The organism is Cyclobacterium sp. (genome assembly GCF_014762705.1).
Lineage (GTDB): Bacteria > Bacteroidota > Bacteroidia > Cytophagales > Cyclobacteriaceae > Cyclobacterium.
Window position 1 is genome coordinate 1 of sequence record NZ_JABURL010000015.1, and the last position, 115,343, is coordinate 115,343.

94 protein-coding genes (1 of these 94 running past the window's edge) are annotated in these 115,343 nt (G+C 43.5%); 48 read left to right on the forward strand and 46 right to left on the reverse strand.

Translation table 11 applies throughout. The features are described from left to right. Positions 1-1,289: 1,289 nt before the first annotated feature. The 3 genes from HUJ21_RS01560 to HUJ21_RS01570 all read right to left on the reverse strand — a co-directional run bounded on the left by HUJ21_RS01560 (position 1,290) and on the right by HUJ21_RS01570 (position 5,191). On the reverse strand, positions 1,290-2,132 hold the full coding sequence (locus HUJ21_RS01560) for an N-acetylmuramoyl-L-alanine amidase-like domain-containing protein (protein ID WP_291366754.1): 843 nt from the start codon (positions 2,130-2,132) through the stop codon (positions 1,290-1,292). A gap of 1,326 nt (positions 2,133-3,458) precedes the next feature. Beyond that, complete coding sequence (rluF, locus tag HUJ21_RS01565; protein WP_291366756.1) at positions 3,459-4,181, reverse strand: 23S rRNA pseudouridine(2604) synthase RluF; 723 nt, start codon at positions 4,179-4,181, stop codon at positions 3,459-3,461. Between the two features lie 20 nt (positions 4,182-4,201). Further along, positions 4,202-5,191 (reverse strand): D-alanine--D-alanine ligase, encoded by a 990-nt coding sequence (locus HUJ21_RS01570; protein ID WP_291366758.1) that lies wholly within the window; start codon positions 5,189-5,191, stop codon positions 4,202-4,204. A 388-nt stretch (positions 5,192-5,579) separates the two neighbouring features. Between HUJ21_RS01570 and HUJ21_RS01575 the strand changes: the two genes are divergently transcribed. The 4 genes from HUJ21_RS01575 (at position 5,580) to HUJ21_RS01590 (ending at position 12,115) form a co-directional block, all read left to right on the forward strand. After that, the gene (locus HUJ21_RS01575) at positions 5,580-6,140 is read left to right on the forward strand and encodes a Crp/Fnr family transcriptional regulator (protein ID WP_291366760.1); all 561 of its coding nucleotides are present in this window, start codon (positions 5,580-5,582) and stop codon (positions 6,138-6,140) included. A gap of 66 nt (positions 6,141-6,206) precedes the next feature. Further along, a complete protein-coding gene (locus HUJ21_RS01580) occupies positions 6,207-7,475 on the forward strand; it encodes an MFS transporter (protein WP_291366762.1) in 1,269 nt (422 codons plus the stop codon). Then, the gene (locus HUJ21_RS01585) at positions 7,432-7,650 is read left to right on the forward strand and encodes a hypothetical protein (RefSeq protein WP_291366764.1); all 219 of its coding nucleotides are present in this window, start codon (positions 7,432-7,434) and stop codon (positions 7,648-7,650) included. Before HUJ21_RS01580 ends, HUJ21_RS01585 begins: the two co-directional genes overlap by 44 nt. Before the next feature lie 175 nt (positions 7,651-7,825). After that, positions 7,826-12,115 (forward strand): hypothetical protein, encoded by a 4,290-nt coding sequence (locus HUJ21_RS01590; protein ID WP_291366766.1) that lies wholly within the window; start codon positions 7,826-7,828, stop codon positions 12,113-12,115. Positions 12,116-12,419: 304 nt separating this feature from the next. Here the strand turns inward: HUJ21_RS01590 and HUJ21_RS01595 are convergent, their stop codons facing one another. The 7 genes from HUJ21_RS01595 to HUJ21_RS01625 all read right to left on the reverse strand — a co-directional run bounded on the left by HUJ21_RS01595 (position 12,420) and on the right by HUJ21_RS01625 (position 20,575). Then, positions 12,420-14,078, reverse strand: coding sequence for a hypothetical protein (locus tag HUJ21_RS01595; protein WP_291366768.1), 1,659 nt, complete (start codon positions 14,076-14,078; stop codon positions 12,420-12,422). 222 nt (positions 14,079-14,300) lie between these two features. Then, complete coding sequence (locus HUJ21_RS01600; protein WP_291366770.1) at positions 14,301-14,825, reverse strand: hypothetical protein; 525 nt, start codon at positions 14,823-14,825, stop codon at positions 14,301-14,303. A gap of 61 nt (positions 14,826-14,886) precedes the next feature. Beyond that, positions 14,887-15,231 carry a hypothetical protein gene (locus tag HUJ21_RS01605; protein WP_291366772.1) on the reverse strand — a complete coding sequence of 115 codons (345 nt, stop codon included), beginning with the start codon at positions 15,229-15,231 and terminating at the stop codon, positions 14,887-14,889. A 12-nt stretch (positions 15,232-15,243) separates the two neighbouring features. Next, positions 15,244-15,396: a hypothetical protein gene (locus HUJ21_RS01610; protein WP_291366774.1), complete on the reverse strand. Its 153-nt coding sequence runs from the start codon at positions 15,394-15,396 to the stop codon at positions 15,244-15,246. Between the two features lie 174 nt (positions 15,397-15,570). Beyond that, positions 15,571-16,638: a 6-bladed beta-propeller gene (locus tag HUJ21_RS01615; RefSeq protein WP_291366775.1), complete on the reverse strand. Its 1,068-nt coding sequence runs from the start codon at positions 16,636-16,638 to the stop codon at positions 15,571-15,573. A gap of 9 nt (positions 16,639-16,647) precedes the next feature. Continuing rightward, the gene (locus HUJ21_RS01620) at positions 16,648-18,075 is read right to left on the reverse strand and encodes a DUF1501 domain-containing protein (RefSeq protein WP_291366777.1); all 1,428 of its coding nucleotides are present in this window, start codon (positions 18,073-18,075) and stop codon (positions 16,648-16,650) included. Between the two features lie 16 nt (positions 18,076-18,091). Continuing rightward, the gene (locus tag HUJ21_RS01625; protein WP_291366779.1) at positions 18,092-20,575 is read right to left on the reverse strand and encodes a PSD1 and planctomycete cytochrome C domain-containing protein; all 2,484 of its coding nucleotides are present in this window, start codon (positions 20,573-20,575) and stop codon (positions 18,092-18,094) included. Between the two features lie 293 nt (positions 20,576-20,868). On the opposite strand from HUJ21_RS01625, the gene HUJ21_RS01630 reads away from it, so the two are divergent. Both HUJ21_RS01630 and HUJ21_RS01635 read left to right on the forward strand, forming a co-directional pair. Next, entirely contained in the window at positions 20,869-23,613 is a 2,745-nt protein-coding gene (locus HUJ21_RS01630) for a DUF1553 domain-containing protein (RefSeq protein ID WP_291366781.1), read from the forward strand. Position 23,614: 1 nt separating this feature from the next. Continuing rightward, positions 23,615-25,075, forward strand: coding sequence for a DUF1501 domain-containing protein (locus HUJ21_RS01635; RefSeq protein WP_291366783.1), 1,461 nt, complete (start codon positions 23,615-23,617; stop codon positions 25,073-25,075). Between the two features lie 45 nt (positions 25,076-25,120). On the opposite strand, the gene HUJ21_RS01640 is transcribed toward HUJ21_RS01635, so the two are convergent. Beyond that, on the reverse strand, positions 25,121-26,521 hold the full coding sequence (locus HUJ21_RS01640; RefSeq protein WP_291366785.1) for a hypothetical protein: 1,401 nt from the start codon (positions 26,519-26,521) through the stop codon (positions 25,121-25,123). A 249-nt stretch (positions 26,522-26,770) separates the two neighbouring features. On the opposite strand from HUJ21_RS01640, the gene HUJ21_RS01645 reads away from it, so the two are divergent. The 3 genes from HUJ21_RS01645 (at position 26,771) to HUJ21_RS01655 (ending at position 30,806) form a co-directional block, all read left to right on the forward strand. Then, on the forward strand, positions 26,771-28,924 hold the full coding sequence (locus tag HUJ21_RS01645) for an amino acid permease (protein ID WP_291366787.1): 2,154 nt from the start codon (positions 26,771-26,773) through the stop codon (positions 28,922-28,924). Between the two features lie 31 nt (positions 28,925-28,955). Then, positions 28,956-30,122 (forward strand): MFS transporter, encoded by a 1,167-nt coding sequence (locus HUJ21_RS01650; RefSeq protein WP_291366916.1) that lies wholly within the window; start codon positions 28,956-28,958, stop codon positions 30,120-30,122. 81 nt (positions 30,123-30,203) lie between these two features. Next, positions 30,204-30,806, forward strand: coding sequence for a DUF2179 domain-containing protein (locus tag HUJ21_RS01655; RefSeq protein WP_291366789.1), 603 nt, complete (start codon positions 30,204-30,206; stop codon positions 30,804-30,806). A 3-nt stretch (positions 30,807-30,809) separates the two neighbouring features. Here the strand turns inward: HUJ21_RS01655 and mtgA are convergent, their stop codons facing one another. From mtgA to hflX, 3 genes are all read right to left on the reverse strand, one after another. Beyond that, on the reverse strand, positions 30,810-31,514 hold the full coding sequence (gene mtgA / locus HUJ21_RS01660) for a monofunctional biosynthetic peptidoglycan transglycosylase (RefSeq protein ID WP_291366790.1): 705 nt from the start codon (positions 31,512-31,514) through the stop codon (positions 30,810-30,812). Between the two features lie 237 nt (positions 31,515-31,751). Further along, a complete protein-coding gene (locus tag HUJ21_RS01665; protein ID WP_291366792.1) occupies positions 31,752-31,898 on the reverse strand; it encodes a hypothetical protein in 147 nt (48 codons plus the stop codon). A gap of 87 nt (positions 31,899-31,985) precedes the next feature. Beyond that, positions 31,986-33,251 carry a GTPase HflX gene (hflX, locus tag HUJ21_RS01670; protein WP_291366794.1) on the reverse strand — a complete coding sequence of 422 codons (1,266 nt, stop codon included), beginning with the start codon at positions 33,249-33,251 and terminating at the stop codon, positions 31,986-31,988. A gap of 233 nt (positions 33,252-33,484) precedes the next feature. Here hflX and rfbC point away from each other — a divergent pair, with 233 nt between their 5' ends. The 8 genes from rfbC (at position 33,485) to HUJ21_RS01710 (ending at position 41,366) form a co-directional block, all read left to right on the forward strand. Beyond that, a complete protein-coding gene (rfbC, locus tag HUJ21_RS01675) occupies positions 33,485-34,036 on the forward strand; it encodes a dTDP-4-dehydrorhamnose 3,5-epimerase (protein WP_291366795.1) in 552 nt (183 codons plus the stop codon). Beyond that, positions 34,036-34,791 (forward strand): CpsB/CapC family capsule biosynthesis tyrosine phosphatase, encoded by a 756-nt coding sequence (locus tag HUJ21_RS01680; protein WP_291366797.1) that lies wholly within the window; start codon positions 34,036-34,038, stop codon positions 34,789-34,791. Before rfbC ends, HUJ21_RS01680 begins: the two co-directional genes overlap by 1 nt. Positions 34,792-34,817: 26 nt before the next feature. Beyond that, positions 34,818-35,783 (forward strand): NAD-dependent epimerase/dehydratase family protein, encoded by a 966-nt coding sequence (locus tag HUJ21_RS01685; RefSeq protein WP_291366799.1) that lies wholly within the window; start codon positions 34,818-34,820, stop codon positions 35,781-35,783. Between the two features lie 96 nt (positions 35,784-35,879). Further along, the gene (locus HUJ21_RS01690) at positions 35,880-37,292 is read left to right on the forward strand and encodes a tetratricopeptide repeat protein (protein WP_291366801.1); all 1,413 of its coding nucleotides are present in this window, start codon (positions 35,880-35,882) and stop codon (positions 37,290-37,292) included. Positions 37,293-37,328: 36 nt separating this feature from the next. Beyond that, positions 37,329-38,090 carry a phosphosulfolactate synthase gene (locus tag HUJ21_RS01695; protein WP_291366803.1) on the forward strand — a complete coding sequence of 254 codons (762 nt, stop codon included), beginning with the start codon at positions 37,329-37,331 and terminating at the stop codon, positions 38,088-38,090. A gap of 38 nt (positions 38,091-38,128) precedes the next feature. Continuing rightward, positions 38,129-39,064, forward strand: a complete 936-nt coding sequence (locus tag HUJ21_RS01700) for a DUF368 domain-containing protein (protein ID WP_291366805.1) — start codon at positions 38,129-38,131, stop codon at positions 39,062-39,064. Further along, a complete protein-coding gene (locus HUJ21_RS01705) occupies positions 39,061-39,807 on the forward strand; it encodes a shikimate dehydrogenase (RefSeq protein WP_291366807.1) in 747 nt (248 codons plus the stop codon). Before HUJ21_RS01700 ends, HUJ21_RS01705 begins: the two co-directional genes overlap by 4 nt. Positions 39,808-40,004: 197 nt before the next feature. Further along, on the forward strand, positions 40,005-41,366 hold the full coding sequence (locus HUJ21_RS01710) for a PhoH family protein (protein ID WP_291366809.1): 1,362 nt from the start codon (positions 40,005-40,007) through the stop codon (positions 41,364-41,366). A gap of 12 nt (positions 41,367-41,378) precedes the next feature. Here HUJ21_RS01710 and HUJ21_RS01715 read toward each other — a convergent pair whose 3' ends face one another. The 8 genes from HUJ21_RS01715 to HUJ21_RS01750 all read right to left on the reverse strand — a co-directional run bounded on the left by HUJ21_RS01715 (position 41,379) and on the right by HUJ21_RS01750 (position 49,942). Beyond that, positions 41,379-42,134, reverse strand: a complete 756-nt coding sequence (locus HUJ21_RS01715) for a response regulator (RefSeq protein ID WP_073090069.1) — start codon at positions 42,132-42,134, stop codon at positions 41,379-41,381. 126 nt (positions 42,135-42,260) lie between these two features. After that, positions 42,261-42,995 (reverse strand): LytTR family DNA-binding domain-containing protein, encoded by a 735-nt coding sequence (locus HUJ21_RS01720; protein WP_166145539.1) that lies wholly within the window; start codon positions 42,993-42,995, stop codon positions 42,261-42,263. 13 nt (positions 42,996-43,008) lie between these two features. Then, the gene (locus HUJ21_RS01725; RefSeq protein ID WP_166145536.1) at positions 43,009-44,058 is read right to left on the reverse strand and encodes a histidine kinase; all 1,050 of its coding nucleotides are present in this window, start codon (positions 44,056-44,058) and stop codon (positions 43,009-43,011) included. 30 nt (positions 44,059-44,088) lie between these two features. Beyond that, positions 44,089-45,060 (reverse strand): MoxR family ATPase, encoded by a 972-nt coding sequence (locus tag HUJ21_RS01730; protein WP_291366814.1) that lies wholly within the window; start codon positions 45,058-45,060, stop codon positions 44,089-44,091. Positions 45,061-45,160: 100 nt separating this feature from the next. Then, entirely contained in the window at positions 45,161-45,817 is a 657-nt protein-coding gene (locus HUJ21_RS01735; protein WP_291366816.1) for a pseudouridine synthase, read from the reverse strand. 9 nt (positions 45,818-45,826) lie between these two features. Continuing rightward, the gene (locus tag HUJ21_RS01740; protein WP_291366818.1) at positions 45,827-46,666 is read right to left on the reverse strand and encodes an OmpA family protein; all 840 of its coding nucleotides are present in this window, start codon (positions 46,664-46,666) and stop codon (positions 45,827-45,829) included. An 85-nt stretch (positions 46,667-46,751) separates the two neighbouring features. After that, positions 46,752-48,845, reverse strand: a complete 2,094-nt coding sequence (recG, locus tag HUJ21_RS01745) for an ATP-dependent DNA helicase RecG (RefSeq protein ID WP_291366820.1) — start codon at positions 48,843-48,845, stop codon at positions 46,752-46,754. Positions 48,846-48,868: 23 nt separating this feature from the next. Continuing rightward, a complete protein-coding gene (locus HUJ21_RS01750) occupies positions 48,869-49,942 on the reverse strand; it encodes an aminoglycoside phosphotransferase family protein (protein ID WP_291366822.1) in 1,074 nt (357 codons plus the stop codon). Positions 49,943-50,231: 289 nt separating this feature from the next. Between HUJ21_RS01750 and HUJ21_RS01755 the strand changes: the two genes are divergently transcribed. Together HUJ21_RS01755 and HUJ21_RS01760 are read left to right on the forward strand one after the other, a co-directional pair. After that, complete coding sequence (locus HUJ21_RS01755; RefSeq protein WP_291366824.1) at positions 50,232-52,007, forward strand: sodium:solute symporter family protein; 1,776 nt, start codon at positions 50,232-50,234, stop codon at positions 52,005-52,007. 115 nt (positions 52,008-52,122) lie between these two features. Beyond that, positions 52,123-52,539 (forward strand): transcriptional repressor, encoded by a 417-nt coding sequence (locus tag HUJ21_RS01760; RefSeq protein WP_291366826.1) that lies wholly within the window; start codon positions 52,123-52,125, stop codon positions 52,537-52,539. 4 nt (positions 52,540-52,543) lie between these two features. On the opposite strand, the gene HUJ21_RS01765 is transcribed toward HUJ21_RS01760, so the two are convergent. After that, complete coding sequence (locus HUJ21_RS01765) at positions 52,544-52,771, reverse strand: hypothetical protein (protein WP_166146469.1); 228 nt, start codon at positions 52,769-52,771, stop codon at positions 52,544-52,546. Between the two features lie 170 nt (positions 52,772-52,941). Here HUJ21_RS01765 and HUJ21_RS01770 point away from each other — a divergent pair, with 170 nt between their 5' ends. Further along, entirely contained in the window at positions 52,942-53,415 is a 474-nt protein-coding gene (locus HUJ21_RS01770) for a YcxB family protein (protein ID WP_291366828.1), read from the forward strand. Between the two features lie 77 nt (positions 53,416-53,492). On the opposite strand, the gene HUJ21_RS01775 is transcribed toward HUJ21_RS01770, so the two are convergent. The 6 genes from HUJ21_RS01775 to HUJ21_RS01800 all read right to left on the reverse strand — a co-directional run bounded on the left by HUJ21_RS01775 (position 53,493) and on the right by HUJ21_RS01800 (position 64,016). Beyond that, positions 53,493-54,413: a TIM barrel protein gene (locus HUJ21_RS01775; RefSeq protein WP_291366830.1), complete on the reverse strand. Its 921-nt coding sequence runs from the start codon at positions 54,411-54,413 to the stop codon at positions 53,493-53,495. Between the two features lie 5 nt (positions 54,414-54,418). Beyond that, the gene (locus HUJ21_RS01780) at positions 54,419-55,738 is read right to left on the reverse strand and encodes a Gfo/Idh/MocA family oxidoreductase (protein ID WP_291366832.1); all 1,320 of its coding nucleotides are present in this window, start codon (positions 55,736-55,738) and stop codon (positions 54,419-54,421) included. Positions 55,739-55,757: 19 nt separating this feature from the next. Further along, positions 55,758-56,738, reverse strand: coding sequence for an SUMF1/EgtB/PvdO family nonheme iron enzyme (locus tag HUJ21_RS01785; protein WP_291366834.1), 981 nt, complete (start codon positions 56,736-56,738; stop codon positions 55,758-55,760). A gap of 384 nt (positions 56,739-57,122) precedes the next feature. Next, the gene (uvrA, locus tag HUJ21_RS01790; protein WP_291366836.1) at positions 57,123-59,951 is read right to left on the reverse strand and encodes an excinuclease ABC subunit UvrA; all 2,829 of its coding nucleotides are present in this window, start codon (positions 59,949-59,951) and stop codon (positions 57,123-57,125) included. A gap of 88 nt (positions 59,952-60,039) precedes the next feature. Next, a complete protein-coding gene (locus HUJ21_RS01795; protein ID WP_291366838.1) occupies positions 60,040-62,151 on the reverse strand; it encodes a hypothetical protein in 2,112 nt (703 codons plus the stop codon). 281 nt (positions 62,152-62,432) lie between these two features. Next, the gene (locus HUJ21_RS01800; RefSeq protein ID WP_291366840.1) at positions 62,433-64,016 is read right to left on the reverse strand and encodes an AAA family ATPase; all 1,584 of its coding nucleotides are present in this window, start codon (positions 64,014-64,016) and stop codon (positions 62,433-62,435) included. Between the two features lie 119 nt (positions 64,017-64,135). Here HUJ21_RS01800 and HUJ21_RS01805 point away from each other — a divergent pair, with 119 nt between their 5' ends. Further along, positions 64,136-65,215 (forward strand): endonuclease/exonuclease/phosphatase family protein, encoded by a 1,080-nt coding sequence (locus HUJ21_RS01805; RefSeq protein ID WP_291366841.1) that lies wholly within the window; start codon positions 64,136-64,138, stop codon positions 65,213-65,215. Here HUJ21_RS01805 and HUJ21_RS01810 read toward each other — a convergent pair whose 3' ends face one another. From HUJ21_RS01810 to HUJ21_RS01820, 3 genes are read right to left on the reverse strand one after another with little or no spacing between them, the layout of a single operon-like run. Next, complete coding sequence (locus HUJ21_RS01810) at positions 65,216-66,139, reverse strand: sugar phosphate isomerase/epimerase (protein ID WP_291366842.1); 924 nt, start codon at positions 66,137-66,139, stop codon at positions 65,216-65,218. 12 nt (positions 66,140-66,151) lie between these two features. Further along, positions 66,152-67,306, reverse strand: a complete 1,155-nt coding sequence (locus tag HUJ21_RS01815) for a methionine aminotransferase (protein ID WP_291366843.1) — start codon at positions 67,304-67,306, stop codon at positions 66,152-66,154. 50 nt (positions 67,307-67,356) lie between these two features. Next, positions 67,357-67,827, reverse strand: a complete 471-nt coding sequence (locus tag HUJ21_RS01820) for a heme-binding protein (RefSeq protein WP_291366844.1) — start codon at positions 67,825-67,827, stop codon at positions 67,357-67,359. A gap of 98 nt (positions 67,828-67,925) precedes the next feature. Between HUJ21_RS01820 and HUJ21_RS01825 the strand changes: the two genes are divergently transcribed. After that, on the forward strand, positions 67,926-68,348 hold the full coding sequence (locus HUJ21_RS01825) for a secondary thiamine-phosphate synthase enzyme YjbQ (RefSeq protein WP_291366846.1): 423 nt from the start codon (positions 67,926-67,928) through the stop codon (positions 68,346-68,348). 90 nt (positions 68,349-68,438) lie between these two features. Here the strand turns inward: HUJ21_RS01825 and dgt are convergent, their stop codons facing one another. Genes dgt through HUJ21_RS01845 form a run of 4 tightly spaced genes read right to left on the reverse strand, consistent with a single transcriptional unit; the run spans position 68,439 to position 75,585 of the window. Continuing rightward, the gene (gene dgt / locus HUJ21_RS01830; RefSeq protein WP_291366847.1) at positions 68,439-69,767 is read right to left on the reverse strand and encodes a dGTP triphosphohydrolase; all 1,329 of its coding nucleotides are present in this window, start codon (positions 69,765-69,767) and stop codon (positions 68,439-68,441) included. Positions 69,768-69,816: 49 nt separating this feature from the next. After that, positions 69,817-71,238, reverse strand: a complete 1,422-nt coding sequence (locus tag HUJ21_RS01835) for an efflux transporter outer membrane subunit (protein WP_291366849.1) — start codon at positions 71,236-71,238, stop codon at positions 69,817-69,819. A 12-nt stretch (positions 71,239-71,250) separates the two neighbouring features. After that, positions 71,251-74,427, reverse strand: coding sequence for an efflux RND transporter permease subunit (locus HUJ21_RS01840; RefSeq protein WP_291366850.1), 3,177 nt, complete (start codon positions 74,425-74,427; stop codon positions 71,251-71,253). Between the two features lie 12 nt (positions 74,428-74,439). Then, positions 74,440-75,585, reverse strand: coding sequence for an efflux RND transporter periplasmic adaptor subunit (locus HUJ21_RS01845; protein ID WP_291366851.1), 1,146 nt, complete (start codon positions 75,583-75,585; stop codon positions 74,440-74,442). A 366-nt stretch (positions 75,586-75,951) separates the two neighbouring features. Here HUJ21_RS01845 and HUJ21_RS01850 point away from each other — a divergent pair, with 366 nt between their 5' ends. The 13 genes from HUJ21_RS01850 (at position 75,952) to HUJ21_RS01910 (ending at position 88,063) form a co-directional block, all read left to right on the forward strand. Then, on the forward strand, positions 75,952-77,016 hold the full coding sequence (locus tag HUJ21_RS01850) for a carbohydrate-binding family 9-like protein (protein ID WP_291366852.1): 1,065 nt from the start codon (positions 75,952-75,954) through the stop codon (positions 77,014-77,016). A gap of 67 nt (positions 77,017-77,083) precedes the next feature. Further along, entirely contained in the window at positions 77,084-77,884 is an 801-nt protein-coding gene (locus HUJ21_RS01855; RefSeq protein ID WP_291366853.1) for a DUF4382 domain-containing protein, read from the forward strand. Continuing rightward, positions 77,884-78,945 carry a bifunctional diaminohydroxyphosphoribosylaminopyrimidine deaminase/5-amino-6-(5-phosphoribosylamino)uracil reductase RibD gene (ribD, locus tag HUJ21_RS01860; RefSeq protein WP_291366854.1) on the forward strand — a complete coding sequence of 354 codons (1,062 nt, stop codon included), beginning with the start codon at positions 77,884-77,886 and terminating at the stop codon, positions 78,943-78,945. Before HUJ21_RS01855 ends, ribD begins: the two co-directional genes overlap by 1 nt. Beyond that, positions 78,938-79,420, forward strand: coding sequence for a GAF domain-containing protein (locus tag HUJ21_RS01865; RefSeq protein ID WP_291366855.1), 483 nt, complete (start codon positions 78,938-78,940; stop codon positions 79,418-79,420). Before ribD ends, HUJ21_RS01865 begins: the two co-directional genes overlap by 8 nt. Positions 79,421-79,566: 146 nt before the next feature. Next, the gene (locus tag HUJ21_RS01870) at positions 79,567-80,148 is read left to right on the forward strand and encodes a non-canonical purine NTP diphosphatase (protein ID WP_291366856.1); all 582 of its coding nucleotides are present in this window, start codon (positions 79,567-79,569) and stop codon (positions 80,146-80,148) included. Positions 80,149-80,237: 89 nt separating this feature from the next. Next, complete coding sequence (udk, locus tag HUJ21_RS01875; RefSeq protein ID WP_291366857.1) at positions 80,238-80,855, forward strand: uridine kinase; 618 nt, start codon at positions 80,238-80,240, stop codon at positions 80,853-80,855. 160 nt (positions 80,856-81,015) lie between these two features. Then, a complete protein-coding gene (locus tag HUJ21_RS01880; protein ID WP_291366859.1) occupies positions 81,016-81,396 on the forward strand; it encodes a hypothetical protein in 381 nt (126 codons plus the stop codon). A 97-nt stretch (positions 81,397-81,493) separates the two neighbouring features. Further along, positions 81,494-84,472, forward strand: a complete 2,979-nt coding sequence (gene secDF, locus HUJ21_RS01885; RefSeq protein WP_291366860.1) for a protein translocase subunit SecDF — start codon at positions 81,494-81,496, stop codon at positions 84,470-84,472. A gap of 143 nt (positions 84,473-84,615) precedes the next feature. Further along, positions 84,616-85,290, forward strand: coding sequence for a hypothetical protein (locus tag HUJ21_RS01890; RefSeq protein WP_291366861.1), 675 nt, complete (start codon positions 84,616-84,618; stop codon positions 85,288-85,290). A gap of 79 nt (positions 85,291-85,369) precedes the next feature. Next, positions 85,370-86,623 carry a methionine adenosyltransferase gene (gene metK, locus HUJ21_RS01895; RefSeq protein WP_291366862.1) on the forward strand — a complete coding sequence of 418 codons (1,254 nt, stop codon included), beginning with the start codon at positions 85,370-85,372 and terminating at the stop codon, positions 86,621-86,623. A gap of 118 nt (positions 86,624-86,741) precedes the next feature. Next, complete coding sequence (locus HUJ21_RS01900) at positions 86,742-86,969, forward strand: DUF1572 family protein (protein ID WP_291366863.1); 228 nt, start codon at positions 86,742-86,744, stop codon at positions 86,967-86,969. Further along, a complete protein-coding gene (locus HUJ21_RS01905) occupies positions 86,932-87,258 on the forward strand; it encodes a DUF1572 family protein (RefSeq protein WP_291366864.1) in 327 nt (108 codons plus the stop codon). The genes HUJ21_RS01900 and HUJ21_RS01905 overlap by 38 nt, the downstream gene beginning before the upstream one ends. Before the next feature lie 43 nt (positions 87,259-87,301). Next, positions 87,302-88,063 (forward strand): EcsC family protein, encoded by a 762-nt coding sequence (locus HUJ21_RS01910; protein ID WP_291366865.1) that lies wholly within the window; start codon positions 87,302-87,304, stop codon positions 88,061-88,063. 2 nt (positions 88,064-88,065) lie between these two features. On the opposite strand, the gene HUJ21_RS01915 is transcribed toward HUJ21_RS01910, so the two are convergent. Beyond that, entirely contained in the window at positions 88,066-89,157 is a 1,092-nt protein-coding gene (locus HUJ21_RS01915) for a Gfo/Idh/MocA family oxidoreductase (protein ID WP_291366866.1), read from the reverse strand. Positions 89,158-89,159: 2 nt separating this feature from the next. Further along, complete coding sequence (locus tag HUJ21_RS01920; RefSeq protein WP_291366867.1) at positions 89,160-89,762, reverse strand: hypothetical protein; 603 nt, start codon at positions 89,760-89,762, stop codon at positions 89,160-89,162. Positions 89,763-90,079: 317 nt separating this feature from the next. On the opposite strand from HUJ21_RS01920, the gene HUJ21_RS01925 reads away from it, so the two are divergent. From HUJ21_RS01925 to gap, 3 genes are all read left to right on the forward strand, one after another. Beyond that, positions 90,080-90,823, forward strand: a complete 744-nt coding sequence (locus HUJ21_RS01925; RefSeq protein WP_291366868.1) for a hypothetical protein — start codon at positions 90,080-90,082, stop codon at positions 90,821-90,823. A gap of 34 nt (positions 90,824-90,857) precedes the next feature. Further along, entirely contained in the window at positions 90,858-91,442 is a 585-nt protein-coding gene (locus HUJ21_RS01930; RefSeq protein WP_291366869.1) for a VTT domain-containing protein, read from the forward strand. 515 nt (positions 91,443-91,957) lie between these two features. Next, positions 91,958-92,950, forward strand: coding sequence for a type I glyceraldehyde-3-phosphate dehydrogenase (gap, locus tag HUJ21_RS01935; protein WP_291366870.1), 993 nt, complete (start codon positions 91,958-91,960; stop codon positions 92,948-92,950). A 3-nt stretch (positions 92,951-92,953) separates the two neighbouring features. Here the strand turns inward: gap and HUJ21_RS01940 are convergent, their stop codons facing one another. Together HUJ21_RS01940 and HUJ21_RS01945 are read right to left on the reverse strand one after the other, a co-directional pair. Continuing rightward, positions 92,954-94,567, reverse strand: a complete 1,614-nt coding sequence (locus HUJ21_RS01940) for a VCBS repeat-containing protein (protein WP_291366871.1) — start codon at positions 94,565-94,567, stop codon at positions 92,954-92,956. 505 nt (positions 94,568-95,072) lie between these two features. Then, positions 95,073-95,510, reverse strand: coding sequence for a response regulator (locus tag HUJ21_RS01945; protein ID WP_291366872.1), 438 nt, complete (start codon positions 95,508-95,510; stop codon positions 95,073-95,075). Between the two features lie 284 nt (positions 95,511-95,794). Here HUJ21_RS01945 and HUJ21_RS01950 point away from each other — a divergent pair, with 284 nt between their 5' ends. After that, positions 95,795-96,541, forward strand: coding sequence for a 4'-phosphopantetheinyl transferase superfamily protein (locus tag HUJ21_RS01950; protein WP_291366873.1), 747 nt, complete (start codon positions 95,795-95,797; stop codon positions 96,539-96,541). Positions 96,542-96,582: 41 nt separating this feature from the next. Here HUJ21_RS01950 and HUJ21_RS01955 read toward each other — a convergent pair whose 3' ends face one another. Beyond that, on the reverse strand, positions 96,583-100,323 hold the full coding sequence (locus HUJ21_RS01955; RefSeq protein WP_291366874.1) for a DEAD/DEAH box helicase: 3,741 nt from the start codon (positions 100,321-100,323) through the stop codon (positions 96,583-96,585). A 158-nt stretch (positions 100,324-100,481) separates the two neighbouring features. Between HUJ21_RS01955 and HUJ21_RS01960 the strand changes: the two genes are divergently transcribed. Both HUJ21_RS01960 and HUJ21_RS01965 read left to right on the forward strand, forming a co-directional pair. Further along, complete coding sequence (locus tag HUJ21_RS01960) at positions 100,482-101,576, forward strand: 6-bladed beta-propeller (RefSeq protein ID WP_291366875.1); 1,095 nt, start codon at positions 100,482-100,484, stop codon at positions 101,574-101,576. A gap of 154 nt (positions 101,577-101,730) precedes the next feature. Continuing rightward, positions 101,731-102,135, forward strand: a complete 405-nt coding sequence (locus tag HUJ21_RS01965) for a hypothetical protein (protein WP_291366876.1) — start codon at positions 101,731-101,733, stop codon at positions 102,133-102,135. 42 nt (positions 102,136-102,177) lie between these two features. Here the strand turns inward: HUJ21_RS01965 and HUJ21_RS01970 are convergent, their stop codons facing one another. Then, entirely contained in the window at positions 102,178-102,756 is a 579-nt protein-coding gene (locus HUJ21_RS01970; RefSeq protein ID WP_291366877.1) for a TetR/AcrR family transcriptional regulator, read from the reverse strand. A 250-nt stretch (positions 102,757-103,006) separates the two neighbouring features. On the opposite strand from HUJ21_RS01970, the gene HUJ21_RS01975 reads away from it, so the two are divergent. Beyond that, positions 103,007-103,618, forward strand: a complete 612-nt coding sequence (locus HUJ21_RS01975; protein ID WP_291366878.1) for an alpha-ketoglutarate-dependent dioxygenase AlkB — start codon at positions 103,007-103,009, stop codon at positions 103,616-103,618. 189 nt (positions 103,619-103,807) lie between these two features. Here HUJ21_RS01975 and HUJ21_RS01980 read toward each other — a convergent pair whose 3' ends face one another. Next, positions 103,808-106,099, reverse strand: a complete 2,292-nt coding sequence (locus HUJ21_RS01980) for a molybdopterin cofactor-binding domain-containing protein (protein ID WP_291366879.1) — start codon at positions 106,097-106,099, stop codon at positions 103,808-103,810. 23 nt (positions 106,100-106,122) lie between these two features. After that, positions 106,123-106,578, reverse strand: a complete 456-nt coding sequence (locus HUJ21_RS01985) for a (2Fe-2S)-binding protein (protein WP_291366880.1) — start codon at positions 106,576-106,578, stop codon at positions 106,123-106,125. Between the two features lie 183 nt (positions 106,579-106,761). On the opposite strand from HUJ21_RS01985, the gene HUJ21_RS01990 reads away from it, so the two are divergent. The 3 genes from HUJ21_RS01990 (at position 106,762) to HUJ21_RS02000 (ending at position 111,247) form a co-directional block, all read left to right on the forward strand. Further along, positions 106,762-107,136, forward strand: coding sequence for a BlaI/MecI/CopY family transcriptional regulator (locus tag HUJ21_RS01990; RefSeq protein WP_291366881.1), 375 nt, complete (start codon positions 106,762-106,764; stop codon positions 107,134-107,136). Next, entirely contained in the window at positions 107,133-108,374 is a 1,242-nt protein-coding gene (locus HUJ21_RS01995) for a M56 family metallopeptidase (protein WP_291366882.1), read from the forward strand. The genes HUJ21_RS01990 and HUJ21_RS01995 overlap by 4 nt, the downstream gene beginning before the upstream one ends. A gap of 470 nt (positions 108,375-108,844) precedes the next feature. Further along, positions 108,845-111,247, forward strand: a complete 2,403-nt coding sequence (locus tag HUJ21_RS02000) for a PAS domain S-box protein (protein WP_291366883.1) — start codon at positions 108,845-108,847, stop codon at positions 111,245-111,247. A gap of 55 nt (positions 111,248-111,302) precedes the next feature. Here the strand turns inward: HUJ21_RS02000 and HUJ21_RS02005 are convergent, their stop codons facing one another. Continuing rightward, positions 111,303-111,587: a GNAT family N-acetyltransferase gene (locus HUJ21_RS02005; RefSeq protein ID WP_291366884.1), complete on the reverse strand. Its 285-nt coding sequence runs from the start codon at positions 111,585-111,587 to the stop codon at positions 111,303-111,305. A 223-nt stretch (positions 111,588-111,810) separates the two neighbouring features. Here HUJ21_RS02005 and HUJ21_RS02010 point away from each other — a divergent pair, with 223 nt between their 5' ends. Further along, on the forward strand, positions 111,811-112,965 hold the full coding sequence (locus HUJ21_RS02010; protein WP_291366885.1) for a hypothetical protein: 1,155 nt from the start codon (positions 111,811-111,813) through the stop codon (positions 112,963-112,965). Between the two features lie 203 nt (positions 112,966-113,168). Here HUJ21_RS02010 and HUJ21_RS02015 read toward each other — a convergent pair whose 3' ends face one another. Continuing rightward, the gene (locus tag HUJ21_RS02015; RefSeq protein WP_291366886.1) at positions 113,169-114,134 is read right to left on the reverse strand and encodes a helix-turn-helix domain-containing protein; all 966 of its coding nucleotides are present in this window, start codon (positions 114,132-114,134) and stop codon (positions 113,169-113,171) included. Between the two features lie 228 nt (positions 114,135-114,362). Between HUJ21_RS02015 and HUJ21_RS02020 the strand changes: the two genes are divergently transcribed. Both HUJ21_RS02020 and HUJ21_RS02025 read left to right on the forward strand, forming a co-directional pair. Next, positions 114,363-114,797: a VOC family protein gene (locus HUJ21_RS02020; protein WP_291366887.1), complete on the forward strand. Its 435-nt coding sequence runs from the start codon at positions 114,363-114,365 to the stop codon at positions 114,795-114,797. 11 nt (positions 114,798-114,808) lie between these two features. Continuing rightward, a protein-coding gene (locus tag HUJ21_RS02025) for a VOC family protein (RefSeq protein ID WP_291366888.1) crosses the window boundary here: on the forward strand, positions 114,809-115,343 show its 5' portion. It continues 374 nt past the right edge of the window; only the first 535 of its 909 coding nucleotides appear in the window; it begins with the start codon at positions 114,809-114,811; its stop codon lies off the right edge, out of view.

Sequence of the window (115,343 nt, forward strand, 5' to 3'; positions counted from 1 at the left end):
TAGAGAAGCACCAAATTCTTTGAGCTATTTGCGCATTCTTGGTGTTCTAGATGACTAATCTTTTGGTTTTATTGGGCAAGAAAAAAGCCACGAAACACTGTTTCATAGCTTTAGTCAATTAACAATAAACCCAAAATAACCTGCTGTAGGAGAAGGAGTCGAACCTCCACGGAGCAGTTAGGCAAAATACGAGCTCGCTATTTGCTTTTTCCTGTGACCTCCACCCCCGAGACAGGAGGGCATGTCTGCCAGTTTCATCATCCTACAGTATTGTGTCAAATATCCCGGTACCCGAAGCAAGCTTCTTTACCAGGTCAAGACCGTTTGTCTTTATTTGATATGTCAAAGGTAATAAAAGAATTGATTTTTTAAAATTAAAATAATAAAAATTATTTATTTTTATGTTTTCTTAAATTTTAATGGCCTTTTGTTAAATCATATGTAATATAGGTTTGTGGAAGAATTGTTCTGTTGCAAATATTAAAACTGAAAGTAGCAACCAGGTCATGTATACCCTTACGGGATCGGTGGTATTCTTTTTTTTCAAACCTGGGTCCGATGTAATTTTATGACTTAATCGTCATTGGTAGAACTAATATATTAAAAAACGCAGAAATCGGGATGACGATGTGATTTTTATTAATTTGATTTTCAGAGTATTAACAAAAATGTCATCGGTAAATAGGCAAATCTAAGGTTCTAAGGGGGGAGGGGGATTTTTGACGAAAACTGAAAATCACTTGTAACTCCAAACTTTTCCAAAGTTTAGAACTTTGGAAAAGTTAAGCCCAGATTTCCAAATTGATCGCGACCAAAATCTCCCTTTTTAAGGAGGCAGAGTCTGTCCCGACCAAAGTCGGGAGGGGATTTTTTCGATAACATCTTAAATATAAATTCGTTATTTGTTACTTATTTTGAAATCTTTACCGAAGCCGGGCATTGCTGTCACAGCGAAAATTTACTTTTTAAAAAACGCAGAAATCGGGATCACGGTTTAAATTTTTCAAAAAATTGATTTACTGTTATTTAGAAAATTCGTCATTGGTAATGCCAGGAAAGCCATCCGTACCGGAGCGTGGGCGTACGTTCTTCGAAAAATGACAGTGAAATCAAAATGGCGTTTACCTATTCCTACAGGCTGCCGTGAGTGCCGCTGGATTTTGATCCCTTCGGCCAAATACCAGATTTGCACCCTGGCGATGACCTAATTGGAATTGTTTTTTTTTAAGCATAACTCCTTAAGAAATTAAAAAAAAAAGACCAATATTAATACGCAAATAGGGGTGGGCTCAGGGAGCCACTAACCTACCCACCATAATCCCTGACTGAGATTTATTGCCATTCAAATAGTCACTCAAAGTATTTTCAGAAATCTCTACCTGCCCGGACCGGGTACCTGCATGCAATAAATGAATCTGTCCATTTTGTTCAATGGCAAAACCGACATGCACGATATCCAGGTTTTTCATACTTGTAGTGATGGCAATCAGATCTCCGGGCTTGATTTTATCCACATGCCTGTTCAATTCCTCCTTGGGAACAAAAAAATATTTTCTCAATTTGATCTCTTCTTCGGTAGCTTTTATCTGGACCACAAATTCAGGATTGCTCAACTGTACATAGAACCGGGGGTTGGCTGACATAAAGGAGGGTGTATTTTCATAATACCGGCCTCCCAGGTCCTTAGTAATATCCTTTAAAATCCCTTTCAGCTGGTTTTGATATAGCCAGTCTGAGAAATAATGCAATCGGGAAGTATAGCCCTTCCTGATACCGTCCCGGTACCTTACAAATTCAAGTTCCTGCTCATAATTCTCAAATGACAGGCGTTCTTGTTTGACAAGCCTGGCCAGGGTAACAACAGTCTCCAAAAACGTGGTGCAGTCCAGGCCCAACACATCTATCACTAATTTTTCTTCACCTGGCAATTCCAGGGTTTTCTCCACGTAGGGTGTATGCATAAAGCGCCTGCCTATGTTGAGAATCAAATCATTCATGGACATTTTTGAATATTCTGTTTGTGAAAGCTCACTGAAGGAAGCTTCAAGAATGTCTCTGCTCTCTAAAGTGCAGACCGTCTGCCCCTGAGTCATTGCTGGAATAAATAAGAGCACTATGACAATTAATCGCATGGAATTCAAAAATCTAGTTACCCAAAGCCCTGGACCATTTACTGGTGGTTTTAAGTTACGAATCTTTTTAAAATTTTTGCTCTGGAATGGAAAAAAGAAAGCCTTAACGCTTTTGCGAAAAATGTAATCACAAAGAAAAGGGTATATGCAGGCTGTTAGAAAAAAGACTCTTTTTTTGATAAGAGGCTGGGCTTAAAGGAGAATGAAGAACATATAGGCCTTTGAGAAGCTCAGCCACCTAAGGGCTGGTTTGAAAGAGATTGGCCTTCGACAGGCTGATTTTTTTTCAGTCCGACAAGCTGCCTTTTTAGGCTGAGTTTATTTCAGTCCGACAGGCTCAGGCACCGCAGGCACAATAGGGTCCCGGTTGAAAAAAATTTAGAGAAGCACCAAATTCTTTGAGCTATTTGCGCATTCTTGGTGTTCTAGATGACTAATCTTTTGGTTTTATTGGGCAAGAAAAAAGCCACGAAACACTGTTTCATAGCTTTAGTCAATTAACAATAAACCCAAAATAACCTGCTGTAGGAGAAGGAGTCGAACCTCCACGGAGCAGTTAGGCAAAATACGAGCTCGCTATTTGCTTTTTTCCGGACTCTCCACCCCCGAGACAGGAGGGCATGTCTGCCAGTTTCATCATCCTACAGTATCGTGTCAAATTTCCCGGTAACAGAAGCAAGCTTCTTTACCAGATCAAGACCGTTTGTCTTTGTTTGATATGTCAAAGGTAAACAAAAGGGTTATAAATTAAAATTAATTTAACAAAAAGGTTTAAAAAATACATATTAACTATTTTTACTTAGCTAATAATGTAAATTCCTTAAAATAGATTCTAAAAATAACTTTGTTTTTGTCACATTTTCAGTGCTTAAAACAGGTGAAAGACTGTTTAAATGGATAAGGATAACAGAAGAACAAAAACGTCTGCTATTTTTAGATAAATCAAAAAGAAAATTCCCTTTTTCGAATGTCTTATTAGAATAAAAATTAGTTTTTATTGGAAAGTTTTATAACTAAAACGAGACATCTTCTTTAGGTACGAAAGGCGGGTGGGCCGACAAAAAACCGGGGAGGCGAGAGGTATGTGGGGGGAAGGATTTTTTTGTCTTGAATTTTTTGTTTCTTAAGAGAGACAAAAAGAAAGGGAGTTTAGGGTTAAAAATCTGCTTTAAGTCCAATTTATGCAAAGTTGGTTCTGCATAAAGATAAAAACCAACTACTAGGTGGGAATAACTTAATATGCCTTCAGATTTTCCGATAGGCAACCTACGGTTTTCCATAGCATAAACCTTTCAGGTCAATACCAGGCTGAAGCTTTATTACTTTTCAATCGAAGGTTTTGGAAGAGTCCGCTACCAGCGTAATTAACTCCTCCAATTCTTTAGGCCTTAGATCTCTCCATTTGCCTACCGGAACGTCAAGTTGGATATGCATGATCCGGGTCCTTTTCAGGGCAAGCACCTCATAGCCCAGAAAATCACACATCCTTCGGATCTGCCGGTTCAGGCCCTGGGTAAGGATAATTCTGAAAGTAAATTTCCCGGTTTGCGCCACTTTGCATTTCTTGGTTACCGTATCCAAAATAGGAACCCCCTCACGCATTTGCCGGATAAAATCCACCGTAATGGGCTGCCGAACTTTTACCTGATACTCTTTCTCATGGTTGTTTTTGGACCTTAAAATCTTATTCACGATATCTCCATCACTGGTGAGCAGGATCAGCCCCTCACTGGGTTTGTCCAGTCGTCCAATGTGAAAAATCCTTTTTGGATGTTTGATATAATCAATGATATTGTCCTTTTCTCCTTCCGTATCTGTGGTGCACACGATGCCCACCGGTTTGTTAAAAGCAATGTACACATGCGCTTCTTTTGGTGTTGAAATCAACGCGCCATCTACCCTGACCTCATCCCCCGGACTGATTTTGGTGCCCATTTCCGGCACCTGCCCATTGATGGTCACCCTACCGGCCTCAATAAGTTTGTCCGCGGCCCGGCGGGAACAATAGCCTACTTCACTCAAATACTTGTTGATTCTGACCTTGTCCATCTGTTCCTACATGCAATTTTTCATCTCCACATTTCTTCGATCAAGTCGGTATAAAAATCTTTCAGGCTCATCCCCATGGCCCTGACTTGCTGGGATATCAAACTGGTTTCAGTTTGTCCTGGTACGGTATTGATCTCGATAAAATAAAACTTTCCGGTATCTTTTTCCAAAAAATAATCCATCCTTACCGAACCCTTACAATTGAGTTTGAGGTACGCTTTTTCTGCAATCTGCTTTACCCTTTCCACTTCCCTTTCATCCATCCTTCCCGGGGTAATCTCTTCTGATACTCCGGGAATATACTTCGCTTCAAAGTCAAAAAATTCCCGGGAACTGATTATTTCTGTAGCAGGCAATACGGTAACCTGCCCCGATGTTTTGTATATGCCGATAGAAAACTCCCTGCCGGTGACAAATTCTTCCACAAGCACCTGTTTGTCCTCTTTGAATGCCTTGATCAGCGCTTCCTCCAGCTCATCTGCGCTTTTGACCTTAGACATCCCGATACTGCTGCCGCCATTGTTGGGCTTGACGAAATAGGGGAGTTGCAACTGGCTCAGCACATGTTGTACGTTTTCGGGGCGATGGGAAAACAACTGCATGGATCTGGCCAGGTGCAGGTCTTCTATACCGGCCAGAATGGCCTTTGTATACCCCTTGTTCATGGTAATCGAAGAGGTCAGCGCATCGCAGGTGGTATAGGGCAGACCAATCATGTCAAAATACCCGGCCAGTTTGCCATCTTCTCCCGGAGTGCCGTGTATGATGTTAAAAATACCATCAAAGGCAAGCTCTTTCCCATTTTTCATAACCGTAAACCCGTTCAGGTCTACCGGATATTTTTCCCCTTTCTCATCTTCCAGGTACCAGTTGCCCGGATAGATATGCACTTTATGCACCTCATAGCGCTCCCGGTCCAGGTGCTGGGCCACCACGGCAGCACTTTTTTCGGAGACCACCGATTCTCCTGTATAGCCGCCCATGATCAGGGCAATTTTTTTCTTCTTCATGAATAAAAATTTATAGGTACGAATTACCGGAATTTTAATTTAAAATAGAAAAGTTAATTAACCTGAAAAGAAATTAATACGTGCTGAGGGTGTTGGAATTGTTTTATAAAGGATTCCCGAGTCTTTAGGCCTGCGCTGTCCGAAATTTGAAATCTCGGACGACAGATGAACAGGAATTGTAATCCTGCTTTCGTTCACTCCCGGGGATTACAAATCCCCCTCATCAGGGCCACGAAATTACAAATTTCGCGGAGCGGCTCGCTTGATTTCCAGGTTATGAGTTGCTACCTTAACGGCCATACGTTAAATCGAACCGCCAATTAAACCTTGATATATTGCAGAACCCTTTCCAAAGGAAACCTTACTCAGACACTACACGAAGCCTAACATGAACCCATTCGATTTTTTTGACACTGTTTACATGGTCAATGCCGAAGCAAAACAGGCATTGCAGGAAATAATCCGGGAAAAGGTCTATTCGAAAAACGAAATCGTCCAGGAAATTGGAAGCAGGTGCCGGACAATTTACTTTGTAAAATCCGGAGGAGCACGTATCTTTTACTACAAAGACGGAAACGACATTACCGAGCATTTTGCTTTTGAAAATGACATCATTGTCAGGGCGGAAAGCCTGTTTACCGGCAATCCCACCTCGAAAGGAATTCAGGCCATTGATGAAACGGTCATGATGGTCATCGATTCCGAAAAACTCTTTCAACTTTACGACAAACACCACGACCTGGAAAGGCTATTCCGGCTCATTTTTGAGAAAGAATACGTGAATACACTCAAACGCATGGAGAGCTTCCAGTTTAAATCTGCCAAGGAACGGTACCTTGAGCTATTGGATACCACGGATTTTATCCAGAAAATTCCCCTGAAATACATCGCTTCCTACCTGGGCATCACCCAAGTCTCCCTCAGCCGGATCCGGGCAGTAATTGATTGATTTTTTATCATTTGTTAATTTTTTTGTCCTGCATACAAAGGAACTTTGCAGGATAAAATAATTGCCATGAATACAGCTGCTGTCCAACTTGGATTAAAAGAAAACTGGAAACAATTTACCATCCTGCTCATTGTAAATGCCTTTGTCGGGGGCATGATCGGCATGGAGCGAACCATTATTCCCCAATTTGCCGAGATGGAATTTGGTATCGCTTCCAAAACCGCCATCCTATCCTTTATCACAGCTTTTGGTATTACCAAGGCTATCGCCAATTACTATACGGGCCGGCTAGCCAACCGTTTTGGGAGAAAAAACCTGCTCCTATTTGGTTGGCTACTGGCCATCCCCATACCCTTTATTTTGATCTATGCAGGCAGCTGGAATTGGGTGATCTTTGCCAATGTGCTCCTGGGGATAAGCCAGGGGTTGACCTGGAGCAGCACCGTGGTCATGAAAATTGACCTGGTAGGAGAAAAGAACCGGGGCCTGGCCATGGGCTTGAATGAATTTGCCGGCTACTTTGCCGTAGGGATTGTGGCCTTCCTAACAGGCTATGTGGCCAACCAATATGGCATTAGCCCCTATCCCTTTTACCTGGGTATCTTCATTTCTATTGCCGGTTTTATATTGACTGCCCTGTGGGTGAAAGACACCCGGGCATTTGTGCACAAAGAAAGCGCTACAGATACTACTGCCCAGTTGAAAAATGTATTTGTTGAAACCAGCTTCAAAAACAAAACCCTGAGCTCGGTAAGCCAGGCAGGGTTGATCAACAACCTGAACGATGGCATGATCTGGGGCTTGTTGCCCATTATCCTGGTATCCCTGAATTACGACAATGAAAATATAGGCATCATCACGGCGATATACCCTACCGTATGGGGAATAGGCCAGCTTTTTACCGGTAAGTTATCCGATCATTATTCCAAAAAGGACATGCTTTTTTGGGGCATGCTGTTGCAGGGGCTGGCCATTTTGCTCATTCCTTTCAGCCATGAATTCTACATGCTGGCATCCCTTTCCGCTGTTCTGGGTCTGGGAACAGCCCTGGTATATCCTACATTCCTTTCCACCATTGCTCAGGCTACCAGCCCGAAACAACGTGCGGAAAGCATCGGCACTTTCAGGCTTTGGCGGGACCTGGGCTATGCCTTTGGTGCCGTAATTTCAGGAATAACCGCAGATGTATTTGGCATCGGATACGCCATTTTCCTTATTGGTGGATTGACCATTCTTTCTTCCCTGGTCATCCAGTTCCGTATGCCCCGGAAAATCTCTCTACAATTTGGGAATGACAAAAGAAGTGTTCGTAAGCAAAATTACCCAAACAGATAAACCCGGAGTGGATATCCTGATTTCATTTGAGGAAGGTGATAGCAAATTCTGGGCGGCCGGATTTTTTGGCGTTTATTTTACGGGACACAAATTACCAGAAGATTTGATGGAGCTGGAAAGGCTGGGGTTGCGTAGCGGAAGGGGCCAGACCGGGGGGCAGGCAGCGCATTTCTAATGTTTCAACACCTCCGTTGAGGTCCTCATGGAAACCTTCCTAACAAATAAAAAAGTGGGCGTCCCTGATGGATCCCAATAAATTAATTTATATATTGACGGCGTTTTTAGTCTGAGGAGCAATTGGTGCTTTTCTAACACTTTTTATTTGGCATAAATTTTTATTTCTGATTTCAATGAAAAGCCTTAAATGGATATTTTTTGAGAAAGTCCGCTTTTTCTGCTGCGGTGTACTGTGCCTGTTGACAGTAGCTCCTTTTTTATCATTTGCCCAAAACGATAACCGTGTGCCCTTCAGGCATCGGGTAGGGGTCAATCCACCGGAGGGAAAGGTCTTCCGCCTAAAAGGGGATTTTACCATGATCGGAAATACAAACCTTACCTTAGAGAATTATAGCACCTCTTCCTCAGACAATTCATTCAACAAGATGGTATTTGTTGACGTTGATGACGATCCGGAAACCTTCAACTCCTCTACTGCCACGCTACAGTTTTCCCGGGAAAACGGAGCGGACCCTGCCTGCTCAGAAATCGTATATGCCGGTCTGTACTGGACGGGTAAATCGATAGTCGGACAGGGGTTTACCTTTGACCGGACGAAACGGATAACGGCAAAGGTCCCCACGGAAGTCAACCATGAAGAGCAAATCGCCTATTATGGGGACGATATCCGTTACAGTTCCTACCACCTGAGCTACGAGCTGAGGGAGGATGTGGCAGGGGAAATCTTTCCCAGGTATTACTTGTTAAACGAAAGTGGCCCACAACTTACACTGCAGTTTACAAATGACCCAGCAGCCACCGTGCAGTACCGGATTGGCGATACCGACTGGAAGGAGGTAGAAAACCTGAGTATTTCCCGATCGGAGCATACCGCTACGGCCAGCTTCGATTCCATTACTGTAGCGGATCAGGGCTTTACATTTTCGATCCATTCACTAAGCCGAACAATAGGAAAGCCGGCAGAGGAGTACGCGCACGAGGATATGGGAGTGAAACTAACTGCTTCAGGAAGCTACTATGAGGAATACGATCATACGGTAAGCTTTGATAAGCGAAAGGTAAAGCTTAAGGGTCCGGGAGCGGCGGAGTACCTGGATATCTTTGCTCAGGGTAATGGGATTTTGTATCCTCATTATGCTATGGAGGACATTTACGTCGGCTATGCAGATGTAACAGATCTGGTTAAGGGTTTTGGTCCGGGGGAGTACACCCTGGCGGATCTGGCGACCATAGATGAAAAGGGAAATGATACCGGCTTTTTCGGCAACTGGGGCCTGGCGGTGGTTTATCAAAATTCCAAAATGAATTGGAGGGATATCAGCATTTTTGATGGCTATTCCTATGTTAGATCCATGGATGGTGAGGAACAATTCGGCGAAATTGAAATCAAGGGGTTTGAAACCATCGACCAGGGACCTGTCAAGCTAAAGCTGGGAGTAATGACCGCCGAGGGCGACCGACAGATCAAGGGAGATTTCCTTCAAATCATGAATCAGGAGAATCAATGGCACAACCTGCGTCATCCATTGACCACGACGACCAACTTTTTCAATTCCTCTATTTATACACCGGTACTAAACCAGGAAGGTGAGCTGGAAGAAACGCCGAGGAATCCGATGCTATTGCACAATACCGGCGCCGATATCGCACAATGGGAGGTCCCCAATCTCAATAATTCCATCATTGCCAATAATCAATCGACTTTTAGGTTTCGCTATGGCACCAATCAGGACCAATACACGATTTATGCATTTGCTTTCTCCGTGGAAGCATTTGTACCTGAAATCCAGGTGTTCAATCAGATTAAACAGGTCAATGGTGTCCCTCCAGGGGAAACTCCCTCCCTGCAACCCGGAGAGGAAATTACCTATACCTTAAGCCTAAAAAACTTCGGAACGGAAGCTACCGGTAACAACCGCATTACTGTTCCACTGCCCCTTACGGCCACCTTCAAGGAGGCAAAGACCTTCCCGGGGGACCATGGTATTGTCAGGTTCGATCCGGATTTGGGTGTAGCAGGATCTATTGTCTGGGAAATCGGAGAGATTCCCCTGCCGGAGGATCCGGAGGAAGTGTTGGCCCTGCTGGAATTCACCCTGATGGTCACTACGGATTGTTTTATATGGGCGAATTTCAATTGTGAATCCACCTTTTCGGTCGATGGCCAGCTTTCAGGTACGGGAAGCATTTCACAAAGTGCCTATTCCAATGTACCCTTTGCCTCCGGCTTTATGGGGGAAGCATGCGAAGCGGCAGCCAGGTATGGACCCATAGAGGTTCCGGTAGTGGGCCAGGCTGAATTTGTGGCCAGGCAGTGCAGCGGTCAGGAAAGTGGGTCAACGTTAGGGCCCATCCAACTTCCCGATTTTTGTGAGGGTGATCCGCCTGTTGATCTGAGTACCTTAATTTCACCGAGCCGGGAGGGATTGTCGGTTTATTTTTTTACTCAGGAAGAAGGAGGTTCCCCACTTTCTGCATATCAAGTGGACACCTATACCCGTGGAATGACGCAGCTATGGGTAGCGGAGGGGCTTACCGGATCCTGTACCGGAGCCCGGGTTCCCCTGTGGGTCAACGTCATCTCGAAGGCGCATCAGCCTTCGGTTTTTGATCTGGAAGTGTGTCAGTTCTCAAAACCAGTATTTTTTCCTGTTCGTGAAAACGAGGCCTATACGCGTAATTATTACCTGGATGATGACCCGGAAAGCATGCCATTAGACGGCATCCCCCAGGTAGATCCTGTTCGGGAAGGGTTATATAGGGTCTACGTCAGCCAATTCAGTGAAGTGGAATGTGAAAGCGAACGCGTGCCGGTTTATATCACGGTGATTGATTGTAGCTTTATACCGACTATTGAGATCGAAAAATCTGCGAGCCTGGATGAGTACACCAAGGTGAATGATACCATACAGTATACCCTTGTCGTAACCAACCCCCGGAAACTAGACCTGGTAGACGTCCGGGTCCGGGATGAGCTGACCCAGGATTCCTGGTCAATCCCTTTCCTGAATGCCGGCGACTCCCTGACATTCACGACGACCTATAGCATCAAACCGGAGGACATCGAACGAAGATTTGTACTAAATCAGGCCTATGCATGGGGATATACGGTAGACGGAGAATATGTCACAGACGGCGCACAGGTCGAGGTACCGGCGGTAATATTTCCCGATGGTTTCCTTGATTACGAAATCGCCTCCTATCCGGAAAGCTGTTCATCGGAAGAGGAAAACTCGGGAATGATAGAAATACAATTTCCCGAGTTCTACCCTCAGACAGGTACTTACCTACTAATACGGCAAGTGGATGGTCAGGAATTCTCAGGGTCATTTGAAAACCTAACCCGTGTGAAAATTGCTGTGCCTCAGGGCGAATATAGCCTGGAATTAACTGACCTGGAAGGCAATACCCTGAACAATGCCCGGCGCTATACTGTTGCCCAAAAAGCTTTTGTAGACTTTTCTGTACCTGAAACTATTGAGGCATGCTACCCCTATTCATTTTTTCCAGAGGCCCCTGCGGCTCTGAGGTATGAACTCATCGACCCAAGTGGGGACCGGGTAACTCAAAACAACGAGGGGGGATTTGGTCTCACCGAATCGGGCGCTTACCGTATGATCGCCAACGATCCCTCCGGGATCCTATGCCCCCTGGAAAAATCATTTACTGCCAGCATCGCTCTGCCGGAATCCATTGATTTGGTACTGGCTCCCTTTTGCAGGGATGACGTGTTTACGACACTCAGCTTGCAGGAGGACGCCCCCGATTTGAGCATCCAATGGTTTTTGATTTCATCCCAGGGACCAGTTCACCTCTCAGATTACGACGAAAACCCCACACTTACCATCCAGGAGGAGGGTTTGTACGAAGCGAGGTTAACCAGCCGGCAAGGCTGCATGGTAGGAAAGGAACAGGTGGAAGTAACGCAATCTGTCTCCGTAGCACCAGTGCTGCAGGCACTTTACTCCCTTTGTGATACCAAAAACATGGCGGTAACCATAGATGCCGGGGAGTCCTTTACGGAAGCAGAATGGCTTATGGATGGACAAATACTCAGCACAAGTACCCTATTTTCTCCCCAACAACCTGGAACATACAGCCTGTGGGTCCGGGATGCTCAGGGATGTGAGTTTGTAGTCGATTTCGAAGTGGAAGATGCCTGCGATTCGCTAATAAGGTATCCGACCGCCATTCGCCCCGGAGATCCGCAACGACCCTTTGTAGTTTATCCCAACAACCTGACCGCTGAAATAACGGTATTTATTCAAAACCGCTGGGGAGAATTGATCTACTATTGTGAGGACAAAAACCTCCAGGCAAATCAGCCTTCTATCTGCCTATGGGATGGCTTTGTCAATAACCAAAAGGTTCCGAACGGAAATTACTCAGTAGTAATTCACTTTAAATCCAGGGGGGAAGACCTGCTGGTTACGGAAAAGGGATTGATAACCGTAATCGATTAGCGACTCGAAAAATAAGATCCGTTTCCTTTTTCTGGCTACAGGTAGGTTTGTACCTTCAGCTTAAGGCCTCCCAAATAAGGTCTATGAACCGGTTCAGATTACTTCGTCGCAGGGAGGACAATAAGGATTCTATTAATGAGGCACTTTAATTCTATTCTTCCGGATCGGCAATTGCTAACCGCTATATAAATTGGGTTTTCAATAGGTATTTTCGGATATAAAGAAGGATCAGATGGCAAAGGCTAGTCTGGCTATTCCTGATGAATCATAAAGGTCTCTCTGTCCCTTGACAAAGTCGAACAGGCTAGTCGATGCGCCGGATCTCCACATCTTCAAATAAATACGGATTATCGCTAACGCGAAGATCCTTGCCACTTTCAGTAGTTACATTTTTCAGAATCACTTCTTTGGTACGCACGTGGGGGTACTTCTCCACATAGGAATCGTCCGTCATTGCCGGATTAAAATTGCCAAAAATGGCTGGCCCCTGGTAGTCCTCCGGATGATTGGAATCGTCTATGTGCAGGTTTTCAATTACGATGCGCTCTGGCATATAGGTCGTATAGCCGAAATCGTGTTGACCGGAATTGGAGCCGCCTATCAGGCTGGCGCTGGTAGTGCTGCCCCCTGCAGGTATAAATACACAATCCCGGATAATAAATTCTCCCTCCCAGGTGCTGCCATAATCAGACCGCAAATTGATCAGGGTGCGGCCGTTTAGCGTAGAATTTTCTACCAGAAAAGTACCGGTGCCAATGGCGTTGATACCCATATGTCCAAGGGTGGAATTTTTCACGGTAGCGTTGGCTACGCCCATATGGGCATCAAAGCGGGAAAAGGTACAATGATCCAGGATCAGGTTCTTGCAAAAATTAGATCCCATAATGCCCCAATAGGTGCGGTCATTGATGTCATTGGTCTGGCTGCAGTGCTCAAAGGACACATTCAGGGAGCGGCTCAACGATATGTCATAACTGCCCATGGAGACGGGCACTCCAGCAGAGCCAATCGTGCGATAGGTTTTGTGACCGGTCAATACGGTGTTTTTTACGGTAACATAAGCACAATCCCGAAAATTAAGAAAGCCACCATAGGGAGCGCCCTGCTCTCCCTCCCCGGTAACCCTGTGCTCCAGGCCATCCAGCAGTACATTGGATCTTCTGATGGCAATGCCGCGACTGTAATATGTGTATTTGGATTCATCCTGGTTGGCTATTGTGGTAAACCTGCCTCCCCTAATGGTGAGTTGGTCCTCGTCCATGGGGAGGGCGGTAATTTCGGTAATCTGATCAAAGTCCCAGATGATTGGTGCATCTGCATCCACATTCCCATCCTTGTCTACTATAAATATATCTGTCTGCGGGGAACCGTCATTTTGGTTCGGCCCGTACCGGATATAGCGCCGGACATTGGCATCGGTCACTGTCACCAGGCAGGGACCGGGAAAATCTGCCTTTATTTTGTCCTGGTCCCTTTTCAGTGAAGTAACTCCCTTCAGGTCGAAGGGCTTCAGCGTTGAACTCACCAGAAAAACGTGCTTGGTCCGGTCCACCACTTCGGTATCGTCTATAATAAATTCGGCCGTTCCGAAATCTGTGTCAGTCTGTATCACCGCTGTCCTTAGCTTCCCACTAATGTAATAACTGTATCCCTCATCTGCCTTTACTGGCAGGTCTTGTTGATTGGCAAGAGCATGAGCGGCAGCAATGGCATCCATATCGTCCGATTTGCCATCTCCTTTGGCACCCAAATCGCTATAGCGGACAAATCCCTGACTTTTAAACTTACGAAGGTCCTCAGGGGAAACGTTGACCGCTAAAGCTCCGTCTTCATTGACCTTCACCTGGGTTTCACCCTGTTCATGGCTAATCAACACATTTTCGTGAGGAGCTGTCTCCTGAGCTGATGCAGGCAGCAGGCTCACAAACGCATACAAAAAGAAAAACGACAACAAATATTTCATAGCCTTTGGGTTTATGGGATTGGGTTCGATCGGATGTAAATCCTTTAAATTACTATAAGATGATCAAAAACTAGGAATTTTCCCGCATAAACCCAAAGCAATTTCAATCAACGGGATAAATTATAAAAATCAGGGGCCTGTTTCAGCATTGAAACAGGCCCCTGATTTTTATAATCCTATAAACTTTGTTTGCAACTACTTTTTTTTGACAAATATCCGTGTTTAAAGAGCTTCAATTCGTGCTATTTTGATGCCGATAAAACAATCATCGACGCAATTATTTTCCACATAACCACAGGTGGAGATCATCCCGTTGTTCTCCCTCTCAAAATAGGTTACAGCGTTTTCTCTTTCCACAAGCCATTCTTGTTGGGCTTTTGTATACACTTCGTCCAGGGTCAATGGTTCGGCTCCGTTTTGATGGCTGCCCAGTTCGCCTTCCTCTTCCGTCCATTCCAATTCTTCTTCCGGGATCTCCTCTGACAAGTCTTCTGGTAGGGTTGTATATTTAAAATGTCTCTTAGCAACCGACCCATCGATTACAGTAAGGGTGGTTTCCCAGGAAAAACCTACCCAACTTCCGAAAACGACTGTGTAGGTATAGGAATTGTCCGACGATTCTTTAAAGTTCATCCAGGTTGCTTGACTTGCTTCGAAGTCATTTTGATGTTCCAGAACACCGGATTCACAAGAGTAAACCATATTACAAAATAAAAGTAGTGCCAATAAATAGAATGTTTTTTTCATTTTTTAGGTTGATTAAATTTATGTTTTTTACTTGCTCCTATATTGAAAAAAATCTGGTAACTCAAGCTAAAGGAGATACCCTTGAATACACCGGATTGGGTGCGCACATGGAAAGTAACACATCATTGCATTCCGTGATAATAACCAATTTTGACCCCTCTTCCCTATATTCCAAAGTAGAAATTACAGGTTGGGCATCGGCATTGATTTCCATTTCAATAAGGTCATCCATGGTTCCCCATGTCGCTTCGTTTCCGATAAAAAGATCTTGTTCGGCCTCAAAAACGATCGTTTCGGCCTCAAGGGTAAAACTTCCCTCCTGAAAATGGTAATAGCCAACGATTGCTTCCGTCTCGAGATCACGATAAGTTATAGATTTTTGGTAGCTCCCATCCCGATTTAGCACCAGGGAATTGACCTAGTTCAATTGGTGGTGCTCGTGAAAATCAACCATTTTCCAGGAACCGTAAAGTCCAGCATGGTCAAAGTCTTCTCCGGAGTCGGTGCAGGCCTGGACAACTATAAATAGCAGTGTTATAAAAAGGGAAACATGTAAATGATGTTTGGTCATACCTTTTAAAATTTAGTTTTAGCCTATACGAAAGCAATAACCAATATGTCCTGCCGATATATAAAAAAAATTGAATGCTGCTATAGCATTCCAATCCTATTTAGGATAAAAAAGGGTCTGACGGATTAGACCTGTCAGACCCTTTTTAAACCCTCAGACACTTCTTACAAAAATTTACACCCGCTCCAACTTCACCGGATAGGTTTTTTGGGAAGCCCACTGAGGCACGTAGATGTTTTCATCCCGGTCTACACAGACATCATGTGGATGCATAAAGCCCTGAAAACTCAGATCTTTTCGCTGTTCCTGAAGTTTTCCGTTCACATATTCAGGAGCCGTCCCTCCGGGTGTCGACACTACCTGGTCATTGGCATCCAATACGGTGATGTAACCGGAGTTGGGATAAGATTGGGAAGTGCTGCGGTATACAGCAGCATAGACATTTTGCCCTCTCAAAACAGGCCTGCAGACAAATGAACCTGGCATGGGTATGGTTTTGATGTATTTTCCATCAAGGGTAAATCTTTTGTACTGCATATGACCCCGGTCTGTTATCAGCAAGGTGGGGTTGGCCTGGTCCCGGGTATCTACCAGTATACCATGACAACAATTGAAGGTTTCATCGCTTTCGCCTGAACCACCAAATTGCCGGATTAGATTGCCTTTGGCATCATATTGGGTAACGTAATTCCTGCCATAACCGTCGACGATATAAATGTCTCCATTGGCCGGATTGATGGCAGTTTCGGTTGGCACAAACTGACGGGGATAATCGTAATTCCCGGTTTCTTTGGGATAATCCAGCACCATGATTTCATTCCCTTTCAGATCGGTTTTGATGACCTGACTACGGGTATTGTCGGCAATGTACAAAAACTCCTCTCCACCCTCATCACTGATGGTCAGGCCGTGGGCACCGGGGTAACTGGTACCCCAGGTTTCGAGTAATTTACCAGACTTGTCATAAATGATGACATTATTTTTGGTTTCATTGGTCAGCAAAATCAACCTGCCCTTTGCGTCTTCAACCATTTCGTGGCAATCATTGACGGGGTTTTTGGAAGGGTCCAGGTTTCCCCAACCTTCAATGACCCGGTACCGGTGAGATCCGTGTCCCAAAATAGTTTCTTTCTTCATGGCGTAGGTTTTGTTGATGATGATATTGGGAACCACCGCGCCTGCCAATACTGAAAGGCCGGTTTTCCTGATAAATTCCCTTCTTGGGTTTAAGTTGTTTTTCATTTTTTTTAATTAAGCCAGTAAATCCATTTCTGCCTCTCCCTCTCCATCCGGAGTGGTATAAAAAGGTCTCTTTTCAATCTCGTAATTGGTTTCGGGGTCTATGCCCAGTGCATGATAAATGGTCTGGTGCAAAGCAGCAATTTTTATGGGTTTCTCAATGCTCTTGCAAGGCCGCTCATCTGCTGTCTTACCATACACATGTCCCCTTTTGACGCCTCCACCAAACATCAATACAGAACAACCATCTGTAAAATGCCGGTGCATGCCGTAGTTTTTCATGTCTTCAATGATATCCGGTACCTCCACCTGGTCCTTGACCTTGGCACCGGGCCTGCCCTCTGTAAGCATGTCGCGGCTGAATTCGCTAGCCACAATGACCATGGTACGGTCCAGACGGCCACTTTCATCCAGGTCCTTGATCAGCTGGGCTATGGGGGCATCTATCAGTTTTTTCATGTCCACCAGGCGGGTATGTCCATTCTCATGGGTATCCCAGCCTACAAAGGGTTCATATTCTGAAGTTACACTAATAAAACGTGCTCCCTGATCTACCAGCCTTTTGGCCATCAGACAACCTAGTCCAAATTTACCTGTATTGTAAATATCGTATTTTTCTTTGGGCTCTTGACTCAGGTCAAAAGCTTTTGCCTCAGGGGAATTAAGCAGCATATAGGCCTGTTCCATGGACCGCTTCAGCGATTCCTTTTGGTAATCAGAGCCAAACTCACCCATTGCACTTTCCTGAACCAGACGTTCATACAATTGGTTTCTGGCTTCAAACCGTTTATTGGACATGCCCACCGGCGGCCGCACACTATCCAGCCCGGAAGTAGGGTCGGGTATCAGAAAAGGGCCGTATTCACTGCCTAAAAATCCCGCACTGTGAAAAGCCTTTAACTCTTCTCCTTCACCCACAGTAAACCTTTGTCCGATATTGATAAAGGGTGGAATAACGGGATTAACAGGGCCAAGTTCTTTGGCCATCCAGGATCCCATATGCGGAACGGCCACTGATTGAGGCGGTTCATAACAAGTGTGCCAATGATATTGGTGACGGGTATGCAGGATATGCCCCAAATCTGCAGCCACATAGGATCGGATAAGTGTCCCCCGATCCATTATCTGCCCAATATTTTCCAAACCTTCTGAAAATTCAATACCATCAAGCGCAGTAGGAAAGGATGGAAAGGTACTCAATACCTCCTTCGATTCCATTCCTTTGCGGAATGGCGTATATTTTTTTGGGTCGAAAGTCTCTGTATGGGCCATGCCCCCCGCCATATAAAGAAGGATTACTGTATCGGCGGAACTTTTTATTTTCTCCTTTGTGGAACATGAAGAAAGCAAGCCCGACATGGGCATGCCTGCAGCCATAGCTGCAATGCTCGCTGCACTTGTCTTTTTTAGAAAATCCCTTCTTTTCCAGTTATAATTCATCGCTAATTGCTTTTGATCAGTAAATTAATTGAAATTCAGGCAACAACAAAACTGCCCAAAATAAATCCTGAATGGCTGCGGGTTCGGGATCCTCTCCCAAAACCTCCATGGCCACATTGAATTCATTTTGATGGGGGTCTCTTCCCAGAAGTTGGCGATAGGTTTCATGCACAATAATGTCACCATCATTGTATTTCTCTTTCCACTTCATGGCACCATCTTTTAAGGCCTCGTTCAGGGTTTCGCCGTTGGTAAGCTCCAGGGCTTGTAGCAAGCTGGCCTGGCTGTCCCTGCTGGTCGATACTACCTCACGGTTTGGCCGGCCCAGGGCTTTCAGGAAGTCATTATTGGCTACCAGTGATGCCCTGGCAAAAGGCATAGATGGCTCTTCCGATACTGCCAGCTCATTCGGATTGTATTTCAATGCCTCCATCTCAAAAAGCGGATTGATATTTTGACTCACACCATCGGCAAATTGCTCAGCCGTCAATCTCCTTCTCACCACTCCTTCGAATACAAAATCATCATCTGTCAGGTACTGCGGATCTTCCACCCCTATCGAAGGTTGCTGGTAAGCCTTTGATATTGCAATTTTATATATCAGGTTTTTCAAGTCATAACCATTGTCTTCAAAATCAGTAGCCATCCAATCCAGTAAATCCTGGCTCCAGGGTAAATTGTCCATCTCATCAGCAGGCTCCACCAAACCTCTTCCCATCATTTGCTTCCATATCCGATTTACAATGGTCCTGTACATCCTGCCATTGGCAGGTTGCACGAGGTATTCTGCCAGTTGCTCCAGTTTTTTGTCCCTGCTTGCTGTGCTGTCAATTTCTCCCAATTCCTCCCATAAAATTTTTGTGCTGGCCTTTTTTCCTATCGGGGTTTCGCAGCGGCTTACTTCAAGGGTGGTATCCGCAAATATATTGGCAAAGGCATAGGCCTCTTCCAATTTCCAATCACTGATAAAACTGTCATGGCAGGATGCGCATTTAAGGTTCAGGCCCAGGATCACCTGCCCCACATTTTGTGCTGCCTGCATTTCCGTAACCTGGCTGGCGTTCACATCTCCCCGCCAGCGAATGCCTTCAATAAATCCTTTGGACTTTTCATCAGGATCAAGCAGTTGTTTGACAAACTGGTCATAGGGCTTGTTTTCCCTCAAAGAAGTATACAACCAATCGGTAATGGCGTACCTGCCCTTGGTAATGTAACCCGTACCGGTATAATCGTTTCTTAAAGCATCATTCCAGAAGGTCATCCAATGGGTGGCGTAATCGTCATTTCGGTTGAGCAATTCTTCCACCCAGGCAGCCCTTTTATTTGGTCGGGAATCTTCCAGAAAAGCCTTGTAGGTCTCCGGATCTGGTAGCAAGCCGATGATATCCAGATATATTCTTCTCAGGTATGTCTTATCATCTACCGGATCTTTCCATGTAATGTCCTGTTCCTGAAAATATTCATCCACCCAAATATCTATGGGCTGGTTCATACCTTTTCTTGGAGCGGGTACATTGGGTCTTCTTGGTTCCAGGGCAGCCACCCTGTATTCACTTACCTCACTGGCCGCATCTGGCCATGGTGCACCTCTTTCGACCCAAAAAGAAATCAAGGCAATTTCATCGGTTGAAAGCACCTTACCTTTGGAAGGCATGGCGTCTTCATGGTCCTTTGGCAGCTTGATCCTTCTTACCAGGTCGCTTTTACCAGGATTTCCGGGAACGATCACAGGACCGGATTCCCCTCCTTCAAAAACATATTCCCGCTCATCCAGCCTTAATTCTCCCTTGATCTTGGCATCACTGTGGCATTTGTAACAATTATGGGCAAAAACAGCCCTTACTTTTCCCACCAGCTCCACCTGCTTCTGTTCACTGAGCTCGCCTTCTTCTCCAAAAGCTACCAAATCAATATTAAGATCTTCGGGGGAATAGTCATCCTCATTCCAGGGAAATGTACTGGTAAGGTAGTCTTCCCCATGGGTAAGAGAAGCACCGAAGTGACCGGCCACGGATACCCCAACGGCTGAAATAAATAACACGGAACGAAATGCCTTAACTGCCTGCAGATTATTCCCGTTTTCGGATTTTCTCAAAAAATAAATGAGCAGTAAACCAAGGAATGCCGTGGTAATACCTGTCCACTGATGTACATCCAGGGTATTGCCCCCATAATCCTCCACTGTAGCCAGGACCCAGCCAAGTACAGCGGCAAGCACCGCTCCGGCTACCCCTGCCCATACCAGCAAATCAATACCCGGCCTCAGCTTGTGATTAAAATTTTTCAGCGTAAATAGTTCCAGAACAGCCGCAAACAACAATAAACTTACCGGAAAGTGAACTGCCAGCGGATGCAATCGTCCCAAAAATTTCCATAACCAGAAAGGTTCGCTTTCTACAGCCTGTTCCTGAAGTGCTGCAGCCAGCAATCCATCTCCCGGAATTGTGATTAGCAAAACAGCTGCTATCAGCCATATAATGGCCATAATTCTATGTTTCATGAAATTCATTTCTTTCTTACAAAACTTTTTATTTTCGCTTCAAATCAACTTTTCAGATCAGGAAAAGCGTAAAATGATGTTCTGCCCTCACCAACTGGAAATAAAGCATTACAATTATAATTAAATTGGTGGACAAAACTAGCCTGTACTATCCTGTCTATAACTCAAAATATAAATAAAACAACATTAAATAGCAAACTGTTTTATACCTGCTCTACAGCACAGTACAGGATTGGGTTTTGACAATGATGGCATAATTTGCTACTTTGTGGATCTATGGAAAGCCCGATTAAATGAAGTACCGGAACCTGATATTTGTATTGCCCCTTTTTGCCTTGGCCATTTATTGGGCATGGCCAAAGGACGACAAGATAAGTTACAACCGGGACATCCGTCCTATTGTCAATAATAAATGCATCTCCTGTCACGGTGGAGTCAAGCAATCCGGGGGGTTTTCAATGCTATTTGAATCTGAGGCAAAAATGCCCACAGAATCCGGTAAACCGGCCATTGTACCGGGAGATGCATCCGCATCCGAGATGGTAAAACGCTTGAGTCATCATGATCCGGAAATGCGCATGCCACTGGGTAAAGCACCTTTGTCCGATCAGGAAATTGAACTGATTAAAAAATGGATCAACCAGGGCGCAGTCTGGGAAAAACACTGGGCCTACATCCCTCCTGATGATGATATTACCCCTCCCACTATACCAAAAGGTATGGAAGCAAAAAATGGAATCGATCATTTTATATTCGGCAAGCTGGAAGAAATGGAACTTGCGCCCAATCCGGAAGCCTCCAAAGAAATCCTCCTGAGAAGACTCGCCCTGGATATTACCGGCATTCCTCCCAGTCTCGAAGACTATGAGGCATTTAAAAATGACAGCTCTCCCGAGGCCTATGAAACTGCGGTGGACCGTTTGCTCGATTCGCCCCACTTCGGGGAAAAATGGGCTTCCTTTTGGATGGACCTGGCCAGGTATGCTGACTCCAAAGGATATGAAAAAGACCTCCACAGGGAAATTTGGAAATACAGGGACTGGTTGATTGAGGCTTTTAACAAGGACATGCCCTACGATACTTTTACCATTGCTCAGATCGCCGGGGACCTATTGCCCCAAGCCAGGGAAAAGGACCTGCTTGCCACTGCTTTTCACAGAAATACCATGGCCAATGATGAAGGGGGCACCAATGATGAGGAATTCAGGGTTGCTGCCACTATGGAAAGGGTGGGCACTACTTTTGAAGTCTGGCAGGGCACCACCATGGCCTGTGTGCAATGCCACAGCCACCCTTATGATCCCATCCGGCATGAAGATTTTTATAAATCCATGGCCTTTTTTAATAATACGCAGGACAAGGACCTCTATAATGAACAACCCAAGGTTTTTACCTATGAACCTGCCGAAAAGGAAAAGGTCAAAAAGCTGCTTACCTGGGTAAATGAACAGCTGGAACCAGCAGATAAATTAGCCCATGTCTCTGATGAATTCCTGCATCAGCAAAAGCAGGAATTGCTTTATACCCTGGGGCACCGCAGGGTGGAAGCAGAGGAGTTTCAGGACAAAAGCCGCTTCATCGAATTGGTTGCCCACGATCAGGCTTCCATATGGCAGGTACAGGACAGTTCCTGGATCAAGTTTGAGCAGGTAGACCTGACGGAGGTGGAAGCCATTTCCCTGGGCTATGCCTCCCTTACAGGTGCCAGGGTAGAAATAAGACTGGATTCCATACTGGGCAGCAAAATAGGAGAGGGGACTTTTCAGGTAACTGGTCAGGGCTTCCCCGGTAACCGTCCCGCAAAATGGAATACGTTAAAAATACCCATTACCCCTGTAAAGGGTAAAAGAGATGTTTATTACTATTTTAAAAAAGACCGGATTTTTGCCCAGGATCTGGTAAGGGTGGATTGGCTGTATTACCATGAAAAGGCTCCCGCGAAAGACCAGTATCCTCAAGCCTTGCAACAAAAATTGGATGAGCTATTGGCTGTAAAAGTAGTTCAAACGCCGATCCTACGTGATTTGCCAGAAAATAAATCCAGGAAGACCCATGTCTTTGAGCGCGGAGATTGGAGATCTGCAGGTAAGGAAGTTCAGGCTGGTATTCCCGAAATCATGGGCAGCATTAACGAGCCAGACCCGGACAGGATGGATTTTGCCACCTGGCTGGTAAGTGAAGAAAACCCGTTAACGGCAAGAGTCATGGTAAACCGGATCTGGGAACAGCTATTTGGTTTTGGCATTGTGGAAAGTATGGAAGATTTTGGCAGCCAGGGCATAGCTCCTACCCATCCCGAGCTACTGGACTGGTTGGCGGTGACCTTCAGAGAGGACCACAACTGGTCCATGAAATCCCTCATCAAAATGATCGTGATGTCTGCAAGTTACCGTCAGAGTTCGGTCAGCAGCGATGTAAAATTAGCCAAGGACCCTTACAACAAATACCTTTCCAGGGGATCCCGGACCCGGCTCCCGGCGGAAACCATCCGGGATCAGGCACTGGCTATCAGCGGTTTGCTGAACAGGGAACTTTACGGCCCTAGCGTAATGCCTTATCAACCGGAAAATATCATCGGTTTCGGTGGAAGGTTCTGGTTTGAAAGCGAGGGCCAGGACAAATACCGGAGAGCGGTTTACACCTATTGGAAAAGAACACATCCCTACCCCTCCATGGTGACTTTCGACAGTCCATCCAGGGAAGTATGTACCTCCAGAAGAGTAAGGACAAACACTCCGTTGCAATCCCTCGTTTTATTGAATGACCCTGTATATGTAGAGGCTGCCAGTGCCTGGGCAAAGAGAATTTTGGAAGAAAGTGGGGAAGATATCAAAGCAGGTATTGAAAAAAACCTTCAGCTGGTTACAGCAAAACCTCCCGAGCAGGAAAAGGTGGAAGTCTTACACCAGCTTTATCAGGAGTCTTTGGCGTATTACGAGCAGGAAGGCAAAGACCTGGACGCAAACCCAAAATTGGCCGCCATGCGATTGGTGAGTAATGCCATGCTGAATTTAGATGAATTTATAACCAGAAGATAACATGAACATTTGGGAAGAAGCTTTTATCCGCAAGGCACAATACAACAGCAGGAGACATTTCTTAAAAAAATGTACGTCTGGACTGGGTGCATTGGCACTGGGATCCATAATGGGATGTGGGGAACAGCATCCCGAAGCTAAATCCGGAGCAGGCCTGGCAGGAAAAGGCCCCCATTTTGCCCCAAAAGCAAAAAGTGTCATTTTCCTGCACATGGCGGGAGGGCCATCTCATCTGGAGCTTTTTGACTTTAAACCGACCCTTCTGCAGCTGAATGGCAAAGATACCCCCAAATCCCTCATGGAAGGGAAGGAATTTGCCTTCCTGAAAGGAACTCCTAAACTACTTGGCCCTCAGGCTAACTTTGGCAGACACGGACAGTCTGGAACGTATGTATCAGATTACATGCCCGAATTTGCCCAAATGGTGGATGAGGTTAGTTTGCTGAAGGCCATGCATACCAATGAATTTAATCATGCCCCTGCACAGCTTTTCATGCATACCGGTAGCCCAAGACTTGGCAAACCTAGCATTGGCGCCTGGTCTGTGTATGGTTTGGGATCTGAAAATAAAGATTTGCCGGGTTATGTGGTATTGACTTCCGGTGGTGGTGCCATCAGTGCTGGAAAAAGTGCCTGGGGAAGTGGCTTTTTACCTACCGTTTATCAGGGGGTACAGTGCCGCTCGGAAGGCGATCCGGTACTTTTTTTATCCAATCCAAACTCCATAGATGCCCCTTTGCGCAAAAAATCCATAGCGGCCATCAACAAGATCAATGAAATGGAATACCAACAATCCGGGGATCCCGAAATACTCACCCGGATTTCCCAATATGAACTGGCATTCCGCATGCAGACCTCTGTACCGGAAACCATGAATATAAATGATGAGCCAGACTATATCCATCAGATGTATGGAACTTCTCCGGGAAAAGCCTCCTTTGCCAACAATTGCCTGCTGGCCAGAAGGTTGGTAGAAAAAGGCGTACGGTTCATTCAATTGTTTGATAACCGTTGGGACACCCATGGTGTGGGTGCCGGAAATGGTGTGGGAGATGGGATGCGCCGGTCCTGCAAAGCCATTGATCAACCCATTGCAGCCCTACTAAAGGATCTGAAACAAAGAGGTCTTTTGGAAGAAACCCTGGTGGTCTGGGGAGGGGAGTTTGGGCGTACCCCTATGATGGAAGCGCGAACAGGAGTAGGTTTTGACGGTAGGGACCATCACCTGGAAGCCTTTACCATGTGGATGGCAGGAGCTGGTATCAAAAAGGGAAAAGTGCATGGAGAGACAGATGAAATAGGCTATTATGGTATTGAAGGGAGAACCCACGTGCATGACCTGCAAGCCACCATTCTGGAAAGGCTGGGATTTGACCATGAGCAATTGACCTATGAATTCCAGGGCAGGAACTTCAGGCTGACCGATGTGCACGGAAATGTGATCAAAGAAATCCTCTCCTGATAACTCCTTTGGATTGAGGAAAAAGCTGGTTTAGAAAAAATTACCCTAAAAGGCGAGAACAGGTCTGCTACCCGCCTGCGCTTGTTCCTTCCCCTGCTTTGCAGGATTTGTCACCATCCGGAAAAGACCCTCTTCTGCAGTTGGAAGTGATTTGTCCGCCTCAGTTAATGCTTTTCCCTGACCGGAAATCAGCATGCCGTTGATCGCCATCAGCTCCCCTTCCTTGTCATCCATCAAGAAACTGAAATCGTTGCCCCCTACCCGTATGGAATAATTGACTTCACGGGTAGCTGCAATCAGTTCAATAGCGGAGTATTTTTGAACAGGTCGTTGGCGCTTCCTGAAGTCAGTCTCCGAGAGGTGTTTTCCGTCAGCCACATGACCAGCTTCCCAAAGCAATTCTCCCTTTGCATTGAATTTGCTCAGGTAAAAGCCGTTGTAATTCTGCGCTTTAAAGTGAAATGGATTTTTTCCAAAAGATTCTTCCCCTGAAAGCCCGCTGATATAAAAAGCTCCTGTTTGTTCATCAAGCGTAAAGCCAAAAAATGCACCTATCCTGTATGCCTTCCCGGAGGGAGCAGGACCAAAGGAAGCATAGCCCAGGTAATTGTAGTCCGTTGCCAGGACAAAATTGCGGTCATTGTCATCCACGTGAAAGGAGGGGCGTATGGATTGCTTTCCAGGGGTATAATTCAGCTCAAAATTCCTCATTAAATGACCATCATGGTCAAAACTGATTACCTCGCAATGGAGTGTATTTGAAAACAGATCTGCATCTTTCAGAACCATGTACTTTTCCTGACCTACCTGCCCGGCAAAAGTCCATAGCGGATTCCACCTGCTGTCGGGAATTTGGGGAAGTTCAACACTGACCTGATCAAAGAAAAGATCCCTGGTGCTGAAACGGTTGAGCAAAAAACTCATTTTCGGGGCCTTACCCATCCTGAATTTGTCCGGATCCTGATCTGCGGTCAAAAAATACAGATACGCTTTATCCGCAAATACGGCATGCAGCGATTCACCCATCAGTTTTTGCTGGTCTTCAAAAGCCAGGGTTCTGATCAACTTGCCTTTACGGATCTGGTGAATGAGTGCTGTTCCCGGTCCTTTTAAGGATGGACTTATGGCAAGCACAAAAATCTCCCCGCCATCTGCAGAAGCAATCAGATCAAATTTGGAATTCGCCGATGTTTTAGGAAGTTGAAGCTCCCAAAGTTTTTGCCCATTGTTGTGGTATTGCATCAGGGTAAACTGTCCCCTATCACCTGCAAAACCTTCCAGGCTTCCATTTTGATCAAGATCCACTATTTGCCGCTGCACAGCCATTTGGTTGACACTGCAAGCATTTTGTCTGGCATCCAACCAGGTACTGCTGATCAAAAGAAAAATCAAAGTAAAAATTACCACCGCCCTCATATGCTGTCTGTTGAAATAATAATATTTCAAATTACATAATAATTTATTTGAAATACAAATTTATAGGCATAAAAATGATTTACAAAATAAGGTGCTTTCTTCCTGATTGGGTAGTAGATTTTGTATTTGATGGAGAAAATAAAAAGCAATCAGGTCTTACCTTGGTTTTTATAGGAGAAGTAAATAAAAATATGATTTTTTTTATTTATTTTTAATCAGTGCCATAATCAAACTCGAATTGCATGTAATCCTGAAAATCGCTTTAACAAACCAGGTTTAATGTCAGAAATAAGATTGAAAAAAAACTTGCGGCTTTTTGATGTGTACGCCATCAGCACAGGCGCCATGTTCAGTTCAGGCTTTTTCTTATTGCCAGGACTTGCTGCGGCCATGACTGGTCCTTCGGTAGTATTGGCCTATCTGGTAGCTGGCTTCATGATGTACCCCACCATGCTCAGTGTAGCTGAATTGGCCACAGCAATGCCGAGGGCCGGAGGGGCGTATTATTTTATAGACCGGAGTTTGGGTCCCTTATTCGGAACCATAGGTGGCATTGGATCCTGGTTTGCCCTGATATTCAAAAGTGCATTCGCACTCATTGGTATGGGAGCATATATTGCGCTATTCATTGATGTGCCTATCACGCCCGTGGCCATTGGTCTTACCCTCACTTTTGGGTTCACCAACATCATCGGCTCCAAAGAAGCGGGTTGGTTGCAAAAAGTATTGGTTGCTACCCTGGTATTGATCTTAACTTTTTATGCCATTCAGGGTTTGACAAGTGTTTTTCAATATGATTTTTTCACCCATTTGAGGGAAGAGTATGATGTGTTATTCCTGAATGGAACCACTGGATTTTTTGGTTCCATCGGCCTGGTTTTTGTTTCCTATGCAGGTTTGACCAAAGTCGCCAGTGTGGCGGAAGAAGTCAGGGATCCTGACAGAAACATTCCTCTGGCCATGATCTATTCGCTGGCAACGGCCACCATTATCTATGTAATCGGTGTTTTTATCATGGTATCATTACTGGAAAAGGAGGTTTTCTTTTCTGATCTGACACCTGTGGCGACAGCAGGGGAGCTGTTTATGAACTGGTTACCCGGCAAGACAGGCCTGATCCTCGTAGTCACTGCAGCCATCGCAGCATTTGCTTCTACTGCAAATGCAGGAATCATGTCTGCTGCCAGGTACCCTCTTGGAATGGCCAGAGACAAGTTGATTCCAGCCTATTTCGGAAAACTGGGAAAATTCCAAACCCCATTTTATGCAACAGTGGCCACTACAGGACTGATGGTTTTTTTGTTGCTAATGTTTAATGTAGAATCCGTCGCCAAAATTGCGAGCACCTTTCAACTCATGCTTTTTGGGTTATTGAATATTTGTGTGATCGTTATGCGTGAGAGCGAATTGAAAGGTTATGACCCCGGATTCAGGTCACCCTATTATCCCTGGGTACAGATCACCGGCCTTTTGTTTTCCTTGTTTTTGATAATTGAAATGGGTTTCTTATCGCTCATTTTTACATTTTTAATCATCGGTGCCAGCATTTTTTGGTACTTCAGCTATGCCAAAGATAAGGTCAAAAGGGAAGGCGCCATGTTTCATGTCTACAGCAAACTGGGGCAAAGAAGGTATGATGGCCTTGAAATGGAGCTTTGGAACATGATGAAGGAGAGAGGCCTGAGAGCAGAAGATCCCTACGAAAGGGTTATCAGCCGGGCCCTGATCCTGGATGCAGGGGCAGAGGAATACGACTACGGGCAATTGTTGGAAAAAGTGTCAGAGCACTTTACCAGGAGGACTGGCCTTAAAAAGAAAAGTTTGATGAAGGCTTTTCAGGATGAAAAAGAAGAGGGATTGATTGCCATCGGAAAAACCACTGCTTTAAAGCATATTCGCTTTGAGGAAGACATTGATTCAGAGGTGGCCATTGCCCGTTTCAAAGAGGGGATTCCGGTTAAGTTCGGGTATTTTGAGTTGTTCAAGGCAAAAAAGAGAAACTGGCACAAAAAATTACATGCTGTGATTTTTTTAATCAGTTCCAAGAAACATTCCGGCCAACATCTGAGAATGCTGGCCCATCTGGCAGAAATCCTGGACAATGAAAACTTTCCCAAAAGATGGCTGGACGCTGAGGATGAAAACGCACTGCGGCAAATCCTGCTTAGGGATGAACGCTTTATCAACATCCTACTTGAGGAGAGTAAGCCCTCAGGCGTGCTGATCGGAAAGATGATTCAGGAATTACGTCTACCGCAGAAATCTCTGATTACAGTCATCAAAAGACAAGGTAAGATCATTTTTCCACATGGCAATTCGGTATTAAAAGCAAAAGATGAATTGTCAATCATAGGAGAAAAGCAGGAAATTGATGAAATTCGCAGCCAATACCAGGATGCTTCCTTTTCAACTGAAGAGAAAGCACCTGGATAAGCCTCTTTTTTCCATCTGCAGCTCAGCTTTAATGATTCATGTGAAAGACAAATCCAGCAATAACTGGCTGATTTTAGGCATTTTGTTGGTGTCTTTTAATCTCCGCCCCTCCATTACCGCCGTAGGTCCCCTGATACCATTTATCAGGGAGGACATGAACCTGTCCAACGGACTGGCCGGCTTCCTTACTACATTGCCCCTATTGACTTTCGCCACTTTTTCTCTTTTTTCAGCGGCTATAGGCAATCGTTTGGGAAAGGCAAAAGCCATTTTTGTAGGTTTGCTGGTATTAGGAACGGGTTCTATACTTCGTGTATCTGCCGGGCCTTTTGCACTTTACCTGGGCACTGCCCTTACCGGTATAGGCATTGTTATCTGCAATGTACTGCTGATTCCGTTGGTGAAATCCAGGATGCCTTCCAAAACCGGAAAAGTGATGGGTATGTTCAGTACCGGTATGTCCTTAATGGCAGCTATTGCAACGGCCCTCAGCGTTCCCCTGGCCGTAAATTTAGGTTGGAGAGGATCACTATTGTTTTGGACCATATTTCTTTTTTTGGCCCTGCTTGTCTGGTGGCCACAATTAAAATTAAACCCCAAACCCTCAGGTCAAAACCAGGAATCGGGAAAATCTGTATGGCGCTCCATTTTGGCCTGGCAGGTGAGTTTGTTTATGGGAGTGCAGTCGCTGCTCTTCTTTACCCTCATCACCTGGCTTCCCGACATGATGATCGATAGAGGGCTAAGCGCTGCACAGGCAGGCCTGATAGCTTCCATGATGCAGATGGTTGGACTGATAGGTACCTTCCTTTCTCCGGTCATTGCCACCAAATTCAGCCAGCAATCCGGAATGGCAGTGGCGATTGGTGTCATTTATATTTTAGGTTTCAGCAGTCTCTTCTCTTATGAGATATGGTTGAATGTAATGGGAATAGGTATGGTTGGATTGGGCATGGGAGCCAGCCTCAGCCTGGCCTATACCCTTATTGCCTTGCGGACCAGGAATGACCTTTACACGTCAGGTCTTTCAGGAATGGCACAATCTTCTGGATATTTTTTGGCAGCATTTGGTCCCATGCTGTTTGGCATTGCCTTTGACCTATGGCAAGATTGGAACCTCTTGATTTACCTGATGCTGGGTGCTTCTTTCTTTTTTATGTTCTTTGGGTACTTTGCAGGTAAAAACCGAACCATCTGATCTCTTACAAGTATTTACAGATTATGGCCATAAATCTCGAGGATTAATTAATTTTGTGAAGTCTAACAGATCCTAAGATACATGCAGGAATTCTTTGCGTCCTTTGGCATTTCGCAGCCTATTTTCGATTATCTGCTCATGCCTTTATTTATATTTTTAGCCAGGGTAGTAGATGTATCCATCAATACCCTGAGAATCATGTTCGTCCTGAACGGCAAAAAGACGGTGGCTCCCGTTCTGGGTTTCTTTGAAGCTCTGATCTGGCTGCTCGCCATCGGGCAGATTTTTCAAAACATTAACAACCCCATGTCTTATGTTGCCTATGCAGGAGGGTATGCCATGGGAACTTATGTGGGCATGGTGATAGAGGAAAGGCTCGCCTTAGGGAGGGTACTCGTCAGGATAATTACTCCGGAGCCTTTGCCCGAGTTGGTGGAATACATGAAAGATAAAGAATACCGTTTTACCTCTGTCGGCGCTGAGGGCAGATATGGCAAAGTGATTTTGATGTTTACTGTTATCAAAAGAGAGTTTTTGCCTGGTTTCATTGGTAAACTGAAAGAGAGCAATGAAAAGGCATTCTACACCATTGAGAGTGTGAAAAGAATTTCTGAAGATGATTTGAATGTTATGGAAGATCGGCCCAGATTCACCACCCGGCTCCGAAATCTCATTAGAAAATAAGGCTCAATTTTTCTCGCTGATTTCCAATTCTCCCAGGTTATTCATGTTTCTGAGGATCCATTTTTGCCTTCCCCTGATATAGCTGGTAGGTTGATCCGGGCGCCATCGCAAAGGGTTGGGCAAAACGGCTGCTATCAATGCCGCTTCCTGCCTGCTGAGATCTGCTGCTGCCTTACCAAAATAAAATTGAGCTGCTGCTTCAGCTCCATAAATGCCATCGCCCATTTCAATGACATTCAGGTAAACCTCCATAATCCTTTCCTTAGACCAGAAAAATTCTATCAGAAAAGTAAAATAGGCCTCCAGCCCTTTCCTTAGCCAATTCCGCTGAGGCCATAAAAAGACATTTTTTGCCGTTTGATTGCTAATGGTACTTCCCCCCTTAATCCTTTTACCAGCACGGTTTCCCTCAAAAGCCTTTTCTATGGCCTCCCAGTCAAAACCCTGATGTTCCAAAAATTTTTGGTCTTCGGCTGCAATTACCGCCCGATACAAATGGGGTGAGACCTCATCAAGGTTGACCCAGTCCTTTTTAAACCGAAAATCCCTATTTTCATCGAAGCCCTGCTCTATTGCCCGCAAGCCCATTAAAGGGGTAAATAAAACAGGAATACTGCCGTAGAAAATTACAGTAAGGATAGAGAAAAGACAAAGTCCAAACAGAATATAAAAGACCCAATGAAATATTTTTTTTACCTGTTTTTTCACAAAGACGATAGCATTAGTTATTTTATTCCACCATGTAATGTTTACAAAGTTACAGATATGCCTGATCCAAATTTTCAATCCCCACCAATAAATTTCACCGGATAGGTATTGGAAGGCATATATAAAACCGGTTTTCTGGAAAGCCCATGGCAATCAGATACAAATGTGAATGCCAGAACTTTTCCCACTTTAACCCTACCGAAATAAATTCTCTGGGACAATGCAAGCAGTTTATAATTAATAGTAGCCAAAATTCAGGCCTATGGCAAGTTTCTGTTTCATCTCAATCCTATTCTTCCCTGAACTATCCCTGAAGGTGGTATTTTCATTCTTAAAAAAACCCATCACCCTGTCTGTAAAAGACAGGGGATGGGTGTTGGTCAAACATAGGGGTTTGAATACCGTTTGGATCAAGAAACAGGTTCACCGATCGATCAATTATCAAAAAGATGGGCCTACCGGGGCAACTGATCATTCTTCCATCCCAAAACTGCTTAAATCAAAAACTTCGTCTTCCAGATAATGGGGATAGATCTTCTGATGAATTTTTTTCACCTCTGCTGTGATCACCTTCCTGAATTCGTCAATATTGGTACCATTGCCCGCAGACATAAAAACAGGTTTTATAGCAGATTTCCTGGTATAGCTTTCCTCAAGTTTTCCAAAATCAATAAAGTTTGCACTTTCTACCTCAAGTTCAGACATCAGCATCAATTCAGCCTCTGAAGGCATTTTAGGTGCGATATCTATTTTATTAAAGACCATAATCACAGGTTTATCTCCGGCTCCCATTTCATTCAATGTCTGGTTAACTACCGAAATCTGATCCTGGTACCCGGGATGGGAAAGGTCTACTACATGAACCAAAAGATCTGCCTCCTTGATCTCTGCAAGCGTTGATTTAAAAGATTCAATGAGATGGGTAGGAAGTTTACGGATAAATCCTACCGTATCGGATATCAGAAATGGAATATTTTCCAAAACAACCTTCCTTACGGTAGCATCTACGGTGGCAAATAATTTATTTTCGGCCAGGATATCTGCTTTGGTCAACAGGTTCATGAGCGTACTTTTTCCGACATTGGTATATCCCACCAGTGCTACCCTAACGATCCCTTTTCTACCCTTTCTTTGGGTATTTCCCTGTTTTTCAATTTTCTTGAGTTTCCCTTTGAGCAGGTCAATTTTTTGCCGTATATCCCTTTTATCGGTTTCGATCTCCTTTTCACCGGCTCCACCCCGGGTTGCCGTTCCACCTCTTTGTCTTTCCAGGTGCGTCCACATACGGGTCAGCCTTGGCAGCAGGTATTGGTACCGGGCCAGTTCTACCTGGGTCTTTGCCTGGGCGGTTTGGGCCCTGCTCAGAAAGATATCCAGGATAAGCATGGACCTGTCGTACACTTTTATTTTGAGCTCATTTTCAAGAATTTTAACCTGAGACGGGCTCAAATCTTCATCAAAAATAGCCATGTCCACGGCAAAATATTCAATATAGGATTTGATCTCTTCCAGTTTTCCGGAACCAACAAAAGTCCTTGCATCCGGTTTTTCCATTTTCTGGGTAAAACGATGTATGGCTTTCGCCCCCAGGGTATCTGTAAGGAAGGCCAGTTCATCCAAATGTTCCTGCACCAATACATCTGACTCATGCTGGTGAATCAGCGCTACCAAAACTGCCGTTTCCTGTTTGGGCGCCGTATCTGTTAATTTTGCAAGTTTTCTACTGTATTTACTCATTCAATGTGATTCATCTTACTTTTAATCCTTTACCAGAAGGATAATAACGTAAAAGCCCAAAAATAGATTCAAATTCAAAATCATTGGTAAAGTCAATGATGCCGTTTGTTTTCCTTCCATAAGTGATCCATAACTTCAAGGCGATACATCTTGTTAAAATTCGTTTGAAATTGATATATTTTCATTACTTATTTGCCAAATTGCAATGTTTTTAGACATCATAATCAGTAAACATGGAAATCAGGGAAACGCCAATCAGCGATGTATATGAAATCTACCCAAAAATTTTTAAAGATCCAAGGGGGTATTTTTTGGAAAGCTACAGGGAGGACCTGTTTGAAGCGCATGGCATGAACACCAAATGGGTACAGGATAACCAATCTTATTCCACGGCAGGGATCGTCAGGGGATTGCACTTCCAAAGCGGCCACCATGCCCAGGCCAAGTTGGTGCGTGTGATTTCGGGAAAAGTATTGGATGTGTGTGTAGATTTACGCAAAAATTCCCCTACTTTCGGAAAGGCCCATACTGTGGTTTTGGATGAATCGTTACAAAACATGCTCTATGTGCCCACTGGTTTTGCCCATGGTTTTGCGGTTTGGGACGACGCCGTCTTTACATACAAGTGCTCCAACCTCTACCATAAAGAGAGCGAAGGTGGAATCATTTGGAATGATAAACAGTTAAACATAGATTGGGGAGTGGATGATCCGCTTCTGTCAGAAAAGGATCAAAACTGGCCCGATCTGAAAAAATTTCAAGAAATAAGCAGAGGAGGACTTTAATGTCTATATTCGATATATTCAACAAATTTCAAAAATCTGCCGATGGCCAAAAGCTGGATCTTACCTGGATGCAGGCTGACATGCACAGCCACCTGATACCAGGAATTGATGACGGGGCTCAAACCATGGATGAATCGCTGGTTTTGATCGGGAGGCTGGCCTCTTTTGGATTAAAAAAGCTTATCATTACTCCTCATATCATGAGCGAGTTTTTCAGAAACACCCCTGAAATCATCACAGATGGGCTGAATGATCTAAAAAAAGCTACCGCGTCTGCCGGAATCAACATTGAACTGGAAGCAGCAGCGGAATATTACCTGGATGAAATTTTTTTTGAGAAGGTAGAAAAAAACGAGCACCTTCTCTCCTTCGGGGAAAATAAAATGTTGCTCCTTGAAACAGGCTTTATGAGTAAGCCCCACATATTACTGGAGACATTTTTCCGGCTCGAAATGGCAGGGTACCAACCGGTATTTGCCCATCCCGAGAGGTATATCTATTTACATCAGGAAAAAGACACACTGGAGGCTTTGGCAGATCGGAACATCCCTTTTCAATTAAATTTGCTTTCCCTGACCGGTTATTATTCCAAAGGTGTAAAGAAATTTGCTGAAAAGATCATCGATATGGGCCTGGTCAAATTGGTGGGTACAGATTGCCACAATGAAAAGTACCTGGATGCGTTGGAAAAATTACCCGGTGAAAAATATTTCGAAAAATTAAAGGACTTGGACCTTTGGAACAAAAACCTGTAAACCCAAGCCCGGAACCTGATGAACCAGTGAAAAAAATATTAATCACCGGCATTACGGGGCTTTTGGGAAGTTATCTGGCCAAAAAATTAGCCGGAGAAGCACAGTTATCGGGAATAAAAAGACCCGGTAGCTCCACCCATTTATTGGGTGGGCTTGCGGAAAACATTAATTGGTACGAAGGTGAAATCACAGACGTGGAAATGTTGGCAGAAGCCTGTAGCAAGCAGGATCTGGTAATCCATTCTGCCGGATTGGTATCCTTTGACGATTCAAAAAAAGAGGCTTTGCTCAAAACCAACACCTATGCTACGGCCTGTCTGGTTAATGCATTGTTAACGCTGAAAAAACCAAAATTGGTATTTATCAGTTCGGTCGCAGCATTGGGCAGGGAGGGTAACGGCTCCCCCATAAACGAAGAAAAAAAATGGGTCAATTCTGAAAAGAATACACCCTATGGCATATCGAAGCACCTTGCTGAGCTTGAGGTATGGAGAGGCGCTCAGGAAGGATTGCAGGTTATGGTTTTTAACCCTTCAGTTTTGTTGGGGAAAGTTAAAGATGAAAGAAGCAGCAGTCAGATATACCGCTATGTCCTGGATGAAAACAGGTATTTCCCCCTGGGAAATGTAAACTATATTGACATCAGAGATGCAGTGAATATCATGGTTCAGCTGATAGATAAGGGAGAATGGAATGAACGCTATATCATCAGCAAAGAGAGTCTTTCTTATGAGACCTTTTTCAGGGAGATGGCCGCTGTATTCGGAAAAAAAGCACCCCAAAAGCCTCTCAGCAATTGGCTTTCCAGTTTGGTGGTCAGCTGGGCCAGCTTTCAGAACAGATTTAGCAAAAACAAAATCCCTATCAGCCGTCAAACCATACGGGCAGCTCAATCCAGGATAGTCTATGACAATGGTAAAATAAAAAACATTACTGGTTTTTCCTTTACCCCGTTAAGAGACACCTTACAATGGGCGATGGATAAAACCTGAATTAAAATTTCTATTAATGGATAATAAATTAAAGCGGGGAATATTACCGGCATTGAAAATATTTGGTATCTTAAGCAATAAATTTATATCAAACCTATGACAGGAGATTTTGACAATCATTCGGATCAGGAAAAAGAATTGGTACAAAGGTTTGAAAATTCGCTTAAATCAAACCTGGAAATTTTCTTCGGGGAAGAGGAATTGGAAGATATAGTCAGGTATTACCATGACCATTTACAGTACAAAAAGGCTTTCAAAACCTGTGAATTGGCACTCCAAAAATTCCCTTTTTCCATGGAAATCAAATTATTGATGGCTCAATCGCTTTTGTTCATGGATGAAGTGGAAGATAGCCTGGACATGCTTGAAAACCTGAACAACCTCTCTCCAAACAATGAAGAGATCGTTTTAACCATGGCCAATGCGCTATCACTTCTGGATCAAAGTGGGGAAGCCATTATATTACTCAATGGTTTTTTACCCCTGGCAGAGGACAAGGCAGAGGTGTATTACTTATTGGGCAACTTTTATCGCATAGAGAAAAAAGACAGCGAGGCAATTTCCTGTTTTAAAGAAGCCGTTAAATTAAAAATCAATCATGAAGATGCCTTGTTTCAGCTGGCCATGATGACGGAGGAGGAAGGCTCTTTTGATGAAATTTTAAAATTTTACCAGGAATTTATAGATCAGGATCCTTATAACGCCAATGCCTGGTATAATTTGGGAGTGGTTTATAACAGACTGGGCAAATTTGAAGCAGCTATTGAAGCCTACGATTATGCCCTTTTGATAGATGATGCTTTTGCTTCGGCTTATTTCAATTTGGGAAATGCCCTGATGAATACCAACCAGTATGAAAAAGCATTGGAGGCCTATCAGAATACCATCAATTGTGAAGGGAGCAATGCAGAGAATTGCTGTTACCTGGCTGCATCCTATGAAAAACTTGACCAAATTGACATGGCTTTCAAGTATTTCAAAAAATCAGCCAAACTGGACCCCGAGTATGATGATGCCTGGTTTGGCCTGGGAATGTGCATGATCAAAAAGAAAAAGTATTTCGAAGCGATCCATTATTTTAAAAAAGCCCTGAAACTGACTTCCGAAAACGCCAACTATTGGGTAGGGCTTGCAGGCGCTGAGTACCAGCTGGGCAATCTTCAGGCCAGTTCGGAAGCTTATGAAGAGGCCATCAACCTGGAACCAGGGATAATCGAAACCTATATCAATCTCTCCCTGATCTATTTTGACCAGAACCGGTTTGAAGAAGCAGAAGACGTGATCAAAGAAGGTATGGAGGAGTTACCAGAAGAAGCAGAACTGTATTACCGCCTGGTGGTTTACCTGATTAAGACCGGTAAATACAAAGAAGCCTTTTCAATTTTGGAAAATGCATTAACTTTGGACTTTGAAAAACACATTTTGCTTTTCGATCTGATGCCTGAACTGGAACAACAGAAAGCAATTTACAAAATTATCAATCAGTATAGAGAAGATTTTAAAGGATAAAATTCCTATTAATCTATTTTACCAAAATTTTATTGAATGAATTACATGCTTAATAGCATCCCTTCGAGGACAGCCAAGCCCAGAAATTCCGGATTTACAATGGCCATGGATAAAGGATTGAGTCTGCGGGAAGTGGAGGATTTTATTGAAACCAGCGGAGATTTTATAGACATTGTCAAATTAGGATGGGCAACCTCATTTGTCACCAAGAAACTCAAGGAAAAAATTGAAATCTACCGGGCGGCAGGTATTCCTGTTTATTTTGGGGGCACTCTTTTTGAAGCTTTTGTCATTCGCAATCAGTTTGAAGACTATATTAACTTGTTGAATGAGTATCAACTTACTTTTGCAGAAGTATCCGATGGATCGATTACTTTGGATCACGATATTAAATGTAAATATATAGAGACTTTAGCCAAGGAGGTTACAGTCCTCTCCGAAGTAGGATCAAAAGATGCTGCTAAAATTATTCCTCCTTATAAATGGATCGATCAAATGCAAAAGGAACTTAATGCAGGTGCCTGGAAAGTGATCGGTGAGTCCAGGGAAGGGGGGACAGTCGGTCTCTTCAGGGATTCCGGGGAAGTAAGACAAGGTTTAGTAGAAGAAATTCTTACCCAGGTGCCAGAAGAAAAGATCATTTGGGAGGCCCCTCAAAAAGAACAGCAAGTTTGGTTTATCAAATTATTGGGATCAAATGTCAATTTGGGAAACATTGCGCCAAATGAAATCATACCCCTTGAAACCCTGAGGCTGGGACTCCGGGGAGATACTTTTGATTTCTTCCTGAACAAATAAATTAAACTGATTTTATCCTGTAAATAATAGGCCAGGTAATGAATAGGATAGGTGAGAGGATTATTTTATTCCTTAAGGGAATGGGCATGGGAAGTGCGGATATCGTGCCGGGGGTTTCCGGGGGTTCTATTGCTTTGGTTACCAAAATTTATGAAGAGTTACTGGAAAGCATCAATTCTTTCGACCTTGCGGCACTAAAGTTGTTAATTCAGTTTAATATTCTAGGATTCTGGAAAAAAATCAACGGCAGCTTCTTATTCCCCCTGGTTCTGGGAATATTTACCAGCATTTTCGCTTTTTCAAAAGCCATTACTTTTCTGATAGAACATTTTCCTATTCCCCTTTGGTCCTTTTTCTGTGGACTGATTCTGATCAGTGCCATCATCATACTCAGGGATATCAAGCGCTGGAGCCTTATGGCGATATTCATGTTTCCTGTTGGGATAGTCCTTGCGTATTTCATTACAGAACTACCAATGGTCTCCCTGCCTAATAATATTTGGCTGACGTTCATATCGGGTGCCATTGCTATTTGCGCCATGATCTTGCCGGGTATTTCGGGAAGTTTTTTGCTGCTAATTTTAGGCAAGTACGAATATATCCTGATGGCGGTCAATGACCGTAATTTTCTGGTTTTGGGCATCTTTGCTCTGGGATGTGTCACCGGCCTTTTGCTTTTCAGCAGGGTCATTTCCTGGTTTTTAAAAAACTTTCATGGGCTGACCCTTTCATTTTTGTCCGGCTTTATGATTGGCTCCATCAATAAAATCTGGCCTTGGAAAAAAGTACTTACTTACCGAATTTCGAGTATGGGTATTCAAAAGCCGTTATTGACAGAAAACATTCTTCCCCATATTTACCTTGCTGAAACCGGGGAAGAACCAGCCTTTTTAGTTGCCATACTTGCTTTTCTGATCGGGGTCGTATTGGTAGTGGGAATAGAAAGACTGGCTCAAAGCTTAAGTAAAGAATGAAAAAATTTGGTTTGATTGGATTTCCCCTGACACATTCCTTTTCTAAAAAATACTTTACAGATAAATTCGAACGGGAAGGCAAATCTGATTGTCAATATGAACTGTATGAAATCCCCAACATACAGTCATTCCCTGCGATATTGGTGAAGGAACCAACCCTCATTGGCCTGAATGTGACCATCCCTTACAAGGAACAGGTGATTCCCTTCCTCGATAGATTGAGTCCCGCATGTAAAGCCATTGGGGCAGTTAATTGTATCAAAATTTCAGCTGAAGAGCTGGTAGGATTCAATACCGATTATTTTGGTTTTAAAACCTCACTGGTAAATTGGCTGGGACCGAATAGGCCTGCAGCCTTGATACTTGGGACAGGCGGTGCATCAAAAGCCGTAGCACAGGCTTTAAAAGACCTGAACATACCTTTCATGAAGGTATCCAGGGATACCCCACAGGGTTCAAATAATATTCTTTCCTATAAAAAGCTACGGGAACGCCCAGAGCTGATGAAAGAATTTCCTTTGCTTATCAATACTACGCCTTTGGGTACTTTTCCTAAAACAGAGGAAATGGCCGATATACCTCTTGAATCCATCAACCAGAACCATTGGGTATATGACCTGGTATATAACCCAACAACAACAGTCTTCATGCGGGAAGCTGAGAAGAGAGGGGCAAAAACTAAAAATGGATTAGAGATGCTTCATCTACAGGCCGAGGCTGCCTGGGAAATATGGAATGAATAGCTTATCACCTTTTTTGAGATTTGGTTTCCTTCAAAAATATACCTGTGTGAGGTTAAAGGTAAATTACAGGGATTAAACAAGTTAGCTTTTAAAAAAAAAAGAACTTCCTTGTTCACCACTTTTATTTAGGGGATTTCATTAAGCATTATGGATTAAAATAATTATTATTAAGCCTCATTCAACATCAATCAGATTTTATGGTGAAGAAAGCAGCTACTCCTTCCAGAAAAATTTTTGTTCTTGACACTTCTGTCATCCTGTACGATCACCAGTCCATCATGAACTTTGCAGAGCATGATGTGGTCATTCCAATTACCGTACTTGAGGAACTGGATCAGTTTAAGAAAGGTAACGACACCAAAAATTTTGAAGCCAGGGGCTTTATCCGACTTTTGGACAAATTGTCAAAAGACCAAATGATCCAGCACTGGACAGCCCTCAACGGAAAAAACAAAGGGTCCTTTAAAGTGATGATGAACCCTGAGAATGCCCTGAATGCCAACGAGATTTTTGGAGAGGAAAAGAATGACCACAAAATATTGAATGCGGCTCTAAGCCTGAAGCAAACAGAAAAAGACAGAAAAGTGATTTTGGTCAGTAAGGATATCAATCTCAGGCTAAAAGCGAAATCACTTGACATTCTGGCGGAGGATTACGAAACCGGAAAAATCAAAAACATCTCAGAAATAGAAAACACAGGCAAGGAGACGTTGGAAAACATCAATCCGGAAACGATCAATGACCTGTACGAACACAGCACCCTGGAGGCAAAAGCTATCTTTGGACGAAGTAAAAAAAATATTCCCCAAAACAACACTTTTTTCATTTTGAAAGGTGTTTCAAATAGTGCCTCCATTTTGGCTTTCTTCCAGGCATCAGACAACAGTTTCCACAAAATTTCCAAATCCAAAGCCTACAATATCAATCCAAAAAATGCTGAGCAGGCTTTTGCCCTGCATGCCATTTTGGATCCGAATATCAAGCTGGTAAGCATTCAGGGAGTAGCGGGAACAGGCAAAACGCTTTTGGCACTGGCCGGTGCATTGGAGCAACGCAGTAATTTTAAACAAATATTTCTTGCCCGGCCCATTGTTCCGCTCAGCAACAAAGACATAGGGTATTTGCCAGGCGACATCAAGTCCAAGCTTAATCCTTATATGGAGCCACTATGGGATAACCTGAAGTTCATTCAAAATCAGTATAAAGAAAGTGACAAGGAATATCAGCGAATAACAGAAATGGTCAACCAGGAAAAATTGGTCATTCAACCCCTGGCCTATATTCGTGGCCGGTCGCTATCCAATATTTTCTTCATCGTAGATGAGGCCCAAAACCTTACCCCACATGAGGTAAAAACCATCATCAGCAGGGCTGGTGAAAACACCAAAATTATTTTTACAGGAGATGTCTTTCAAATAGACACACCTTATCTGGACAGCCAGAGCAACGGGCTTTCTTACCTCATTGACAGGGTCAGAAAGCATCCCCTTTATGCCCATATAAAATTGGAAAAAGGGGAACGTTCCGAACTGGCAAATCTGGCAAACGACTTATTGTAAAACAGTGTGGTATTAACTTTCCGTAATGGTATTGAGTTTTGCCAAAAAGCTATTGTAGTATTGTCTACCAACCTGCACCACGTCACCTGTTTTGAGGTTAATTTCTTTGGTATTGAAACTTTCTATCTGGCCCAGCTGCACAATATAAGATTTTTGTACCCTAAGGAACAGGTTAGCAGGTAATTTTTCCTCCATGTCCTTCATGGATTTGCGAATGGTAAAATTCCTGTTTTTGGTAAATATGGTTACCATGTTGCCATTGGCCTCAACATAATAAATATCTCCGTAATCCACCCGCTCAAAGCTATTGTCCGCTTTGATATAAACCGCATCCACTACCAGGTAGGGGCTTTCTACAAGCTTGGTGCTCACACCCTCCGACAAAGCCGGTCTGGTTCTTTGGTTGTAAAGTACGATCTCCACCATGGCATGGATATCGTTGCTGTTAAAGGGTTTTACAATAAAACCGGCCGGATGTGTTCGTTTTGCCCTTTCTATTATGGCAGGGTCACTGTAGGAAGTAACATAAACAATGGGTGCATCCACCATCTGTTGAATAATCTCCCCTAGTTCGATACCATCTTTATCGCCTTTCAGTTTGATATCCATAAATACCATGTCTGGCCGGTATTTCTTGACCACTTTGATAGCCTGGTTAGCAGAATTGGCAATATCGATGTTTACATAACCTAAAAGTTGTAAAATTTCCTCGATGTTTTCTGAAATATTAATGTCATCTTCTACTATCAGTATCCTTTCTTCTTTCATGGTTTAATTATTTAAGGGAAAAATTTAAATAAAAGCTGTTTCGACTAATTTACAAATTAAAATACAAACTAAAGCAAAAAACTACCAGCAAACTGCATTAATATTGGTTGATCTCTAAAACTTTTGCTATAAACTCATCAAATCTTTAAACCTGGCTGCCTGTCTTCTGCTCACTTCAATTCTTTCACCACCTTTTAAAGTAACGACCAGGCCTCCATTAAACCATGGTTCTATGGTCTCTACCCAACTCAGGTTGATGATGTGTTTCCTGCTGGCCCTGAAAAAAGATTTCTCATCCAATCGCTCATCCAGGGCATTAAGGGATTTATGTATCATAGGCTTGTTGTTTTCGAAGTATACCTTGATATAATTACCGTCTGATTCAAAAAGCCTCACATTGGAAAGCTTCACAAACCAACACTTGTCGCCATCTTTGACAAACACCTGATCATTCAGTGAAAGTTTGGATTTGGGGGTATCTTCGGAAGTCTCTTCCTCCTTCTTGAGTTCTTCCAGCTTTTTTTCCAGCTTTTTAAGCGTCTCGGTTAACCTTTCAGGTTCAATGGGCTTCAGCAGGTAATCAAGCGCATTGACTTGAAAAGCCTGTAATGCAAACTCGTCATAGGCAGTGATAAAAACAACAAGAGGCACATGATCCAACTCCTCAAGCAGGTCAAAACCTGTTTTTTCAGGCATTTGAATATCCAGAAAAAGTACATCCGGTTGCAATGACTCTATCTTTTCCTTTGCATCATCCACGTTGGCAGCCTCTCCCAAAACCTCAATATTCTGATTTTGATTCAAGAGGTTAATGAGTTCCTTCCTGGCCAATCTTTCATCATCTACTACTAATACACGCATATTTCTTTTAATTTTAGTCTAAATTAAGGCTTTGTTTTGGAATTTTTAATTCTGTCACCACAAATTCGTCTCCATAGTTGAAAATTTTAAAGCTGGCCCGGTTTCCATAAATCAATTTTAATCGCTGTATGGTGTTGGAAATCCCATGACCTTCGCCCTTTTTTTTTGTGTTGCCGTCCTGCTTGAGGTGCCCACTATTCCGAACCCAAATATACAAATCGTCCAGTAAGCCAATCGTACATTTGATTTCAATCAAGCCCCCCCTGATCAAATTAGAAATACCATGTTTGATCCCATTTTCTACAATTGTCTGCAACATCATGGGGGGTATCCTGTATTGCTGAGCTTCTTTCTCGATATCATAGATCACCTTCAGCCGCTCCTCAAATCTTATAGATTCCAAATTCAGGTAATCCTTAACGGTATTCATTTCCTCAGAAAGCGGAATGGTTTTGTGTTTATCCATGATAAGCGAATACCGAAGGATATTGGATAATTGGGTAATCGCAGATTTTGCCTTGGCGGGATTTTCATCCACCAGGGCCCTGACACTATTTAATGCATTAAATATAAAATGAGGATTCAGTTGATTTCTTAAATGAATCAATTTGATTTCGTTGATTCTTGCCTGATATTTCAAGCTGGCGTTATAGTTATCCAAAAAATAAAACAAGAAATACATCAGGGACCAGAGCGAATAATAAAGAAAACTGGTAAACAGATTGGCCAGCAATACCAGAGGCCTGAAATCCTCCAACATGTGTAAGGTGCCGAATATCCAGTTAATAATGATCTGGGCAAATGTGTTTAAGATGCTCAACACCAAAACCGCAATCAGTACATGACTGATCAATTTGGTCAACGGATATTCCAGCCAATTCTTGTTTTTGATCAAAAACCTGAAAAAATGTGTAGAAAGGAAATAGAATATGGCCAGCGAAAAATACGCACCTATTTGTATGGGAGTTATTCCCCTTGCCAGGGATACAAAGAACAGGTTGACCAAGGCAAAACTCAGCCAGCCGAATATTTGTAACAACCAATATAGCTTATACTTTTCCATTCAAATCCCCACAGGTCCAGACCCTATCAGCTATCGGGCGCCAATGGTCTTATTCAAGGGTATTTTTTCGAGGATTTTATGAATCAAATCCCTGGTACTTACATTATCTGCTTCTGCCTCATAGTTCAGAATAATCCGGTGATTCAGAACATCCTCCGCAATAGACTTAATATCTTCGGGGAGCACATAATCCCTGCCATCCAGGAAAGCGATCGCCTTTGCTCCAAGATTCAGATTGATTGAAGCCCTTGGCGAGGCTCCAAACTGAATGTATTTTGCCTCTTCCTGCATGCCATACTTTTCTGGAAATCTGGTCGAAAAAACCAACTCGATAATGTAGTTTTCCAAAGCCTCAGCAATCTGAACATCGTTGATGGCATTCCGAATGGAAAAAATATCCTCCTTATCCAGAACGGGATTAACTTCAGAGGCAAAATGAGCATTTGTCATTCGGCGCATAACCTCCAATTCATCTATTTTTGAGGGATAATCGATATTCACCTTCATCATAAACCGGTCTACCTGGGCTTCAGGGAGTGGATAGGTTCCTTCCTGATCTACTGGGTTCTGAGTGGCAAGGACCAGAAATGGCTTGTCCAGGGTATAAGTGGTTTCGCCTATGGTTACCTGCTTTTCCTGCATGGCCTCCAGCAATGCGGACTGCACCTTGGCAGGTGATCGGTTTACCTCATCTGCAAGGATTATATTGGAAAAAATCGGCCCTTTCTTTACTTCAAAATTGGCATTTTGCTGGTTATAGATCATGGTGCCCACCAAATCTGAAGGCAATAAATCAGGAGTGAACTGTATCCTCTTGAAATCTAAATGAAGCACCTTTGATAAGGTGTTAACAGTCAATGTCTTGGCAAGGCCCGGTACACCTTCCAATAAAATATGCCCATTGGTAAATAAGCCTATCAGTAACCTGTTCACCATCTTGTCCTGACCGACAACGACTTTTTTAACTTCATTGATAACTTCTTGTATCTTCTCCTGATGCATAGTGGAATCTAATTATTTCAATAGTGTTTTTTCTATCTAAAATTAAGAACTCTGTTCAAAATAGAAGCCTAAATTAGAATAATTCGCGGTCTATAACAATTCAGAACCTTTTCTTCTTTTTTGTTTTATGAAATTTGGGCCTGTGCCCGGTCAATATCCTGCCTTCTGGTACAGGAATGCCCAAAGATCCATATATAATCTCTTGCTCAACTTTCTGAACCTCCCCTACCTGAAAACCTTCCAGGGTCAATCCCTCAATCGCCCATCGCACAAGCCGGAGTGTGGGAAAGCCCACCGCTGCTGTCATCTTTCGGACTTGTCGGTTTTTCCCTTCATTTAAAGTCAGCGCAATCCACGATTCAGGAATATTCTTTCTATACCGAATGGGAGGATCCCTATCCGGCAAAACCGATCCAGCCCTGTCCAAAACGCCAACCTTTGCTTTAGCCGTTTGATGGTCTTTTCCATTGATGGTAATCCTGAGACCAGCTTCCAGTTCCTTGACCGCCTCAGGCGTTATTTCACCTTCCACCTGAACCCAATAGGTTCGTTTATGGCCGTAAATCGGATCCAGTAAACGGTGATTAAGGTATTTATCATTTGTAAGCAATAGCAGTCCCTCACTGTCCTTATCCAAACGCCCTACAGGATATACATCATCCGGAAAATCCGCAAGTTCACCCAATGTGTGGTCCTCTCCACTGAATTGGCTTAGCGTGCCGTATGGCTTGTATACCAAATAATACCTGTAATCCATCCGTTTCTATTATTGCAACAACTCAAACAATTCATTCAATCGTGGGGTAAGGATAATTTCGGTCCTCCTGTTCTTGGACCTTCCCTCTTCCGTATCATTGGAAGCCTTGGGATAATAATAGCTCCTGCCTGCAGCAATTACCCGCTCCGGGATTACATCATACGTCTCTGTCAGAATCCGCACAATCGCTGATGCCCTTGCCGTACTCAGGGCCCAGTTATCTTCAAATCTCCCCTTTATCGGTACATTGTCTGTATGTCCTTCTACCATGACCTGAATATCAGGACTGTTGTTCAACACTTCCGCCAATTTTCCCAATGCCCCTCTTCCATCTTTGTTTACAGTGGCACTTCCTGAAGGAAAAAGCAATTTGTCCTGCATGGAAACGTACAATTTACCATCTTGCTCGTAAACCTGTAGTTCATCAGATTGATATTGCACCAGGGCTTTGTCCATGGTTGTTTTTAAATTTTCCATTACGGCTCTTTGCTCATCCAAAAGCTGTTGGAGCATATCCAGTCTTTCCTGCTGTTCCATCAGCCGTTGCTCTTTATCTGATAGTTCCTGGCGAACTGACGAAGAGGTTGACATGGCCGATTCCAGCCTGGAGGCCAATTCTGCCTTTTCCTGCTGTTCCCTAGCCAGGGAATCCTTCAGGTTGGCAATGGATTTTTGAAGCATTTCTACGCTTTGTTGGGTACTATCCAAATCGCTTTCCGTGTCTCTTAAAGAACGCATCATTTCCGCATTCCTTACATTCACTGCATGGTATTTCTTTTGGGGTACACAAGAACTGACCAGACATATCCCAAGAAAACAACCAGCTATTATCAAACTTTTCTTCATCATCTATCTGTATTTTATCCATTTACCACTATAAACATACCAATTTAAATCCTTCCCCTAAAACTTTACTGCTTTTGCAAAAATAAGTTCAGGAAATCCTGCTCCAGTTGAGTTCATTTTTCCTGAGACGGGAAACCTGATCCGCTATTGGCCTGTTATCCTCCTGGATAAGACCGGGATCCGCTTCCAATATTGCTTTGGCTGCCGCCCTTGCCCGAACCAATATACCGCCATCCCTTCCCAAATCCGCCAATTTTAGATCCATAATTCCAGATTGCTGGGTTCCGGAAAGGTCTCCAGGCCCTCGTAAACGCAGATCAACATCCGCAATTTCGAAACCATTATTGGTTCTGACCATGGTCTCCAACCTGGTCCTGCTGTCCTTTCCCAACTCGTATTTGCTCATAAGGATACAATAGGATTGGTCTGATCCCCGACCTACTCTGCCCCTCAACTGGTGCAACTGGGAAAGTCCGAAGCGTTCCGCATTTTCAATCACCATCACCGAGGCATTGGGTACATTTACACCTACCTCGATCACGGTGGTAGCAACCATAATTTTGGTCTCCCCCTTTACAAACCGCGCCATCTCAAAGTCCTTGTCGGCAGCCTTCATGTTCCCATGCAATATGCCGATGGGAAGTCCATTGAAAGCCCTGCAAATGCTCTCATATCCATCCATCAGGCTTTTCAAATCGCTTTTCAGAGATTCCTCAATCAAAGGATAAACAATATACACCTGCCTGCCTTTGGCTATTTCCTTCCTAAGAAAACCAAAAACTTTTAGCCGGTCTTTGTCATACCGGTGCACGGTTTGAATCGCCTTCCTTCCTGCAGGCAATTCATCAATTACTGAAATATCCAGGTCTCCATACAAGGTCATGGCCAGCGTCCTGGGAATAGGTGTGGCTGTCATTACCAGTACATGGGGATAAAAATCCTTGTTTTTAGCCCATAATTTTGCCCGCTGGGCCACTCCAAAACGGTGTTGTTCATCTATTATAGCCAGGCCCAATTGTTGAAAAACCACCACATCTTCCAAGAGAGCATGTGTCCCGATCAATAAGTGAAGTCTTCCCGAGGCCAGCTCCTGATGAATAGCCTCTCGTTGCTTTTTGGTACTTGAGCCAGTCAGTAAGGCAATTTTAAGTCCCATCTGTTCGGTAAATGGCTTCAAACCTTCGTAATGCTGGTTGGCTAAAATCTCAGTAGGAGCCATAAGGCAGGTCTGGTAACCTGAGTCTACGGCAACCAACAGGCAAATAAAGGCTACGATGGTTTTACCGGAACCTACATCCCCCTGGATGAGGCGGTTCATCTGCAATCCGGACTTGAGGTCGGCGTAAATCTCTTTGATAACCCTTTTTTGTGCCCCTGTAAGCTCAAAAGGCAGGTGTTCTTTGTAAAATTGCGTTAATAATTGGGTCTGACCCAGCACTTTGCCCCTGAATTTCTCCGTCCTTGCCAACTTCAATTTCAATAAGCGTAGCTGCAAAAAGAAAAACTCTTCAAATTTCAACCGGTAACTGGCCTTCCTGAGGTTCTCGGGGCTGGAAGGAAAGTGGATTTCCTTTATGGCTACTTGCTTTGAAAGCAGTTGCATGGACTCACATAGCCTGGAAGGTAGCGTTTCGGGTATCTTAGAAAAAGCCAGGGGCAACAAGCCGGCCAGAATCCGGGAAATTCCCCTACTGTCAAGAAATTTGGCTCTCAACTTTTCCGTTGTGTGATAAACGGGTTGAAAATATGGCCCTTTGTCCTGCTTTCCTGTCAGGGGTTCAAGCTCGGGATGTGCCATACTGAATCGACTGCCAAAAAGCTGGGGCTTGCCAAAAGCCACCAGGGCCACTCCTTTTACCAGCTTCTTATTCACCCACTGTATGCCCTTGAACCAGGTGAGCTCCATGCTTCCTGTTTCATCGGCAAATTGCGCCACCAGTCTTTTCTTCCTGCCCTCACCTATAACCTGTACGGAAATTATCCTTCCGATAACCTGCACCTGCTGCAGTTCCGGTTTGATTTCCCTTATTTTATAAAACTTTGTCCTGTCCTCATACCTGAAAGGATAGTACTGCAACATCTCCCCAAAAGTGAAAATATCCAGCTCCTTATTCAGTAAGGCTCCCTTTTGGGGGCCCACTCCTTTCAGGTATTCGATTTTGGTTTCAAAAAATCCGGTCAAGATTTACAGCTTTAGTCTCATTTTTATAAAGATAATGTATGTTTCAGTTTATCCTCCAAAGCCTCAATCTCCCCCCTTTTACCTATCAATGCCCTGAGCAAGGCAGCCTGGTTTTGGGCCCGGTGAAGGTTTTGCTCCGGATAATCCACTTGATAATACACATTCCCATTGAGGTGGTCCGTTAAAAACCTAAGCCCCATGATCAATGTCATCATTTCTCCTCCATATGGCAGAGATTCCAATTCCTGAGGCAACAACTTTCCGCCCAATACTCCATAAAAACCCTTCAACAGCCCTTCATACTTATCCATATCCACCTGAATGCTATCCCATTCCAGAGACGATTCATCCTGCGTACAAGCCACCGTCCGTACCAAATCCCCAAAGTCATAAAAAACGTAACCCGCCATGATGGTGTCCAGGTCAATCAAAGCATTTACTTTTTCCATATCTTCACCAAAAATCAGGTTATTGATCTTCGTATCATTATGGGTCACCCTTAGGGGAAGCTCCAGGCGATAAGCCTGGTATTTTTCCTGCAACTCTCTCATTCCATCGTAAAAAGCGATCATTTTCCGGGTAATGCCATCGGGCTGTATCTTTGGAGACTTCAGCGCGGCATCAAACTGCTCAAAACGTTTATTCAAGTCATGAAAATGAACAATGGTGTCCTCTAATTTTTTCGCATCCGCCTGCAAAAACACCAGAATAAAATAAGCGAAAGCCTCTGCGGCTCTTTCTGCCTGATCGGCCTGCTCTATGGCATCTTTTGTAATACCATTGACAAAAGGAAATAGGCGGTATAATTCCCCTCCCAGATCGGTAAAAAAATGTCCTTTATCATTGACTATGGGCAAAGGAAGGGAAAAGGGCAAATCCTTTGGATCAAAGTAATCCATTAAATACTGCTGGTTACCGGAAATCCGCTCAGGATACTTAAATACCAGATCATTAAACGCCTGTAATATATAGGATTCTGAACCCGCAAAAACACGGTAAGTCTTGTGGATATGCCCGGAACCAAACCTCTTTACGTCAATCGTTTGCGAGGGCAAACCATATGTCCCTTTCAATGCATTCAAAATACCTTCCTTCATATCATGTAAATGGTTGGTTAATCTTTATATTCAAATTTAATAAGGGATGAGAATGGTAAAATTACAATACTTTTAAATATATATAATTGAAAGGCTTTATATTTACCAACAGGGAACAAAAGCATCACCGGAAATGGGCCTGGAAATATTGCAGGTCAAATTTTATCTGAATTATTTAAAATTATTAAAAATGTTTTATTTATTTGGGAAAATTTTCCTAAAACTTAAAAGGAATATTTTCAAGAAAACACCCCGCAACATATAAATTACATATTAACCTAGTTTAACCATGCATATTTCGATTATCGATTGGGTCATCATCGTTCTATTTTTTGTCGTTTCCTTGTTGATTGGTGTCATTGCCTCCAGAACGGCGGGAAAAAACGCAAAAGAATTTTTCCTTTCGGGTAGAAACATGCCCTGGTGGCTTTTGGGTGTCAGCATGGTTGCGACCACATTTTCGGCAGATACGCCAAATTTGGTTACCGATATTGTCCGAAAGAACGGTGTTTCCGGAAACTGGGTATGGTGGGCCTTTTTGTTAACGGGAATGTTAACGGTGTTTGTTTATGCTAAATTATGGAGACGCTCGGAAGTTACCACCGATTTGGAATTTTATGAACTGCGGTATGGAGGCAAGGGAGCTGCCTTTCTCCGGGCGTTCAGGGCAGTTTACCTCGGCGTATTTTTCAATGTGGTAATCATGGCTACTGTTTCGCTTGCGGCCATAAAAATTTTCGGGGTGATGTTGGGATTAAGCTCCTGGGAAACCCTGCTAATCGTTTCGGTAGTTACGGTTTTTTACAGTTCTTTGGGAGGTTTAAAAGGCGTACTATTAACTGATTTTTTTCAATTTTTCTTTGCCATGGCAGGTGCTTTTGGTGCGGCCATATATGTGGTAGGCCTACCTGAAATTGGTGGTCTGAACAATCTCCTTACCCATCCCAATGTGGTTGGAAAATTAAATATTATTCCGGATTTCAGTGACTGGAATTTATTGATTCCCCTATTTATCATGCCGCTGGCAGTACAGTGGTGGGCCACCTGGTACCCTGGTGCTGAGCCCGGGGGTGGGGGATACATTGCCCAAAGAATGTTATCGGCAAAAAATGAAAAGAATGCTATTGGTGCAACCCTTTTGTTTAACATCACCCATTATGCCATAAGACCATGGCCCTGGATCATCATTGCCTTATCATCCCTGGTTTTATTCCCGCAATTGAGTGACATGCAGGAAGCTTTTCCAAACATTGAAGAAGGAAAATTAGGAGATGACCTTGCCTATTCAGCCATGTTGACCTTTTTGCCCTCTGGCCTGGCAGGCGTTGTTCTTGCTTCTTTGATTGCCGCAGTAATGTCTACCCTTTCCACTCACCTTAACTGGGGCTCTTCTTATGTGGTAAATGATTTTTACTCCCGATTTATCAAGCCTCAGGCTTCCGATAAAGAATTGGTAGCGGTAGGAAGGATCTCCACTGTTGGCTTAATGGTATTGGCCGCATTATTGGCTACCGTGCTTTCCAATGCGTTGGAAGCATTTAATATATTACTACAGATCGGAGCAGGAACAGGACTTATATTTATTCTTCGGTGGTTTTGGTGGAGAATCAACGCTTACACGGAAATTTCGGCAATGATTGTTTCCTTTATTGTCGCCATTTATTTTGAATCCATTCACAATAAACTCGGCTTTTGGCCCATTCCCGATGAAATGGCTTACCTTAAACTGGTATTTGGGGTTTCCTTGACCACCCTTACCTGGGTAGCGGTCACGCTGCTAACCAAACCAGAAGACGATAAGGTTCTCCTCAGCTTTTACCGTAAAGTTAGACCGGCCTCCTGGGGTTGGAAAAAACTATTGGCCAAATACCCGGATGAAAAAGAGGAGGTAGGTCAGCTGCCTATGGAAATCGGACTAATGCTAATTGCTTCAATCATGGTATATGCTGCCCTTTTTGCCGCAGGCTTCTGGATTTATGGTCAGGTAATCGCAGCATCCACAGCCACGTTAATAGCCATTATTGGTGGTTTCCTTGTATTTAAAGGATGGAAAAAAATGAGATAAGGGTCCAGGCAGGGCTGTTGATCAAAAGAAACGGGAATTATTCTTTGAAAAAAAGAGTTAAACAAAGAAATTGGCCCATATATGGGCCTGATTTAATCGCAATAAACCTGATGTGATGGCAGTTAATACAGCTGATATATTAAAGGAAAGTAATTTAAGGGTTACCAGTTGTAGAAGAGACGTTTTGAAAACTTTTTTGGGAAGGCAGGTGGCTTTATCCCATTCAGATCTGGAAGATGCCCTGAAAGAAAACTTTGACAGGGTCACCATATACAGAACCTTAAAGACTTTTTTAGAGAACGACCTGATTCACAAAGTGCTCGATGACACTGGTGCTGCAAAATATGCCCTATGCCACCATAGTGCCGAAGAACCGCACCATGATCATGAGCATGTTCACTTTAAGTGTGAAATATGCGGAAACACCAATTGCCTGGAAGAAATATCACTACCTAAAATTGAGCTTCCAAAAGGGTATTTACCCAAGGAAATGAGCTTATTGATACAGGGAAAGTGTAAAAATTGCAGTTAAAATATCAAAGGGTTACGGGTTTTTTAGATTTGTCCTGATCTTCCCCGGGCCATACGATACCTGGTGGCAAATCTATTTTAGGAGGCGTGAGGTCTTCTACTCCTCCATCACCATCATCATCGTTGTTGTTCCTATTTCTTTTAATTTTAGCTTTTGTCAGGGTAGCCACAAAGTAAATCAAGACCACGTAGGCTACTCCACACAATATTAAATCGATTACCAGGCTACTCATCATTCCGAAAGATTTGAATCAAATTACAATATAATTTTTAATAAATCAACAAGTTAACCTTAAGATTGGGAGCTTTGTTAGAAAAAAATAAAATTCCCAAGGGAAACAAAATAAACTTGCTATCTAAAGGATTAGATAAGATATTTGCCCATCAAAATGAAAACTGAATAATGATTGTCAAAACAAAAAAATATAAGCTCGAAACCGGAACCTATATCAAACAGGGATTAAAAAATATTTTAAAAGAACAATGGTGGGTAGCCCTTATTGCGATTGCAATTGCCTGCGGTTATTTTTGGATCGCCTCCTGGTGGTGGATCAGCATGGCACTGCTGGCATATGCCCTTTATTGGCTTTTCTGGGTAATACAGTTTGCCGGAGTGACCCAAATGGAGCAAAATAAGGTCATGTTTGAAAAGCTTTCCTACGAAATTGACAGCCGGCAGGTAATGATGAAAATCAATTCAAAACAAGGAATGCCCATAAAATGGGAGATGGTCAAGGATGCTCAGGTAAAAAAAGATGCGTATATTCTAGTATTATCCAAGGCCCAGTTTATTCACTTGCCTTTTAAAATATTCAACAGCCCTAACGAAATAAAATTTGTGGAAACCATCTTAAAAAGAAAAGGCTTTTTAGATTAAAGCTTCCCCTGCACAAATAATAAGAAGGGAAAGGCTATAAATGCCTTTCCCTTTTTGTATTTTAAAAATTGAATCTATTAAAGAAAACTATCTGCTTTTCTATAAGCTTCAATCACGGCCTTTTCTCCTTCAATACCAGGGTTGGCATTTCCGTGCTCCATACCACAAACACCTTTGAACCCCTTCTCATAAATGTATTTGAATACATTCTGATAATTGATTTCTCCAGTGCCCGGCTCCTTTCTTCCCGGGTTGTCGCCAATCTGTATGTAGGCGATTTCTTCCCAGCACATGTCCATTAAGGTAATCAAATGCCCTTCATTTTTTTGCTGATGGTATATGTCATAAAGGATTTTACAACTCGGGCTATTGACCCCTTTACAGATCAAGTAAGTTTGGGGAGAATACCTCAAAAACAGGTTTGGCGTATCACTCAGGGGTTCCAACACCATGGTCAGTCCATGTGGTTCAAGAATTTCAGCCCCTTTTCTCAATGCCTCTATGACATTGGCAGTCTGAATGTCCAAAGGTAGGTCTCTCTGGTAATCTCCCGGAACGACAGTGGTCCATTTGGCATTCACCCTTTTGGCTACCTCCACGGCCCTTCTGCAGCCATCCAGGAAAATATCCACATGCTCTTGTTTACCGGCCGCCAGGGTGTTGGCCCCGTTTCCACCTTTGTCCAATACAAAAACACCCATGGTCATGCCCAGCCTGGACATGTGGTTGGCAATTTTTTCCTGCATTTCCGGCGTCCTTCTCATCATGCCATTGTCTTCCAGGCTACGGAAGCCCCTTTCATGCATGAAAGTAATCTGATCCAAAAGATCCTCACCAGCATGATGTTTGAACATCCCAAAGTGAGGGGCATAGTCGAGATTAAAGGTTTCATCCGCCTTTACCTGTAAACGCTGTCTGGCATGAATTTCACTAACTCCTGCAAAACCAGCTGCTGCTGTACCCAGGGAAACATTCCTGATAAATTTTCTTCTTTCCATAAAACTTATACTACTTTGGTTTTTCCTGGTACGGCAAAAGCATAATATCCTTCTTCATTGGGCACTACCTTTGGCATGGCATCCCAGGCAAGGCGCTCCGGCATCAGGCTGATATCTGAATTGATGGCTTCATCCCAGGTGATCACCTTACCGGAGTAGGTCGCATTTCTACCCAGCAGCGAGGTCATGGTACTTTTGGCTGCATTTTCGGCATCTGCAAATTTGTATTCTCCTTTTACAATGGCCGCAAATAACTTATCATGCTCTACCTGATAAGGATTGGCATTGTTTTCACCATCATGCTCATACAAGCTATTTCCTTTGTAATCGCTCAATCTTCCGGTATGTCCGGCATTCATGTAAGCTCTTCCCTTTGTACCCTGGAACCCTTCGTCTACCCTGTTGGTGGCTCCGGGAAAATGACGGCATTCACTATGGATGACTGTGCCGTCTTCATAGGTAAACAGCACCACATGGTGATCAAATATCTCTCCGTGGTCTTTGCCTCTGCGCACCGTTCTTCCGCCAGTTCCTTCCGCTTTGACAGGGTAACCATTCTTCACCCAGTTGGCCACATCAATGTTGTGCACATGCTGTTCGGTAATGTGGTCACCACAAAGCCAGTTGAAATAATACCAGTTTCTCATCTGATACTCCATCTCGGTTTGTCCGGGTTGCCGCTCTCTTACCCAGACCCCGCCATCATTCCAGAAAACCTGGCCTCCAATGATATCGCCTATAGCCCCATCATGGATACGGTCAATGGTCTGTATGTAATTGTCCTGGTAATGCCTTTGCAGACCGACCACCACATTCAATTTCTTTTCCCTGGCGATTTCCGCAGCAGCCAATACCCTGCGTATGCCCACTGCATCGGTGGCAACCGGCTTTTCCATGAATATTTGCTTTTCCTGCCTTACTGCCTCTTCAAAATGATCCGGGCGGAATCCGGGAGGTGTGGCAATAATGACCACATCTGCCGCCTCGATGGCTTTCTTATATCCATCAAAACCAACCAGTTTCATCTCCTCGGGAACGACCACCTTGTCCTTGCCATACTTTTTAAAGATGCGCTCGTAACTTTGGTCCAGTCGGTCCTTAAAAGCATCTGCCATGGCCACCAGTTTGATATTGTGTCCCGTTTCAAAGGCTTGAAAAACTGCGCCAGTTCCTCTGCCGCCACATCCAATGACGGCAATTTTAATGGCATCCTCACCGGCAGCATAAGCTCCAGGAAGGGAAAAAGGACTGAGCATTGCTCCACCTGTAATCAGGGCAGAAGTTTTAAGGAAATCCCTTCTCTGGTTATTCTTGATAATTTTCATATTATTTTGAGTTAGGTAATTAATAATCTTCCATCGGCGTAGTGCCGTAATATTTTTCTATCTCTTCGGGGCTGGGAGGGTTGAGTGGCCGAACCACCCGCATTCCCAAAAACGGTGCTTCCGGAAACCACCACTGGCTTTTGGGGATTTGTGGATCAATCCGCTTCCATTCAGGCGTGCTGGCAAAACGCTTGCTGCTACGCAACATGTCCGCCTCACTTTTGTAACTGCCCCCACGTATAACTTTGGGGTAGAGTTCCTCTGATTCAAAGGAGGGATTCACTGATTTGTTTCCCCTTTTTTGGTAAGCATCTGCATGGTAATGATCCTGTGTCCACTCATTCACATTTCCCAGAATATCATATAGGCCCCAGGGGTTCGGTTCTTTCTGGCCTACTTTATGCGTGGTGCCATCGCTATTGGCAGCATACCAGGCATACCTTTCAAGTTCTCCAGGATCATCTCCGAAAAAATACTTCGTTTCTGATCCCGCCTTTGCAGCATACTCCCATTCGGCCTCAGTTGGTAGCCGGTAAAATTCACCCGTTTTTAGGTAAAGCCACCTGCAAAATTGAATCGCCCCATATTGGGTCATGGCTATGGCTGGTTTGTTCTCTTTACCCATCCCAAAAGTCATGTCCAGATAGGGTATGGAAGGTCTGCTCAAACCATCCACTTCCGGATTTAGGGGCCCTTCACTGATCGATGCTTCAAATCCCTTATCCAAAAACAATTCGAATAAATCCCAGGTAACTTCATGTGAAGCCATCCAAAAAGGGTCTATCTCGACTTCATATACGGGTTGCTCATCCGGATCTCCGCCATTACTCCCCATTTTAAAAGTACCCTCAGGTATAGGGACCATATCAAATGACAATCCAGTGCCAGGAATTTTTTGTTGATAAGGGTCGAAAGGGCGTTCTGACTGATAAGCACTGAATAATAACAGTGCCAAACATGATGCCACTAAGACACCCGTTGCTTTTAAGGTTTTAAACATGAACTAAAATAAAGAATTGCTTGTATTGATTATTATTAACTTTTCCCTGATTTCACATCAGGTGGGGAATTTACTGTTAATTTTTAATAATTGAAAGCACAATCATAAAGACGGCGATAACCCAATTTTTTCGGTTTAGTTCCAGTAAGTGATTTTCTTTCAGTTATATATTGATAAACGCAAAGCAATATCTTTATAAAGCAAAGTTTTTTGGGGACCAGGATCTGATCCATTTGTGAGTTTTACCGGCAACCTCATGTGTAAAGCGCTCGGAATCGTTAAAATTATAGCCAATTCTTGAAGCCATTCGACCGGTAAAAATCCAATAATAAGAAAAGAACTTTAGATCAGGTGCCCAGCCCTATTTCAGGGTCCATATAATCCCTAAGCGGAGCCGTTTTTCTTTAACTCCCTGAGGAATTCCCCTGTAAAATTTCCTTTTTGGTGAATCAATTCTTCAGGGATGCCCTCAAAGGTTACCTTTCCTCCTTTTTCTCCTCCTTCGGGTCCAAGATCAATGACCCAATCGGCTGCACTGATCACCTCCGTATTGTGTTCGATAATAAGTACGGTATGCCCCTGATCGATCAAGGCATTGATGGAATGCAAAAGTTTTTTAATATCGTGAAAATGAAGCCCTGTAGTTGGTTCATCGAAAATAAACAAAATATTATCCTTTGCCCGGGTATCATTTTTACCTAAAAATGAGGCTAATTTTACACGTTGCGCTTCACCTCCACTGAGGGTATTGGAGGATTGTCCAAGGCCTATATATCCAAGACCCACCTCCTGAAGGGGCTTAAGCTTTTGGATAACTCCATTGACGCCCACAAAAAACTCCATCGCTTCATCAATGGTCATGGCCAACACATCAGCAATATTTTTTTCATTGTACCTGACATCGAGGATTTCATTTTTAAATCTTTTCCCTTTACACGATTCACAGGTAAGGTAAATATCGGCCATAAATTGCATTTCAATTTTTTGGGTGCCTTCTCCCTGGCAGGCTTCACACCTGCCGCCATCTACATTAAAGCTGAAAAAAGCTGGCTTATATGCCCTTTGCCTCGAAAGGGGTAGGTCAGCAAATAAGGCCCGAATGCCATCATAGGCCTTTACATAGGTTACCGGATTGGATCGTGATGATTTGCCAATTGGGTTTTGATCCACAAACTCCACACGATTTATTAGCCGGTAATCTCCGTCCAGCTTTTCCAGTTTTCCTGACTCATCTGATACGCTCCCCAATATTTTACCTAAGGCAGGGTAGAGCACTTTCTTGACCAGGGTGGATTTTCCCGAGCCACTGACACCGGTGACAACCGTTAGCACACCGAGTGGAATTTTCACGGTAATGTTTTTCAGATTATTTTCTTTTGCCCCTTTGACCAAAATATATTTGTCCCATTTCCTGTTTTCCTTTTTCACGCTTATAGACTCCTGACCATTAATATATCTGGCCGTATAGGTTTTGCCATCGCGTAACAATTCCTCAAGGCTTCCCTGAAAAACAAGCTCACCACCATGAATGCCTGCATCCGGACCTATATCAATCACCTGATCGGCCGATCTGATTATTTTTTCCTCATGTTCTACTACGATGACGGTATTTCCCAGATCCCGAAGGGTTTTCAGCACTTCTATCAGGCGCATGGTATCTCTGGGGTGGAGACCTATGCTTGGCTCATCCAAAATATACATGGAGCCCACCAAAGCACTTCCCAATGAGGTGGCCAACTTGATCCGTTGAAACTCTCCCCCGGACAAGGAGGCTGTAAGTCTGTTTAAGGTAAGATATCCCAAACCTACCTGATCAAGATATTCCAACCTGTTAATGATTTCTTTTAATAACCTTTGTGCCACTTTCTCCTCAGCGGGAGTAAGGTTGATGTTTTGGAAAAAGATTAAAGCTTTTTCCAAAGGAAGCAAGACCATGTCTGTAATGGACTTGCCATCAATCTTTACATAGGAAGCATCTCTTCTGATCCTTGTTCCCTTGCAATCCGGACAGGTGGTTCTGCCCCTGAACCTGGACAGCATTACCCGGTATTGAATTTTGTGAAGTTTGCTTTCTATGAAAGCAAAAAAGTCATCAATCCCTTTAAAATAAGAATTACCCTTCCATAATACCTTTTTTTCCTCCTCATTCAAATCTTCAAATGGTCTGTGTATGGGAAAATCAAACCGAATGCCGTTCTTCAACAATGGTTCCAGCCACTTTTTGGTAGTTTCCCCTCTCCAGGGTGCAATGGCGCCTTCAAAAACAGACAGGGTTTTATCAGGAATTACCAGGTCGGGATCAATGCCCAAAACAGAACCAAACCCTTCACATGTCCTGCAGGCCCCATATGGATTATTAAAGCTAAAAAAATTAACAGACGGCAATTCAAACCTGATTCCATCCAATTCAAACTTATCACTAAAGGTTCTTTTTGCTTTTTCCGGAACCACGATGGTACAGGCCCCGTGCCCCTCAAAAAATGCGGTCTGAACACTATCTGCAATCCTGAATTGATTGTCTTCGTCTTCAATGATAACTGAAACCCTGTCTATCAGGATCTCATAACTCCCCTGGGGAAAATCCTTTCTTTCCAGAATATCTTCTACAAAATAAGCTTCTCCATCTATCAATATTCTGGTATAGCCCTTTTGAAGTAGTATTTCCAATTCCTTCTCCTTATTTCTTCCTTCATTAAAATGCAGCGGACAACTGATCATGACCTTTTCGCCTTCCCCAAAACTGTGGATAAAATCGACCACATCTGTAACAGTATGGTGTTTAACCTCCTCTCCGCTAACAGGCGAATAGGTTCTGCCAATCCTGCTGAACAGGAGTTTCAGGTAATCATACACTTCAGTGGTAGTGCCAACAGTGGACCTTGGATTTTTGGTGTTTACACTTTGTTGAATGGCTATGGCAGGGGAAACCCCTTTGATGTACTCCACCTCTGGCTTTTCCATGCGCCCTAAAAATTGCCTGGCGTAAGAACTCAGGCTTTCTACGTACATCCGCTGCCCCTCGGCAAATAAGGTATCAAAGGCCAGGGAAGACTTTCCCGATCCAGATAAACCGGTAACCACCACGAGCTTATTTCTGGGAATGGCAATGCTCAGGTTTTTAAGATTGTTTACCCGGGCATTCTTAATGATAATAAAGGATTTTGGATCCAGTTTTTCCAGTTCGGTTGTATTCTCGGTATGCTTTGTCCCCATAACTTGCAAAGATACCAAGCCAACCCTAGAAATGATAAATTGTTATTGAAAATATAAGGCTCCGTTTACTCCTCCATGATTCTACCGGTCAGCGTTTCATTATTTTATGGGCAATTCTTTCTTTATCCGTTTCAAGAATTAGCAAATAGTGGGCACTTGGATAATCCCTCATATCAATCCGGTACCTGCCTTCGCCAATTTGCTCTATTTTTGCTGTTGTATTGATCCGCTGGTCCTGACTGCTGAGCCTCACCCTGAGAATTTTTGCCTCAGAATCAAAATGTATGAAATCCATGGTGGGATTAGGAAAAGGAAGCGGCTTCTTTTTCAGAAAATGGTTTTCTACTCTGATCACATCTGAATAAACAAATGTTCCATCCCGATCCACCTGCCTGAGTCTGTAAAATACTTGTTTGTCTGCCACGGAACCGTCTTCGGCCTGATAGGCCAGTAATGACTTGCTTTGACCACGAGCAGGAACGGTGATTGGCAAGGCTTCCCATTCGTGCCCATTCAGGGATTTTTCTATCACAAAATGACTGGTGTTTTTCTCCTGAACCGTGGTCCAATTCAGGCAATTCCTTTCCCCACATGCTTGTCCTGAAAAATCTCCCCACTGTAATGGCAGGACCAAACTTTCCAGATCGTAGTTAAAATCAATGGTGTTTCCACCTGTGGCTTCATAATACTCCATTACCAAATCCAGGGATTCAATCCCTGCAATCACTTCGTATTGAGCCGTATAAGTCTTGGCAGTACTTCCACCTGATTCCCATTGTCCCGAAAGCAACCATGTCACCCCACCATCTACACTTAACCGAAACCCATCATCGGCTTTTACACTAAATCTCAACGTTCCTGGCTCAACACTCAGCCTCATTTTATACCTTATAGAGAACCTGTCTGTCAGGAAGGGACATCCATAATCAGGAGTAAAGGTAACCGGAGCCAGGCCGTTATAGTCAAAATTCTGGACGAATATATCTTGCTCCACCATTCTGCCTAAATAATCACCAGCATCAAAGTTTTTAATTCCGGAGTAAATATGGCCTATCCATTTATCAACTCCGTATTCACTTTGATCCAAATCCTCTATAATGCTAATGTTCACTTCCAGAATATTGGAAGCAAAAGTATTGACAAGTGTATTGCCCTCCCCATCCACTGCGGTATTCTGAGCTTTCCTCCTAAAATATCTGGTACCTGTCCAGTTGCTGTCAGGATTGCTCTCATCATATTGAGGCACATCATAGGTCAGGTCTGTTGCACCCGAAATATCGATCCAATCCCCTTCAGCAGGATTGGGCTGCGTGGTGTACTGCCATTGGTACTCGGGTAAGGTTCCTTCCGCAAAAACTGCCGGACCCAGGGACTCAAATGGCTCGGGATCCGGGGCAATGCCACAATAGGACCTTACCCCACCCGCATTGCCTGGATTGGCTATCTCCCCGGGGCCAAAATACAATTCAAAACTAAAACTTAACCGGTTATTACCGGTCTTCTCATAGTAATGCAAGTCCATCCAAATGATCTCCCCACCATCAAAAGGAATGTAGTAGTTTCTTATATTTTCTCCGTAAACAAAATCATACAATCCATCACTGCCATCCTTAAACCAGTTGTCATGTGCAACAGGGTCCCCGTTTACGTCCTCTGTGATATCGGAAGTCTTACCATTTTCGAACATCCGGAAAAAAGATCCGTCGTCACTCCCTACCCGTACCCTGTAAATACCGGGTTCGCCAATCGTCTTTTTGCTCCTTAAAATTACCCCAAAGTTGGATAGTTGGGTATCGCAGCCTCCCGCTACTGTCTGACTTGTGCCTGTAGGAAAAAAATCGGCATCTTTGCTGAAGCCATCTACACTGTATTCCGAAAAGCGGGTATCAAAGGCAAGCCCAGATGTGGACAAATAATGATTGCCATCCCTGAGCAAATATCCTTTGTATTTACGGTTTGCTCCGGATAATCCTTGAAAATCCCGGTTCCAATCGTTTTTTGGTTGATAATCGGGAGATATTTGAAAAACATAACCATCCCAATTGTCCGCTGGCCGAACCCAGGGTTTCGTAAAATTGGCAGGTATGGTACCTTCACAGGCCAATTGGGCAAAACCCGTTCCTATGGCGCTAAACCAAATGCCCAAAGTGATAAGAATTCCCCAAATTGGAAATTCCTTTTGCTGTTTAATTACTCTCAAAGCTCCTCCTGTTTTAAAAATAAAAATAATTGAAAAGCGTTTTTGATGCTGTTAAATACAAATTTATATATTTAAAAATTGTATTCCAAATAGTAATGAAAAAAATTATAAGCCAAACGACTGAAAATCAATGTGCATTCGCCTACAGTCATGCCAGGGCTTGAACAAGGAGTACCGGATTTTGAGCCAGGTATTGAGGTAGCTTAGTTAAGGCAAGCCTGATCGATAGAGACAGTAAAAAATCGCTCGGGATTGGCCGTTGGTTTAGGCGTGAATGGATACTAGCGGCTTTTCTGTCTTTCCTCCAGCCAGGGCTTTACCATTAGAAACTGTTTCCATTTGGCATAAGCGGTGATGTCATGAATTTTTTGTACGGCTTCAAAAATTGCCTTTGCCTTGTCAAAATCTCCCTTAATATAAGCATCCAGGGCATAAGGAAGGGATGCCAAAGCCCTTTGCAATTTTAACTCCTCCTCAATCTCTGCTTCTTCATGTCGCTGCAGGCTGAAATTCACACTGTCCTTGCTCACCTTTACACTTTGCATTCCTATTGGAGATTTCAAAACCAATCCCTCCAAATCGGTACAACGGCTGAGTGCGACATATACCTGCCCTGCTTCAAAGGACCTGCCTATGTCTACGATACATTTGTCAAATGTCAGGCCCTGGCTCTTGTGTACCGTAATGGCCCAGGCAAGTTTTAAGGGAAATTGAGTGAACTTCCCGATTACCTCGGAGTCCACTCTCTCTTCCTTTTCATTGTAGCGGAAATCAACATTTTCCCAAACCTCTCTCTCTACCTCATAAAAAGCACCGTTGTTTCCTTCAACCGTGATTTTATTGGTTTCCAACTCCACTACTTTTCCTATCATGCCATTGTAATAATTCTTTTCGGTATTGTTGCGCATAAAAATCACCTGAGCACCCACTTTCAAGGTAAGGTCAATGGGATCAAAAGGGGCCATGGAAGGAGGGAAATCATCTTCAATGCTGGCCTTATAATCTTTGGAAGGAGTCTGTAATAATTCCAGTTTCTGTTGGTTGATTTGTAATATGGAATGATTGTGGGTTCCCAACAAAATATAACCGCGATCTAAAAGGTCAAAATGATAGGCTTTTGCCCTTTCATTTAGAAAACGAATGTCCTCATAGGTATGCCGGCTTTCCCTGATCCTGTTCAAAAGATCTTTGAAGGTGCCATCTTTTTGCCTGTAAATTTTTTGGAGGGCAATATGGTAAGGATTGAGTTGCCTGAAAGCGTAAGAACTAAAAAAAAACCGGGTTTCATAGTGATTGGAAAGGATGGACCAGTCCCCGTCCCGGACCACCGGTGGTAGCTGAAAAGGGTCCCCAATCAATATTAGCTGAACTCCTCCAAAAGGCAGGTGCATTTTTTTACGAAATACCCGAAGTATCTTATCAAGGATATCCAATATTTCTACCCTAACCATGGAAATTTCATCGATCACCAGAATATCCAGGCTTCTGATCACTCTCCTTCTGCTTGCAGAATACTTGAAGGTATCAAAAATAGATTCCCTGGTTCCCTTAGCTTTGGGCTGCAATCTTGGATCACCTGGCAAAAATAACTGTCGGGGATTAATTTGGAAAAAACTATGGATGGTCTTCCCCCTCGCATTTATCGCCGCCACTCCTGTAGGGGCAACAACGGCCATGTTTTTTGTGGCATTTAATTTCCTTAAGGTATGCAAAAAGGTGGTTTTCCCTGTTCCTGCCCTGCCGGTAAGAAAAAGCGATTTTTGGGTGTGCAAGGCAATTTCCAAAGCCTGAATGAATGGCTCATTGGCCATGTCCAAACCCTTGGATTCAAACTCTTGCCTGAAAAATGACTTTAAAAAATTCATGATTACCTTAATTTTGTTGATTTCCCGGATAAAATTATAAATTAATCTGCTGCTTTCGCATATATTGTAGATTATTACAAAATTAAGTGCCTTCACAACCGATTAAATAAACTATCACAATGGAAACGGCTCTTAACATTGCCAGAATTACCCTAAGCACTGTTTGTATTTTGGCTGTAATCGCTTCCAAAATTAAATTGGGAGACTGGTGGATAAGGATATTTGATTTTCCCAGGATTCAACTATTAATTTTGGCTTTTATCGCCATGATCCTGTTTTTTATACCTCCATTAAATTTTCATGCCTGGAATCTGGCACTTTTCGCCTCGGTCATTTTTAGCTTTTTTTTCCAGGCAAAAAAAATATATCCCTATACCATTTTTGCCAAAAAAGAAGTCAAACGCTTTCGGGGAACGGACAAGGAAAATGGAATTGCAATGCTGGTAAGCAATGTTTTGACACCTAACCGACAAGTAAATAAATTAATCGATTTGGTACAGACTTACCAGCCAAATCTTGTTTTGACCCTTGAATCCGACAAATGGTGGGAAAAACAATTGGAAACACTTGAAAAAGACTTCCCTCATCAGGTGAAAATTCCTCTGGACAACCTTTACGGCATGCACCTGTATTCTAACCTGCCCCTGGAAAACACCAAGGTCCATTATTTGGTAAAAGATGATATCCCTTCCATTCATTCAGAAGTGGTCCTGCCTTCCGGAAAAAAAGTCCAGATACATTGTGTACATCCAGAGCCACCCAGTCCAACAGAAAGTGATACTTCTGTGCCCAGAGATGCGGAGCTACTCATCGTGGGAAAAAATGTAAAAGAGGCAGACCTACCGGTATTGGTATTCGGAGACCTGAATGATGTGGCCTGGTCCAGGACCACGCGTTTGTTTCAAAAAATCAGCGGTCTGCTCGACCCCAGAAAAGGTAGAGGCTTTTACAATACCTTTCATGCCGACCACAATCTGCTTCGCTGGCCCCTGGACCATATATTCCACTCCAAACACTTTCAGCTTAAAAAAATCAAACGCCTCCCTTCCATCTCCTCCGATCATTTTCCCATTTTTATCCACCTGATCCTTAATCCTGGAAATGGTCAGGAAGACCAAAAGGAGAAATTGGATCAAGACGAAAAAGACTGGACCAAAGAAACCATTGCAGATGCCAATCCCAATATTCTCACCATCTGATCAATCAAAGGGAATAAATTGTCTCAGGTAGTTTCTTGAGGTCAGTATGGCCATCCGTACATCTTCTTCGGATTTTTCAAATGCCTTATCCTCCACCTCTATGCAACAAGGGCCCCTATAGCCTACGTCGGTAAGTGCTGCAAAAAACCTGCCCCAGGGCACATCTCCCAGTCCGGGGATTTTGGGGGAATGATACTCCAAAGGATTCGCAAGAATGCCTACTCTATTGAGTTTCTCCTGGTATACTTTGACATCCTTCAGGTGTATGTGGTGTAAGCGATCTTTGAATTCATAAAGGGGCAGGACAGGATCCATCTGCATCCAGACCAAATGCGAAGGATCATAGTTTAATCCAAAATTAGGGTCCGGAATAAGGTCGAACATTTTTTCCCATACCGCAGGGGAGATGGCCAGGTTTTTTCCTCCAGGCCACTCATCATTGGTAAAAAACATGGGGCAATTTTCTATGCCCATTTTTACCCCTCTTTTGGATGCGTAGGCCACAATTTCCGGAAATCTTTCCGCAAATATTTTTAAATTATCATCGATATTCAAAGAGGGATTCCTCCCTATAAACGTGTTTACAACAGGAATAGCCAATTTTTCAGCAGCATCAATCACTGCCTTGATATGCGTAATCGCGGCTTGTGCTTTTTTATCATCTGGCTCCATAGGATTGGGGTAATAGCCCAATCCTGACACAAAAACTCCCTTTTCCCTTTGGTAATTCCTGATATGCCGGACCGTGTCGTCGTCCAGAGATCCCACATCGATATGGCTCACTCCGGCATAGCGTCTTTCGGCTTTTCCTTTGGGCCAACACATGATCTCCACACAGGAAAACTGCTCTTTTGAGGCAAAATCTATGACTTCTTCGAAACTATTTTCTGGTAAAATGGCACTTACAAAACCTAATTTTAGCATAATTAAAATCTTTTAAAGTTTAGAAAGGATCGCCCCTGCTTTATCCAGAATGTCATCATCCTTTGCAAAACAAAACCTTAATAATTTATCATCTTTCTTGTTCTTATAAAATACTGATACGGGTACTGAAGCGACTTTACATTCTTTTGTAAGCCTGATAGCCAGGTCATAATCGTACTCTTCTGTGATGTTGCGGTAGGAAACGACCTGGAAAAAACTTCCTTTGGAGGGGCTAAAGGTAAAACGTGAGGATTTCAATGCCTCATTGAAGCGGTCTCTCTTGTTTTGATAAAACTCACCCAAATGCTGGTAATGCTCCGGAAATTTCAAAAAATCAGCCAGGGCATACTGCATGGGGGTTACCGTACTGAAGGTAATGTATTGATGGATTCTTCTGAATTCCCTGGAAAGTGCCTTTGGTGCCAGGCAATAACCAATTTTCCATCCCGTGGTATGGTACGTTTTGCCCACTGATCCACAAACAAAGGTCCGCTCCTGCAAAACCGGATGAGTCATCATGGAATGGTGTCTTTCCCCGTCAAAAACAATATGTTCATACACCTCATCGCTGATGATATATATATCCGTATTTTCTACCAGATTGGCCAGGGAATCAAGATCTGTCTTGTTGAAAACAGTGCCCACCGGATTATGGGGCGTATTGATCATAATCGCTTTGGTTTTATCCGTTATTTTGGCTTTAACTGCATCCCAGTCTATCTTAAAATCAGGAGCTTCCAGGGTAACATATACGGGAATTCCCCCATTCAGGTCTATAGCTGGCACATAACTGTCATAGGCAGGTTCCAAAACGATTACTTCATCCCCCGGATAGACCACTGCCGTTACGGCACAAAAAATCGCTTCGGTAGCCCCCGAAGTAATGGTCACCTCAGCCTCAGGGTCATAATCGATTCCATAAACCTGACTGGTTTTTTCGGCAAGGCTTTCTCTAAACGCAGGAACCCCGCTCATAGGGGCATATTGGTTATATCCGTTTTTTACATAATGATTCACCAACTCAGTCAATTTTGGTGAACAATCAAAGCTCGGAAATCCCTGGGATAAATTGTAAGCCCCTTCATCACTAGCCAGTTTGGACATAACGGTGAAAATAGTGGTTCCAACGTAGGGGAGTTTAGAAGGTAATTTTTTTTCTTTTTGCATAAACAAAAAACAGCTTATACGGGCTATTTTATCCTTTCTTTCAATAAAATTTATTCAAATGCGGCCAATCCTGCTGCAGCGATGATGCCATCCTGGGCGGAGGTTACACCACTGACCCCTATGGATCCAATCACATGATCGCCGGATTTGATGGGAAGCCCTCCTTCCACTGCTGCCACACCCTCCAGGCTCATGATGTGTACATTCCCCGCCTGTACGCCATCCTGAAAGACCTTTGTGGGGCGTTTAAATTTCAATGCCGTTGATGCTTTCTGTATGCCCACATCTACGCTTCCAATCTGGGTCCCGTCCATCCGGCGAAGAGCAATCAGGTGGCCTCCGGCATCCAGTACTGCTATGACCACATTCCAATTGTCCTGTTTGGCTCTGGCCTCTGCAGCATCGGAAATTCTTTGGGCATCCTCCAGCGTCAACAGCCGGGTCATCTCCTGACCCATAAGAGGAAATTGCATGGTTCCTATCAGGGCAAATATTAAGGTGGATAAAATAAATTTTTTCATTTTTCAGTGGTTTTAACGGTTTAGCCTTCAATATAAAGAAATAATAGGTATTCTTAAATTTTTTATCTTTGAGAAACCACCAAAAGCAGCTATTAACGATGAAAATATTTCAAAAAGAAATGGTTTTGCCCCCCTTCGAAAGAGGTTTTCACCTGATCACAGAACAAATTGTGGATAACTTCCCCAAATTAAGAAATATAGAGTCAGGAATGCTACAAGTCTGGATCAAACATACTTCTGCCGGGTTGACCATCAATGAGAATGCCGACCCTACAGTCAGGAAGGATTTTGAAACCTTTGTAAATGACCTTGTTCCGGAAGATTATTCACATTTTATCCACACTTATGAAGGTCCTGATGACATGCCTGCACACCTAAAATCAAGTATTTTCGGTTCATCGGTTCAAATCCCTGTAACCGGTGGAAAACTTAATTTGGGCACCTGGCAGGGAATTTATCTGGGTGAATTCCGAAACCATGGCGGTCGCAGAAAACTGGTGCTAACCACCTGGGGAGAATAGAATGCGTTAACATATAAAAATAGCCGGTTTAAACAGCTTTAGAGGGAGTTATCCACAGGTTTTTCCACAGAGGAATTTATCCGGGGTCTTCTAATGACCTGGTAGGGCAATCCCTTTGACCCTTCGGTATAGGGACAGGGCATATTTGTCTGTCATTCCGGAAATAAAATCCAATAGCTCCCTGACGATGACGTTTGCAGCATGCTTTTCACTCAGCCTTGAAGAGGAAGGCAACAGTCTGAGGATGCTTCTGTGGTGACCCGAAAATTTATCCTTCTGGAAATGATGGGCATAGAGTGCTCCGGCGAATGTTTCCAAAAGTCCTTCCAATACCTGATAACCTGCGGCCTCTTTTTCCAGTACCGGTTGGGAGCGGTAAATCTGCTTTACAGAAAGGCTGGTAATAGCTGTAAGTGCCTTGGAAGACGGAATAATATCGGTGAGGGCCTGGTCAAAATCTCCGGTTAATAATTGCGGTTCCAGGTCCTCAAAAACCAATGTTGTCTCCTGAATCAGTTGGTTGATGGCCATGGCCCGCATAATGGCCAGTTTCTGCCTGTTGCTGCCGTACTTTTCCAATTTTTCAGGGTCAAATTTATCACCGATAATGCTGGCCAAAAGGGAAATGGTTTCCTCCTGAGAAACCAATCCAAGGGTGCAACCATCTTCCAGATCTATGATGCTGTAACAAATATCGTCTGCTGCCTCCACCAGGAAAGCAAGTGGGTGCCTAAGCCAGCTGTCCCCGGCAAGTTGGGAAATGCCCATCTTTTCTGCCAATTGTGCATAATCCTCCAAATTGCTGGTAAAAAACCCAAATTTCTTTTGGCTGCGCCGATTTTGGCCTCTGGATTTTGCCCAGGATGGTCTGGGGTATTTGGTAAATGCAGCCAGCGTTGGGGCAGAGATAAAAATACCGTTTTTTTTGTCGACCAACATGCGAAAACCCTGCGCATTTCCCTCGAAATGGGTCAGGTCTTCCCATTCCTTCTCATCGCACTGATCCCTCCACAATTGCCCCTGCGCATGAAACCTGAAAAAATCTGAAATGGCTTCCTCTCCGGCATGGCCAAAAGGGGGATTGCCGATATCATGGGCCAAAGCTGCTGCCGCAACTATCCCTCCTATATCAAATGGTTGCAATTCTTTGGCTGCCAACTCAGGGTATTTTTCCAGCAGAAACTTCCCCGCCGATTTTCCCAATGAACGGCCTACACTGGAAACTTCCAGGCTATGCGTCAGCCGCGTGTGGACAAAATCATCTTCGGGCAAAGGGAAAACCTGTGTTTTGTCCTGCAAGTTTCGAAAGGGTGCCGAAAAAATAATGCGGTCATAATCTTTTTCAAATTGGCTCCGTTGTTTGTCAGCATCAGCCGATTGTAAGCCTTCGGGCAATAGTAATTTTTCCCAGTTCATCATTTGGTGTCAAAAGTACAAAGTGAAGGGCTGGGGAAAAAGAATTTCCAGCCTAATTCCATCCGCCACCCAAAGCCCGGTACAGATCCACTACCGTCAGGAACATCTGGATTCTCGTATTGGTTTTGTTCAATTCAGCTTCCAGAACCCTGGACTGGGCCGTAATTACCTCCAGGTAGGTGGCATAGCCTCCCCTAAACAACTCATTGGATGTCGAAACGGCATTCAACAGTACAGCCGTCTCTTCATCCCGGAGGCTATACACGTTTCTTAGATTATCAATCCGCTGCAATTTGTTCATCACTTCCCGGTAACCATCCAAAATCCGTTGCTGGTAATTGTAAAGGGCCATATTATTTGAAGCTATGGCCTGGTCAAACCCTGCCTGAATCCTGTTTTGAGCAAATATGGGTGCGGTCAATCCTCCCAGCAAGCCAATGGTTAGGCCTCCTGGCATTTTCAAAGCAGCAGGAAGACTACGGTCGTTCAATCCCACATAGGGCGTAAAGCTAAAAGAAGGAAAAAATTCCTTTCTTGCCGCCTCGACATTGTAGTTGGCCGCCCGGAGTTCATGTTCCGCCTGTTGTATATCCGGTCTGCGCAGCAGCATGTCTGAGGGAATGCCCACCTCCATGCCGTAGGGCAGTTTGATTTCCAAAAGAGAAGAGGCCCTCGTGATGGGTTGGGGAAATCTACCCAACATAAAATTAAGGTAATTTTCCGTTTCAATGATTTCCTGCCGTTTCTCAAAAGCAAGACTTTTGGTAGACAGTAGCTGGGCTGAAAACTGTTGAACAGCCAACTCTGTGGCCCTGCCTGCCATTTTTTGAATCTTTATCAGCTCTAAGGCCATTTCCTGAAATTCTATGTTCCGCTCTATGGTCTCCAGCTCAATATCCATTCCCAAAAGTTCATAATACAACTTGGCAATTTCAGCGACAATATTGGTTACCAAAAGATGCCTTCCTTTTTCTGTCGCCAGAAACGCTTCAAAATTGGCTTCCTTTCTGTCCCTTAGCTTGCCCCACACGTCAATTTCCCAAGTACTTTGAAATCCGATAAAGTTGTTTTCGAGTCGGTTGACTACATTCCTGTCTCCATTTATGGTTCCTCCCAGCAAATTGGGCCGGATATCACCCGATCTGTACCGGACGATGCCATCCATGGTAGGATATATGGCTCCTTTGCTAATCCGAAATTGGGTACGGGCTATTTCAATCCTTTCCAGGGCAGTTAGCAGATCCAGGTTGTTTTCCAGACCTTCTTCAATGAGATAAACCAAATGTGGATCATTGAAAAACTCCTCCCAGGAAATGTCACCTATGCTGGACGAATCCGTTATGTCCAGAAAAGTTTCTGGCAACGGTTCCATTTCGGGTAATTGTGGTACCTCTATGCTTTTGCAGGCATACACCAGAGAAAGGGCGCAGGTTGCTGCAATAAGACGCAAATAATACTGGTTACGTAAAAACATGAATTTTTTCGTTCAATTATTCGAAAAAGATACCGGAGCCTTCTTTTCCTTAAAGACAGGCTCCGGCTCGGAACTAATTTTTTTAAAGGTAAAATGGGCAAAGATGACGTAAAGCCCGGGTATGACGATCAACCCAAAAATGGTACCGATCAACATTCCTCCTGCAGCGGCAGTACCTATGGACCTGTTACCCAGAGCACCTGCCCCTGTGGCCATGGCGAGCGGAAGCAAGCCCGCAATAAAAGCAAAGGATGTCATCAAAATGGGACGGAGCCTGGTCACGGCACCTTCTACTGCTGCCTGAATTACACCATGTCCGGCATCCCTTTTCTGAATGGCAAATTCCACAATCAAAATGGCATTTTTTCCTAAGAGCCCGATCAACATGATCAGTGCCACCTGGGCATAGATATTGTTTTGCAAACCCAGAACGTATAATGCGAAGAAGGCACCAAAAACCCCAATCGGGAGGGATAAAATCACGGGTAAAGGCAATAGAAAGCTTTCGTACTGCGCAGACAAAATAAGGTAAACAAACAGCAAGCAAATCAGGAAAATAACGATGGCCTGATTCCCGGATCCCACTTCTTCCCTGGACATGCCATACCAATCGTGGCCATATCCCTGGGGTAATTTTTCTGAGGCAATCCTTTCAATGGCAGCGATTACATCCCCACTACTATAACCAGGAGCTGCAGCTCCTTTAACAGTAGAGGAATTGTACATGTTGAAACGGGTCAACTGTTCCGGACCGTAAGCTTTCTCCATGGTAAGAAAAGAAGAAATCGGAACCATTTCTCCCACATTGTTCTTGACATGCAAATTCATCACGTCTTCCGGCCGAGCCCTGTATTGAGGCCCTGCCTGCAGCATTACATCGTACATCTGCTCAAAACGCACAAAGTCAGATACATACATACCCCCCAGTAAAACCTGCATGGTACTCATGGCTTTGGCTATGGTTACCCCATTCTTGGCAGCCATATCCTGGTCAATTTTCACCAGAAACTGAGGGAATGTAGGGTCAAAATCCGTAAAGGCATTGTTTATCTCCGGTGCTGCTTCCAGTTCTTCAATCAATTCGTTGGTGATGGTAGCCAAACGGTCGAGGTTTCCAGTACCTGTCTGGTCCAAAACCTTCATTTGAAACCCACTGGAATTTCCAAACCCAGAAACGGTAGGGGGCAAAAAGAAGTCAATTTTGGCATCTGATATGCCTTCAGTCAAAGCCCTGAATTCATCCAGTGATTGTTGAATGGGAAGATTTTTCCTTTCATCCCAGGACTTCAGGTTAACCATGGCCATCCCGTAAGATGCACCAGAAAGCCCGTTCCCTAGGGAATAACCCGCCAGGCTGGAAACAGATTCAACAGCCTCATTGCCTTCCAGGTTTTGAATCAATTCGTCCAACACCTTTTCTGTTCTTTCCACGGTAGCACCTGCCGGAGTGGTCACGTTGACATACACCATGCTTTGGTCTTCCGTGGGAATAAATCCGGTAGGAAGAATTTTACTGATCCCCCAGGTAGCCACGAAAAAACCCACCAAAATAAAAGTTGTAATGCCTCGCCTGGGGACTATATACGTAATGTATTGGTAGTATTTGCCCTCGAAGAAATGGTAGGTACGGTTAAACCAATCGAAGAAACGCTGCAAAACCGTCCGTTTTTTCTCCTGACCATAATGGTTATGAAGAAGGATGGCACACAAGGCCGGGGTGAGGGTAAGTGCATTGATACCTGAAATAAATATGGCAAAAGCCAGGGTCAGAGAAAACTGCCGGTAGAAAATTCCAACCGGTCCAGACATAAAAGCTACCGGAATAAATACGGCAGACATTACCATGGTAATGGCAATTATGGCACCACTGATTTCTTTCATAGCGGCAAAGGTGGCCGCCCTGGGCGCCAGACCTTCCTTTTCCATCTTGGCGTGGACGGCTTCCACCACTACAATGGCATTATCCACCACGATACCGATCGCAAGCACCAGAGCAAACAAGGTCAGCAGGTTTATAGAAAATCCCAACCATTGCATAAAAAACAGGGAACCAATGAGGGCTACGGGTACAGCCAATGTTGGGATCAGGGTAGATCTAAAATCCTGCAGGAAAATAAAGACAACTATAAAAACCAGAATAAATGCTTCCACCAGGGTGACCAAAACCTCCTGAATAGAGGCATCCAGAAAACGGGACACATCATAAGAAATCTTATAGTCCATTCCAGCCGGAAAAGTATTGTTTTTTATTTGCTCTACTTTCTTTTTGACATTGGCGATGACTTCACTTGCATTGGAACCCGGCCTTTGTATTACCATTACCGAGGCTGCAGGACGACCATCCATTTTAGCTATCCTCCCGTAATTCAGATTACCAAATTCAACCTCTGCAATGTCCCTGAGCCGTAATACCGAACCATCCGTATTTGCCCTGATAACCAGATTTTCGTATTGCTTGGGTTCGAAAAATTTTCCGCTGTATTTCAACACATACTGAAGCATCTGCATGTCCTTGCCAGAACTGATACCCAATTGTCCTGGAGCGGCTTCCACATTTTGATTTCTAATGGCCTCCACGACATCATCCGTAGAAACTTTGTAGGCCGTCATCCGGTCCGGTTTGAGCCAGATCCTCATGGAGTAATCCTTTGTGCTCATGATTTCAGCCAAACCTACTCCATCCACCCGCCTGAGTTCCTGCAAGACATTAAGATCCGTGAAATTATAAATAAATGCTTCATCCAGGGAAGGGTCTTCACTGGCTACATTGATATACATGAGCAAACCCTCCACCTGTTTTTCGACCGTCACGCCAGCTTTAATAGCCTCCTCAGGCAACTCGTTAACTACTGTTGAGATTCGGTTTTGAATTTCTACAGCAGCCAGGTCAGGATCGGTACCGGCTTCAAAATATACTTTAATGATTACCGTACCGCGATTACTGCTTACGGAGGTCATGTATGTCATTCCCGGCACCCCATTGATTACTTTCTCCAAGGGGGTTGCCACCGTTCTTGCTGCGACTTCGGCATTGGCTCCTCGGTATTTGGTCCTTACAGCCACTGAGGGGGGAGCAATATCTGGGAACAATTCTATAGGAAGCGTGAAAAAGGACAACAAGCCCAAAAGCACAAAAAATAGGGAAATGACCAGAGATAAAACCGGCCGCTTTATAAATAATTTAAACATGATGGATTTTACTTAAGGGGTCTGTACTACTTCGGCCACTGCATTGTCCTCCGGAATAGATTGATCTGCCTCTTCCTCAGAAGCAACAATTTTCGGCTGAATGGTCATGCCATTCTTGATGTTTTGTATGCCTTCAAAAACAAGGCTTTCCCCTGCTTCCAGACCGGATTCCACAATGTAATAATGAGAAAACCTCGCCCTTGGGATAAAACTTCTCATCTCCACCTGATTGTCATCACCCACCACATAAACAAAACTTCTGTCCTGTATTTCGAATACGGCCTTTTGGGGTATGATGATGGCGTTTCGAACACGGTTGGTCAGGATGATTTTACCTGTAGATCCATGTTTCAATATTTTGTTGGGATTAGGAAACCGTGCCCTGAAAGCAATAGAACCTGTGTTGGCATTAAACTCACCTTCCATGGTTTCGATCAATCCTTTATATGGATAAGGTGATCCGTCTGCTAAAACCAACTCTACCACATTGTTTTCAGCCGTTTCGTCCTTGGCCTTGATGTATTCCAGGTATTCACGCTCTGAAACATTGAAATAAACATGTACCGAACTTACATCGGATACCGTAGTCAGTAGACTGCCTTCATCAATCAGGCTTCCTGTTCTAAGGGGTATCCTGTCTGTAATGCCATCAAATGGGGCTCTGATTTCTGTGTAAGAAAGTTGTACCTCTGCATTGGCTTCTGCGGATTTCGCTTCTTCAATTTTGGCCATCACAGCATCATATTTGGCACGGGTAAGGTTCAATTCGGATTCCGAAATCACATTGTTATCCACCATGATCTTAAGCCGCTCCACCTCAAACTCCATTACTTTGGCCTCGGCTTTGGCACTTTCCAGGTTTGCCCTTGCTTTGGCCAGATCGGCCTTGTACTCCTGATCGTTGGTTTTGAAAAGGATTTGTCCCTTTTTAACCTGCTTTCCTTCATCCACAAACACCGTTTCAAGAAACCCTTTCACCCGTGCCCTCAATTCCACATTCTGGATGGCTTTGATATCTGCCACATAATCCCTGTGCAAAATGGTATCTTTGGCCACCACCTTTATTACCGGGAATTCTTTGATTTTCCCTGTATTACCAGCCGTTTTATTTTCCTGACTACATGAAAAAAATGCGCTGCCAAAAAAAAGAAAAATCATTATCCAATTTTTACTCAATTTACCTCTGTTCATTACCAATTCTCCTACTTAAAATACCTACATTAAAGTATCTATTCACCTATTTAAAATACTTTAAAACCAGACATATTTACTATTTTTTATTTGGGAAAGCAAGCGTAAAATTACGCATACCTGTCTTTGGTAAGATCAACGGGGAAAATCTGGTATAAACATTCCTCCTGCTTTTGCATTTCAAAAATGTTTATTCAGGTGCATTCCTGAATAATTGCTTTTAAAGTTAAATGGACGAAATGGTTTTATTTGGAAACGCATTGTCTTAAAATGAAAATATCATTTCCCATCTTGTTGTATATTTGTTTTCCTTTAATTATCGCATAGCATTATATGATTAGAATATTTACAGCCTATTTGTTTTACACCTTAACCTGTCTGTCGGCGTGGGCACAGGAAATCCCCCAACCCAGAAATTACCTGGCTTACCAGGTTCAGGATAATTTAACCATAGACGGCCTGCTGGATGAATCTGCCTGGCATAAAGCTCCCTGGTCGGATCCATTTCTGGATATTCGGGGAAAGGAATTTCCTGAACCAGTACAGGGTACCCGAATGAAAATGTTGTGGGACAAGGAAAACCTTTATATAGCCTTCCATTTGGAAGAGTCCGATCTCTGGGCCACCTACACCGAAAGGGAATCCGTTATTTTCCAGGAAAATGACATTGAAATTTTTATCGACCCAGATGGGGACACCCACCATTATTACGAAATTGAAATCAACGCATTGGGAACCCTCTGGGACTTGCTGATGACGCGTCCCTACAAAAATGGCGGCAAGCCCATCAACGGCTGGAACATCAACGATTTTCAATATGCAGTGCATCTGGAGGGTACTTTAAATGATCCTTCAGATACCGATCAATTTTGGGCCCTGGAAATGGCCATTCCCTGGAAAAGCCTCTCTCAGTCAGGACCCCGGTACAGGGCTCCAGAACCGGGTGAACCCTGGAAAATAAATTTTTCCAGGGTGCAGTGGCAAATCGAAGCTGATGGAAATGGCTATAAAAAGAAACTAAATCCCGAAACCGGCAAAACCTATCCTGAAGACAACTGGGTTTGGTCTGCCATGGGCCCGATCAACATGCATATTCCCGAACGCTGGGGGTATGTGCAATTCTCGGACATCACAGTTGGGGAGGGTACAGCTTCTTTTCAGATTCATCCCGACGAAAAAATAAAGCGCGAATTGAGAAGATTTTATGAGGCACAGCGGAAACTTTTTGCCAGCACAGGGCATTACAGTAAGGATCGCAGCGAACTGGGTGTCGAAAGTGACTTGAAAGATGTTTCCTTTGAAGTCAGCGAAAGCAGGTTTAAAATTTCTGCTCCCTCCACGATAGCGGAAAAAGGCCGGTGGTATATCACGGAAGATAGCAGGATATGGCAGGAGTAATGTAAAATGCATGGTGTGCTTTTTAAAAAATTCAGGACTACGGCATGGGAAGACAATCGTAATGGAGATGAGGAAAATAACACATTTTATTTTAGGAATAGCAATATTTTCCGGACTATTGATGGCTTGTGATAATGCTGCTTCAGAAAACCGTTCCCTGGTCAATATACTTTTGGTGGATACCCCAGGAGATTTCGAACAGGTCTGGATAGAAGTTCTGGGAGTAGAAATATTGCCTGCTGGAAGCAGGGGCAGTGCTGAAAATGCCAGTTGGATCAACTTACCCTACCAGGCTGCAAGCAATATGGTCCGGATAAGTGACCTGGTCAATGAGGAAAGGTTATTGATAGGAAGAACTGAAATACAGTCAGGCATGGTTTCAAAAATCAAACTTCTGCTGGGAAATGAATTGTACCTGATCCAGGATGAAACACGAATTGATCTGGACAAGGATTCGGATTTTGAAAATAAATTAGAAATAGACATCAATGTAAACGCCTTGCCCGGCAATTCCTACGATATTTACCTTGATTTTGACCTGGCTAGCTCGGTGGTACGCAGCAGTGGGGGCAATTACCAGCTGGACCCCAGGATCCGGGCGTTTGAGTCCGGAGTAGCTGCGGTAATCCGCGGCAGCATATTACCAAGGAATGTCAATTCGCATGTTTTTATCCGCAGTGATACCGATACCCTGACAACCCTTACCGGAGCCAACGGGGGATTTTATTTACAGGGAATTCCTCCCAATGACTATCAGATCACTATTGATGCGCCTGAAATTTACCAGGATACCGCATTTAACGTTTCGGTACAAGCAGATACCCTACTGACTATTCCAGCCATTACACTCAGACCCCAACTACCCTGATGGAATCCCGGAACCAATCCTTTTCGCAGGCTATTCCAGTTGATGAGGCCTACATGCAAAGGGCAATCGACCTTGCTTCTCTTGGTGAAGGACAGGTCAGCCCCAATCCAATGGTGGGTTGCGTGATTGTTTACCAGGATAAAATTATTGGCGAAGGCTACCACGAGCGGTATGGAGAGGCCCATGCGGAACCAAATGCCATCAAAGCCGTCAAAGATCAAAATCTGCTACAGGAATCGACGCTCTATGTTACTTTAGAACCCTGTGCACACCATGGAAAAACACCCCCATGTGCCGAATTAATTGCCAGGCATCAGTTAAAAAAAGTGGTCATCGGCGCCTTGGATTCTAACCCTTTGGTAGCCGGAAAAGGAATTTCCCTGCTGCAGGATGCCGGAATTGAAATTGTCACCGGTGTTTTGGAAAAAAAAGTAAGGCATCAAAACCGCAGGTTTTTTACCAGGATGGAAAAAAAACGACCCTACATCTTGTTAAAATGGGCACAAACACTGGACAGGTTTATTGCAAGGACGAATTACGACAGCAAATGGATCAGTTCAGTCCTCAGCCGGCAGCTGGTCCATCGCTGGCGGGCAGAGGAAGATGCCATTATGGTCGGCACGCATACCGCCCATTATGATAATCCCCGCCTGAATGTCCGGGATTGGTCAGGTAAAGATCCAATCCGGGTAGTGATCGACAGAAATCTCAGACTGTCACAGGCACTAAACCTCTTTGATGGCACCCAAAGGACGCTTATTTACAACCAAAGACAAGATAAAACCACCGGGCTAACCCAATGGATACAGGTAGATGCGCATTTTGACCTTAAGGCCCTTTTGGAAGACCTGCATCAGAAGGGAGTGCAGAGTCTGCTGGTGGAAGGAGGTGCTGCCTTGTTGCAAGACTTTATCCGGCAGGGACTGTGGGATGAAGCCAGGGTTTTTACTGGAAACCTTCGATTTGGCCTGGGCATTCCAGCTCCTGTTCTTCCGGGCTATCCCGAAATACGCCAATCTTTAGAAACTGATACTTTAGAAGTTTACATGAATCATGAGTGAAAATATTGTAGTTCCATCCCATGCCGGCAAAACCGAAAAATACGAGGCTTTGGCCCCCCAGTTAGAGGCCCTATTTTCAGGAGAGACAGATCTGATCGCCAATCTGGCCAACATGACAGCTATTTTAAAGGAGATTTTTGGCTTTTTTTGGGTGGGATTTTACCTGGTGAAAAATGAGCAGTTGGTCCTGGGGCCTTTTCAGGGTCCGCTGGCCTGTACCCGGATAGGTTATGGTAAGGGCGTCTGCGGCAAGGCATGGGAAACGATGCAAACCCAGCTAATCCCTGATGTGGAAGCTTTTCCAGGGCACATTGCCTGTAGTGCCGCCAGCCGCTCAGAAATTGTAGTGCCCCTTCTGAAATCCGGAAAGGTCATGGGGGTATTGGACATAGATTCCGATAAACTGGCAGATTTTGACCAGATTGACCAAAAATACCTGGAGAAGCTGGTCTCCCTGATCCCTGTTGAGGATTAATTTTTGCTTTTCCATCCCTGAGAACTTCCGTAAGATGGCCAAGTTCCCTGCTTCCTTTTCTTTGCCAATCCATGCCAGGTATTTTATCCGGACAAAAAAAACCGAACAATGGAGGGATTTTCAAAAAGCTCCTTTAATTTCACCCTATGAAAATTTGCTTTGCCTCCAATAATCCCAAAAAGCTGGAAGAAATCAGGGCTGCTTTGGGTGATCAATTCGAAATTGTTTCATTGGCCGATATCGGCTGCTCAGAAGAATTGCCAGAAACTGGAAATACGCTGGAGGCCAATGCCTTTCAGAAAGCCCGGTATGTAATGGATCATTATGGGGTAGACTGTTTTGCAGATGATACCGGACTGGAAGTGGAAGCCCTGGATGGGGCACCGGGTGTTTATTCGGGAAGATTTGCAGGTGAACCCAGAAGCGATGAAAGAAATGTTACCCTGCTGCTGGAAAAAATGGAGCAAAAAGAAAACCGAAAAGCGGCTTTTCGAACTGTCATTGCTCTAATTATTGACGGTAAATCCCATTCCTTTGAGGGAAAAGCAACAGGTAAAATCATCCGGCATCGTTCCGGAAGTAAGGGTTTCGGTTATGATCCGGTATTTCAGCCTGATGGTTATGAAAAAACTTTTGCGGAATTGAGCATGCCCGAAAAAAATGCCATCAGCCACAGGGGAAAAGCGGTAAGGCAACTGGCGACCTTTTTAGCAAAAAATTATGCTTAACCATAGCTGGAATACGAATCCAAATTAGGGGTTGATACAGATTATACCGTGCCCAGGGCAGGTGCGCATTATGAAATATTTATAAGTAGATGAATAAACCTTATATCATAGGCATTACCGGCGGAAGTGCCTCGGGTAAAACCCACTTTCTGGATAAATTGCTCCATGCCTTTGAGCCTGAACAGGTCTGCTTGATTTCCCAGGACAACTATTACAAGCCCAGAAACCTGCAGCCCCTGGATGAAAGAGGCATCCATAATTTTGACACCCCCCATTCCATTGATTTCGAACAGTATGCATCAGATATCCGGGATATTCAGGGCGGAAAAAGTATCACCCGGCAGGAATACACCTTTAATAACCCCAATAAGAAACCGAGAATACTGACCTTTAACCCGGCACCTGTGGTGGTGGTGGAGGGCATTTTTGTACTGTACTATCCGGAACTTGCTAACCTGCTGGATCTCAAGGTTTATATTGATGCCAAAGACCATATCAAACTAAAGAGAAGAATCGTCCGGGATAAAGTGGAGCGGGGATATGACCTGGATGATGTTTTGTACCGGTATGAGCGGCATGTGATGCCTACCTACGAAAAGTACATTGCTCCCTTTAAACATGACGCTGACCTGATCGTCCCCAATAACCATGGTTTTGAAAGGGCACTGGAGGTAATCAAAATATTTTTAAGAGAAAAAATAAAGTAGGCAGGTTAAGGAGACAGGTAAGTTTTTCTCGTGAAGCAGGTTATTTGTGGTTTACTCAGGTTCATTCTCCGCTAAAATACTGATTAGCAATCGTTTTGTTCACTTAATTTATTTACTATAACACCGCTTTTTTGAAAATTCTTTTTTATATTTGCGGCCCATGGTAAATGACTGGAAACATAATAGGTTGATACGGGAAAGGCTGACACTGCTAGTGGTCATGCTTTTTTGTGTCTTTGTTTCTTCCTCTCAATTTGCGGTTGATATTGATGTAAATGCCTCCGGTGTTGATATACAACTAGATTTAAATGGGGGTCAGGAAGAGGAGCCTTCACAGGGTGAGGACCAAACTTTCATCCATACGGCCATTGATGCAGTGGTACCCTTTGTTTTGGTTGTTTTTGACCATGCCTACCACTTTATTTATGAGATTGCCGGAGCCGAAAGCCCCAAAGTAAATTTTTACCTGAACGTAGAACCATCTTACAATCATTTATTTGAAATTCTTTTTGAGCAGATCATTTCGGTTAATGCTCCCTAAGCAAATCTTTTTCTTTCCATTATTTCTACATCCTTCGGATTACCCTTGGATACGTAGATCATTCCTTAGTTAACAAACAAATAATTAATCAATAACCATGAAAAACAAAGGTATTATCGTTTTTTTAACGGTGGTCATTACGGGATTATGCCTGTACTATCTATCCTTTACCCTGGTATCCAACAGTGTTCAGGAAAAAGCCACTACTTATGCAACCGACGAATCGGGCAATATAGACTTTGACAAAAGGCAAACATATCTGGACTCTGTATGGAGAGAGCCCGTGTATAATTTTCTGGGCATTCCCTTTACCTATCAGGAAGTAAAAAACACAGAACTGGGCCTGGGTTTGGATTTACAGGGAGGCATGCATGTAACCCTGGAGGTATCTCCCATAGAGATTGTAAAAGGCCTTGCCGGTGGAAGTAAGGACCCGGAGTTTAACCAGGCGGTAGAAATGGCAAGAGAACGGGCTAAAACCGAAAATGACCTGTTTGTCAATCTCTTTTATCAATCATGGCAAGAACTGGCCGGTGACCGGCAGCTGAACACCATTTTTGCCACTGCGGCAAACAGGGGCCGAATCTCATTGGAATCTTCTGATACGGATATCCTCAATATCATCGATGACGAAGTGGAAAATGCCATTGACCGCTCTTTCAATATTCTAAGAACGCGGATTGACCGCTTTGGTACTTCGCAACCCAATATTCAGCGGATCCAAAATACCGGAAGGATTCAAATCGAACTTCCTGGTGTAGACAATGCAGAGCGGGTAAGAAGTCTGTTACAGGGAGTGGCAAAACTTCAATTTTGGGAAGTAGCTGAAATAGACCAATATGGCGATGCCTTACAGCAAGTCAACGCATTTTTGGTGGAAGAGGCGGCAAGCCAAAAGGCAAATGCAACCGGTGCAGATACCAATGCCCTGGCAGATACTACCGATTTGGAAAGTGATCTGGCAAGGCAACTGGCAGAAGGAGGCTCTGAAACTGACTCTCTGGGTACCAGTGTTTCTCCTCTCTTTTCTCTATTGAAAGCCAATTATGGCCTTGTATACGAAGTAAGGGACACCATGGCTATCAATCGGGTTTTCAACAGAGAGGATGTGCAGGCCCTGTTGCCAAGAGACATTCGTTTCATGTGGTCGGTTAAACCTCAAGTTCAGGATGGAATGGAGTTATTGGAACTGCATGCCATCAAAGCACCGAGAGGAACAGACCAGGCACCTTTGGAAGGCGATGTAATCACAGATGCAAGACAATCGCTGGACCAAACTTCCAGGCCTGCCGTTAGCATGCAAATGAATGCTGAAGGAGCCAGGAACTGGCGACGACTGACTGCAGAAAACATAGGCAACAGAATTGCGGTGGTCCTGGACAATTACGTGTACACCGCTCCTACGGTACAGGGTGAAATTCCTTCAGGCCAATCAGAAATCACGGGTAATTTTACCATGGAAGAAGCCAAGGATTTGGCAAATATTCTTAAATCCGGTACACTACCAGCGCCTACCAACATAGTAGAAGAAGCGATAGTCGGGCCTACGCTGGGCGTGGAGGCAAGAAATCAAGGTATCAATTCCATGATTGCCGGTTTGGTCCTGGTGGTGTTGTTTATGGTAGCCTACTATTCCAAGGGCGGTTTGGTGGCCATTGCTGCCTTGCTCTTCAACATCTTCTTTATTCTGGGTATTCTGGCCCAATTGGGCGCCGCGCTAACGCTTCCGGGCATAGCGGGTATTGTACTGACCATCGGTATGTCCATTGATGCGAATGTATTGATTTTTGAAAGAATCAAGGAGGAGTTGAGAAACGGAGCAGGCATTTTGCAGGCGATTAGCAGTGGTTATGACAAGGCATTTAGTGCCATTCTTGACTCCAATGTCACTACTTTTCTTACCGGTGCCATATTGTACTCCTTAGGCCAGGGACCTGTCAAAGGTTTTGCCATCGTATTAATGATCGGTATTGCATCTTCCTTTTTCTCTGCTGTATTTATTACCCGGGTTATTGTGTACTGGATGAGCAAAAAAGGAGAGAAGAGTACCATCTCTTTTGCTACCCCCTTCACCAGGAACTTATTGTCCAACCTCAATATAGACTTTTTGGGCAAAAGAAAAGTTGCTTACCTGATCTCAACTTCCATAATCATCATAGGTATGATCCTGGCCCTCACTTCCGGTTTAAAATTTGGAGTGGACTTTACAGGAGGACGATACTATATCGTGGAATTCAATGAACCTGTGCCTGCGTCTGAACTAAAAGTGGGTCTGGACAATGAATTTGCCGGGTCTGTGGAAGTTAAAACCTATGGAGCCAACAATATCCTAAAGGTAACCACCTCCTATCTTGTCAATGAAGACAATGAAGAGGCCAACAGAGAGGTGGAAAACAGGATAAAAGAAGGTATTGCCAGTGTGACCGGTTTCAATTTTATTGAGGATGCCAACCAAATGTCCGATGGGGCTTTTGCTATCACCGGGTCCAATAAAGTGGGTGCCACGGTAGCTGATGATATCAAAAACTCCTCCCTGGAGGCCATGTTTTTTTCATTGGTAGCCATATTCCTCTACATACTGCTGAGGTTTAGAAAATGGCAATTTTCTCTGGCGTCGATTGTCGCATTGATACATGATGCCATGTTTGTGGTGGCAGCTTTTGCCATTGCAAGTGCCTTTGGAGCCACATTTGAAATCGACCAGGTATTTATAGCTGCCATGCTGACGGTAATCGGTTATTCCATCAACGATACCGTGATTGTATTTGACCGGATCAGAGAAAACATCGAAAATCGGGGTACAGGCAAGCTGGTAAAAATGTTTAATGATGCCATAAACCAAACCATGGGCAGGACCCTGATTACTTCTGCCACCACACTTATAGTGGTATTGGTCTTGTTAATTTTTGGCGGTGAGGTGTTGAGAGGATTTTCCTTCGCCTTATTGATTGGGGTTTTGGTTGGTACTTATTCTTCCATTTACATCGCTACTCCGGTGGTAGTCGACCTGATGAAGCGGGAATTGACCAAAGATCCCGATACCCCGACTCCGGCACCAAAGAAAAAAGTAGCCTGATCCATCACAATTTATCTGAAAATAAAAGTCAGTTCCCTGGGGACTGGCTTTTTTTTTGTTTTAAATGCAAAATAAATACCCTGAACGGGGTATTGCCTGCCTAAGCTCTCTGTTTTAAATTGCATCAAATTTAAAATCTATCGATGCAATTGTCTTTTTATTTCATAGCCTTACTTTTGGGTATTCTGTTTTCCGGAATTTACCTCATCATAGGATCTGGTCAAAAAGAGTATAAAAGAATTAACCCCCTTGTATTGTTGATATTGATAACCGGATTGCTCTCTGAAGCCATCTGGAACTATACATTGGCAACCGGAAAGTACAACTTCCTGATTTACAATATTTTATATGTTTATCTGAGACCTGCAGTAATGCTCCTGCTTTACAGCCAATTGCCCTACAGTTGTCACCTGCAAAAAAAGGTACTGCCCACCATTGCTGGATTTTTATTGCTTGGGTTGGTGATCAGCCGGTTTTTTCAATCCATTTTCACCGATATCCAGTCTTACACTTACCTGATTGGCCATGGTTTGGTATTGTTCTACAGCCTTATTTTTTTCAAGGATATTTTGGTGCAAAGTAAATTCAAAGACACCAATTTGCTTTCCCTTCCTTATTTTTGGATGGCTACTTTGGTATTGTTTTCATTTGGGGAAAGTTATATATTTTTCATTCTCACCTATTATTTCCCCAACCTGGGCACCTATGGCATGGGTCATGTATTTCAATGGGTACAGTTTTTCGGAGGAATGATGTACCTGTCTTTCGGGCTTTCCTTTTACGCTCCCCTGATTTTTAATCGACGATATAGCTACTAAGTCAGCGTTAAGTAAAAAAATAATTTTTAATTTTAGCCATTAGATGTAGCTTTACGGCTTAATTTTAAAAACGCTTTGTATGTCTTATTTATTTACTTCGGAATCGGTTTCCGAAGGGCACCCCGATAAAATTTCAGATCAGATATCAGATGCTATCATAGACCATTTTTTGGCTTTTGACCCCAATTCCAAAGTGGCTTGCGAAACTTTGGTTACCACAGGTCAGGTAATACTGGCAGGTGAGGTCAAGTCGAACACCTATCTGGATGTACAAAAAATTGCCAGGGACGTGATCAACAGGGTAGGCTATACCAAAAGTGAATACATGTTTGATGGCAGCTCCTGTGGAGTTTTGTCTGCCATTCATGAACAGTCCCCAGACATCAACCAGGGTGTGGATCGAAGTAATCCTGAAGAGCAGGGAGCCGGGGATCAGGGCATGATGTTTGGCTATGCCATTAATGAGACAGAGAGTTTTATTCCACTGGGATTGGACCTGTCACACAAGCTTTTAAAAGAATTGGCTGTCCTGCGAAGGGAAAATGACCAAATCAAATACCTCAGACCGGACTCCAAGGCACAGGTGACGATTCAGTACAGCGATACCAATGTTCCAGAAAAAATCAATACCATTGTGGTTTCCACACAGCACGATGATTTCGATGAGGAAAGTCAGATGCTGGAAAAGATCAAAAAAGATATCATTGAGATCCTTATTCCCAGGGTAAAAGCCCAATTGCCCCCTTCCATTCAAAAGCTGTTCACCGAGGAAATCACCTACCATATCAACCCAACAGGGAAATTTGTTATTGGTGGGCCTCATGGCGATACCGGGCTTACGGGAAGAAAAATTATAGTAGACACCTATGGCGGCAAGGGAGCGCATGGTGGAGGGGCCTTTTCAGGTAAAGATCCTTCCAAAGTGGATCGCTCAGCAGCCTATGCTACCCGGCATATTGCCAAAAATATGGTGGCTGCAGGAATAGCAGATGAAGTTTTGGTCCAGGTGTCTTATGCCATTGGTGTGGCCAAACCCATGGGACTTTACGTGCATACCTATGGCACTTCCAAGGTGAATTTATCCGATGGAGAAATTGCCGGAAAAATAGAAAAATTGTTTGATATGCGACCTTTTGCCATTGAAAACCGCCTGAGGCTCAGGAACCCTATTTATGAGGAAACAGCTGCTTACGGGCACATGGGACGGGAGAGCGAAGTGGTTTCCAAAACATTTTTCTCACCCGACAAGGCTTCCATTACACTGGATGTGGAACTCTTTACATGGGAAAAACTGGACCATGTGGACAACATTAAAAAAGAATTTGGCCTTTAAACAAAAGGTTAACGAATAATAAAAAGGCAACCCGTCAGGTTGCCTTTTTTTATTTCAATTATAAGGGTAAATTGAAGTGTTGTTAAAATTTTCCCTACCTGATTTACTCCATTCAATCATGAACCACACATCCAACTATTTGAAAAGTAGCCTCGACCTTTTGCATTCGTATAAAAACCTGGGGGAAAAGGCCATGGAACAAGTCCCTGAAGAAAAGCTTTTTTGGCAATATAACGAAGAAAGCAACAGCATGGCAACCATCGTCAAGCACCTTTCGGGAAACATGCATTCTCGCTGGACTGATTTTTTTGACCACAGATGGAGAAAAACCCTGGCGGGAGCGTGATGGAGAATTTGAAAATGACATCAAAAACAGGGACGAGATGATGCAGGTATGGGAAAAGGGATGGAAGGTGCTTTTTGATGCGCTGGAACCCCTTACTGAAGCCGATTTTGAAAAAACGGTTTTTATCAGAAATGAGGCCCATACCGTTGTCGATGCCATCAACAGGCAAATTGCCCATTATGCATCCCATATAGGACAATTGATCTATTTGGGAAAAATGCTTGCCACAGGCCCCTGGAAAAGCCTGAGCATCCCAAAGGGACAATCAAAAACATTCAAAAAGCCTTAATGAATGTATATAAAGCAATAAAACCAAACTACCACAGCAATCCATGTCAACAACCGAATCCAATCCCGAAATTCTCTATGAAAACCTGGCCTACCGGGACCTGATGACCTGGTTACAAAAGACCAAAAAAAAACCCTCTTTACTAAACCGGATGACCAAAGGAACACAAAGGTCTATCAATAACCTGATACCTGAAAAAATCCATAAAGCCATCACCTACGCCATAGAGAAAATGGTCAAAGGGGTCCTGAGCGGAAATGAATACATCGGGCCCAAGGCCTACACCATCGACCGATTAAGCTTGAGGGAATACAAAGCACGAAAAAGTATAAAGCTATATACCAAAACAGCTTCTGTGGAAGGAGCCCTAACTGGTGCCGGAGGTATATTGCTGGGTTTTGTAGATTTACCCGCTTTTCTGGCCATCAAAATGAAAATGCTATTTGAAATAGCAGCAGCTTATGGTCACAATGTACGAGATTACAAGGAGCGGGTGTTTATACTGTACATTTTTAAATTAACCTTTTCCAGCCAGAAAACCAGGAATGAAACCATAGTAGATTTGGAAAACTGGACAGCCCATGCCCAAGCCTTGCCGGACAACCTGAATGATTTTGATTGGAGAAATTTCCAACTGGAATACAGGGACTACATGGACCTGGCCAAACTCGCCCAGCTGATTCCCATCATTGGAGCAGGGGTAGGTGCCATTGCCAACTATAAATTGAGTCAACAACTGGGGCAAATGGCCATAAATGCTTACCGTCTGAGGTATTTTTTAGATAAAAAAAACGGCAAACCGTAAGTTTATTTCAAATATACCCGCTCACCTTTTTTCGCACTTTCCTTTGCCGCATCCAGGATTTCCACTACTATCATGTTGTTTTCCAGGGAGGAAAGGTCTCGGGCCTCAACTTTTACCTTGCCTCTGACCACAGCAGCCAAATAAGAAAACGGATCATCATAAGGATAAGGCCTTGGGGATAACATTTCTGTCTTTTCCTGATTTTCACCCGTTTCCCTGCTGATCAATCGGGTATTGTTACTGGCAATTAAATAGCCAGTGCTACCATATACTTCCATGTCCTTCCTGCTAAAAGGCCAATTCCAGGAAGCCTGAATGACACCCTGGGTTGTGGGGTAGTCCAATAAAATGGTGGCTTCATCATCCACTTTAGGATAAATATGGGGCTTGATTTGCTTGAGTTCAGCGGTTACAGCAACCGGCTTTTGCCCATCCATCAGCCAGGTCATCAGGTTGGCACCATAGCAGCCAAAGTCTATCACCGCGCCTCCGCCATTTAAAACAGGATCTGTGAGCCAATCCAAAAACTCCTGATTCACACCAATTTCCTTTGGCCCTTCATGGCCATCATTGATCACTACTCTTCGCAATGGTCCGATGACTGAATTATCCTTCACCCGCTCTTTAACTTCATGGTTGCTCGCATACCAGGTGGTTTCATAATTGGTAAGCAAATGAATATTGTGCTCTCTGGCCAGGGCTTCCATTTTCTTTGCATGCTCCATGCTTACCGCCAAAGGCTTCTCTACCATCACGTGAATCCCAAGCGGAGCACAGGCCTGAACGACTTCCAAATGTTCGTAAATGGAACCAAATGCCGTTACGGCTTCCGGCCTTACCTTTTCAAAAAGGCTTTCCATATCCTTGTAAACCAAATCCATGCTTATGTCATGGCGGGACAAATACCTCTCGGCCAGATCGGTATTGGGCTCCACGATTCCAACAATTTCAATATCTCCTTTATCTTCCCTGCCCAGGATCCAATTGACATGGGAGTGGGTAAGACCGACAACGGCAATCTTTACAGCGTCCTGTCCCATTGAATGATGCAGGCTTAACAGGCTGGTCATCAGTACAAATATCCATTTTTTCATACTCAGTTATTTTTTAAGGGTTGAATGATTCTTTGAAAGAATCCGGTTCCATTCTTTTTTCTTTTCTCTCTTGCTTTGATCCGGCGATTTTTTTTCTGCTGTTTCCCTTTGACCAATACGGACCTGGCAGAAATACCCACCTGACCACTATACCAGGGTTGTCTGCCGGCAATATTGATGTTGGGCTTGTAATCTACGGAAAAATTTACACCCAAAGCAGTAAACTCCAATCCTGCGATCAGGTCCAGTCCCAACATGGTATTGCCATAAGTTTGAATAATCTGCATGGATTCCGGTATTTTTTCCTGGCTTTCTCCTATACCCAATGAGATGCCTGCCCCGTAATAGTAGTTCAGTCTTTTGGTCAATATCGGGCGGTGTTTTTGAAGCAAGGCATGAAAGGTGCTGTTGACATTAAAATCAGATTGCAATATGCCTTCTACTGTCAGTCCCTTTTGAATGCGCTGCTGCACAGAAAGTCCGATGGTCCGGTATTGATTGTTATTGCCGAAACGCAATCCTAAAGAACTTCCATAACTTTGTCCAAAAGATTCACCCGAAGAAAATAATAGAAATAAAAATAAAACCAGATTAAATTTTTGCATGAGCTGCCAGTAAATTTGAGACTTCTCCAACAAAAAACCAGCCAAATGAACAAAAAAATGATGGCATTAAGCGCAATAGGTTAAAATAACCAACTGATTGTATTCCATAGAACATATTTCCATTTCATTTAACGGAATAAGGAAGAATTGCCTGAATAGATCTATTGCGAAAAGCAATTAAATAATTAAATTGAAAGTAAATCCAATGAAATCGACACGATTAAAATCATCATTGCCCGGAGTTTAATGATGATTTTAATCGTCAAAGATTCCATTTGGCCTCTAAAAGAAAATTACAAACACATGAAACCCTTCTTATGAAAACTTTACTTATTCTATTTCTTGTTGCTTTGGGTACTTTTGCAAGTGCCCAGGACCTGGAAGGTGCCTGGAAACTTACCCATCAAAATGGTGACCCTGTCACTGAGCGGGAATTTATTAAAATCTATCAAGACGGTTATTTTGCCTTTGGCGCAAAAGAAATTGCGGGCAATAAATTTCTAATGGCAGGGGGTGGAAACTACAAATTGGAAGGGAATTCTTATGATGAAAAGTTGGATTTTTTGACGCTGGACCCCGAGCAAGTAGGTACCACCAATACCTACACCCTGGATTTTGCCAATGGACGAATGGTTATTTCCGGAAAAATAAAAGGTGAGGACTTGATTGAAATATGGGAAAAAATATCTTCCAAAGAAGATGAGCTAACCAGAAACTGGGTGATTACCGGAAGAAAAAGAGATGGTGAAATATCAAAAATGACTCCGGGAGCAAGGAGAACAGTAAAAATATTGAGTGGGGGCAGGTTCCAGTGGATAGCTTTCAATTCTGAAACCAAAGAATTTAGTGGTACCGGAGGGGGAACTTATGAAGCGGTTGATGGAAAATACACCGAGCATATCACCTTTTTTTCAAGGGACGACAGTCGGGTAGGTGCCTCCCTGAATTTTGATTATGAAGTGATTGATGGAGAATGGCACCACAGCGGCTTAAGCTCAACGGGCAACCCCATTTATGAAATATGGTCACCCTACGAAGATGCCTACCAGCCCAACAAATAGAAGTTGAACATTTTTCCCAAAAGTAGAAATCCTGATGGGTGAATTTATCGCTGACGATAAGAGAAAATTTCTCGTCTCCAATGTATTGAAAGGATTCTTCTATCTGGCCATTTTGCTGTTCCTTTTTCTCTTATTGAGGCAATTTAGCAGTGAAGAGGAAAGGTACTCCTGGTTTGGTGGCATTTATGATGATGCAGTACTGATCATGGGTATTTTTGTTTTGTCGGAAATACTCTTTGGTATTATTCCTCCGGAAGTTTTTATGTTATGGTCTCTGGAAACCTCCCTAATAGGACCCTATCTGACCAGTATTGGGATACTGTCCGTCATTTCTTACGCTGCAGGGTTTTTAAATTTCAATCTGGGCAAGTGGGTGAAAAATAAAAAGTGGATCAGCGGACTCCGGTTTCCCCGATTGCAAAGATATTTAGGTCTTTTTGAAAAATATGGCGGCTACCTGGTCGTGGTTGCCTCCATTAGTCCTTTACCTTTTTCTGCCATATCCTTATTGAGTGGCATGGGTGGACTGGAAACAAAGAAATACCTGCTATTGAGTTTGTTTAGAATATTAAGGTATTTTGTTTACGGTATCCTACTGGCCGGCTTGGGCAATCTTTGAATACCCGGCTTTGCTTACAAACCTGAGTTCGACTGAATTTCGTTAAAAAACCGTCATTCCGAGGCTTAGAGAGGGTTTTGTGCGGTGAAAGCCGTGGGAATCTCTGGCCAAACGAGACTGCGAACCCTTTCCCAGCGCCTATACCCACGACAAAGGGTTCGCAGTGACGATTCAATTGGTTTTTATTGACGATCTTAATTCAAACTCAGGTTACAAGGTAAATATTTGGTTTAACCCGGATTATGCATTAGCCATTCTACACCGGGACGCACTCGTATTGATACAGGTAATCGCTTCAGAATCACCCGGCAAGGTAATGATCCCGGCTTCACCTTTGCAGGGGAGTCTACAGGCAGCCTGATTGTATTGCACTTCCTGTCCTTTTTGACAAAGGTCAGTCTATATTGAACCCAAGGGTATAATCCGCCTTAGAACAGGGTTAATATTCAACCCTTTTTTAGAATTTATATGGTCTTTGGACAAATTCTTTCCTATTTTCGAAGCAGATTTCAATCATGAAGAAAAAACGAATAGCGGTTAATGGCTGTGGAAGAATCGGCCGTTTGACCATCAAGTTAATATTGGACAGCCCTGACCTGGAATTGGTAGCTGTAAACGACCTTACCGACCCTAAAACGCTTGCTCATTTGCTGCAGTATGACTCCATACACGGCAAATACGGCCAACGTATCGTTGAAAAGGGAGGCAATATTCATATAGGAGACAAGGTGATTCGGATTTTTGCAGAAAAAAACCCGCTTTTAATCCCCTGGAAAGACCTGAATATAGATGTAGTTTTTGAATCTACCGGAAAATTTACCGATCGGTCTGGTGCCGAAATGCATCTTAGGGCAGGCGCAAAAAAAGTAATCATTACCGCCCCACCAAAATCTCAGGATGTACCCATGGTGGTATTGGGGGTAAATGAAGCCATTTTGAAAGGTGATGAAGACATAGTATCCAATGCTTCCTGTACTACCAATTGTCTGGCACCCATGGTTAAAGTGCTGGATCAAGCTTTTGGGATAGTCAAAGGGTATGTATCCACTGTTCACTCCTATACAAATGACCAAAACCTGCATGACGCTCCCCATAGGGATCTTCGTAGGGCCAGGGCAGCTGCTTATTCCATTATTCCGACCAGCACCCATGCTGCAAAAGCCATGGAGATCGTACTGCCTGAACTTAAGGGAAAAATTGAAGCATCTGCCATGAGGGTGCCAGTCCCGGATGGTTCATTGACCGACTTGATAGTATTGTTAAAACAGGAAACCAGTGCCGCATCCATTAACCAGGCATTTCTGGAAGCCTCCCAAAACAGGTTTAAAGGAATCATCGAATATGCAGAAGACCCTCTTGTTTCGATAGATATTGTGGGCAATCCCCATTCTTGCATCCTGGATTCGGGATTAACTTCTTCCATGGGAAACCTGGTCAAGGTAGTGGGCTGGTATGACAATGAATCCGGATATTCCAACCGGCTGGTGGAGTTGGCAAGCAGACTATAGTCATTATCTGAGGTCGTTTTCCAACCAGAGAAAGGGCAATGAACCCTCCACCCATTTATCAAAGTAATCGGAATAATCTGTACCAAATACCATGGAGCCCAGCAGTATATCCAGATCGCCATCTCCATCCATATCCCCTACGTCCATGGCCATCCAGCGCCCTTCGGCCGCAGCCGGAAAGGTACTGGCCTCAAAATCCATGGAGCCCTGATTTTCCAGATAAACAAAACTTTTTTCAGGTGCATTTTCGTAATCAGGGAAAAAGGAAATAGCGGCAATATCCACATCCCCATCCTGGTCAAAATCGGCTGGAACAGCCTTATAAGCACCATTCAAAGGATAGAAAAATTCCTCCCTGAACCTGTTGTTTCCGTCATTGATAAATATCCTGATCCCGTGATAGGGTTTTGCGATAGGGTCATAATCTGCATTGTCACCATTGGTGTAAATGATGTCCGGATGGCCGTCCTCATTGAAATCAAAAAGTTCGAAATAACTGGATCCGTAACTGGCTGGAAACCTCAGCACAGTTTCTTCTACAAAATTCCCATTTCCCTGATTATAATAGATGAAAATTCCCTCATCGCCCTGCCCAAACAAGGCGATGATATCCTTCTTGCCATTGTTGTTCAGGTCCCTTATGTAGGCTTTGGTTGCCCCTGGTTTTTGGCGCAAAATACGCTTAAGGTAATTCCCGTTTTGATCTTGCTTCCACCAAGCCAGGCTGCCTGTTTGTTTGCCATATTCACAAATAACCATGTCTTCAAGTCCATCCCCATCCAGATCCCCTCTATCCATATGCACCGGACGTTGCAGGTTGCGGGCCAGTATAGTTGTGGGCTGACCCGGACCATTTGGCAAGCGCATCACATAGCCCAGGTCCATGTCTGTGGGATTAAAAGTCCCGATTACCAGGGCATAATCATGCCGCTCACCTTCGTGGATCCATACCGTTCCCTCCGGACTGGGAGCTGTTTTTTGGACCTGAAACTTACTGTTCATGATGGCGAGGGCAGACCTTCCCACATCACTGATATAAAAGCGGTCCGGGCCACTGATATGCACCATCAATGTCATGGGGTTTCTGGTCTGGTTATCTGGTCTCCTCAATGAAAATCCTTCCAATCCTATCCGGATATCATTTTCCCCGGGCCCATCCAGTTTATCGGGAGCCTTTTCCAAAAAGTAGGCGCTTATTTTATTAAAAACCAAAGTGTCTATAGTAGGAGACTCCGGAAAAACATTGTTTCTGGCTACAATCTGTCCTGCCCTGCCTCCTTCCATTAACCAATCTCTGGTGGTATCATCAGCGTATATTCCATAATAATGGCCCATTCTGGGTAAGATGGTTTTCCAGGTTTCCTTGTCCAGAAGTGCTGGATCAGGATACTGGTGACAGCCTGTGCAATAACTTTTAGCCAGGGTAACAGCCGGCTGGTCGATAGGATCTGGCCTTTTTTGAAAATCGCTCTTTTTTGGTTGCCTTTCCTGATTTTCCCCTGTTTTTTCATTAGAGCTATTGGTACAACCACTTCCTATCAGGAAGAAAAGACAAACCTTGAATAGTAATGGGAAAATATTGACATGAAATCGCAAGGAATGGTAGCTAATTGACATGTTTGCAAGCACTGCTTATGCAGCTTTTTTATTCATGGTTTCCGTAACTTAAATTCGCCTCCGGAACTGGATTTTTTTTACCTTACGAAGATAAGGCATAGCCTGCAAAGAAATTGGGTTTTGCCTTTTTTTGATAGGTTTCCCTTTTAAAACCAGTGGATCATCAATCTCAGTGCATTTTGTGTCAGACCCATAGCCCGACCAAGCTTTGCCGAACGCATGTATTTTGCCTCTGTTGGGAATCAGAATTTAACCCCAAATATCCGTTGGAATTTCTACTGCGGACTTAAAGCACTTCAAAATCAGCCGCATCGCTCCACTTTTCGGGTTCAGCGTAGGGGGGTACGCCTAACTCTCCAAAGTGACTGATTTTCTTGTGCTTTAAGCCCTCGCTACGAACCCTAATGCAAAATCCGGGTTTAAGAAGTCATCACCAGCCAAAGCCGTACTATTGCTCAAATTCCAGCAACTTTAAGGCACTAAAATAAGCTGTAAAATCAACGAGTCACCTGTAAATTGGAGCTACGGCGTTTCCTACAATTTGATGTTCTATAGTAGCAAAAAGTCTTGCACTGTCCATGGGCTTAACCATAAAATCATTAAAGCCAGATGAAAGGCCTTTTTTCCGAGCTTCTTCGGAAATATCTGCCGTGAGGGCAATGACAGGAATATTACTGTACGCCATACCGCATTGTCCCTGCCGTATAGTTAGTATGGTTTGGAACCCATCCATGACTGGCATTTGCAAGTCCATCAAAACCAAATCAAATCCAGGGAGCAGTAATTTTTCTAAGGCCTCTTTACCATTTGCAGCAAAATCTGTAATGGTGTTTTTCCAGGTTTTAAAAATTGATTTCATGATCAATCCAAATATGGGATCATCTTCTACCACCAAAAGCTTCTTTCCTCCCAGATCAAAATTAGTATTCACCAGTTCTTTCATTTTATGGCTAACAAAAAAGTGCAAATAACATGTATTAAGTTTATTGATGCATTAAAAATAAATGATTCAAAATTATATTCCAAATCATTGGGATAAACACCAATTTTATAGCGATTTATTCCGCTTTTTAGCCCTCCATTTTTTGTGGCTTAATTTTAGTGTTCTTTTTGAAACAATTCTGGCTAATTTCCAAATCGATCACAATCAAAACGTATGTTTGGATAAGCAGCTTATTTGGTATATTGATTCTTCCCATGATCAGGAATAGGTGCTATATTTAACCCATGTTTCAGGTCAATATTTTTTGTGAGGAATCAAGAGTGCCGGAATGGAATGAACATTCTGGTGCGCCTCCTTCAAATTTTCTGCACGTCTGGCGGGCACCTGTCCACATGCCCCGGCAAGACCTCGACTCCATCATGGCATTGATGAATGAGGAAGAAGTTGAAAAGGCAGCAAAGTTTTACCTCCGGGAAGACAAAATCCGATACGCGATCGGGAGAGGATTTCTTCGGAGACTGATAGGCCACTATCTGAACATAGATCCCAAAACCGTAATGTTTCACAGGAGCAAGCACAATAAACCAATATTGGTAGCTCACAACAACTTCCATTTCAACATCAGCCATGCTGGTGATTGGGTGGTTTTTGCCCTGAGCAAAGCAACCATAGGAATTGATATTGAGCCCATCAATGCAACTTTTGACTACCAGGAAGTAGTAACGCAATTTTTTGAACCATCTGAAATTGACTTTATTTCGAAATCAGCCAACCCTTACCAATCTTTTTTTAAAATATGGACCCGGAAAGAAGCTTTCCTGAAGGCTTTGGGATGGGGTTTGACTGATCATCTCCATCACTACTGCTTTCTGGATAGAAGGCGGTCTATTTCTTTACCAGAGCCCATTGAACACAAGGATTGGCAGATAATAAGCTTTGTGATGGAAGAAAAATATTATCTGAGTCTGGCAAACCCCAAAACAGAAACGTTACCACTTTTTTTTGATTGGAATGCCCTTGGAAGTTCATAAGGTTTTTTGGGAAAATACCTTCATATAACGGGACCTCAATTTTAATCAAACAGGGACAACATGCCTTCTCCATCCAGATAACCTAAAAAACTGTCTCCTTCTACAATGACTTCTTTTGCCATTTTACTTTTGGCCGCCTGCAATTTCATGATTTTCTCCTCTACGGTATCCTTGCAAATCATCCGGTATGCGATGACATGCTTTTCCTGCCCCATTCGGTAGCATCGGTCTATGGCCTGATTTTCCACAGCGGGATTCCACCAGGGGTCCAGAATATAGACATAATCGGCAGCTGTTAGATTGAGACCGGTACCTCCCGCTTTCAAACTGATCAAAAACACCCTTTTGGTGGGGTCTTGTTGAAATTGATTCACCCTTAATTCCCTTTCCTTTAGGCTGGTTTTTCCATCCAGGTAGGTATACGATACATGGTTTTCCTGAAGTTTTTCCTGAACAATATCAAGCATTTTAACAAACTGGCTAAAAACCAGCAATTTATGATTGCCCGTTTTCTCCAGTATGTGTTCCAATAGCAGGTCAATCTTTGCCGAGGCATCTTTTCCCACGGAATGGTTTACCAGGCGGGTGGCATCACAAATCTGCCTCAACCTCGTCAATCCTTCCAAAACATACATTTTGGACTGTCCGGCACCTTCTTCTTCAAATTTCTTCATCAGATAATCCCGGAATTCGTTTCTGTAGGCATCATACACCTTCCGTTGTACGGGATCCATCTCGCAATAAAGGTACTCTTCCGTCTTATCCGGAAGTTCTGTTAGCACCTCCTTCTTGGTTCTTCTCAGGACAAAGGGCTTGATTTTTTTCTGCAGCTCATCCAGAATGCCTGTATTTCCCTTTTTCAGTGGATCCAGGTAATGGTCTTTAAAACCTTTAAAGGATTGGAAAAAGCCGGGATTTACAAAATTCATTTGTGCATACAGCTCTGCCAATCCATTTTCTATGGGCGTCCCAGTCAGGGCTATTTTTAATTTACCGTTGAGTTTGGTGATGGCTTTATACCGAAGGGACTGCGTATTTTTGATTGCCTGAGACTCATCGGCAATGATGATATCAAAAGGAATTTGCTTCAGAAGGTCCAGGTCATTGATTACCAGTCCATAACTGGTGAGCAAAACCTCATGCCCCTGAAGGGCTTCCACAGTATCGTATCGGGAACCATGGTGGATAAAATAATCCAGATGGGGCGCAAATTTCTCCAATTCATCCTTCCAATTGAATAAAAGGGTAGTAGGTGCAACCACAAGCACTTTTGTTCCTTCCTTCTCCGTCATCTTGCAAATCAGGCTGATGAGTTGGAGGGTCTTGCCCAGGCCCATATCATCTGCCAGAATACCTCCCCAGCCGTATTCCTGAAGAAAATTCAGCCAATTCAATCCCACCTGTTGGTAGGGTCTTAGGTCAGCCTTTAATTTTTGGGGTATTTTGGTTTTCCTGATACTGGAAAATTGCTTCAACCTTTCCTTTTTCTCTTCAATCTCTTTAAATATTTCCGGAAAATCATGAATTTCCTCCACCTCATCCAGCAGGTTAAATTGTGTTTTTGAGATTCTAATCTGGTCTTTTTCCGTCTCTCCGGACCTGAACAATCTACAGAACTTCTGTACCCATTCCTCAGGCAAAATTCCAATGGTTCCATCCGACAATTCCACATAATTCCTGTCCCTATCGAGGGCACTTTTGATATCTTTTAATTTCACCTTGTTATTGCCAAAGGCTACCTGTGCATTGAGTTCAAACCAGTCTTGGGTGGAACCAAATTCCATGGATATTGCAGGAGGGAAAGGGGAGTACTTTTTGATTCTGATATTTTCCAGCCCAAATACGGTAACCTTATTGGCTTTTAAGGTTTCAAATGCTTTCATAAACCACAGCTTTTCCATAAAAGCATCGTGGTTCAAATGAAAGAAACCCTGATTTCCGCCCCGTTCAAAATTGGGATGCAGGGATTTCAGAAAAGCCAGGAATTCATCTTCGGCATCCTCATCCCTTAAATACAGTGTTTTCGTTTCAGGGTCCATGATACTGTTCCCCTCTAGTGGGTTGGAAAAAGCCCTGGGTCCATATTTCAGGGCGGGTCGGAAAATCACCAAGCCGGTTAATTCAGAAATATAAAGTTGTTTCTTTAGTAATGGGCTATGATCGGCTTCCTTGAAAAGACCGGATTCATCCATGATTTCAATATTTTTAGACAGAGGTAGTATTATTTTTTGAACATATTCATCCACATCTTTTTCTAAAAATTGCATTACCGGAAAATTGAGCAGCACCTTTAAAGTCAGCAATGCCTCTTTTGTCTGAAATGTCAGCAACCAGCGGTGCTTGTACAGGGCAAAGGCAGAGGAAAGGCTCAATTCATTTTTTTCATTTTCCAACTCCATTTTGCCCTCATCAGTGCTGATAAGCGGATGCAGTTCATATATCAGCCCCTTTTTGCTGATCTTCAGTCCAAGCCTGGCTGGAAGAATTCTCAGTGCTGCTCCAAAGTTCTTTTTTTGAATTTTACCCTTTTGGTACTCATAGGCAGGAGCCTGATAAGTCGAAAGGTGATAGCCATCCATTGAAGTAAGAAAATCTTCAAAAAGTGAAAATATTTGATCCGTTTTCTTTTTTATTATGGCCTGGTTAAGTTTTTCTGCGGCCAATAGTGCTTCATCCATTCCTGAATTCTTGGCCAATCTCGGATCATAGGGATCGGTTATTGCGGTAAACCTGACGGAAAAATCCGAAGGCCTGTTTTTACTACCCTTTGCCATGAAGGAAAGGATCCCCTGAAAATTACCAGAATGGTCTATGACAAGTGCAAAACCGGGATTATACTTGCCCAATTCATCGGTTTTAACATTGGGAATCAGTTGGTTCGATGCCGCAAGATCGGCCATCCGTATTCCCTCTTCAATGAATTTCTTCGAAAGGCGATCAATGTGGTAAAGCCCGCGGAGGGGTCCTGAAGGAAACATGTGCAGCTGACCTTCATAAAACTCAAATCCAAAGGCTTTAATAGGGTCTTCCAACTGATCCAGAAGGCCCCATTTCCTCAATTGATCTGCCGCAGCAGCCTCCCTTTGCCTTGAGGTAAGGTACTTCAGGTCACCAAGGTCAGTCTGGCTGAACCTTTTTTTCAGCCATTCCAAACCGGTGCGAACCAGGTATTTCCTTTGGTAGTCCCCATTGATGGTGATTTGTTTTCCATCAAAATGGATTTTCAAAAAATGGTGTTGTCCATTGATATCCACAGAATAGTTGATACCATTTTCCAACAACTGGGCATTATACAACCTTTCATATATGAATTTTCCAGGAGGGATATCAAGTTTTTCTCCCAACTGAGGAATCTCCTTTTCCGAACAGGGGATGGTAATGGGAAAAGATAAATCATCTTCTTCAGGTTCCTTCTTTTCTACTTTCAGCGTTTTCTGGTTATCCATCCAGGGTGGAGGGAATTTTTGATAATCCACTCCAGTGGTCAACGCCAAATAATAGATTGCTGCAGCCACATGTTTACATTGATGATTTTCTATAAAATAAACACACTCGCATGTTATGGGGCTTTCTTCCGGTTTATCAGGTAATTTTTCAAAACCTTTTTCATCCCTTAGTACATTCCGGTTAAGCTGTTCCAAACTTATACTCACTGAATAAAAAGGCTCCATATTGCCCGCTACATCAAAAAAATAAATTTCTTTGGCTGGGTCAAAGTAGACAAAATCGACTTTTCCCTCGCGGAAAAGCGTAAAACCCCTGTTTAGCAAGGTTGGCTCCAAAAAAAATTTGATTTTGGACAGCTGACTTTTATGGAAAAAGGGAAGGCTCATAATCAGTCAAAGTTAATTTGCTTTTTTATGGTAAAAAATTTTTATAGCTAATTAGCTGCGCTTGGAAAGCTGGTTTTAATTTACTAGTTTGAAGAAAATATAAATAAATGAAAGCTAGATTTCTACAACAATGTATCCTTTGGATTTCTTTATTGTTTGCTTGCAATAAGGCCGCCGAAGTTAAAGAGGGTTTGCCTCTGATTGAATTGGAAAAAACGACACAAATCAATTCTCCCTACAAGATCGAACGCATTACTCCATTGGAAACCGATACCGCAAATCTGATCGGAGACCACCTAACGGTAAAATTTTCAGAAAACTCCTTTTTTATTTATGATGAAAGTGCCAGAGATGCCATCCACCAATTTGACCGTAATGGAAAATACCTTGGCAAATTCGTTGAAATCGGTGAGGGTCCGAATAGGGTCGGGAGCGCCAACGATTTTGTTCCAACCTTAGAAGGCTTGGAAATCCTTAGCGTAAAGGGCGATCTGTCTCAAATTATTCAATTTGATAGAAATGGGGAAATTACGGGGCAACTGGAGTTCGATTATTACGGGACTTCCTTTGCCAAATTGCCCAAGGGTTACTATGCCGCTTCCGGAAGCTATAATCTTCCCTTTGTCGAAAACAGACTGGCTATTATTAACGGGCAGGGGAAAACGGTAAAGGCGTTTTTACCCAATACCCATGAGATTTTGCCCATGCAGGAAAAAAATTTCTACGCAGCAAATGGATCCGTATTTTTCCATGAAATTTACAACAATCGCACGTACAAGGTAGAGGGGGACAGTCTTGCCCCAAGCTATCAATTTGATTTTGAAAAATACAGCATTCCCGAAAGATTTTTTGAAATGGATTGGATGGCCGGTTTTGAAATGCTCAACCAGCAGGGTTTTGCCACCATTTCGCAGTATTGGGAAAATGAAGACAAGGCTTTTTTTGGAGTGGATGTTCAGGTTAATGGCGGGTTGAATAAACATCAGGTCATTTTAGAAAAAGCGAGCGGGGAAGTAGGCAAAAGGATTATCTCGGCTACAGCATTGTCAGCATTTTCTTCCCCGGTTGGTTTGATGGACGACCTTTTGGTATTCATCGCACAGGCACCGGATTATTTAAAACTCAATACGGATCAATTGCCTGAGAATAGCCCCAAAATTCAGGAAGGAGATAACCCGGTTTTGTTATTCGTTGAATTTTAAGACTCCTGGACTAATTATTTACAACATTTTGCTGTTTTTCCTTACGAATCTATATTAACCTATGCGTGCCAATACCCTACTATTGCCATTATGTATCGTATGCGTTTTCGCTGGTTGCAGTCCATCTGAAGAAAAAATAATTTTTCCGGAAAACTTGAAAAGCTATCAGGTTACAGATAGCATTCCCTTTAATCCTCACTGGATGCATGCTGAGAAAAAACTGGTGGTGGTTTCCAAACAACTTTATGTATTTTCCATCCCCTTTCTGGACATCATAGCCGAATATGATGAGGAAATGCCAGTGATTATTGTAATTACCAGAGAAGATAAAGATGAAATTATTCAGAGACTGACCGAATATGAGTTTCCCTATCCCTTTATACATGATCCGGATGGCTTGTTTATTGAAGAAAACCAAATATGGAAGCGTTTTGGTTATCAAGAGAAAAATACGATCGCTCCATTTTTTATGGAAGGGGATTATATATCGGAAATGGGTCTTGCTCAAATTAGTATGAGGCAGCTATTCAGAAAGCAATTGGATGAGTTTTTGAAATAATTGGGTACAAAATTAGTTTCGAATTGGTTCTTCCTGGTGTTTTTATTCTACTTCTAAAAACTGCAATACCTGTTCTACCGCTGCCATTTGCCTGGAAGGTGCCGCCTCTATTTTGGAGATGACCTGCACGCCATTATACAGGGTGTACAAAAGGTTGGCGATTGCACGCAGGTCTTTTCCTTTTGGAAATTCCCCCATTACCTCCCCGGATTTCAGGTAGTCAAAAATTATCTTTTCGAAAACCTTTTGGTTATCTCTCAAGATTTCCTGCAAATGCTTGTCTTCCGGCATTAGGGCAGCTGTTAAATTGACGGTGAAACAGCCTTTGCGTTCCTTCCTTTCTTTGAGGGCACATTCAAATAAATTTCGGATTCCGTCCTTGGCGTTGGGTTGGGAATACAATGCTTCAAGTATGGCAGCTTTGTTGTTTTCCCGGTAATTTTCAAATGCTTTTAAAAACAAATCTTCCTTACCTTTAAAAGTATCGTACAAGCTGGCCCTGTTGATCCCCAGGTGACTGACCAAATCCTGAACAGAAGTGGCATGATAACCTTTCCTCCAAAACAATTCCATGGCCCTGTCTAAGACTTCAGATGTATCAAATGATTTTGCCCTTGCCATGCTTGAGTGATTGTTGGATTTCACCAAATATATATTATTGGAATAATCATTCCAATAATAAAATAATAAATTTTGCTGCTGAAATAGAAAAAAAGGTATTTCCTCCCTGATTTTACAAGGGAATTTTTACCTTGATCTCAACTCATTCAGGTGAACGCTTTCTTTTTAAACCGATTGTTCTTCTCCGGTTGCGCTTCTATTCCCTTCCATTGTCTGGAAACAAAAGTCAAATTCAAACCGTTTTAGAGGCATGAAATTATTTGATACAGCTACTTTTCCATCCAAAAATTTATTGCCTCAGAATGGGATCGTTCATTATTGGGGAAAAATCATGGCTGAAGAAAAGGCGGATCAATATTTTAAAGCATTGTGGGAAACCATCGCCTGGAAAAACGATGAAGCAGTGATTTTTGGAAAAAAAATGGTCACCAAAAGGAAAGTGGCCTGGTATGGTGACAGGGAATTTGAATATACCTACTCAAATATTACCAAAAGGGCCCTTCCCTGGACCCGGGAACTTATAGCATTGAAGGCCATTACAGAGGAACGAACGGGTGAGGTCTTTAATTCTTGTTTGCTCAACCTGTATCATTCAGGTGAGGAGGGAATGGCATGGCACAGTGATGGGGAAAAAGACTTGAAAAAGCATGGTGCCATTGCTTCACTGAGTTTTGGGGCGGAAAGGAAATTTGCCTTTAAACACAAGCAAAGCAAGGAAACCGTCTCTTTATATCTGGAAAATGGCAGTTTGCTGCTCATGAAAGGAAGCACCCAAGACCACTGGCTGCATCGGCTACCCCCTACCAAAAAGGTCCAGGCCCCAAGGATCAACCTGACTTTCAGGTACATTATAATCAAATGAACAATAAATATTGATAAACAGGGTTCGATGTTGAAATAGTACGAATTGGAAATGCTAATGCTTTCCAAACCAAATGGGCTATTTCCTGATTTCCCTTTTCTGTATCTGTTTTTTTAGAGGAAACTGACTGAACAAATGGACTTCATCCATAACCGAACTCCGCTGGCAGGACTTCACAGAAATCCCTTATCAAACAAAAGCCTCCTTCACCGGCAGCTCATAAATTCTTTTTCCATTTAGTTTGTACAGTGCATTGCACAAAGCCGGAATGTAAGGAGGCACCGGTGGTTCTCCTACTCCGGTAGGTTTTTCCTGACTTTCTATAATATGGGTATAAATCTGTTTGGGTGCCTGAGGCATGCGAATGATTTGGTAGCTGTCAAAATTATTTTGTTTGACCTGTCCGTTCTCAAAATTAATGGCCGACGACATGGCAAGGCTGCTGGCAAATTGCGCCCCTCCTTCGAATTGGGATCGAATGCGATCGGTATTTACCGCTATGCCACAATCCACCGCATAATGCACCTCCGGAATGGTGATTTTACCATTTTCATCCCTTGATACTTCTACAATACAAGCCACATAAGTCAAAAAACTTTTATGTGCCGCAAAGCCCATTGCTTTCCCTTCTTGTATGGATTTTGACCAATTGGCTTCTGCAGAGACCCTTTCGATTACCCTTTTCATTCTTCCGGTATCCCAGGGATAGGCGGCAATATCCTCTCCATAATTCGGATATTCACCCTCCATTTCTTCATTGAAGCTAAGCTTCCGGTCCTCTCCCAAAAGGGACAGGATATGCTCCACGGGATCCATTCCACGGAGCTCGGCTATTTCATCCAGCATGCTGCTGATGGCAAAAGCATGGTGTATGTTGCTCACTGAGCGAAGCCATCCAATACGGGTATGTGCTTTGGCCTCATGAGATTCAATCCGGATATTCGCCACATCGTAGGGGAAATCCGTACAGCCCAAACCCATTTCTCCATCGGAGGGGTGCAATTCATCGGCACTTGAGGTACCTCCGATAGCAGGAAAAACCGTGTGGTGATTCCAGGCTATCAAGTTGCCCTGTGCATCTAATCCTGCCTTTATTCGCTGGGCACTGTGGGAATGGTAAAAATCATGGTGGATATCATCTTCCCGGGTCCACTGCACACGTACGGGTTTTTTGATGGCCCTGGATAGCAATGCCGCCTCCACCACATAATCCGGCTTTGATTTTCTGCCAAAACCTCCACCCAGCAAGGTCACATTCACCCTGACATTGGCTGCATCCAGCTCTAATGCCTCTGCTACTGAATCCCTGGCCCATTGTGGGTGTTGGGTCGGGGCCCAGATTTCAATGGTGCCATCCTCCTTGTAATGGGCCAGTGCAGCAGGAGGTTCTATGGTAGCGTGGGCATAATAGGGTGCGCGGTAGGTTTTTTCCAAGACCTTTCCAGCGCTTCCTAAAGCTGTTTTTACATCACCTTTTTCCCTTCTCAGTTTTCCATCCCCCAGTGTTTCCCGGATCATGTCCTCCATTTGGGCGGCGCATTGGTAATCCTTGTTCTCCCCAAGATCCCATTCTACCTGCAGGGCGGCTCTGCCCTTGATAGCTGCCCAGGTATTGTCCGCTATTACCGCAATGCCTTCCAGGGGCTTATTCAAACCCGGATGGGCACCATTTCCCGAAATTTTTACCACTTGGTTGACTCCTGGTACCTCGAGTGCCTTATCTTCCGAATAATTTACCACTTTAGCCCCTACGGCAGGGCTGCGTTGGATCACGGCTATTTGCTGGCCGGGCAGGTCCATGTCCGCACCGAAGAGGGCCTTGCCATGGACAATGTCTTTTACATCATATATGGGAACATCCTTCCCAATTAGTTTGTAATCGCTGAGTTTACGAAGCTTCAATGTTTCCTGATCGGGAATTTCCATGTCCTGCAGCAGGTCAAGCAGGTCTGAAAAATCAACTTGCTGACCACTTGCTGCATGGATCACTTGCCCATTCCGGGTATCACAGCCTGAGGGATCTACATCCCACTTTTTGCCCGCTGCTTCCATCAGCATGTGCCTGGCCGTTGCTCCCGCTCTTCTCATGGGTTCGAAAAACATGCGTATAGAATAGGATCCATCGGTGTTTTGGTCTCCGTAGGTCGCTTCATCACCAACGGCTTGCTCAATTTTAACCGATTTCCAATCAGCTCCGAGCTCATCGGCAACAATCATTGGCAGAGAAGTCCGTATACCGGTACCCATCTCGGAGCGATGGGCAATGATGGTCACCTGGTTATCCCCATTGATGCTCAGGTAAGCATTGGGAGCAAAGGTAAGGGTTTCACCCTTGGGACCTGAGCACTGAAAGTTGACTCCCAACATAAAACCGCCAGTGGCCAGTGAGCCTAACTTCAGGAATTCTCTCCTGGAAGGACGGAAAACTTTACTTTTATTGGTAAATTTTTTGAAAGGAAGGAAAGACAGTTTTGGTATCATGAGCATGTTGGGAAAGCGTAAAGTCAGGATTTGGATGCGGTCTGAATAGCAGTTTTGATGCGGTTATAAGTCCCACAACGGCAAAGATTGCCGGCCATGGCATTTTCTATTTCGGCTTCAGAAGGGCTGGGGTTATTCTGAAGCAATGCGGCGGCATTCATGATTTGCCCCGTCTGACAATAGCCACATTGAGGAACGACATGTTCCTGCCAGGCTTTTTGAAGGGGATGCTCCCCATTGGCAGATAAGCCCTCTATGGTGGTAAGCTTTTGTTCTCCCACTTCGGAAATGGGCAAACTACAGGATCGGATGGCTACCCCGTCCAAATGTACGGTGCAGGCACCACAGAGGGCCTGTCCGCAACCGAATTTGGTCCCTTTAAGAGAGAGCAAGTCCCTAATCACCCACAAAAGGGGCATGTCTCCGGGAGCTGTTACTTCATGGGTTTCTCCATTGACGGCAAGTGTAAACTTTTCCATAGTATTTAGTTTTTCAAATGACAATTTCAATATAATAAAATATTGTAAAATCATTGACAATAGGGCGCTGATTTTTTAAGCATGTACTAAAGGAGAATGTAGAACAAATCAGAGTCTACGTACTTTCCGTATATATACGATATTTTCGTAGGAAAACTAATAATCTTTTCTTACCTTGCTTGTATGGAACAATTAACCAACAACGAAGAGCAGGTCATGGCCATCATCTGGAAAATGGAAAAGGCCCTCATCAGGGAAGTCCTCAAACGTTTTCCTGATCCCAAACCTCCTTATACAACCCTGGCCTCGGTCATCAAACAACTTGAAAAAAAGGGTTTTCTGGATCACATCACTTATGGAAACACCCATCAGTACTTTCCTCTGATCAGCAAAAAGGCGTACCGAAACAAAAGTTTTAACCAAATGGTAAAAAACTATTTTGATGGTTCAGCACAAAATGTTTTGTCCTTTATGGTAAAGGAGAAGAAGCTTTCCGATCAGGAATTAAAAGAATTGGAGAAGATGGTTGAGAATTTTAAAAATGAGAAAAAATCATGAATCAGGTTTTAAACTATTTGTGGGAAGCCAGCCTTAGCCTTGGTGCCTTATGGTTTTTTTATTGGCTGCTTCTGGATGGAAATACATTTTTCGACTGGAATCGGGCATTTTTGCTGCTGGCAATTATCGCCTCCCTGGCTTTTCCAGCCTTTGAATTTCCGGCTAATGTGGCCGGTAGCCAGCTGGCAGCAAGTTACGGTTTTCAGTTTCCCATTTTGGAATTTACTGATCATAAAATTCCATCAACAGAACAGGAATGGATTTCACTTCCCCAATTTCTTTTTGGGGTTTACCTTATAGGGCTTATCTTTTTTCTCTTTCGGTTGATTTGGGGAATGGTTGTTTTGTACAGGCAGATCAGCAAGGCCAGGCAGGCTTTCTGGGGGCCTTTCATCCTGCTGGAACATCCGGATTTCCAACCGGCTTCTTTTTTCCGGTATATTTTTTTACCGGCCAAAGGGGATAATGAAGTAGACCGGGAATGGATACTGGCCCATGAGGCTGCGCATGGCAACCAGCTCCACAGTTGGGATATCCTGCTTGTCCAACTGTTAAAAATCGTACTCTGGTTCAATCCTTTTGTAAGGCTGTTTGAAAAAGCTTTGCGGGAGGTACATGAATACCAGGTAGACGAGAAAATCATCGCTCATCATCCAAAAAAAACTTATGCCCAATTGCTATTAAAATTAATCAGGCCTACACAGACCTGTGTGCTTATCCATAATTTCAATCAATTTCAAATCAAAAAAAGAATTAAAATGATGAATCAACCAAAAACCAGATCGCTTGCCAGAAGCAAGTATGCTTTGTCCATCCCTCTATTTGGGTTATTGTTTGTCCTGTTTGCCTGCGAATACCAGGATGAGATGATGGATCAAAACGACAAAGATGACAACAAAATCACCGAAAGGCTGATGCAGGGGGATGTTTTCGATGTAGTAGAGGACATGCCTGTACCGAATGGGGGTATGGAAGGATGGAACCAATACCTGATGGAGAACCTGACCTATCCAGAGTCTGCCAAAAAAGAGGGCGTGGAGGGAACCGTTTATGCCAGTTTTGTGGTCAATCAGGAAGGAGTCGTCAGGGATGTAGAACTTTTGAGAGGCGTAGATGATCGGCTGAACCAGGCTGCTCTTGAAGTGATCCGCAATTCACCTGACTGGGAACCCGGCAAACAGAAAGGGAAAGAAGTAACCGTCAAGATGCGCGTTCCAATTAAGTTTAAAATTAATTAGAAAAATACAGGATTGTTTGTTGTTAATCGATCCCTGACCGACAAGGAAATTGGAACCTACTGGTCAGGGATTTTTTCTATTTTCCCCATTTCGGCATAATTTCAGCAAAAATCCCTCATTCCGATGCCTGGAAAAGGGAGTTTGATAGGGGGAAAGCCGAGGGAATGCCTGACCAGACGGAATTTCCATGGCCTTTCCTTTAACCTAAAACTATCAAAAGGGATTCTCACCTACGGTTCAATCCAAATTTTTGAAGCTCAAAAATCATACTCAGGTTTTTACCCAAACCCGTAAGGTTTCATCATTTACTTTGATCATCCCACAGCATTTTTATACCAAACCCGAAAATTATATTCAGTCTTGATCATTCGGTTTTCAAAAATTTTATCTTAAATTTAATGATTATGGTTTGGTTTTTGGTCCTTGTTTAATTTTATAATAATTATTGAATTTTCACTGTATTTTTTGGCATGAAAAAAGTGGCTTTTGATAAGCTCAAAGAGGAAAAGCGGTTTGCGGTATTGCAATCCTACGACATTCTTGATACCTCACCGGAACCCGAGTTTGATACCATTACGGAATTGGCATCACAGGTAAGCGGAGCAGCTGTTTCCTCTCTCTCTTTTTTGGGAAGTAATGGGCTGTTTTATAAATCAGTTTTCGGGTTCGGTATAAAAGATTTTGAAGAGACCAGACCACCTTGCCTACAGGCAGGTAACAAAGCGGCCAATCCCCTGGTAATTTCAGATATTCAAGTTCAGCATGAAGGCTCCAAGCAGCTGGGGATACCGGAAAAAACACCGTATCGGTTTTTTGCCGGTTTTCCACTGATTACTCCCAACGGATTCCATTTGGGAGCGCTTTGCGTGCTGGATCAAAGCCCATCCCAGCTTTCTCAGGGGCAAATACGGTCCCTGACGCTATTGGCAAAGCAGGTCATTTCTCTGCTGGAAGGGAGAAAAAAGCAAAAGGTCATTCAGCAGAGTTACCGGCTCCAAAAGGAAATGGAACAGCAAAGGGCTCAGGAACGGCTGAACAATGAAGCCTTGATCAACACCACATCCGATGATATCTGGAGTATTGACACTAATTTCCGGTTTATAACTTTCAATGATGCTTTTTCAAGGAAAATAGAAGCCATAATCGGAGAGAAGCTTCGCCCTGGCATCTCTGCACTGTTTCCCGAAAAAATTCCGGCAGACATGCACCAGAAATTCAAGGGCTTTTTTGAGCGGGCCCTTTCCGGGGAATCCTTCACTGAGGAATATTGCAGGCCGGAAAAAATGGAAACCGGTTTATTGGTCTGGATAGAATTGAGTGGCCATCCCATCTTTCGGGATGGAATAATCACAGGGGCAGCCTTTTTTGCCAAAACCATTACGGAAAGAAAAAAGGCGGAAATCAAATTGAAGGAGTCGGAGGCCAACTACCGGATGCTTTTTGACCATAGTCCACTGCCCAAGATTTTGTTGGACATGGACACCATGGAAATTATGGAGGTCAACCGCTCCACATTGGACAAATTTGGCTACCAAAAAAAAGAAATGCTGGGAAGCAAAATGGGCCTTCTGATGCAGGAAGAAGAAATAGGTTTCTTTTTTGATTCCATTCAACAACTCAAAGGGACAAAAAAGGAGGTCAAACTGGAAAATATCGTCCAGAAAAAGAAGAATGGTGAACTGATACAGGGCGAACTCATGGTTCATGAATTGGTGTTTGAGGGCAGAAACTGCCTGTTGGCCATCTTAAATGACCGTACAGAGGAGTTGCAATCCATATCTGTCAAATCGCAGATGGCCAGTATCATGGAAAACAGCCTGAATGAAATATATATTTTTGACACCAAAAGCTTGAGTTTTCGTTATGCAAACAGGGGGGCCTTGCTCAATATGGGCTATAGCCTGCAGGAATTAAAAGGCCTGACTCCCCATCAAATCAAGCCTGAATTTGATGAAGCACAGTTTAGGTCCTTCATTGCCCCATTACTGAAAGAGGAAAAAGAAAAGTTGGTATTCGTTACTGTCCATGAACGAAAAAACGGAACCCGCTACCCTGTTGAAGTCCATTTACAGAAAATGCGTTATGAAGGGCAACCTGCATTTGTAGCCATCATTATAGACATTACCGCGGCAAAAAAGGCAGAACAAGAACTTAAGGAGCTGAACCAGCTATTAGAAAAAAGCAACCAGGAACTGGATCAGTTTGCTTCTATTACTGCCCATGATTTGCAGGAGCCGCTTCGCATGGTCTCCGCCTTTACTTCATTGTTAAAAAGGAAATATGCCCATCAACTGGATGAAAAAGCACAACAATACATTCATTTTGCTATGGATGGTTCAATCCGAATGCAGCGCATGATTGAAGATATCCTGAACTACTCCAGGGCGGGAATGGAGAAGAAAAAAGTGGAAACTTTTCACTCTGCTGACATCTTGAAAAATGCGGTCAATGACTTGCAAAAGCGGATAGAACAGACAAGCGCCACGGTGCTGCTTCCTGATCAGGATGTGTTGATTCAAGCCAATCCAAATGATATTTACCGCTTGTTTTTAAATTTAATAAACAATGGGCTCAAATTTATTCCGGAAAATAAGGCTCCACGGATACAAATTAAATTCCGTCAGGATGCCAGATTGTATCACTTCACGGTGGAAGACAATGGTATCGGTATTGCACCAGAACACCTTAAATTATTGTTCAATCCCTTTAAAAGATTACACAGCAAAAAGTCCTATGAGGGAACAGGTCTGGGATTGGCTACCTGCAAGAAAATAGTAAATCAATATGGTGGGTCAATTTGGGCAACCTCACAACCCGGAGAAGGAAGTCAGTTTCATTTTACCCTGCCTAAAATTCTGAATGAGGTACTTTAAACTTTGTACACATGCTGAAATTCAGAAAGGACTAATTTCATAGGGTTGAATAGTCCTACTTTGAGAGTACATCTCTGATTTCCGGTACTTTCTCAAAGACGGATTTGGCAAAAGGGCATAAGGGCAATATTTTTAATTGATTGGCCCTGGCAAATTCCACAGCCCTAAAAACCAAAGCCTCACCAATTCCCTTGCCTCTAAGTGATTCCGAGATTTCGGTATGGTCAATGATAAACATTTTTTCCCCTGCTTTTGAATAGGTCATCTCGGCATTAATCTGACCTTCATTTTCGATAAAAAAGGAACCTTTTGTTGATTTTGTCTGATGTTGGATTTCCATATTTTCCAATTATTTAAGAATTAATATGAATCTATAAATATTCTTGCTTTTGTTAGGGCTGTTTGGAAAACCTTGGATAATGTTTGAAAACAGTTGGCTTCCATTCCCACTGAAGCTTATTAGGCTTAATATGGCATCAATATTGTACCTAAATTGAGTATAAAAAATCATTTAATCCAATTATTACTGATTTTATTCTTAATTATTAAAAGAAAATAGACCCATGCAAATGATAACCGAAAAATTTATTCAGGATTTATTGGCCAAAAAAGAAAATCCATGCCTTTCGCTCTACATGCCAACCCACCGGCACCATCCGGAAAATAAACAGGACCCGATCCGTTTTAAAAATTTGCTAAAAGAAATGGAGCAATCCTTGCAGCAAAAATACAGTTCAGAGGAAACAAAAAATTTCCTGGCTCCGCTGGAAGAGCTGGCCGGGAACCCTGATTTTTGGAACCAAAACCGGGATGGATTGGCCGTATTCTCCGCCAAGGATCTGATGGAAGTGGTAAAATTACCTGTTGCTGTGGATTCCCTGGCCCTTGTGGCGGACAGCTTCCACACCAAACCCATTCGCAAATATTTACAATCCACAGACCGGTATCATCTCCTGGGTTTGAGCAGACATGAATTCACCTTGTATGAAGGAAACAGGCACTCGATAGATGAAATAGAACTTTCGGATGAAATACCTAAAACCATTGAAGAAGCATTGGGAGATGAATTGACGGATGAGCACATTACAGTTGCATCTTATGGCGGGGCGGCAGGTGAAGGCAATGCCATGCACCATGGCCACGGCGGCAAAAAAGACCAGGTGGATTTGGATGCGGAGCGTTTTTTCCGAATAGTGGCCAAAGCTGTGGAAGATAATTATTCCAATCCATCAGGTTTGCCTTTGATTCTTGCAGCTTTACCGGAGCATCACCATCTTTTTCATAAGGTGAATAAAAATGAGTCCTTAAGGTCTGATGGAATCCAGGTAAATCCATCCTCAGTAAGCAAAGAAAAGCTAACTAAAATGGCCTGGGAAGTAATGAAGCCTGCTTACCTGGAAAATCTGGAAAAGCAGGCAGGTCAATTTTGCCATGCCAAGGCAGCGGGTAAAGGATCAGACGATTACAAGGAACTGGCAGTGGCGGCAGTAGCGGGAAGAATTGAGACTTTACTTGTGGAAGCTGACCGGATCATTGCAGCGCGCATCACCAATTTGGTTACCGGCAATACGCAGAAAAAAGATATGGATAATCCCAGGGTAGATGACCTCCTGGATGATATGGGTGAATTGGTAATGAAGATGGGAGGCAAGGTTGTGGTCATGCCTCCTGAATATATGCCTACGGATACGGGTCTGGCAGGGATTTACAGGTATTAAAAAGCTTTTCCAGAAGCCATTTTACTTCTTGATATTTGTCTAATATGCTGGTTTATATCAATCATTGTTTTAAACCGGGGGAAATTTAATAAATCGGTCTGAAAGGTATCATTTCTGAGAATTGATTTGTCAGGGATAAATTCCATTTGTCTTCCAATAGAAAATACAATAAACTTGCAATAAATGTCACCCATCAATGGTGGCTAGCCCGCAAATTTCACCTTGTAATCCAAAGGAGACATGTCGGTGTATTTTTTGAAGACTTCCCGGAAAGCTTTGGGGTCATTGTATCCTACATCATACATGATCTCACTCACTGTCTTTCTGCCTGATTCCAGCTGTTTTTTGGCTGCTTCAATTTTGATACGCTGCATGTATTCCAGGATCGTATTGCTGGTGGCCTGTTTGAATCGCCGCTCCAGGGTTCTCCGGCCCAGTCCAAACCTTTCTGCCAAAAATTCTACCGTGATTTTCTGATCATAATATTTCTCCAGGTATTCCTGAGCAGCCAAAATCACCTCATCTTGATGCGTTTTTTGCCCCTTGAAAATACTGAAAGGCAGTTGACTGCTTTTCTCCATGTCCAGCAAAAAATACTTGGAGGCCAAAACTGCCATCTCCCGGCTGGTGTATTTTTCCACCAAATAGAGCAAGAGACTCCAGTATGCATTGGCCCCTCCACTGGAGTACAGTCCGTTTTGCTCGCTGATGACCCGGTCATCTACCAAATTCACATCCGGAAACATCGACCGAAAAGTTGGCGCATGCATCCAGTGGGTGGAGCAGGTTTTGCCTTTTAAAAGGCCCGTTGAAGCCAAAATAAATGCTCCGATACATAAGCTGGCCACTTCTGCTCCCCTTTGGTATTGCCCGGTGATCCATTGAATCATTTCCTTGTTTTTTACTATGGCCTGGTTGATATCTCCGCTGATGGCAGGAATGATGATCAGATCAGATTTTTCTACTTCCCGCATCAACTGATCAGGCCTGATAAGCAATAAGCCATTGCTGAGCTTTATCTCGGGTTCGGCCCCCACCAAGTGTACCCTGAAACAGGGAGCTTGCCCTGCTGCCGTCAAAAAACCATTGATGGCGGTAAACATATACTGGGGATCAACGATCGCAGCGGGCACTGCCGTTTCCGGTACAAGGATATGAACATTTTTCATATGATTTCAATTGTTTTAAGCAGCCACATGGAACCTCGCATGGTTAATAATCATCCCAGTGTGTTGCGTTCTCGTCATACTCGATTTCATGCACTAAAGATAATTCATAATCTTGTCGCATTCAACCCGTTACTTTGTCGGATTAGCACAGTTGATCATTCTTTTAATTGTATTAAGTTTGTAGTAATCAAATCCAAGACAAGAGGACCTTTCCAAAACCCAAAAATTATGAAAACGATAAACCCTTACCTTGGATTCAATGGAAATTGCCGGGAGGCCATGACCTTTTACAAAGGCTGTTTTGGAGGAGATCTTCGATTACAGACCTTCGGGGAATCTCCAATGGCTTCACAATGTCCTAAAGGGAAAGAAGGACATATTGTTCATGCCAGCTTAACCGGAGACAATTTCCTCTTTATGGCAACCGATATGACTCCCCCTGATGGTTTCAAATCAGGAAGTGAAGTTTCTCTCGCCATTAGTTTTGATACGGAGTCCGATCTCCGGAAAGTTTATGAAGGGCTCAGTGAACAGGGAAATGTAATAGCTGATTTAAAAGAATCGTTTTGGGGTTCCCTTTTTGCTGTGGTCCGGGATAAGTTTGGAAAAGTTTGGATGCTGGATTTTGAAAAGAAACCAGAAAAAGAAAACGCATTAACCTAAATGTACTTAACATGCGCCAACTAAAAAACCCAATTGTTCCTTGCTTGTGGTTTGAGCAGGAAGCAGAAGAAGCAGTAAATTTCTATGCTGAAGTATTTGGCAACACTAAAATAACCTCCCTGTCCAGATATGGAAAGGAGGGCGCTGAACAGCACAAGAAACAGCAGGGAAGTGCCATGTCGGTCAGTTTTACCCTCCACGGCCAGGAATTTCTGGCCCTGAATGGGGGACCCATGTACCATCACAGTCCGGGCATTTCCTTTTTCGTCACTTGCGAAACCCCGCAAGAAGCGGATAAGGTATGGAAAGCTTTGGCCGAAGGGGGCACTGTTCTGATGCCTTATGACCAATACCCCTGGAGCGAAAAATATGGCTGGCTGAATGACAGGTTTGGGCTTTCCTGGCAGATCTCTCTGGGAAAACTTTCTGATGTAAAGCAAAAATTTGTCCCATCACTGATGTTTGTCGGAAAAAAATTCGGAAAGGTGGAGGCTGCCATAAATTTTTATTTGGAAATATTCCAACCTGCTTCCCTGGAGGGAATAG

What these genes read in the sequence shown, in the direction of transcription:
- rluF (WP_291366756.1), bottom strand. Translation starts at nt 4,181, where the DNA reads ATGGACAAGGTCAGAATCAACAAGTATTTGAGTGAAGTAGGCTATTGT.
- HUJ21_RS01805 (WP_291366841.1), top strand. Translation starts at nt 64,136, where the DNA reads ATGGAAACGGCTCTTAACATTGCCAGAATTACCCTAAGCACTGTTTGT.
- uvrA (WP_291366836.1), bottom strand. Translation starts at nt 59,951, where the DNA reads ATGGGGACAAAGCATACCGAGAATACAACCGAACTGGAAAAACTGGAT.
- rfbC (WP_291366795.1), top strand. Translation starts at nt 33,485, where the DNA reads ATGGAAATCAGGGAAACGCCAATCAGCGATGTATATGAAATCTACCCA.
- HUJ21_RS01980 (WP_291366879.1), bottom strand. Translation starts at nt 106,099, where the DNA reads ATGATACCAAAACTGTCTTTCCTTCCTTTCAAAAAATTTACCAATAAA.
- HUJ21_RS01740 (WP_291366818.1), bottom strand. Translation starts at nt 46,666, where the DNA reads ATGATGAAGAAAAGTTTGATAATAGCTGGTTGTTTTCTTGGGATATGT.
- HUJ21_RS01690 (WP_291366801.1), top strand. Translation starts at nt 35,880, where the DNA reads ATGACAGGAGATTTTGACAATCATTCGGATCAGGAAAAAGAATTGGTA.
- HUJ21_RS01700 (WP_291366805.1), top strand. Translation starts at nt 38,129, where the DNA reads ATGAATAGGATAGGTGAGAGGATTATTTTATTCCTTAAGGGAATGGGC.
- HUJ21_RS01650 (WP_291366916.1), top strand. Translation starts at nt 28,956, where the DNA reads ATGATTCATGTGAAAGACAAATCCAGCAATAACTGGCTGATTTTAGGC.
- HUJ21_RS01615 (WP_291366775.1), bottom strand. Translation starts at nt 16,638, where the DNA reads ATGAAAAACAACTTAAACCCAAGAAGGGAATTTATCAGGAAAACCGGC.
- HUJ21_RS01920 (WP_291366867.1), bottom strand. Translation starts at nt 89,762, where the DNA reads ATGCAAAAATTTAATCTGGTTTTATTTTTATTTCTATTATTTTCTTCG.
- HUJ21_RS01985 (WP_291366880.1), bottom strand. Translation starts at nt 106,578, where the DNA reads ATGGAAAAGTTTACACTTGCCGTCAATGGAGAAACCCATGAAGTAACA.
- HUJ21_RS02010 (WP_291366885.1), top strand. Translation starts at nt 111,811, where the DNA reads ATGCAAATGATAACCGAAAAATTTATTCAGGATTTATTGGCCAAAAAA.
- HUJ21_RS01950 (WP_291366873.1), top strand. Translation starts at nt 95,795, where the DNA reads ATGTTTCAGGTCAATATTTTTTGTGAGGAATCAAGAGTGCCGGAATGG.
- udk (WP_291366857.1), top strand. Translation starts at nt 80,238, where the DNA reads ATGAATAAACCTTATATCATAGGCATTACCGGCGGAAGTGCCTCGGGT.
- HUJ21_RS01960 (WP_291366875.1), top strand. Translation starts at nt 100,482, where the DNA reads ATGAAAGCTAGATTTCTACAACAATGTATCCTTTGGATTTCTTTATTG.
- HUJ21_RS01890 (WP_291366861.1), top strand. Translation starts at nt 84,616, where the DNA reads ATGCAATTGTCTTTTTATTTCATAGCCTTACTTTTGGGTATTCTGTTT.
- HUJ21_RS02005 (WP_291366884.1), bottom strand. Translation starts at nt 111,587, where the DNA reads ATGGAAATCCAACATCAGACAAAATCAACAAAAGGTTCCTTTTTTATC.
- HUJ21_RS01695 (WP_291366803.1), top strand. Translation starts at nt 37,329, where the DNA reads ATGAATTACATGCTTAATAGCATCCCTTCGAGGACAGCCAAGCCCAGA.
- HUJ21_RS01925 (WP_291366868.1), top strand. Translation starts at nt 90,080, where the DNA reads ATGAAAACTTTACTTATTCTATTTCTTGTTGCTTTGGGTACTTTTGCA.
- HUJ21_RS01970 (WP_291366877.1), bottom strand. Translation starts at nt 102,756, where the DNA reads ATGGCAAGGGCAAAATCATTTGATACATCTGAAGTCTTAGACAGGGCC.
- HUJ21_RS01600 (WP_291366770.1), bottom strand. Translation starts at nt 14,825, where the DNA reads ATGAAAAAAACATTCTATTTATTGGCACTACTTTTATTTTGTAATATG.
- HUJ21_RS01580 (WP_291366762.1), top strand. Translation starts at nt 6,207, where the DNA reads ATGAATACAGCTGCTGTCCAACTTGGATTAAAAGAAAACTGGAAACAA.
- HUJ21_RS01820 (WP_291366844.1), bottom strand. Translation starts at nt 67,827, where the DNA reads ATGAAAAAATTTATTTTATCCACCTTAATATTTGCCCTGATAGGAACC.
- HUJ21_RS01735 (WP_291366816.1), bottom strand. Translation starts at nt 45,817, where the DNA reads ATGGATTACAGGTATTATTTGGTATACAAGCCATACGGCACGCTAAGC.
- secDF (WP_291366860.1), top strand. Translation starts at nt 81,494, where the DNA reads ATGAAAAACAAAGGTATTATCGTTTTTTTAACGGTGGTCATTACGGGA.
- HUJ21_RS01975 (WP_291366878.1), top strand. Translation starts at nt 103,007, where the DNA reads ATGAAATTATTTGATACAGCTACTTTTCCATCCAAAAATTTATTGCCT.
- HUJ21_RS01725 (WP_166145536.1), bottom strand. Translation starts at nt 44,058, where the DNA reads ATGGAAAAGTATAAGCTATATTGGTTGTTACAAATATTCGGCTGGCTG.
- HUJ21_RS01810 (WP_291366842.1), bottom strand. Translation starts at nt 66,139, where the DNA reads ATGCTAAAATTAGGTTTTGTAAGTGCCATTTTACCAGAAAATAGTTTC.
- HUJ21_RS01655 (WP_291366789.1), top strand. Translation starts at nt 30,204, where the DNA reads ATGCAGGAATTCTTTGCGTCCTTTGGCATTTCGCAGCCTATTTTCGAT.
- HUJ21_RS01990 (WP_291366881.1), top strand. Translation starts at nt 106,762, where the DNA reads ATGGAACAATTAACCAACAACGAAGAGCAGGTCATGGCCATCATCTGG.
- HUJ21_RS01995 (WP_291366882.1), top strand. Translation starts at nt 107,133, where the DNA reads ATGAATCAGGTTTTAAACTATTTGTGGGAAGCCAGCCTTAGCCTTGGT.
- HUJ21_RS01715 (WP_073090069.1), bottom strand. Translation starts at nt 42,134, where the DNA reads ATGAAAGAAGAAAGGATACTGATAGTAGAAGATGACATTAATATTTCA.
- HUJ21_RS01585 (WP_291366764.1), top strand. Translation starts at nt 7,432, where the DNA reads ATGACAAAAGAAGTGTTCGTAAGCAAAATTACCCAAACAGATAAACCC.
- HUJ21_RS01855 (WP_291366853.1), top strand. Translation starts at nt 77,084, where the DNA reads ATGAGGAAAATAACACATTTTATTTTAGGAATAGCAATATTTTCCGGA.
- HUJ21_RS01915 (WP_291366866.1), bottom strand. Translation starts at nt 89,157, where the DNA reads ATGAAAAAATGGATATTTGTACTGATGACCAGCCTGTTAAGCCTGCAT.
- HUJ21_RS01620 (WP_291366777.1), bottom strand. Translation starts at nt 18,075, where the DNA reads ATGAATTATAACTGGAAAAGAAGGGATTTTCTAAAAAAGACAAGTGCA.
- HUJ21_RS01765 (WP_166146469.1), bottom strand. Translation starts at nt 52,771, where the DNA reads ATGAGTAGCCTGGTAATCGATTTAATATTGTGTGGAGTAGCCTACGTG.
- gap (WP_291366870.1), top strand. Translation starts at nt 91,958, where the DNA reads ATGAAGAAAAAACGAATAGCGGTTAATGGCTGTGGAAGAATCGGCCGT.
- HUJ21_RS01785 (WP_291366834.1), bottom strand. Translation starts at nt 56,738, where the DNA reads ATGTTTAAAACCTTAAAAGCAACGGGTGTCTTAGTGGCATCATGTTTG.
- metK (WP_291366862.1), top strand. Translation starts at nt 85,370, where the DNA reads ATGTCTTATTTATTTACTTCGGAATCGGTTTCCGAAGGGCACCCCGAT.
- HUJ21_RS01680 (WP_291366797.1), top strand. Translation starts at nt 34,036, where the DNA reads ATGTCTATATTCGATATATTCAACAAATTTCAAAAATCTGCCGATGGC.
- HUJ21_RS01730 (WP_291366814.1), bottom strand. Translation starts at nt 45,060, where the DNA reads ATGCATCAGGAGAAGATACAAGAAGTTATCAATGAAGTTAAAAAAGTC.
- HUJ21_RS01625 (WP_291366779.1), bottom strand. Translation starts at nt 20,575, where the DNA reads ATGAAACATAGAATTATGGCCATTATATGGCTGATAGCAGCTGTTTTG.
- HUJ21_RS01635 (WP_291366783.1), top strand. Translation starts at nt 23,615, where the DNA reads ATGAACATTTGGGAAGAAGCTTTTATCCGCAAGGCACAATACAACAGC.
- HUJ21_RS01560 (WP_291366754.1), bottom strand. Translation starts at nt 2,132, where the DNA reads ATGCGATTAATTGTCATAGTGCTCTTATTTATTCCAGCAATGACTCAG.
- HUJ21_RS01825 (WP_291366846.1), top strand. Translation starts at nt 67,926, where the DNA reads ATGAAAATATTTCAAAAAGAAATGGTTTTGCCCCCCTTCGAAAGAGGT.
- HUJ21_RS01815 (WP_291366843.1), bottom strand. Translation starts at nt 67,306, where the DNA reads ATGCAAAAAGAAAAAAAATTACCTTCTAAACTCCCCTACGTTGGAACC.
- HUJ21_RS01750 (WP_291366822.1), bottom strand. Translation starts at nt 49,942, where the DNA reads ATGAAGGAAGGTATTTTGAATGCATTGAAAGGGACATATGGTTTGCCC.
- HUJ21_RS01900 (WP_291366863.1), top strand. Translation starts at nt 86,742, where the DNA reads ATGAACCACACATCCAACTATTTGAAAAGTAGCCTCGACCTTTTGCAT.
- HUJ21_RS02000 (WP_291366883.1), top strand. Translation starts at nt 108,845, where the DNA reads ATGAAAAAAGTGGCTTTTGATAAGCTCAAAGAGGAAAAGCGGTTTGCG.
- HUJ21_RS01595 (WP_291366768.1), bottom strand. Translation starts at nt 14,078, where the DNA reads ATGAAATATTTGTTGTCGTTTTTCTTTTTGTATGCGTTTGTGAGCCTG.
- HUJ21_RS01945 (WP_291366872.1), bottom strand. Translation starts at nt 95,510, where the DNA reads ATGAAAGAACTGGTGAATACTAATTTTGATCTGGGAGGAAAGAAGCTT.
- HUJ21_RS01865 (WP_291366855.1), top strand. Translation starts at nt 78,938, where the DNA reads ATGAGTGAAAATATTGTAGTTCCATCCCATGCCGGCAAAACCGAAAAA.
- ribD (WP_291366854.1), top strand. Translation starts at nt 77,884, where the DNA reads ATGGAATCCCGGAACCAATCCTTTTCGCAGGCTATTCCAGTTGATGAG.
- HUJ21_RS01610 (WP_291366774.1), bottom strand. Translation starts at nt 15,396, where the DNA reads ATGACCAAACATCATTTACATGTTTCCCTTTTTATAACACTGCTATTT.
- HUJ21_RS01710 (WP_291366809.1), top strand. Translation starts at nt 40,005, where the DNA reads ATGGTGAAGAAAGCAGCTACTCCTTCCAGAAAAATTTTTGTTCTTGAC.
- HUJ21_RS01840 (WP_291366850.1), bottom strand. Translation starts at nt 74,427, where the DNA reads ATGTTTAAATTATTTATAAAGCGGCCGGTTTTATCTCTGGTCATTTCC.
- HUJ21_RS01720 (WP_166145539.1), bottom strand. Translation starts at nt 42,995, where the DNA reads ATGCGTGTATTAGTAGTAGATGATGAAAGATTGGCCAGGAAGGAACTC.
- HUJ21_RS01590 (WP_291366766.1), top strand. Translation starts at nt 7,826, where the DNA reads ATGAAAAGCCTTAAATGGATATTTTTTGAGAAAGTCCGCTTTTTCTGC.
- HUJ21_RS01630 (WP_291366781.1), top strand. Translation starts at nt 20,869, where the DNA reads ATGAAGTACCGGAACCTGATATTTGTATTGCCCCTTTTTGCCTTGGCC.
- HUJ21_RS01910 (WP_291366865.1), top strand. Translation starts at nt 87,302, where the DNA reads ATGTCAACAACCGAATCCAATCCCGAAATTCTCTATGAAAACCTGGCC.
- HUJ21_RS01570 (WP_291366758.1), bottom strand. Translation starts at nt 5,191, where the DNA reads ATGAAGAAGAAAAAAATTGCCCTGATCATGGGCGGCTATACAGGAGAA.
- HUJ21_RS02020 (WP_291366887.1), top strand. Translation starts at nt 114,363, where the DNA reads ATGAAAACGATAAACCCTTACCTTGGATTCAATGGAAATTGCCGGGAG.
- HUJ21_RS01940 (WP_291366871.1), bottom strand. Translation starts at nt 94,567, where the DNA reads ATGTCAATTAGCTACCATTCCTTGCGATTTCATGTCAATATTTTCCCA.
- HUJ21_RS01835 (WP_291366849.1), bottom strand. Translation starts at nt 71,238, where the DNA reads ATGTTTTTACGTAACCAGTATTATTTGCGTCTTATTGCAGCAACCTGC.
- HUJ21_RS01760 (WP_291366826.1), top strand. Translation starts at nt 52,123, where the DNA reads ATGGCAGTTAATACAGCTGATATATTAAAGGAAAGTAATTTAAGGGTT.
- HUJ21_RS01575 (WP_291366760.1), top strand. Translation starts at nt 5,580, where the DNA reads ATGAACCCATTCGATTTTTTTGACACTGTTTACATGGTCAATGCCGAA.
- HUJ21_RS01930 (WP_291366869.1), top strand. Translation starts at nt 90,858, where the DNA reads ATGGGTGAATTTATCGCTGACGATAAGAGAAAATTTCTCGTCTCCAAT.
- HUJ21_RS01850 (WP_291366852.1), top strand. Translation starts at nt 75,952, where the DNA reads ATGATTAGAATATTTACAGCCTATTTGTTTTACACCTTAACCTGTCTG.
- HUJ21_RS02015 (WP_291366886.1), bottom strand. Translation starts at nt 114,134, where the DNA reads ATGAAAAATGTTCATATCCTTGTACCGGAAACGGCAGTGCCCGCTGCG.
- dgt (WP_291366847.1), bottom strand. Translation starts at nt 69,767, where the DNA reads ATGATGAACTGGGAAAAATTACTATTGCCCGAAGGCTTACAATCGGCT.
- HUJ21_RS01770 (WP_291366828.1), top strand. Translation starts at nt 52,942, where the DNA reads ATGATTGTCAAAACAAAAAAATATAAGCTCGAAACCGGAACCTATATC.
- HUJ21_RS01880 (WP_291366859.1), top strand. Translation starts at nt 81,016, where the DNA reads ATGGTAAATGACTGGAAACATAATAGGTTGATACGGGAAAGGCTGACA.
- HUJ21_RS01645 (WP_291366787.1), top strand. Translation starts at nt 26,771, where the DNA reads ATGTCAGAAATAAGATTGAAAAAAAACTTGCGGCTTTTTGATGTGTAC.
- HUJ21_RS01705 (WP_291366807.1), top strand. Translation starts at nt 39,061, where the DNA reads ATGAAAAAATTTGGTTTGATTGGATTTCCCCTGACACATTCCTTTTCT.
- HUJ21_RS01870 (WP_291366856.1), top strand. Translation starts at nt 79,567, where the DNA reads ATGAAAATTTGCTTTGCCTCCAATAATCCCAAAAAGCTGGAAGAAATC.
- HUJ21_RS01800 (WP_291366840.1), bottom strand. Translation starts at nt 64,016, where the DNA reads ATGAATTTTTTAAAGTCATTTTTCAGGCAAGAGTTTGAATCCAAGGGT.
- HUJ21_RS01755 (WP_291366824.1), top strand. Translation starts at nt 50,232, where the DNA reads ATGCATATTTCGATTATCGATTGGGTCATCATCGTTCTATTTTTTGTC.
- HUJ21_RS01775 (WP_291366830.1), bottom strand. Translation starts at nt 54,413, where the DNA reads ATGGAAAGAAGAAAATTTATCAGGAATGTTTCCCTGGGTACAGCAGCA.
- HUJ21_RS01845 (WP_291366851.1), bottom strand. Translation starts at nt 75,585, where the DNA reads ATGATTTTTCTTTTTTTTGGCAGCGCATTTTTTTCATGTAGTCAGGAA.
- HUJ21_RS01780 (WP_291366832.1), bottom strand. Translation starts at nt 55,738, where the DNA reads ATGAAAATTATCAAGAATAACCAGAGAAGGGATTTCCTTAAAACTTCT.
- hflX (WP_291366794.1), bottom strand. Translation starts at nt 33,251, where the DNA reads ATGAGTAAATACAGTAGAAAACTTGCAAAATTAACAGATACGGCGCCC.